108 protein-coding genes (2 of these 108 running past the window's edge) are annotated in these 115343 nt (G+C 54.5%); 54 read left to right on the top strand and 54 right to left on the bottom strand.

Annotation, left to right across the window (positions count from 1 at the left end; translation table 11 throughout):
• Both ACFOSD_RS03015 and ACFOSD_RS03010 read right to left on the bottom strand, forming a co-directional pair.
• A protein-coding gene (locus tag ACFOSD_RS03015) for an energy-coupling factor transporter transmembrane component T family protein (protein ID WP_380693703.1) crosses the window boundary here: on the bottom strand, positions 1-102 show its 5' portion. The gene continues 561 nt to the left of window position 1, outside the view; 102 of the gene's 663 nt are visible here — the first part of the coding sequence; the start codon lies at positions 100-102; its stop codon lies beyond the left edge, outside the window.
• On the bottom strand, positions 99-830 hold the full coding sequence (locus tag ACFOSD_RS03010) for an energy-coupling factor ABC transporter ATP-binding protein (protein ID WP_380693705.1): 732 nt from the start codon (positions 828-830) through the stop codon (positions 99-101). The genes ACFOSD_RS03015 and ACFOSD_RS03010 overlap by 4 nt, the downstream gene beginning before the upstream one ends.
• A 182-nt stretch (positions 831-1012) precedes the next feature.
• On the opposite strand from ACFOSD_RS03010, the gene ACFOSD_RS03005 reads away from it, so the two are divergent.
• Positions 1013-2056, top strand: a complete 1044-nt coding sequence (locus tag ACFOSD_RS03005; protein WP_380693707.1) for an MBL fold metallo-hydrolase — start codon at positions 1013-1015, stop codon at positions 2054-2056.
• A 103-nt stretch (positions 2057-2159) separates the two neighbouring features.
• On the opposite strand, the gene ACFOSD_RS03000 is transcribed toward ACFOSD_RS03005, so the two are convergent.
• Positions 2160-3395 (bottom strand): MFS transporter, encoded by a 1236-nt coding sequence (locus tag ACFOSD_RS03000; protein WP_380693709.1) that lies wholly within the window; start codon positions 3393-3395, stop codon positions 2160-2162.
• A gap of 174 nt (positions 3396-3569) precedes the next feature.
• Between ACFOSD_RS03000 and ACFOSD_RS02995 the strand changes: the two genes are divergently transcribed.
• From ACFOSD_RS02995 to ACFOSD_RS02975, 5 genes are all read left to right on the top strand, one after another.
• Positions 3570-4799, top strand: a complete 1230-nt coding sequence (locus ACFOSD_RS02995; protein ID WP_380693711.1) for an MFS transporter — start codon at positions 3570-3572, stop codon at positions 4797-4799.
• A gap of 82 nt (positions 4800-4881) precedes the next feature.
• On the top strand, positions 4882-6090 hold the full coding sequence (gene chrA / locus ACFOSD_RS02990) for a chromate efflux transporter (RefSeq protein ID WP_380693713.1): 1209 nt from the start codon (positions 4882-4884) through the stop codon (positions 6088-6090).
• A 119-nt stretch (positions 6091-6209) separates the two neighbouring features.
• A complete protein-coding gene (locus tag ACFOSD_RS02985; protein WP_380693716.1) occupies positions 6210-6557 on the top strand; it encodes a VOC family protein in 348 nt (115 codons plus the stop codon).
• A gap of 2 nt (positions 6558-6559) precedes the next feature.
• The gene (locus ACFOSD_RS02980; RefSeq protein WP_380693718.1) at positions 6560-7384 is read left to right on the top strand and encodes a response regulator transcription factor; all 825 of its coding nucleotides are present in this window, start codon (positions 6560-6562) and stop codon (positions 7382-7384) included.
• Positions 7372-8964: an ATP-binding protein gene (locus tag ACFOSD_RS02975; RefSeq protein WP_380693720.1), complete on the top strand. Its 1593-nt coding sequence runs from the start codon at positions 7372-7374 to the stop codon at positions 8962-8964. The genes ACFOSD_RS02980 and ACFOSD_RS02975 overlap by 13 nt, the downstream gene beginning before the upstream one ends.
• 9 nt (positions 8965-8973) lie before the next feature.
• On the opposite strand, the gene ACFOSD_RS02970 is transcribed toward ACFOSD_RS02975, so the two are convergent.
• The 3 genes from ACFOSD_RS02970 to ACFOSD_RS02960 form a co-directional block, all read right to left on the bottom strand.
• The gene (locus ACFOSD_RS02970) at positions 8974-9648 is read right to left on the bottom strand and encodes a MaoC family dehydratase (RefSeq protein ID WP_380693721.1); all 675 of its coding nucleotides are present in this window, start codon (positions 9646-9648) and stop codon (positions 8974-8976) included.
• 145 nt (positions 9649-9793) lie between these two features.
• Positions 9794-10555: an ABC transporter permease gene (locus ACFOSD_RS02965; protein WP_380693723.1), complete on the bottom strand. Its 762-nt coding sequence runs from the start codon at positions 10553-10555 to the stop codon at positions 9794-9796.
• On the bottom strand, positions 10552-11493 hold the full coding sequence (locus ACFOSD_RS02960; protein ID WP_380693725.1) for an ABC transporter ATP-binding protein: 942 nt from the start codon (positions 11491-11493) through the stop codon (positions 10552-10554). Before ACFOSD_RS02960 ends, ACFOSD_RS02965 begins: the two co-directional genes overlap by 4 nt.
• 131 nt (positions 11494-11624) lie before the next feature.
• On the opposite strand from ACFOSD_RS02960, the gene yciH reads away from it, so the two are divergent.
• Positions 11625-11948 (top strand): stress response translation initiation inhibitor YciH, encoded by a 324-nt coding sequence (gene yciH / locus ACFOSD_RS02955; RefSeq protein WP_380693728.1) that lies wholly within the window; start codon positions 11625-11627, stop codon positions 11946-11948.
• Positions 11949-12004: 56 nt separating this feature from the next.
• Here yciH and ACFOSD_RS02950 read toward each other — a convergent pair whose 3' ends face one another.
• Positions 12005-12742, bottom strand: a complete 738-nt coding sequence (locus ACFOSD_RS02950; protein WP_380693730.1) for a pyridoxine 5'-phosphate synthase — start codon at positions 12740-12742, stop codon at positions 12005-12007.
• A 152-nt stretch (positions 12743-12894) separates the two neighbouring features.
• On the opposite strand from ACFOSD_RS02950, the gene ACFOSD_RS02945 reads away from it, so the two are divergent.
• The 3 genes from ACFOSD_RS02945 (at position 12895) to ACFOSD_RS02935 (ending at position 15428) form a co-directional block, all read left to right on the top strand.
• On the top strand, positions 12895-13569 hold the full coding sequence (locus ACFOSD_RS02945) for a 2OG-Fe(II) oxygenase (protein ID WP_380693732.1): 675 nt from the start codon (positions 12895-12897) through the stop codon (positions 13567-13569).
• A complete protein-coding gene (locus ACFOSD_RS02940) occupies positions 13560-14342 on the top strand; it encodes a phytanoyl-CoA dioxygenase family protein (protein ID WP_380693734.1) in 783 nt (260 codons plus the stop codon). Before ACFOSD_RS02945 ends, ACFOSD_RS02940 begins: the two co-directional genes overlap by 10 nt.
• Before the next feature lie 102 nt (positions 14343-14444).
• Complete coding sequence (locus ACFOSD_RS02935; protein WP_380693736.1) at positions 14445-15428, top strand: GGDEF domain-containing protein; 984 nt, start codon at positions 14445-14447, stop codon at positions 15426-15428.
• Positions 15429-15439: 11 nt separating this feature from the next.
• On the opposite strand, the gene ACFOSD_RS02930 is transcribed toward ACFOSD_RS02935, so the two are convergent.
• Positions 15440-16042: a LysE family translocator gene (locus ACFOSD_RS02930; RefSeq protein WP_380693738.1), complete on the bottom strand. Its 603-nt coding sequence runs from the start codon at positions 16040-16042 to the stop codon at positions 15440-15442.
• Between the two features lie 129 nt (positions 16043-16171).
• Here ACFOSD_RS02930 and ACFOSD_RS02925 point away from each other — a divergent pair, with 129 nt between their 5' ends.
• Together ACFOSD_RS02925 and ACFOSD_RS02920 are read left to right on the top strand one after the other, a co-directional pair.
• Positions 16172-17569: an aminotransferase-like domain-containing protein gene (locus ACFOSD_RS02925; RefSeq protein ID WP_380693740.1), complete on the top strand. Its 1398-nt coding sequence runs from the start codon at positions 16172-16174 to the stop codon at positions 17567-17569.
• Positions 17570-17660: 91 nt separating this feature from the next.
• A complete protein-coding gene (locus ACFOSD_RS02920) occupies positions 17661-19712 on the top strand; it encodes a hypothetical protein (protein ID WP_380693742.1) in 2052 nt (683 codons plus the stop codon).
• Here the strand turns inward: ACFOSD_RS02920 and ACFOSD_RS02915 are convergent.
• Positions 19704-20513, bottom strand: coding sequence for a TatD family hydrolase (locus tag ACFOSD_RS02915; protein ID WP_380693745.1), 810 nt, complete (start codon positions 20511-20513; stop codon positions 19704-19706). The two genes, ACFOSD_RS02920 and ACFOSD_RS02915, sit on opposite strands and share 9 nt — an antisense overlap.
• Before the next feature lie 240 nt (positions 20514-20753).
• On the opposite strand from ACFOSD_RS02915, the gene ACFOSD_RS02910 reads away from it, so the two are divergent.
• Complete coding sequence (locus tag ACFOSD_RS02910) at positions 20754-22787, top strand: methyl-accepting chemotaxis protein (protein WP_380693747.1); 2034 nt, start codon at positions 20754-20756, stop codon at positions 22785-22787.
• Between the two features lie 154 nt (positions 22788-22941).
• Here ACFOSD_RS02910 and ACFOSD_RS02905 read toward each other — a convergent pair whose 3' ends face one another.
• A complete protein-coding gene (locus ACFOSD_RS02905) occupies positions 22942-23601 on the bottom strand; it encodes a FecR family protein (protein WP_380693749.1) in 660 nt (219 codons plus the stop codon).
• Positions 23602-23779: 178 nt separating this feature from the next.
• On the opposite strand from ACFOSD_RS02905, the gene ACFOSD_RS02900 reads away from it, so the two are divergent.
• The 6 genes from ACFOSD_RS02900 (at position 23780) to ACFOSD_RS02875 (ending at position 31332) form a co-directional block, all read left to right on the top strand.
• A complete protein-coding gene (locus ACFOSD_RS02900) occupies positions 23780-24640 on the top strand; it encodes a helix-turn-helix domain-containing protein (RefSeq protein WP_380693751.1) in 861 nt (286 codons plus the stop codon).
• 798 nt (positions 24641-25438) lie between these two features.
• Entirely contained in the window at positions 25439-27253 is a 1815-nt protein-coding gene (locus ACFOSD_RS02895) for a DEAD/DEAH box helicase (RefSeq protein WP_380693754.1), read from the top strand.
• Between the two features lie 112 nt (positions 27254-27365).
• Complete coding sequence (gene tal, locus ACFOSD_RS02890) at positions 27366-28313, top strand: transaldolase (RefSeq protein WP_380693756.1); 948 nt, start codon at positions 27366-27368, stop codon at positions 28311-28313.
• 7 nt (positions 28314-28320) lie between these two features.
• Positions 28321-28974 carry a pseudouridine synthase gene (locus ACFOSD_RS02885; RefSeq protein ID WP_380693758.1) on the top strand — a complete coding sequence of 218 codons (654 nt, stop codon included), beginning with the start codon at positions 28321-28323 and terminating at the stop codon, positions 28972-28974.
• Between the two features lie 70 nt (positions 28975-29044).
• Entirely contained in the window at positions 29045-29545 is a 501-nt protein-coding gene (locus tag ACFOSD_RS02880) for a hypothetical protein (RefSeq protein WP_380693761.1), read from the top strand.
• Entirely contained in the window at positions 29542-31332 is a 1791-nt protein-coding gene (locus ACFOSD_RS02875) for an ATP-binding protein (RefSeq protein ID WP_380693763.1), read from the top strand. Before ACFOSD_RS02880 ends, ACFOSD_RS02875 begins: the two co-directional genes overlap by 4 nt.
• Here ACFOSD_RS02875 and ACFOSD_RS02870 read toward each other — a convergent pair.
• Entirely contained in the window at positions 31326-31913 is a 588-nt protein-coding gene (locus ACFOSD_RS02870) for an acyl carrier protein phosphodiesterase (RefSeq protein ID WP_380693765.1), read from the bottom strand. The genes ACFOSD_RS02875 and ACFOSD_RS02870 overlap by 7 nt on opposite strands.
• Before the next feature lie 96 nt (positions 31914-32009).
• Between ACFOSD_RS02870 and hemE the strand changes: the two genes are divergently transcribed.
• From hemE to ACFOSD_RS02855, 3 genes are all read left to right on the top strand, one after another.
• Complete coding sequence (gene hemE / locus ACFOSD_RS02865; protein WP_380693767.1) at positions 32010-33074, top strand: uroporphyrinogen decarboxylase; 1065 nt, start codon at positions 32010-32012, stop codon at positions 33072-33074.
• A 158-nt stretch (positions 33075-33232) separates the two neighbouring features.
• Complete coding sequence (locus tag ACFOSD_RS02860; RefSeq protein WP_380693769.1) at positions 33233-34585, top strand: ribonuclease J; 1353 nt, start codon at positions 33233-33235, stop codon at positions 34583-34585.
• A 261-nt stretch (positions 34586-34846) separates the two neighbouring features.
• A complete protein-coding gene (locus ACFOSD_RS02855; RefSeq protein ID WP_380693771.1) occupies positions 34847-35248 on the top strand; it encodes a GFA family protein in 402 nt (133 codons plus the stop codon).
• Between the two features lie 28 nt (positions 35249-35276).
• Here ACFOSD_RS02855 and mtgA read toward each other — a convergent pair whose 3' ends face one another.
• Together mtgA and ACFOSD_RS02845 are read right to left on the bottom strand one after the other, a co-directional pair.
• Complete coding sequence (gene mtgA, locus ACFOSD_RS02850) at positions 35277-35987, bottom strand: monofunctional biosynthetic peptidoglycan transglycosylase (RefSeq protein ID WP_380707549.1); 711 nt, start codon at positions 35985-35987, stop codon at positions 35277-35279.
• Entirely contained in the window at positions 35987-36661 is a 675-nt protein-coding gene (locus tag ACFOSD_RS02845; protein ID WP_380693775.1) for an alpha/beta hydrolase, read from the bottom strand. Before ACFOSD_RS02845 ends, mtgA begins: the two co-directional genes overlap by 1 nt.
• 84 nt (positions 36662-36745) lie before the next feature.
• On the opposite strand from ACFOSD_RS02845, the gene ACFOSD_RS02840 reads away from it, so the two are divergent.
• Positions 36746-37471 carry a glycerophosphodiester phosphodiesterase family protein gene (locus ACFOSD_RS02840; RefSeq protein ID WP_380693777.1) on the top strand — a complete coding sequence of 242 codons (726 nt, stop codon included), beginning with the start codon at positions 36746-36748 and terminating at the stop codon, positions 37469-37471.
• Positions 37472-37482: 11 nt separating this feature from the next.
• Here the strand turns inward: ACFOSD_RS02840 and ACFOSD_RS02835 are convergent, their stop codons facing one another.
• The 6 genes from ACFOSD_RS02835 to ACFOSD_RS02810 form a co-directional block, all read right to left on the bottom strand.
• Entirely contained in the window at positions 37483-37929 is a 447-nt protein-coding gene (locus ACFOSD_RS02835; protein ID WP_380693779.1) for a hypothetical protein, read from the bottom strand.
• A 200-nt stretch (positions 37930-38129) separates the two neighbouring features.
• Positions 38130-38612, bottom strand: coding sequence for a GNAT family N-acetyltransferase (locus ACFOSD_RS02830; protein WP_380693781.1), 483 nt, complete (start codon positions 38610-38612; stop codon positions 38130-38132).
• Positions 38609-39508: a DUF6999 family protein gene (locus tag ACFOSD_RS02825; protein ID WP_380693783.1), complete on the bottom strand. Its 900-nt coding sequence runs from the start codon at positions 39506-39508 to the stop codon at positions 38609-38611. Before ACFOSD_RS02825 ends, ACFOSD_RS02830 begins: the two co-directional genes overlap by 4 nt.
• The gene (locus ACFOSD_RS02820) at positions 39501-40184 is read right to left on the bottom strand and encodes a hypothetical protein (RefSeq protein ID WP_380693785.1); all 684 of its coding nucleotides are present in this window, start codon (positions 40182-40184) and stop codon (positions 39501-39503) included. Before ACFOSD_RS02820 ends, ACFOSD_RS02825 begins: the two co-directional genes overlap by 8 nt.
• Positions 40185-40354: 170 nt before the next feature.
• Positions 40355-41464, bottom strand: coding sequence for a beta-ketoacyl-ACP synthase III (locus ACFOSD_RS02815; RefSeq protein ID WP_380693787.1), 1110 nt, complete (start codon positions 41462-41464; stop codon positions 40355-40357).
• The gene (locus tag ACFOSD_RS02810) at positions 41461-42030 is read right to left on the bottom strand and encodes a diguanylate cyclase (RefSeq protein ID WP_380693789.1); all 570 of its coding nucleotides are present in this window, start codon (positions 42028-42030) and stop codon (positions 41461-41463) included. Before ACFOSD_RS02810 ends, ACFOSD_RS02815 begins: the two co-directional genes overlap by 4 nt.
• A gap of 156 nt (positions 42031-42186) precedes the next feature.
• On the opposite strand from ACFOSD_RS02810, the gene hisC reads away from it, so the two are divergent.
• From hisC to ACFOSD_RS02795, 3 genes are read left to right on the top strand one after another with little or no spacing between them, the layout of a single operon-like run.
• Positions 42187-43251 (top strand): histidinol-phosphate transaminase, encoded by a 1065-nt coding sequence (gene hisC, locus ACFOSD_RS02805; protein ID WP_380693791.1) that lies wholly within the window; start codon positions 42187-42189, stop codon positions 43249-43251.
• A gap of 9 nt (positions 43252-43260) precedes the next feature.
• Positions 43261-44631 (top strand): DNA repair protein RadA, encoded by a 1371-nt coding sequence (radA, locus tag ACFOSD_RS02800; RefSeq protein WP_380693793.1) that lies wholly within the window; start codon positions 43261-43263, stop codon positions 44629-44631.
• 34 nt (positions 44632-44665) lie between these two features.
• The gene (locus tag ACFOSD_RS02795; protein WP_380693795.1) at positions 44666-45364 is read left to right on the top strand and encodes an HAD family hydrolase; all 699 of its coding nucleotides are present in this window, start codon (positions 44666-44668) and stop codon (positions 45362-45364) included.
• 288 nt (positions 45365-45652) lie between these two features.
• On the opposite strand, the gene ACFOSD_RS02790 is transcribed toward ACFOSD_RS02795, so the two are convergent.
• Positions 45653-46459, bottom strand: coding sequence for a cyclic nucleotide-binding domain-containing protein (locus ACFOSD_RS02790; RefSeq protein ID WP_380693797.1), 807 nt, complete (start codon positions 46457-46459; stop codon positions 45653-45655).
• A gap of 63 nt (positions 46460-46522) precedes the next feature.
• On the opposite strand from ACFOSD_RS02790, the gene ACFOSD_RS02785 reads away from it, so the two are divergent.
• A complete protein-coding gene (locus ACFOSD_RS02785) occupies positions 46523-48874 on the top strand; it encodes a DNA polymerase II (protein ID WP_380693799.1) in 2352 nt (783 codons plus the stop codon).
• Here the strand turns inward: ACFOSD_RS02785 and msrB are convergent.
• The 3 genes from msrB to ACFOSD_RS02770 form a co-directional block, all read right to left on the bottom strand.
• A complete protein-coding gene (gene msrB / locus ACFOSD_RS02780) occupies positions 48866-49264 on the bottom strand; it encodes a peptide-methionine (R)-S-oxide reductase MsrB (protein ID WP_380693801.1) in 399 nt (132 codons plus the stop codon). The two genes, ACFOSD_RS02785 and msrB, sit on opposite strands and share 9 nt — an antisense overlap.
• Before the next feature lie 12 nt (positions 49265-49276).
• Complete coding sequence (locus ACFOSD_RS02775) at positions 49277-49819, bottom strand: hypothetical protein (protein WP_380693803.1); 543 nt, start codon at positions 49817-49819, stop codon at positions 49277-49279.
• Between the two features lie 80 nt (positions 49820-49899).
• Positions 49900-50895: a fatty acid desaturase gene (locus tag ACFOSD_RS02770; protein ID WP_380693805.1), complete on the bottom strand. Its 996-nt coding sequence runs from the start codon at positions 50893-50895 to the stop codon at positions 49900-49902.
• A gap of 215 nt (positions 50896-51110) precedes the next feature.
• On the opposite strand from ACFOSD_RS02770, the gene ACFOSD_RS02765 reads away from it, so the two are divergent.
• Positions 51111-51395: a hypothetical protein gene (locus ACFOSD_RS02765; RefSeq protein ID WP_380693807.1), complete on the top strand. Its 285-nt coding sequence runs from the start codon at positions 51111-51113 to the stop codon at positions 51393-51395.
• Here the strand turns inward: ACFOSD_RS02765 and ACFOSD_RS02760 are convergent.
• From ACFOSD_RS02760 to ACFOSD_RS02750, 3 genes are all read right to left on the bottom strand, one after another.
• Complete coding sequence (locus ACFOSD_RS02760; RefSeq protein WP_380693809.1) at positions 51375-53588, bottom strand: ATP-dependent helicase; 2214 nt, start codon at positions 53586-53588, stop codon at positions 51375-51377. The genes ACFOSD_RS02765 and ACFOSD_RS02760 overlap by 21 nt on opposite strands.
• A gap of 88 nt (positions 53589-53676) precedes the next feature.
• The gene (locus tag ACFOSD_RS02755) at positions 53677-54150 is read right to left on the bottom strand and encodes a YHS domain-containing (seleno)protein (protein WP_380693811.1); all 474 of its coding nucleotides are present in this window, start codon (positions 54148-54150) and stop codon (positions 53677-53679) included.
• Positions 54151-54323: 173 nt separating this feature from the next.
• A complete protein-coding gene (locus tag ACFOSD_RS02750) occupies positions 54324-54638 on the bottom strand; it encodes a DUF2288 domain-containing protein (RefSeq protein WP_380693814.1) in 315 nt (104 codons plus the stop codon).
• Between the two features lie 182 nt (positions 54639-54820).
• On the opposite strand from ACFOSD_RS02750, the gene ACFOSD_RS02745 reads away from it, so the two are divergent.
• Positions 54821-56389 (top strand): methyl-accepting chemotaxis protein, encoded by a 1569-nt coding sequence (locus ACFOSD_RS02745; RefSeq protein ID WP_380693816.1) that lies wholly within the window; start codon positions 54821-54823, stop codon positions 56387-56389.
• Here the strand turns inward: ACFOSD_RS02745 and ACFOSD_RS02740 are convergent.
• Positions 56363-56656, bottom strand: coding sequence for a GIY-YIG nuclease family protein (locus ACFOSD_RS02740; protein WP_380693818.1), 294 nt, complete (start codon positions 56654-56656; stop codon positions 56363-56365). The genes ACFOSD_RS02745 and ACFOSD_RS02740 overlap by 27 nt on opposite strands.
• Positions 56657-56748: 92 nt before the next feature.
• Between ACFOSD_RS02740 and ACFOSD_RS02735 the strand changes: the two genes are divergently transcribed.
• Positions 56749-57525 (top strand): helix-turn-helix domain-containing protein, encoded by a 777-nt coding sequence (locus tag ACFOSD_RS02735; protein WP_380693821.1) that lies wholly within the window; start codon positions 56749-56751, stop codon positions 57523-57525.
• A gap of 163 nt (positions 57526-57688) precedes the next feature.
• Here the strand turns inward: ACFOSD_RS02735 and ACFOSD_RS02730 are convergent, their stop codons facing one another.
• Entirely contained in the window at positions 57689-59533 is a 1845-nt protein-coding gene (locus ACFOSD_RS02730; RefSeq protein WP_380693823.1) for a methyl-accepting chemotaxis protein, read from the bottom strand.
• A 329-nt stretch (positions 59534-59862) separates the two neighbouring features.
• Here ACFOSD_RS02730 and ACFOSD_RS02725 point away from each other — a divergent pair, with 329 nt between their 5' ends.
• The 5 genes from ACFOSD_RS02725 to putA all read left to right on the top strand — a co-directional run bounded on the left by ACFOSD_RS02725 (position 59863) and on the right by putA (position 66215).
• Positions 59863-60693, top strand: a complete 831-nt coding sequence (locus tag ACFOSD_RS02725) for a transporter substrate-binding domain-containing protein (protein ID WP_380693825.1) — start codon at positions 59863-59865, stop codon at positions 60691-60693.
• Positions 60694-60788: 95 nt separating this feature from the next.
• Complete coding sequence (locus ACFOSD_RS02720) at positions 60789-61463, top strand: amino acid ABC transporter permease (RefSeq protein WP_380693827.1); 675 nt, start codon at positions 60789-60791, stop codon at positions 61461-61463.
• The gene (locus ACFOSD_RS02715) at positions 61463-62137 is read left to right on the top strand and encodes an amino acid ABC transporter permease (RefSeq protein WP_380693830.1); all 675 of its coding nucleotides are present in this window, start codon (positions 61463-61465) and stop codon (positions 62135-62137) included. Before ACFOSD_RS02720 ends, ACFOSD_RS02715 begins: the two co-directional genes overlap by 1 nt.
• Entirely contained in the window at positions 62134-62856 is a 723-nt protein-coding gene (locus ACFOSD_RS02710; protein ID WP_380693832.1) for an amino acid ABC transporter ATP-binding protein, read from the top strand. Before ACFOSD_RS02715 ends, ACFOSD_RS02710 begins: the two co-directional genes overlap by 4 nt.
• Positions 62857-63035: 179 nt before the next feature.
• Entirely contained in the window at positions 63036-66215 is a 3180-nt protein-coding gene (gene putA / locus ACFOSD_RS02705) for a bifunctional proline dehydrogenase/L-glutamate gamma-semialdehyde dehydrogenase PutA (protein WP_380693834.1), read from the top strand.
• A 112-nt stretch (positions 66216-66327) separates the two neighbouring features.
• Here the strand turns inward: putA and ACFOSD_RS02700 are convergent, their stop codons facing one another.
• Entirely contained in the window at positions 66328-68175 is a 1848-nt protein-coding gene (locus ACFOSD_RS02700; RefSeq protein ID WP_380693836.1) for an FG-GAP repeat protein, read from the bottom strand.
• Positions 68176-68411: 236 nt separating this feature from the next.
• Between ACFOSD_RS02700 and ACFOSD_RS02695 the strand changes: the two genes are divergently transcribed.
• A complete protein-coding gene (locus ACFOSD_RS02695; RefSeq protein ID WP_380693838.1) occupies positions 68412-69056 on the top strand; it encodes a hypothetical protein in 645 nt (214 codons plus the stop codon).
• Between the two features lie 288 nt (positions 69057-69344).
• On the opposite strand, the gene ACFOSD_RS02690 is transcribed toward ACFOSD_RS02695, so the two are convergent.
• The 5 genes from ACFOSD_RS02690 to ACFOSD_RS02670 all read right to left on the bottom strand — a co-directional run bounded on the left by ACFOSD_RS02690 (position 69345) and on the right by ACFOSD_RS02670 (position 74420).
• On the bottom strand, positions 69345-69974 hold the full coding sequence (locus ACFOSD_RS02690; RefSeq protein WP_380693840.1) for an exonuclease domain-containing protein: 630 nt from the start codon (positions 69972-69974) through the stop codon (positions 69345-69347).
• Positions 69971-71806, bottom strand: coding sequence for a DUF294 nucleotidyltransferase-like domain-containing protein (locus ACFOSD_RS02685; RefSeq protein ID WP_380693842.1), 1836 nt, complete (start codon positions 71804-71806; stop codon positions 69971-69973). The genes ACFOSD_RS02690 and ACFOSD_RS02685 overlap by 4 nt, the downstream gene beginning before the upstream one ends.
• A gap of 15 nt (positions 71807-71821) precedes the next feature.
• A complete protein-coding gene (locus ACFOSD_RS02680; RefSeq protein WP_380693844.1) occupies positions 71822-72328 on the bottom strand; it encodes a hypothetical protein in 507 nt (168 codons plus the stop codon).
• Between the two features lie 64 nt (positions 72329-72392).
• A complete protein-coding gene (locus ACFOSD_RS02675; RefSeq protein ID WP_380693846.1) occupies positions 72393-74156 on the bottom strand; it encodes a sodium:solute symporter family protein in 1764 nt (587 codons plus the stop codon).
• Positions 74157-74159: 3 nt separating this feature from the next.
• A complete protein-coding gene (locus tag ACFOSD_RS02670; RefSeq protein WP_380693848.1) occupies positions 74160-74420 on the bottom strand; it encodes a DUF4212 domain-containing protein in 261 nt (86 codons plus the stop codon).
• A 260-nt stretch (positions 74421-74680) separates the two neighbouring features.
• Here ACFOSD_RS02670 and ACFOSD_RS02665 point away from each other — a divergent pair, with 260 nt between their 5' ends.
• On the top strand, positions 74681-78070 hold the full coding sequence (locus tag ACFOSD_RS02665; RefSeq protein WP_380693850.1) for a PAS-domain containing protein: 3390 nt from the start codon (positions 74681-74683) through the stop codon (positions 78068-78070).
• Positions 78071-78139: 69 nt separating this feature from the next.
• Here ACFOSD_RS02665 and ACFOSD_RS02660 read toward each other — a convergent pair whose 3' ends face one another.
• From ACFOSD_RS02660 to ACFOSD_RS02630, 7 genes are all read right to left on the bottom strand, one after another.
• Entirely contained in the window at positions 78140-78772 is a 633-nt protein-coding gene (locus ACFOSD_RS02660; RefSeq protein ID WP_380693852.1) for a response regulator transcription factor, read from the bottom strand.
• 112 nt (positions 78773-78884) lie between these two features.
• Positions 78885-80177, bottom strand: coding sequence for an ABC transporter substrate-binding protein (locus tag ACFOSD_RS02655; RefSeq protein WP_380693855.1), 1293 nt, complete (start codon positions 80175-80177; stop codon positions 78885-78887).
• Between the two features lie 63 nt (positions 80178-80240).
• Positions 80241-81281 carry a LacI family DNA-binding transcriptional regulator gene (locus ACFOSD_RS02650; RefSeq protein ID WP_380693857.1) on the bottom strand — a complete coding sequence of 347 codons (1041 nt, stop codon included), beginning with the start codon at positions 81279-81281 and terminating at the stop codon, positions 80241-80243.
• Positions 81282-81291: 10 nt separating this feature from the next.
• Positions 81292-82908: an alpha-amylase family glycosyl hydrolase gene (locus tag ACFOSD_RS02645; RefSeq protein ID WP_380694962.1), complete on the bottom strand. Its 1617-nt coding sequence runs from the start codon at positions 82906-82908 to the stop codon at positions 81292-81294.
• 39 nt (positions 82909-82947) lie between these two features.
• The gene (locus tag ACFOSD_RS02640) at positions 82948-84099 is read right to left on the bottom strand and encodes a carbohydrate ABC transporter permease (protein ID WP_380693860.1); all 1152 of its coding nucleotides are present in this window, start codon (positions 84097-84099) and stop codon (positions 82948-82950) included.
• Positions 84100-84109: 10 nt separating this feature from the next.
• Positions 84110-85108: a carbohydrate ABC transporter permease gene (locus ACFOSD_RS02635; protein WP_380693862.1), complete on the bottom strand. Its 999-nt coding sequence runs from the start codon at positions 85106-85108 to the stop codon at positions 84110-84112.
• A 114-nt stretch (positions 85109-85222) separates the two neighbouring features.
• Complete coding sequence (locus tag ACFOSD_RS02630; protein ID WP_380693864.1) at positions 85223-86575, bottom strand: ABC transporter substrate-binding protein; 1353 nt, start codon at positions 86573-86575, stop codon at positions 85223-85225.
• A gap of 339 nt (positions 86576-86914) precedes the next feature.
• Here ACFOSD_RS02630 and ACFOSD_RS02625 point away from each other — a divergent pair, with 339 nt between their 5' ends.
• Positions 86915-87781, top strand: a complete 867-nt coding sequence (locus tag ACFOSD_RS02625; RefSeq protein WP_380693866.1) for a YicC/YloC family endoribonuclease — start codon at positions 86915-86917, stop codon at positions 87779-87781.
• Between the two features lie 20 nt (positions 87782-87801).
• On the opposite strand, the gene ACFOSD_RS02620 is transcribed toward ACFOSD_RS02625, so the two are convergent.
• Genes ACFOSD_RS02620 through ACFOSD_RS02605 form a run of 4 tightly spaced genes read right to left on the bottom strand, consistent with a single transcriptional unit; the run spans position 87802 to position 91269 of the window.
• Positions 87802-88125 carry a Rieske (2Fe-2S) protein gene (locus ACFOSD_RS02620; protein WP_380693868.1) on the bottom strand — a complete coding sequence of 108 codons (324 nt, stop codon included), beginning with the start codon at positions 88123-88125 and terminating at the stop codon, positions 87802-87804.
• A 14-nt stretch (positions 88126-88139) separates the two neighbouring features.
• On the bottom strand, positions 88140-88925 hold the full coding sequence (locus tag ACFOSD_RS02615; RefSeq protein ID WP_380693871.1) for a heme ABC transporter ATP-binding protein: 786 nt from the start codon (positions 88923-88925) through the stop codon (positions 88140-88142).
• On the bottom strand, positions 88907-89947 hold the full coding sequence (locus ACFOSD_RS02610) for a FecCD family ABC transporter permease (protein WP_380693874.1): 1041 nt from the start codon (positions 89945-89947) through the stop codon (positions 88907-88909). Before ACFOSD_RS02610 ends, ACFOSD_RS02615 begins: the two co-directional genes overlap by 19 nt.
• Positions 89947-91269 (bottom strand): hypothetical protein, encoded by a 1323-nt coding sequence (locus ACFOSD_RS02605; RefSeq protein ID WP_380693877.1) that lies wholly within the window; start codon positions 91267-91269, stop codon positions 89947-89949. The genes ACFOSD_RS02610 and ACFOSD_RS02605 overlap by 1 nt, the downstream gene beginning before the upstream one ends.
• A gap of 136 nt (positions 91270-91405) precedes the next feature.
• On the opposite strand from ACFOSD_RS02605, the gene ACFOSD_RS02600 reads away from it, so the two are divergent.
• Both ACFOSD_RS02600 and serB read left to right on the top strand, forming a co-directional pair.
• The gene (locus ACFOSD_RS02600) at positions 91406-91567 is read left to right on the top strand and encodes a hypothetical protein (protein WP_380693879.1); all 162 of its coding nucleotides are present in this window, start codon (positions 91406-91408) and stop codon (positions 91565-91567) included.
• An 8-nt stretch (positions 91568-91575) separates the two neighbouring features.
• Positions 91576-92820, top strand: a complete 1245-nt coding sequence (serB, locus tag ACFOSD_RS02595; protein ID WP_380693881.1) for a phosphoserine phosphatase SerB — start codon at positions 91576-91578, stop codon at positions 92818-92820.
• 1 nt (position 92821) lies between these two features.
• Here serB and ACFOSD_RS02590 read toward each other — a convergent pair whose 3' ends face one another.
• The 3 genes from ACFOSD_RS02590 to epmB all read right to left on the bottom strand — a co-directional run bounded on the left by ACFOSD_RS02590 (position 92822) and on the right by epmB (position 97794).
• Entirely contained in the window at positions 92822-94888 is a 2067-nt protein-coding gene (locus ACFOSD_RS02590; protein ID WP_380693883.1) for an EAL domain-containing protein, read from the bottom strand.
• A gap of 27 nt (positions 94889-94915) precedes the next feature.
• Positions 94916-96643, bottom strand: a complete 1728-nt coding sequence (locus tag ACFOSD_RS02585) for a hypothetical protein (protein ID WP_380693885.1) — start codon at positions 96641-96643, stop codon at positions 94916-94918.
• Positions 96644-96756: 113 nt separating this feature from the next.
• A complete protein-coding gene (gene epmB / locus ACFOSD_RS02580) occupies positions 96757-97794 on the bottom strand; it encodes an EF-P beta-lysylation protein EpmB (protein ID WP_380693887.1) in 1038 nt (345 codons plus the stop codon).
• A gap of 59 nt (positions 97795-97853) precedes the next feature.
• Between epmB and efp the strand changes: the two genes are divergently transcribed.
• Entirely contained in the window at positions 97854-98423 is a 570-nt protein-coding gene (gene efp, locus ACFOSD_RS02575; protein ID WP_380693890.1) for an elongation factor P, read from the top strand.
• 1 nt (position 98424) lies between these two features.
• The gene (gene epmA / locus ACFOSD_RS02570; protein ID WP_380693892.1) at positions 98425-99369 is read left to right on the top strand and encodes an EF-P lysine aminoacylase EpmA; all 945 of its coding nucleotides are present in this window, start codon (positions 98425-98427) and stop codon (positions 99367-99369) included.
• Between the two features lie 34 nt (positions 99370-99403).
• Here epmA and ACFOSD_RS02565 read toward each other — a convergent pair whose 3' ends face one another.
• Positions 99404-100042, bottom strand: a complete 639-nt coding sequence (locus ACFOSD_RS02565; protein WP_380693895.1) for a ProQ/FINO family protein — start codon at positions 100040-100042, stop codon at positions 99404-99406.
• 98 nt (positions 100043-100140) lie between these two features.
• Positions 100141-100989 carry an archaetidylserine decarboxylase gene (asd, locus tag ACFOSD_RS02560; protein ID WP_380693898.1) on the bottom strand — a complete coding sequence of 283 codons (849 nt, stop codon included), beginning with the start codon at positions 100987-100989 and terminating at the stop codon, positions 100141-100143.
• A 104-nt stretch (positions 100990-101093) separates the two neighbouring features.
• Between asd and rsgA the strand changes: the two genes are divergently transcribed.
• Positions 101094-102125 carry a small ribosomal subunit biogenesis GTPase RsgA gene (gene rsgA / locus ACFOSD_RS02555; protein WP_380693899.1) on the top strand — a complete coding sequence of 344 codons (1032 nt, stop codon included), beginning with the start codon at positions 101094-101096 and terminating at the stop codon, positions 102123-102125.
• 37 nt (positions 102126-102162) lie between these two features.
• Here rsgA and ACFOSD_RS02550 read toward each other — a convergent pair whose 3' ends face one another.
• Positions 102163-104547, bottom strand: a complete 2385-nt coding sequence (locus ACFOSD_RS02550) for an alpha-1,6-glucosidase domain-containing protein (protein ID WP_380693902.1) — start codon at positions 104545-104547, stop codon at positions 102163-102165.
• A 158-nt stretch (positions 104548-104705) separates the two neighbouring features.
• On the opposite strand from ACFOSD_RS02550, the gene orn reads away from it, so the two are divergent.
• Positions 104706-105248, top strand: coding sequence for an oligoribonuclease (orn, locus tag ACFOSD_RS02545; protein ID WP_380693904.1), 543 nt, complete (start codon positions 104706-104708; stop codon positions 105246-105248).
• 70 nt (positions 105249-105318) lie between these two features.
• Here the strand turns inward: orn and ACFOSD_RS02540 are convergent, their stop codons facing one another.
• The gene (locus ACFOSD_RS02540) at positions 105319-106215 is read right to left on the bottom strand and encodes an SDR family oxidoreductase (RefSeq protein ID WP_380693907.1); all 897 of its coding nucleotides are present in this window, start codon (positions 106213-106215) and stop codon (positions 105319-105321) included.
• Between the two features lie 132 nt (positions 106216-106347).
• On the opposite strand from ACFOSD_RS02540, the gene ACFOSD_RS02535 reads away from it, so the two are divergent.
• The gene (locus ACFOSD_RS02535) at positions 106348-106734 is read left to right on the top strand and encodes a winged helix-turn-helix transcriptional regulator (protein ID WP_380693909.1); all 387 of its coding nucleotides are present in this window, start codon (positions 106348-106350) and stop codon (positions 106732-106734) included.
• A 40-nt stretch (positions 106735-106774) separates the two neighbouring features.
• Here the strand turns inward: ACFOSD_RS02535 and ACFOSD_RS02530 are convergent, their stop codons facing one another.
• Positions 106775-107119 (bottom strand): rhodanese-like domain-containing protein, encoded by a 345-nt coding sequence (locus tag ACFOSD_RS02530; protein WP_380693911.1) that lies wholly within the window; start codon positions 107117-107119, stop codon positions 106775-106777.
• 146 nt (positions 107120-107265) lie between these two features.
• Here ACFOSD_RS02530 and ACFOSD_RS02525 point away from each other — a divergent pair, with 146 nt between their 5' ends.
• The 9 genes from ACFOSD_RS02525 (at position 107266) to ACFOSD_RS02485 (ending at position 114967) form a co-directional block, all read left to right on the top strand.
• The gene (locus ACFOSD_RS02525) at positions 107266-107487 is read left to right on the top strand and encodes a VF530 family protein (protein WP_380693913.1); all 222 of its coding nucleotides are present in this window, start codon (positions 107266-107268) and stop codon (positions 107485-107487) included.
• 54 nt (positions 107488-107541) lie between these two features.
• Positions 107542-107769, top strand: coding sequence for a hypothetical protein (locus tag ACFOSD_RS02520; protein WP_380693915.1), 228 nt, complete (start codon positions 107542-107544; stop codon positions 107767-107769).
• Positions 107770-107782: 13 nt separating this feature from the next.
• Positions 107783-108619, top strand: coding sequence for a CPBP family intramembrane glutamic endopeptidase (locus tag ACFOSD_RS02515; RefSeq protein ID WP_380693917.1), 837 nt, complete (start codon positions 107783-107785; stop codon positions 108617-108619).
• A gap of 21 nt (positions 108620-108640) precedes the next feature.
• Positions 108641-108943, top strand: coding sequence for a YciI-like protein (locus ACFOSD_RS02510; protein ID WP_380693919.1), 303 nt, complete (start codon positions 108641-108643; stop codon positions 108941-108943).
• A 368-nt stretch (positions 108944-109311) separates the two neighbouring features.
• Positions 109312-111033 (top strand): 2-isopropylmalate synthase, encoded by a 1722-nt coding sequence (locus ACFOSD_RS02505; protein ID WP_380693922.1) that lies wholly within the window; start codon positions 109312-109314, stop codon positions 111031-111033.
• A 141-nt stretch (positions 111034-111174) separates the two neighbouring features.
• Positions 111175-111492 carry a c-type cytochrome gene (locus ACFOSD_RS02500; protein WP_380693925.1) on the top strand — a complete coding sequence of 106 codons (318 nt, stop codon included), beginning with the start codon at positions 111175-111177 and terminating at the stop codon, positions 111490-111492.
• 14 nt (positions 111493-111506) lie between these two features.
• The gene (locus ACFOSD_RS02495; protein ID WP_380693927.1) at positions 111507-112853 is read left to right on the top strand and encodes an FCSD flavin-binding domain-containing protein; all 1347 of its coding nucleotides are present in this window, start codon (positions 111507-111509) and stop codon (positions 112851-112853) included.
• Positions 112854-113117: 264 nt separating this feature from the next.
• Positions 113118-114167 carry a YeeE/YedE family protein gene (locus ACFOSD_RS02490; RefSeq protein ID WP_380693930.1) on the top strand — a complete coding sequence of 350 codons (1050 nt, stop codon included), beginning with the start codon at positions 113118-113120 and terminating at the stop codon, positions 114165-114167.
• Positions 114168-114187: 20 nt separating this feature from the next.
• A complete protein-coding gene (locus ACFOSD_RS02485; protein ID WP_380693932.1) occupies positions 114188-114967 on the top strand; it encodes a thiosulfate oxidation carrier protein SoxY in 780 nt (259 codons plus the stop codon).
• Here ACFOSD_RS02485 and ACFOSD_RS02480 read toward each other — a convergent pair.
• On the bottom strand, positions 114964-115343 hold the final stretch of the coding sequence (locus tag ACFOSD_RS02480) for an AEC family transporter (protein WP_380693934.1). Its footprint extends 565 nt past the window's final position; 380 of the gene's 945 nt are visible here — the last part of the coding sequence; its start codon lies off the right edge, out of view; its stop codon occupies positions 114964-114966. The genes ACFOSD_RS02485 and ACFOSD_RS02480 overlap by 4 nt on opposite strands.

Raw genomic sequence — 115343 nt, 5'->3', positions numbered from 1 at the left:
GATGGGAAAGAGCACCACACTGCTGGCCGCCAATACCACTAACTTTAATCCGGCTGGCACGCCGTGCAGCCAGGTGCGTTGACCCAAAAATAGGCTGATCATGCGGTGACCACCGCCCATTCTGCACGCTGGGCACGCGCATGAGCGACGTATTCAGGCAATATCTCCTGCGGTGTCCCATCACCTTTCAGTTGACCTTGTTCGAGCCAGATTACCCGGTCAAAATCGTTCAGCGTGTCCAGTTCGTGACTGATCATCAGGATTTGTTGCGGCAGGCTGTGCAGTAAATCGAGTAATTGATAGCGGGTCGGCAAGTCCAGCGCCGAAAAGGGTTCGTCCAAAATTAACAGCTTTGGTTCTAAAAGCAGCACAGCAAATATACAGAGTAGCTGTTTTTGTCCATCCGACAGTGCATGTACGGGTCGATACGCCCAGTCGGCACGGCCATAGCGGGCCAACAAATCCAGCCCGTGCTGTTCGGCGTCACGCCTGGACAAGCCTTGATTGCGCAGACCAAAAGCCAGTTCTTCAATCACCGTGGGAAAGATCACTTGATGGTCGGGGTTCTGAAAAATAAAGCCAACGGTCGATGCCATATGACGTGGGCCTTGCGATGGATTTTCACCAAACACCTCGACATGGCCGGTGGTTGACGGCAGCAAACCATTCACAACACGCACCAACGAGCTTTTACCCGAACCGTTATGGCCGATTAGCCCGATGCGGCGCTCGGTCAGTTGCAGGCTCAAGTTAGGTATCACCACAACGCCGTCGCGTTCCACGCGCAGGTGATCGAAGTGGATACCGTCGGAACAGTGAACTTGGGGCATGATCGCTACATTCAGGGCTAAAAAGAAGGGCGATTATAGGGAACCCTGCGAGGGGCGTCAGCAAAGTTGTAAACACAAAAGAATTCCAGGGTTTACGTCTTTAAGGGCAGCGTTCGGGCTTGCAAATCTCCGCAAAACGATTAAATTAGTTGTACCTAAAGTAAGAGTGAGTGAGGTTCCGCATGATATTCCGCCAACTGTACGACGCTACCTCGTCCACCTACACCTATGTATTGGCTGACGAACAAAGCCGAGAAGCCATCATCATCGACCCGGTCTTTGAACAGGTGCAACGTGACCTATCGTTGTTGGATGAGCTCGGTTTAACACTCAAGTTGATTTTGGACACCCATGTACACGCCGACCACGTAACCGCTGCTTGGCTGCTGAAGCAGAAAACCGGAGCGCAAATAGCCAATGCTGCGGTGAATGGTGCGGAGCACGTGGATATTCCATTGCACCACGGCGACCGTGTTGATGTGTCCGGGGTGATTTTGGAGGTACGCGCCACACCAGGCCATACCGCCGGGTGTCTAAGCTACGTACTGGCCGATCAGAGCATGGTATTTACTGGCGATGCGGTGTTGATTCGTGGTTGTGGTCGCAGTGACTTTCAGCAAGGTAACGCGGTAACCCTGTTTAAGTCGATCACCGAGCAAATTTTCAGTCTGCCAGACGACTGTAAAATTTACCCGGCGCATGATTATCAAGGCCGCACCCTATCCACCGTAGCCGAAGAGAAAGCCTTCAATGCGCGCGCCGGTGGTGGTGCTGTGGAGGCGGATTTTGTCGGCTATATGGACGCCATGAAGCTGCCGCACCCGAAGAAAATTGCAGAAGCACTACCGGCTAATATGCGTTCCGGCATGCCGGAAGACGGAAAAATGCCCGCCGAGCCGGATTGGGCCGAACTTAGAATTACGTTCAGTGGCGTGCCGGAAGTTGAGCCGGAGTGGGTGGTTACCCATCGGCAAGATATCACCTTGTTGGACGTGCGCGAGCCGGACGAATGGGTAGATGCGCATGCCGTAGAGGGCGCAATAACCATTCCGCTAGGCCATTTGCGTGCACGTATTTCCGAGGTGCCCACCGACAAACCTGTGGTCGCCCTATGTCGCTCCGGGCGACGCTCCGCGATGGCGGTGAGCATCCTGAAAGAAGCCGGGCATGACCGTGTCGCCAATGTGCGTGGGGGTATGCTCCGTTGGCATGAGCAAGCGCTGTAGCATGGGCGCAGGGCGTGTGCCTCAAGGCGCGACTCCCGGCCTGCCGTGGAGCGCCTTAGGCATACCCCGATTGCCCATGCCTTGGTAGTTTCCACCTCGGCCCCTACAAAACGCTCGCTACTGCCGTCTGAACTCGCTGATACCGCCAGACCACCAAGCCGGTGATCAAAGCGAAGGGCAGCATCAACCACTGAATGCCACTCCAGCCCACGGCATAGAACAGCACGCCGGACAGCAACGAACTCAGCGCTACCAAGGCGAAAATCAGAAAATCGTTCACCCCCTGAACCGTGCCGCGTTCAGCCGGTGTGTGCGCTTGGGTCAATAGATTGCTACCGCCAATAAACAAGAAATTCCAACCGATACCGAGCAGAATCAGTGCCACCAAAAATTGACCGAAACCAGGGCCGCTGAGTGCCGTGGTAAAGGCCAGCAACAGGGCCAGACTGCCCGCCAGTAAAATACGATACACACCGAAGCGGACAATTAACGAGCCGGTGAAGAACGACGGTGCAAACATGCCCAGTACATGCCATTGCATCACCGTAGCTATCTGGTTCATCGAATAGCCTTGTGCGGTCATCGCCAAGGGCGTTGCCGTCATGACCAGCACCATCACGCTGTACCCGACGACGCTGCACAGCAAAGCCACGCGAAACACCCCTTGTTGCGCAATTTCGCCGAAGGTACGCGCCGCCCCGTATGCAGCATCCTCAATGACTTTGGGTACACGCAAAAACGCCAGCAGAATCACCGCTAAACCCCCCAGCAATGCCAGCATTAGGTACGGTCCGGCATTCGCGGCATCAGCCAAACCATGGGCCATAGTGCCCGTGTCATGCATGGCATGGCTGACCAAACCATGTGAGTGGCTGGCATTCCAGGGGCCAAGAAAGGCGGCGAATACACCGCCCGCCATCACCAGTGACAGCGCACGCGGTTTGAAACCGTCGCTTGCGACTTCGGCGGCGGCAAATCGGTAATAAGTGGCAAAGCCTTGGTATAAGCCAAATAACAGGCTGCCCGCGAAGAACAGCCAAAAGGAGCCGCTCACCACGCCTGCAACGCTCACCACACCCCCGCCAATACCGCCCACACTGGCACCGATCAAGAACCCTAAACGACGGCCGATCTGTTTCATCAACAGCGAGGCGGGCAGCGTGAACACCAAAGCGCCTAGCATCATCCCGGTGACCGGTAGGGTCGCTAACGCTGGCGACGGCGCCAATTGCAAACCGACCACGCCACTCAAGGTCATGACGGTTATGGAGGTAATGAGGAACAGAATTTGGCTGCCGACCAGGAGGCCAACGTTGGTTTTTTCGCGTTTAAAAGTCATGGGCCAGAGTTCTCTTCGGGTCGGTTAGGCGAGTCAATTCACGGTGCTATGGTATAGGGACTGTCTTGCTTATGCCATTATATAAGAATATTCTTATGGTTTGCCTTGTTGGAGTCAACTGTGCACAGGTCCCATGGTCATTCATTTGGCATCCGCGCGAACCAGTCTCAATTCATGTTACAACTGGCGCAAGTGTTGTTGGTCGGCTTAACCATTGGCTTGTTGCGCACGGTTGTACCTGCACTGGCGGAGTCTGAATACGGCGTACCGGCCGATTCTTTTATGCTACTCAGTACCTTTGTGCTGGCCTTTGGCGTGGTAAAAGGCGCGATGAATTTTATTGCCGGGCGATTGTCGGAACGCATTGGTCGTAGGCCGGTGTTGTTGCTGGGGTGGATGATCGGCCTTCCGATTCCGTTGTTGGTGTATTGGGCACCGAGTTGGGGCTGGATCGTATTTTCTACCGTGCTGTTGGGGGTGAATCAGGGGCTGACATGGTCAATGACGCAAACCATCAAACTCGACATCACCCATAGCAATCAGCGTGGGTTAACGATTGGCCTGAATGAATTTGCGGGGTACGCCGGGGTGGCGTTGGCTGGCATTGCCACCGCCTACTTGGCGACCTTGTTAGGACCACGCTTGGGGTTGTTGGTATTCGGTATGGTTGTGCTGGTGTCGGCCTTGGTGATGGCAGCGTTGGGCGTGGCAGAAACCTTGCCTTGGGCAAAAGAAGCTTCACGCCAACATGCCGCCGGGGAGCATAAGGGGCCAGTGCCGCGTTACCCCATGGGCGTCAGTGCGCAGCCGACTACGTGGGAAGTCTTTGCAGTAATGAGTTGGCGCGACCGCCGCTTGGCGGCTATTAGCCAAGCCGGGTTGGTGGAGAAGTTTGTCGATGCCTTGGTGTGGATTATTTACCCCGTATTTTTGTATCAACAAGGGTTAACCTTGCCGCAAGTGGGCGGCGTGATCAGTATTTATGGCTTGGTTTGGGGTGCATCACAGCTGATAACCGGGCCTCTATCAGACCGTATTGGTCGGCAAAAACCCAATGTTATTGGCATGGTGTTGACCGGGTTGGGCGTGGCCTTGATGGTCCTTGGTCAAGGAATGCTGTGGTGGAGTTTTGCGGCAGCATTAACCGGCTTTGGCATGGCGTTGTTGTATCCCAATCTGTCGGCGGCGGTGGCCGACATCACCCCGCCGAATTGGCGTGGCTCGGCCATCGGAATTTATCGTTTCTGGCGCGACCTCGGCTATGCGATTGGCGCGGCGGGCATTGGTATCTTCGCCGTTTTGTTCAACAGTATGACCGCGGCGTTTTGGTTCGTGGCGGTGTCCATGTTGCTGTCCGCGTTGTGGTTGGCTTGGCAGGGTGAGGAAACTCATCCACATTTGTGAATCCACATCTGTGACATAAAAATCACATTGGCTTGTGGTATCTTGGGTGCCTTTGACGGCAATTAATCCTCTTGGCTACCCCATGACTGACAACATTACCCCACGATCGACGGGCAGCTTCCGTGAAGTCTTTCTGGCTTTCCTGTGGCTCGGACTCACGTCTTTTGGTGGGCCGATTGCCCATCTTGGTTATTTCCGTACCGAATTTGTCGAACGTCGTCGTTGGTTGAGCGAAGCCCGTTATGCCGAACTCGTAACCCTGTGCCAGTTCTTACCTGGCCCTGCCAGTAGTCAGGTCGGTTTCGCCGTCGGTCTTATGCGGGCTGGGTATCTGGGGGCTTTGGCGGCATTTATCGCTTTCACGTTACCTTCCGCAATCGCCTTGGTGCTGTTCGCTTTTGGTGCCGCATGGTTGGGCGGGCCGATGGGTGATGGCCTTATTTTTGGTCTCAAAGTGGTGGCGGTTTCTATCGTCGCACATGCGGTGTGGGGTATGGCGCGTAACCTTTGCCCTGATCGCACCCGTGCTGGTATAGCAATGGTGGCCGTGTGGGTGGTATTGGCCATGAGCGGTCCTTTGGGGCCGGTCACGGCCATTGTGTTTGGAGCTCTATTGGGCCTGTGGCTAACCGGTTCGGCTCATCAAACCATTACCAGCGAAGACGATGCCGACCATCCGGTGTCGAAGCGTGTGGGTATTGCCAGCCTTAGTCTGTTTGCTTTGTTGTTGGTTGGCCTGCCGATACTGGTGTTAACGAATGATAGTGCTCTGCTGGCCGTTACCGATGCTTTCTATCGCGCTGGCGCACTGGTGTTTGGCGGCGGCCATGTCGTGCTACCACTATTGCAAACGGAAACCGTTGCGCCCGACTGGGTATCGGCCGACGCCTTTCTCGCTGGGTACGGTGCCGCGCAAGCAGTGCCCGGCCCACTGTTCACCTTCGCCGCCTACTTGGGTACGGTAATCCCTACCGGATTCCACCCGCTCGTTGGTGCTACCGTCGCGCTGCTGGCGGTGTTTGTACCCGGCTTTTTGCTGCTTGTCGGCGTGCTGCCGTTCTGGCAACAGGCTCGCCATTGGGAGCCTGTGCAAGCCGCTTTGCGTGGCGCGAACGCTGCGGTTGTGGGTATATTGGGGGCTGCACTTTACACCCCGGTGTGGACCAGCGCTGTTATCAGCCCCATGGCCTTTGCTTTGGCTCTGACCGGGTTTGTGTTGCTGACCGTGGGTAGAGTGCCCGCGTGGGCCGTGGTGATGTTGGTGACCCTAGGTGGTGTGGTTTTGTTGTAGGGAATTCAGTATATCGGTCCGTCTTTTTGTGTACCTTTGCTCGGTTGAGTTGTCATGGAGCCGATCTAAGCTCATGATGGCGGCTGAATTTGCGGTTTGATACAGCAACGAGGCGAGTCATGGCTTCCGAAAAAATCAACTACATCGAAATCCCCGCCAGCAACCTAGAAGGTACAAAACAGTTTTTTGCCGATGCCTTTGGCTGGACGTTTGAAGACTACGGGCCGGATTACGCGGCCATAATCGACGCCGGTCTGGATGGTGGATTTTTCCGTTCGGAATTAGTCGCTCACACGGCAACGGGCAGCGCCTTAGTGGTTCTGCGTAGCGTTGACCTCGAAGCATCTTTGGAAAAAGTGCAGCAGGCCGGCGGCGACATCCTTCAACCTATTTTCAGCTTCCCCGGTGGTCGCCGATTTCACTTTACCGACCCCAGTGGAAACGAATACGCGGTGTGGTCTGACTAGCGATGGCGACCATTTTTTGGGTTGAAGACCAATCGCATTGGATCGACAAATTCAAACCCGTGCTCGAAAGCACGGTATTCGATACTGCGCCCACGCAGGTGCAGGTGTTTAAGTTTGCTGAAGCGGCCTGTCAGTACATTCGTTTGGCGGATGATACCCAGCGTCCGGACGTGGCGTTGTTAGATGCGAATATGAAGGGCAACGACGAGGCAGGTTTTTCGGTGTCGCGCGCGTTGCAGCGCAAGTGGCCGGGTTTGCCTATTATTTATCTGTCGGAACACAGTGGCACTGGCATTGAGCAAACCGCGTTTGAAACCGCCAGCGCGCAAGACTTCATTGCCAAGCACCAGCTCAACATTGAGTCCGTATTGTGCTGGCGCATTAAAGCCGTACTTCGGCAGCACAGTGTCCGTCAGCCAGAATCTTCGGCGCTGCAATCCAATCATGTGTTGCACAGCGGTGATCTGCGTATCGACACCACCACTTGGGAAGTCTATTGGCAGGGCACCAAGTTGATGAATCCGGCAAATGCGCAGCGGCCACTTGGCCCGACACCGCGCAAGATTTTGCGCTTTTTGGTAGAAAGCGCTCCCCGGCCACTCACGACCGAGCAAATTGCCGATAAACTGGGCGCTGATCTTGAACGCTTTTCTTATGCCAACTACCGCCAGCATATCCGCACGCTGCGTTTGTCATTTGATCAAGCCATGGGTGGCGCGGGGGATTTTGTCGCGTTGTGCAAGCAAGGGCAGGGCATTGCGGCCTTTGGGGACGAAGGTGCGTATTGCTGGAAGCCGATTACAGGAGATGAACGATGTCGAACTTAGGCAAAGTCAAACAACCTGAAGGTCGGGTGCAACCTGTGGTCTTCCCTTGGTTGAGCACATTGGTTGGTTTGTTGTTGGTCACTTACTTGTTGTTTCATACTGAACCTGAGCTGTTGTTGTATTACGCGGTGCCGTCTGGCTCGTTGCGTGCTGAAGTGAAGTACGCATTATTGGGTGTGTTTGTTCTGGTGTTGCTGGTGGATTTACGGCGTTATCGCCAGCAATCGGCGCGGCAAAAAGCGGACCTCAAAGCATTGCGTGAGCAGATGCGTGAACTCTGGCTCAGTAAAAAACAACTGCAACTCAAGGCGCACACGTATTCGGGCCATGCCGATAAACTCAAGATGTTCATCAGCGATAAGCTACTGGAATACATCGAATACGACGAAAAATTTCTGCACTTCAAAAGCATCGCTGCGGAAGTGCGCCACAATGGCGTGATCAGTTTCGACAAAGTACAAACGGCGTTGCAAAACGCCGGCCCAGAGGCGCATTCCGCGCTGGGTGCCATGCGCTACCTGTGGGATTTACTCGACCTTTCTACCGCAGACAATCTGGCGCTGCATATCAGTGGCCATTTGGCCGAATGCGAAGAGCAGTATTACCAGCGTATGCTCAATCCCGAAGACACGCCACCACTGCCGCACGAGCCGTTTTTTACCCCCCAGCGCGCGGCGTGGCGCGCCTTGAGTTTGGTGCGTGCCGACACGCCAGAAGTATCGGCTGAGTGGGCCGAGCAGCAAGCATGGCATTTAGCTGATACGCAGTGGCATGTGCAGTTGCGGCAAACAGGCGCTCTGTTGGGCAATGAAAACCACCTGATCCTGTTGTTAGAAAACCTGCTCAAAAACGCTCAGTTCTTTTCCGGCAAGCGCGGCTATAAAAGTCCGTGGGCGAGCATCAGCTTTTTGTTGGATGAGGTGGACGGTCAGGTGCGTCTGCACCTCTACAATCGTGGCCCGCACATCAAGGAAGAAGACCGGTCAAACTTGTTCCAGTTGGGTTTTTCAACGCGGCGTGTCCGTGAACATCACGGTCGGGGCTTGGGGTTGTATTTCGTCCAGCAGATCGTTAAGGGTTATGAGGGGCGGATCAACGTCGAGAACGTTGTCGCACCAGAAACCACTTATAACGTGCGGATTGAATTGGATAATGATGAAGTATTAACCGATACCGTGCAGGTGAAGGTAGTGAATGGCATACCGAGATGTGTTGATGCGCATGGTGCTTGGTTGGACGAACAAACGTGGGAATATCGTAAACCTGTAAAATCGGTTGAGATAACCGAGCAAAACGACACCAACCCACAGCGCAAAGACGACTGGGCGATAAAAGGCAAGCAAGCCTGGTTTGATGGCGCACATGCCGTTCACCCGCACTGGCAGCTAATACTGCAACCAAAGCGCGGCGCGCATCAGTTGCTGTTTATGCCGCTGGATATTCGCGGCGTATTGTTCGATGTCCGCCTGCCCACGGCGGAGCATCGATTGGAGAGTGCAGGCCTGCCACAAGAAGACATGGATGCCGAAGTTGAGCGGCTCGATGAAGAATTTCGGACTCGCGTGCCCTTTAATCAATAACCGGCGAAGTCAGTAAACCAAGCGCATAACCGTTTCCGCCACACAAGCGGGGCGGCGCGTATTATCAATTTCTACCGTGATTTCTTCGGTAATTTCCAAGCCCCGGCTCACCACCTCTACCGCCACGATCTTTTTGGTCGCCCGAATGCGGCTACCCGCTTTTAGCGGATAGGGAAAGCGGACTTTGTTCAAACCCAAGTTCACCACCATGCGCGCATCGTTGTAGATCGAGTCTTGCTCGTCGACCGCCTGCGTGAGTTTAGGAATCAATGAGAGGGTCAGGAATCCATGCGCAATGGTGGCTTTGAAGGGCGATTCCCGTCGCGCTCGTTCAGGGTCGGTATGAATCCACTGACGGTCTTCGGTGACTTCGGCAAAGGCGTTGATGCGGTCCTGATCCAGCGTCATCCAGGCTCCGGTAAAAATCACTTCACCCAGTTGCGCGACGAGGCGCTGGCGCATGGCCTCGGCCCGCTGGTCATCACAAACCGAAGGGTTGTTGAGGTCGCTGCCGATGGCCTTGCGGTCTTGGTCGAGCACCCAGTTGACCCATGAGTGATTGCGCGCGCTTTGCCACAGTTCATTCCAGTAATCGCGCCATTGCGGGGCGATCAGGTCACGAAATTCGGCTTGGTTCTTGGTCAAGCGCTCTTTTTTCTCTTTGATCAAATCGATAACGTTCATGTCCGGGAGTCCGTTTCACAGATGGCAAGGTTACAGCTATTGATGTTTCATTGTACGTGAATTAAGTCCAAGTCGATTGCCTCTTTTCACAACAGACTCATGCCGCCTAGGAAAAGGTTCACCGTCCTTGGCTGTACCGACAAGGTTATACCTTCACTTTATAACCCGTTTTGAAAATCCAACCTATCGTGGCCAGACACATCAGCATAAACAGCGCAATCATGCCTAGGCTGACGCCGACGGCCACATCGGAAACGCCATAGAAACTCCAACGGAAACCGCTGATCAAGTACACCACCGGGTTAAACAGAGTGATGGTTTGCCACACCGGTGGCAGCATGCTGATGGAATAAAAGCTGCCGCCCAAAAACGCTAAAGGGGTCACAATCATCAAGGGTACAATTTGCAGCTTCTCGAACCCGTCCGCCCAGACGCCAATGATGAAGCCCATTAAGCTGAACGTCAGGCTGGTTAATATGAGAAAACCCAGCATCACGAAGGGATGCGCAATGCTGTAATCGACGAACAGGCGCGCCGTGAGCATGATAATAAAGCCCAGCACGATGCTCTTGGTTGCCGCCGCGCCGACATAGCCAATCACGATTTCCAGTGGCGACACCGGTGCTGACAGAATTTCATAGATGGTACCGGAGAACTTGGGCATGTAGATGCCGAAAGAGGCATTGGAAATACTTTCGGCCATCAAGGTCATCATGATCAAGCCCGGAATAATAAACGCGCCATAGCTAACGCCGTCAATGGCGGTCATTTGTGAGCCAATGGCCGCGCCGAATACCACAAAATATAACGATGTAGAAATCACCGGAGAGGCAATGCTTTGAAACAGAGTTCGTAACGTGCGCCCGAGTTCATAACGATAAATCGACCAAACGCCATAAAGGTTCATGCTGTGGCTCCTGTTGCCGAGTCGGTGACTAAGCTGACAAAAATATCTTCTAACGAGCTTTGCGTGGTGTGCAGGTCACGGAATTCAATGTGCGCATTCTGCACGGCACGCAATAAGGTGGTGATGACCTGGGGGTCGGCATCCGCATCGTAGGTGTAGACCAATGTATTGCCACCATGATCGAGTGCTAGGCAAAAGGGTTCCAGCGGTGCAGGGATGGTCGCCAGCGGTTCGACCAGTTGTAACGTCAGTTGCTTTTTGCCCAGCTTTTTCATCAAAGCCGTTTTGTCTTCCACCAGCATGAGTTCACCCTTGTTGATCACCCCAATGCGGTCGGCCATTTCTTCCGCTTCTTCAATGTAATGTGTGGTGAGAATAATGGTGACGCCTTTCTCACGCAGGGTGCGAATCATCTGCCACATGTCACGACGCAGTTCCACATCAACCCCGGCGGTCGGTTCGTCCAGAAACAGAATCTCCGGCTCATGGGCCAAGGCTTTGGCAATGAGTACCCGCCGTTTCATGCCGCCCGACAGGGCGATGATCTTGCTGTCTTTTTTGTCCCATAAGGACAGGTCGCGCAGCAATTGCTCCAAATACGCCGGGTTCGGAGCCTTGCCGAATAGGCCACGGCTGAACTGCACGGTATCCCACACTTTTTCAAAGATGTTCACCGCCAACTCTTGGGGTACCAAGCCAATCTTTTGCCGGGCGGCGCGGTAGTCTTGTACCACGTCTTTGCCGTCTGCTAACACCCGGCCATCACCGGGGTTTACAATGCCGCAAATAATACTGATGAGCGTGGTTTTACCGGCCCCGTTGGGGCCTAGCAGAGCGAATATTTCGCCCCGTTGAATGTCCAAGTTGACGTTCTTGAGTGCTTGGAAGCCCGATGGGTAGGTTTTCGTTAATCCTTGCACGGATATAATGGCTGACATGCTGGGTACTCTTGTGGGTGCTTGTTAGGCGTGAACGCGAATGCAGTGTTGCAAGGAATGTAAATGGCGTCAACTTTCGTACATTTCAAGGAATAGAGTAACCTACAGGGCAAAACGTTTAGGAGCACAGGATGAAAAACAGTCGCTTGGTGTATTCGACCGAAACGGGGCGCATCAAACCGGAAGCAGATGAAGCAATGACCGCGCCGGTGGGCGATGGCATCGTGCGGTTGCACCGCGAAACCAAAGGTCGCAAAGGTAAAGGCGTTACCTTAATCACAGGTGTACCCTTGGCCGGTGAAGAATTAAAAGCACTGGCCAAGACCCTAAAGCAGAAAGCCGGCGTTGGTGGCAGCCTGAAAGATGGGGTGATCGAGATTCAAGGGGATCAGCGCGACCTCTTACTGCCGTTATTAGAGGCCTATGGCTGGAAAGTAAAGAAAGCAGGCGGCTAACACCGCCTATTGACCTCTGAGGTTTTAGCTCCCTCATAGTCAACTCAATACAACAACTATCTGCCACGCTGGAGAATGGAGATATAGCGCTTGATGGTTTCCGCGAAGCCCAAATGCAGCGCTTCGACCGTTAACGCATGTCCGATGGATACTTCCGCGATATTGCCGCGCGCCACGAACGGAGCCAGATTATCGAGATCCAGGTCATGCCCGGCATTCACCGTCATGCCTAGAGATCGCGCTAAATCGGCGCACTGCATGTATTGTTCGAGCAGAGGAGCATAATCTTGCTGATTGAAGGCTTCCGCATAGGCTTCGGTGTATAACTCGATGCGATCTGTGCCGGTATCGGCCGCCCGACGCACTTGTTCCAAGTCGGGGTCAACAAACAGGCTGGTGCGAATGCCCGCCGACTGACATTGCGCAATAAGGGGCGTAAGCCTTTGACCGTGCAGGTTTAAGTCCCAGCCATGATCCGAGGTGATCTGGTTGGGATCATCCGGTACCAAGGTAAATTGGTCAGGCCGCTGGTCGAGCACGTGCTGAATAAGGGTATCATCCGGGTAGCCCTCAACATTCAGTTCTTTGCCGGGAAAGGCCGCCACCAAGGATTTTAGATCGGCAATATCGTGATAGGTCGCATGGCGCTGATCGGGTCGAGGGTGGATGGTCAGCCCGATGGCGCCGCCCATCAGAGCGATCTCACCGAATTCGGTAATGGCTGGAAAGTTGCGTCCGCGTGCATTGCGCACCAAGGCGATTTTATTGAGGTTGACACTCAAGTGGGTGGTCATACGGCTCCTAAAAACAGGCAGAGAGTGCACCGATTATAGAGTAGGCCGCAGCACTAAGCATCGTCGGATGAAAAAATTGTGTCCAAACTCTGGTGTCTGCGCGGTTTGTGGTTACACTCTGCGCCTGTTCTTCCTTGGCGCCCTCATTACCCATGGCTCTGGTTTCTTTTTTTGATCGACAACCGCCCGATGATCCCTTTGCTCTCCTGGCCGACGCCGTGGAGCGTCAGGGCTATGCCATTCAAGAAAATTTCTTAAGCGCGCACCAAGTACACGACTTATTGCAGGTGTTACATCGCCTGCGCAGTGAAGAAGATGCCTTGCAACCCGCGGGTGTCGGACGTGGCGAGGCTTTTCAAACGAATGAGTTTGTGCGTAAAGACGCCATTCATTGGCTCGATGGCACGGTGCCAGCGACACAGGACTTTTTGGCCCAGATGCGGTTGTTGCAGCAGACGATGAACCGTCGGTTGTTCATGGGGCTATTTGACTATGAAGCGCACTTTGCCCTCTATCCCCCGGGTGGTTTCTACAAGAAACACCTGGATGCCTTTCAGGGGCAAACGAATCGCCGTCTGTCGACGGTGCTGTATTTGAACTTTGATTGGCAGCCACAGGATGGCGGGGCACTGCGTTGTTACGCACCCGACGATCCGCAGCAGATATTGTTTGATCTTGCTCCGCAAGCGGGCACCTTAGTGGTGTTTGAAAGCGAGCGTTTTTGGCATGAAGTTTTGCCAGCACAGCGGCCCCGTTTTTCTATCGCCGGATGGTTCCGCATTAATTCCAGTACCCGTCATCGAGTAGACCCACCACTATGGCAATGAAATCCGCCCATGCGGCCAGTTTAACCCCCGAACAGATTGAAGAATTCAAGCAAAACGGTTTTGTCGTCTTGCCCGGTTTCGCTCCTGAAACGTTGCGTTCGACCATGCGCGAAGTGATTGCCCAGCACCTGCAAGATGCGGTTTCGCCGCTGGAATATGAGGCTGATGTGGGCTATCCCGGTGCACCATCGTCGTTGGATGCGCCGGGTGGCGATACCATTCGCCGTTTACGGGGCGCGTATCGCCGTGATGCCGTGTTCCGTCAATGGGCAACCTACCGGCCATTGTCGGCGGCTTTGCGGCAGTTGCTGGAGGAGCCGGTGTGTCTCAGTCAGGCGCATCATAACTGCATCATGACCAAGCACCCGCAGTTTGGTACAGCCACCGATTGGCACCGTGACATCCGTTATTGGTCATTTCGTAAGCCTAATTTGGTGTCAGTATGGTTGGCGTTGGACGAAGAACGCCCGGATAACGGCGCGCTCAAGTTCATACCTGGCTCGCACTCGTTGCACATCAAGCCCGAACAGCTCGATGAAATGGACTTTTTGCTGCCCGATCTTCCAGAAAACCAAGCCTTGTTTTCGGCGGGTGTGGAATTGACGTTGGCGCCCGGTGATGTGGTGTTATTCCACAGCGGTTTGTTCCATTCTGCGGGCGTTAACCGGTCGGATCAGGTAAAAACATCGGTTGTGTTCGCCTATCATGGGCACTCAAACCAACCCGTTCCCGGTACGCGTTCGGCGTCGACCAGCACCATTTTTGTGGCGTAAGCGGTCACATTCTGGCCGTCCAGTGGGTAGAAAAGGTCGGCAGCGCGCAGTAGAAAGACTATACTGGGCGAAAAATAAAAACCAACGGATGGCTGCGGTCCTATGACATCAATTCACACGGAGCACTTCCCTCGTAAAGTTTCCATACTGTTTCATGTGGTCGCAATTCTGCCGCTGGGTGGCTTTATGCTCTATCATGGGGTTTGGGGCAGTGTCACCTTAGGTGTATTTCTTGGCATCGCACTCGCTACTGTGGCCTTATCGTTGCTGCAAGAGTTGCGTCATAAGGACAGTTTGCCGTTTCGACAAATGTTTGTGCTTACCTGTTCCGCTGCCATTGTTTACGCCTGTTATCAGGTGGGCTTGCGCGGTTTGATCTATAGCTTCCCCATGGCCTCGGTTTTCTTTTTTACCTTCACACTACGCCAGGGTATTTTGACGGGCACCGTTTTTTCGATCGCGTGTTTAGTAGCGGCAGCCAATGTCGAGCCGACAATGTTGGTGTTGCGTTTTGCCATTGGCGTAACCATTTCCATGGTGTTTGCGGCTATTTTCGCTTTCATTGTTGAGCGGCAGAAGTTTGAGCTGGCCGAGCAGGCAGCGACCGACACGCTGACCGGGGCGTTGAATCGCAAGCGCTTGGCGGAAACCCTGGAACGCGCCATCCACCTGAGTGCCCGCAGTGAGGTGCCTGACACCTTGCTGTTGCTGGATTTGGATCATTTTAAAACGGTGAATGACCGGAAGGGCCACCTCGCCGGGGATGCGGTATTGGTACAGTTCACTCAGTTGGTGCAGGAGCGTATTCGCGCGTCAGATCAGCTATTTCGTTTTGGTGGTGAAGAATTTTTGCTCCTGTTGCCACAAACGGCGCAAGCAGAGGCCTTCGCGCTGGCAGAGTCACTGCGTGAGAAAATCGCCAGTGAGCTGTCGGTTGATGACATGGCGGTGACGTGCAGCATCGGGGTCAGTCAATGGCGGCCGGGCGATACCGTGGAAAGCTGGCTGAAGTCTTGCGATGTTGTATTGTATGCCGCAAAAGACCAAGGGCGTAACACCACGGTCGCACGCCCTGTTGCGGCATAGCATGGGCTTCTTTAGGTGTAAATCAACGCTACCGAAGCCACCGTCAAGCCCGCAAGAGTGCTGTTAAACCACATCCGCGCTCGATCACTTTTCAGAATCTTCACAATTTCCTGACCCAATAACGCCCAAAAAGAACAGGATGGAAACGATACCGCCAAATAGGCCAGCACCACGGCGGCGCCAGACCAGACATGCAACGGTGGGGGCAAGCTGAACGCCGCCAGTGCCGTCAAAGCCATGGTCCACGCCTTCGGGTTGACCCACTGAAATAGGGCTGCCTGCATGAACGTAAACGGTTTGGCGTCGGTGTTCATGGGTTCAACATGAACGCGTCCAGCACGGTATATTTTCCAAGCGAGATACAACAAATAGATCGAACCCACGACTTTCAACACGCTGAGTAAAACGGGCCAGCGCTCGAACATCGTGCCCAATCCGAATGCCACCACAATGCACATAAAGGTGAAGCCAAAACCGATGCCCAGCACATGGGGGATGGTTCTGCGATAGCCAAAATTGGCACCGCTGGCGGTCAGCATGATGTTGTTCGGGCCGGGCGTTACCGTCGCAACGAAGGTAAACAAGAATAACGAAACCCAATAAGTTGCGTCCATTTATGCCTCATAGAATGTGTTGAATTGTTACCGCGCAATTAGAGTACAAATGCATCAATTACTTCGCACTTGGCGGGTACAATTGATACTATCGCAGTCAACGTAGAGTGCAATGAGATTTTTGTCCCTATGACAATGTGGCTCCCCGGTGACTTGAACAGCGCCAAACCCAAATATCAAGCGTTGGCGGATGCCATTGCACAGGCGGTGGCTGATGGTGAATTGCCTCCGGGCACGAAACTTCCCCCGCAACGACGACTGGCGGACGCCCTACGGGTGACCTTAGGTACCATCACCCGCGCGTACGCCGAAGCGGAACGCCGTGGTCTGCTGGAGGCCACCGTGGGGTCGGGTACCTATGTGCGGCAGCAGCAACAAAGCGATGGGTTTCGAATTCAGGAGCGTTCCTCATCGGTGATCGAAATGGGGTTCACGCTGGCCATGGATGAAGGTCAAACCGAGCTGTTGCGGCGCCACACGAGAGACATCTTGGATACGCCGCAATTGTTCGATGCTTTGCTGGACTATGTGCCGGAAACGGGTCTGCGGGCGCACCGCGAAGCGGCACAGCGTTGGTTGCAAGAAGAAGGTATCGTGCGGCCGGCCGATGACATTTTATGGTGTCATGGTGGGCAAAACGCCATCTTTACCGCGTTGCATGCGCTGTGTGAACGTGGTGATACCGTGCTCAGTGACGGCATCACCTACAGTGGCTTTATTTTGGCCGCCCGCTATTTGCATTGTCGTCACATTGGCTTACCGATGGACGACGAAGGCCTTCTACCGCAAGAGCTTATTACGGCCTGCGAACGCCATCGTCCGCGCTTGCTGTACCTTATGCCACAACTGCATAATCCGACCGGTCGCCAAATGTCCGAAACGCGCAAGCGCGAGCTGTTGGCGATATGTGCGCGCTACGATGTGATGGTGTTAGAAGACAATGTACAAACCGGGTTAATGACGCATAAGCCGCAGCCGATGGTGGCGCTGTCGCCCGATCAGGTGGTGGCGATGGGCAGTTGCTCTAAGGTGATGGTCGGTGGGCTGCGCACGGGCTTTATTGTCCCGCCGCTGGCGTGGCGTGACCGCTTTCGTATGGCGATTCGCGTCAACAGTTGGATGGTATCGCCTCTGATGGTGGAATTAACCGCACGTTGGATGGACGACCCGCAGCGCCCGATCATTATGGATCGCCAGCGTGCCGATTTAGCTAAGCGCCAAGCCTTAGCGGCACAATATTTGGGTGAATTTGGCTATCAAGGGCATCCTGAAGTGTTGCATGGCTGGTTGCCATTGCCCGCGCCTTGGCGGGCCCAAGCCTTCACGCATGCTATGGCCGAACAGGGCATTGCCCTAAAGCCAGCAGATGTATTTGCGGTCGGACAGTTTAACGCCCCGCAGGCGGTTCGGGTCTGTGTGGGCGCGCCCTTATCCATACCGACGCTTGAACAGGCCTTACAGTGCATCGCAGAACAGTTGCGGGCCGCGCCATCGGATGCGCATTGGTTGGATCAGGGAACCATTTAACGGATATCCTGCCCATTTTACGCAATTCGCCGTTGTTCAGAGCGTCCGCTTGCCTGACAATGCTTTTTTTTTGCTTGCACAAGGACTTCCTATGCGTTGGTTACTCGTTTGCTCAGCTTGGTTGCTGAGTACCGCTGCTTTTGCTCAAAACCCGGTTAATCCTCATTTGGCGTTGGTGCCATCTAACGGAATTTTTCATTATCAGGTACGGATCCAAGAATTGGATGTTGCCGGGTTGTCATCCTGGCAAGAATATAATGGCGGGATTGCGGAGCGCATGGATACTCAGTTTTCCATTGAGCCATTGCTTGATGTCATGATGGTACTGCAGGAGCAGATACTGGACGACTCGTCCGTATTGGGCCTTGATCACGATGGATGGGCTACTGCCTACCCCGTGGGTAGCACGTTTATGGTGCGCTTGGATGTGGCGGATTCAGAGCGTACGCGAGCGTGGTTAAATCAAACCTTTCAGGTGCAAGACATTACCGTCCGTGCCGAATCCGTAACGGAAGGACACTGGTGGGAGTTGCTGGTGAATGCCATTGATCAGGAGTCCAGCGCTTGGGTGGCCCTGACCGATCAGCATCTGGTTTTGGCCATCAGCGCGGCAAATATAGACCAGAATACCTTGTTAACGCGGCTATGGGGCGAGCCACTGACGCCTTCTCTGGCGACCGTCTCCACCGTTGCTGACGTTCAGACAAAATATGGATTTCTCTCCAGCCAGTTGGGTTGGCTCGATGTGGTCGAACTCGCCCGCACACTGGTCGGTGTTGAGCCTACGCTGCTGGCGCGAGAGTGGCAGCGTGACGCTGACCCAGATTTTGGCACCCCAACGGCGATTTGTGAGGCTGAATGGTTGTCTTTGGCGGAGCAGAGCCCGCGTCTCGTTATTGGTTTAACGCAGTACAATATGTCCGATGATGCCATCGACGCCGAGGGTAAACTGGTCTTTGAGCTGAACAATACGGCGGTGCAGCAGGAGATTGGTCGGTTGCAAGGCAGCTTGCCGAGCGACCTGACAGATACCGAACGCAGCCTATTCAGTATGGGCGTCGGTGTGAACATGGACGCCTTCTCGCCGGTAGTCGTCGGCTGGTGGCAACGTATAGCGCAGCAAACATGGTCTTGCCCGACGCTACAAGAATTGCAGCAGGAGGTTGCTGCCTTCGATCCAACAACGCTGGCGGTGGCTACAGCCATCATGCAAGGCAGTCAGAGTGTTTTGCTGGATGTGTTCACTTTGGGCACGCTGGATGACGACACCGCGAGCACCTTAAACCAATTGGGCGACATCGATGCTTTATTGGCCGTAAAAACCCGCGACCCGTTCTTATTGGCGGCTATTCTCGGGCAAAACATTCCGTTCTTGAATGGGATCGTGGTGCCTGCAACCGGTGACGCCGTACCGCTGCCTATTCCTTTCCCTGGTTTACGTGTAGAAGCCCGCGTGGTGGGCGACTATTTGGTGGTCTACCAAGGTGCGCAAGCCCGTGCGCGTGCTGCAACGCTGAATGCCGTGCCATATAGCCCTGCCTTTATCCGCGCCGCCGTGGATGCAGCCCCGGTTATTCGGCAGTTTGAACGGCAAATGATCGATTGGATGCCATCCGGCAGTATGACGGCAGAGTCCTGTGAATCGATCCGCTCATCCATTGATGAACTGTCGCGTTACGAACATGTGGTGGGTGGGGTGGAAGTCCGAGCCGCTGAAAGCGGCGTTCAGTGGCAGCAGCAGGCGCAATTGCGGCGCGGTGTTCAGGCCGCCTCAGGCCCTGCCGCTGGCACCTTTGAGCTGGCTATTCTGGAAGACGACTGCCGTTGGTCGCCCATTGGTATCGAACAATTCAACGCGGACCAGTCGGCCCAGTACGGCGAACCGGATCGCTTTGCCAATCCTACTTGTAATCTCTATGAAACCCGTTATGAGTGGCGAGTTACTAGGAATGCATTAGTCTGGGCAAACAGCGAAAGCCGGGCACGTAATAGCTGTGAAGAAGCCTTTGCCGACTGGACGGCGGATGCCGAAGACACCGAGTGCGAACTGTTGCGGCAGTACGCCAACGGCGCCTTTGAATGTCGAGTATTCTTCGACGGAACGCCAGAGCGATTCCGGTACACGCCAATACGATCAGAGTGAACTGAAAAACAGGCGTTGTGCGTTGGCGGTGGTGGTTTCGGCCACCTCGTCAATCGAGACGCCTTTCACCTCGGCGACTTTCTGCGCCACCCACGGCAGATAGAAAGGTGCATTTTCTTTGCCGCGAAACGGTACCGGGGTTAGGTAGGGCGCATCCGTTTCTAACAAAACACGCGCTAACGGCGTCTGTGCAAGCACGGCGCGTACATTGTCCGCTTTGTTGAATGACACAATGCCGTTAAAACCCAAATAAAACCCTTCCTCAACACAGAATGCCGCCAATTCCGGGCTGCTGGTGAAACTGTGGATCACCCCGCGCAGCCCACGGCCGCTGTATTCTTTAAAAATCGCCATCGTATCGGCATCGGCATCACGCGTATGCACAACAATGGGTAAGTTCGCGGCCAGCGCAATATCCAACTGTGCGGTAAACGCCCGCCGTTGTTGTGCGCGGGGTGAATTGTCGTAGTGGTAGTCTAATCCGATCTCGCCAATGGCCAGGATTTTCGGATGCTTGGCACCTTGGGCGATATCCGTACCAACCGCCTCCGAGTAGAGATCCGCAGAATGCGGGTGTACACCTTGCGTACCGTAGACCTGTTCATGGGCGCTCACCAAGTCCAGAACGGTGGCTAAATTCTCCGGCTCAACCGCAATGGTAATGATCTTGGCAATGCCATGCGCGTGCGCGTGCGCGATGATGGCGCTGGTCGTGTCCTGTTTGAGGTAGTCCAAATGGCAGTGCGTTTCGATCAAAGGGGTCGAAAAAACAGGCACTTCATGACGTGATGTGGCAGGCATGGCTACTCCCAAACAGAAAAACGGGCGCCGATTATACCTGAAGGGCTCTGTCTTCTACCAATACCGGCCGCATATTGCGTAATGGTATTTAAATGGTATTATAATGGTCTCTCATAGTTTGCCCATGATGCTTTGTTACATTCTGATACTTGGCCCTGCGGAAGCGCGCTGCTTCAATATTGACCAGCCACGCAAGGCTGAATGCCCTCCAACATAGTCATAATAAGAAGTGCGAGTACTATGAAAACAATAAGAATGAAGTTGAACGTGGTGCAGCGTATCGCTGCCGGTTTCATGCTATTAGGCGCCGGGCTGATTTTTGTCGCCTTCAGTGCGGTGACGGCCGTGCGTGATATTCAATCCGGTATCGACCGTTTGGTCACCCAAGCAGGCCCGGCGACGGACCAAGCCAACGAACTCAGCCGCGCACTCATACGCATCAACCAACTCATACTGGCGCACTATGGCTCGGAATCTACCGACGTACTCACCGGTCTGGAAGAAGAATACGTGCAAGAGCGTGACCGTGTATTGCAAGACATCGAACGCCTCAATGCAACGCTGGCCCGTATCAACAGTGCCAGTGAGATCGCTATTACGTTGACCGAGCTCAGTACGACCCTACCGGAATTGTTCGAAAACATAGAGTCCACCCAACGCATCTATCGTGACTCCCTGCAAAACTTTGGTCTGCTTACCGAGCGTCGGGAAACACTGGCTACCCATGCGTTGGCCATTAACGCGATCATGGATAAACTGCACAGTGAGGTTGAAACCCCCCGCGTACAAATTCTGATGTATCAAGTGCACTTATCGCTGCGCCAAGGCATCGATCTGGCCAATCAACTTGGGTCGGCCCGGACATTGACCGAATTCGCGCAGATTCAAACAGCCTTTCGCCGCTGGATGGACGCTTACGGGCGGTTGGGATTCAGTTTGTTAGGTGCCCGGCGCCAAGACCCGGCGGTGGATGCCAATTTCGAAGACTTTGGTGCCGCAGTGTCGGACTTTTTGGCCAATGTATCGGGCGATGGTGGTCTGTTAAGCACGGTGAACAACTATCTGCAAATTCGTGCCTCCCTAGAAACCCGTTTGCAAACCTCGCAAGCCGCTTTGGCGAACGCCGAGAATGTGCTGACCGTGGTGCGTGATTTTGCCAATGACTACCGCGCTTCCGTGAACGCCGACTCAACCGCCGTTGTCACCGAAAGTCAGCAGATCATCATTGGGGTAAGTCTGCTGGCCATATTAGGTGGCTTAATCGTAGCATGGCTGGTAACGCGCACCATTCGCAAGCCGTTAAAAGCCGTGGTAGCGGCGCTCGGACGTATTGCCCAAGGTGATCTCACTGAGCGCTGGCATTCGCATTCGAACGATGAGTTTGGTGAATTGACTCGATCGGCAGAGCAAGTGGTGCAAGCCTTGCGAGATATGGTGCAGGTGATCCAACAGCAGTCGAAAACCCTGAACGATGTCGTTGACCAAGCGCACCAAATTACTTTGGTGATGCAAAAAGACGTCAGTACCCAGCGCGAAGAAACGGATTGGGTGGCGACCGCAGTGAATGAAATGGCCGCCACCATTGAAGAAGTGGCCCACCATGCGGAACATGCGTCGAGTGAGATGGAGCAAGCCACCGACTACGCTCGCAAAAGCCAAAGTATTGTCGGTGAGAACCAGGCCGCAACCCAAGCCCTGGTGGACGTTATGGCCGACGCCGCTCATGCGATGACGCAACTCGATGGTGACGTCAACAGCATTCAAAGTATTCTGCAGGTCATTGACGCCATTGCTGAACAAACCAATCTACTCGCCTTGAATGCCGCGATTGAGGCGGCGCGAGCCGGCGAGCAAGGGCGCGGGTTTGCGGTGGTGGCTGATGAAGTGCGTACCTTAGCCAGCCGTACTCAGCAGTCAACCGTTGAAATCAAAGAGAAGATAGAAATCATGCTGCGCGCGTCGAGCAGTGCCGTGAAAGCCATGACCAATGGTCGTGAACGCACAGAGCAGTCGGCCGAACAATCTGACAAAGCCTTAGCCGTGATCAACGAATTTGCGGAAGTGATTGATCGAATCCGTGATCTGAACATTCAAATCGCCACCGCGGCAGAGCAACAAGCGCAAGTAGCCAATGAGATCAATCAGAACGTCGTACGCATTGCCGACGTGGCCGAGAAAACCCAATCGGGCGCGACCGAGGCGCGCGAGGCGAATGCGCAGTTGCATCAGTCGGCGGATGCATTGTTGGCCTCTGTTGCTCGTTTCACTTTGTAGGTAGTGAAACCTCTTTTTCTCAATGTGGCGTTGTTAAAAAAGTTCACCATTCGCGTCACTTACAGGGGTAAGCTCCGCTTTGATGAACTTTTTTGCCTAGCCACATGTTCGCCCCTGAGGTTTCGACTGAACGTTAAAAGCCACTTTTGTTGCGCTAGTTACTGGGTATGGCAATGGTTGTGACTGCTTCAATGGCTTTTCCCGCGCTCCAGAACGTTGGGTCATAGGGTGCGGTTTCGCCAACCCCGGCCGGGTCGACAAGTACGGTGGTCCCTTGCCCCGGCTCACGCAGTTCAATGGTACCGAACTCATTGGCAATAACCACCGGGCCACCTTCCAGTAATACATAGTCTGCCTGGCCGGGAATGAAATATCCGCCCCATACGATGGTGCCGCGAATGCCCATGGTGGCCGCTTGTGTCTCTATCACAAAGGAATCTGTTCCCGGGGTGATGCCTTCTGCAACGGCCAGAATGACCCCCTCCAAAACACGAAAGTAAGCTTGCTGGGGTTTGTCGTTGGTCGCCGGTTCATACTCGGTCAATTCGAACGTTGTGTTCTCACCCAATGTCAGCAAGCTACCGCCCACAAAGCGCATGCGAACCCGGCTGGCGGGTCCGGTTTCAATGATTTGTCCAACCTGCAACGCAGTGCCACGGGCAATAGACGAACCGTCCACAACCGCCGTGCCGCTAACGCTGATCACCCGAGCGGGTGGTGTGCTAGACGCCGGGGTTTGTGCCAACACCGGGCCGGAGAGTGCCAGTAAAAGTACGAGCGTCCAGTGGACAAGGGTTTTTGGGACAACCATCATAAGAACAGCCTTTTTTGTCGTAATGTAGCGTCAGTTAAGCCGTCCCTTGCTGTGGCGTCAATAATACCGTCAAAATTTACAGCATTTGACCACTCAGTTGGTCAGTAATTTTGACACTCCTTGATGTACGGGGCATTATCGAACCCCGATCATATTATCTTTCTACATTGACGATGCCATGCCTCTTGATGCTTTTGAACAATTAACGGAATACCTGAAAGCGCATCAGGGTATTCGGCAGGTTCCTTTCGTTGAGCAAGAGGTTAATTTAGGCTCTCACATCGCCCAAATTTGGCGTCGTAGTCGTACTGACCGTGGATTGTCGCAAAGTGAATTGGCCAGCGCCTTGGGGGTCAGTCGGGCGCAGTACTTGCGCTATGAGTCGGGAAATTCGGTACCTCGCCTGCATACCGTGGCGCTGTGGTCGTTAATGACCGGCGGGCCGCCCGGTATTTTGGCCGGTCAAGTTGCGTATTTACCCGAAACGCCTAGCATTCCAAGCCAGATCTTTCGTTTGGCTAATTGGTTAACGCTCACCGACAATCCACTCTTTATTGGTAGTTTGAATGTTTTGGCTCAGGTGTTGGATCTGCCACGGTTTGACCCGAAGGATCCTAGCCTGCATTTTGACGCGGAAATTCAAGCCGCCGCTATAGAAGAAGTCAGGAACCAAACCCTGTATGCCGCTATTGGGGCCAATCTGCGTTTAATACGACAGATGCTGGCTTATAGCCAGGAAGACATGGCTAATGCCTTGGGGATTTCAACCAGTCATTATTTGTCGGTAGAGCGGGGCGAGATAGCGTACTCCTTTGTTTTGTTTCCGCGTTTTGCCTACAGTATGCAATTGCCACCGTTAGCGGTGACCATCAACACCCGTTACTATGATTTGCGCCAAGTCATGCAGCGGCGCTTCGAAGTGGCCTGTCTATTGATCCACAATACCCCCGAAAGCATGCGCTCAGGCGTCATACAGTGGCTTTCAGACAGCGCACGACTGGCCTCCCTCGCAGGCATTCGCTCCCCTCTTAACGTCTGAGTCTTTCGATTTCATTAAACGCCACAACCAGATGCAATTTTTGTAGCGCTTTTACTATGGTGCTGGTCCCGTCTTACCGCTACCTTAGCACCATGCGTTGCAGTGATCGCCTGCAATGTGTACGCAGACAAACGTACTCCCGATTGTCTGCATGTGTGATGAGTAATCTGTGTCTGCCAAGGCACAAAGTGGCATCTTTTCCGGGGCTAAACGTTTAGCCCCATTTTTTTGTCTTTTCGTTGCACGCGCCATCCTGTCAATTCCACGCTTTTGTCAAGACCCATCTTCCCGATTACGGCATAATTTTTTGTATTTTGTTTTGCTTATTCACAGCTTCAGTGCCCCGCGATAGGGCATGACTAAAAACAACTATTTTTGTCACATTAAACGTATTGACTTTTATAACTCATTGAATTTAAAAGGTTTATATAAGTTGATCAATTTTTGATCAATCTAACAAAGCCCTTATTATTGGTGGCCTTCAGTACCTTTCAGACATCTTATGCACAAACTTATCCACAGTTTCTGGGGAAAAGCTGACGCAGGCTATAAGAACGCTCATGGGGACGGGTGACGCGCTGAATGCGGGCCACGGGTGCCATCCTCCAAAGCACAATAAAAGTGCAGGCTGGGCGAAATAATTGCCGCTTTTTATTACGCTTTCCTGTAGAATCCGCCTCCCGCTTTTGGCATGACCGCCACTTGGGGATCTTTGTCGACTGAGTGCTCTCTTTAACCATTGTGCGCATGGGTCGACCTGACCGCGCCCGCATGGGGCTATTTAACGAGAGACCTCGCATGACTGATACATCCGCTGTAAAAACCTCTGTAACCTTTGCTGAATTGGGTTTGCCCGAGTCGCTGGTACGTGCCGTTGCCGACCTCGGCTACGAAATTCCCTCGCCGATTCAGGCGGAAGCCATTCCACCCATTTTGGAAGGCCGTGATATTCTGGGGCAGGCCCAAACGGGTACTGGTAAGACCGGTGCGTTCGCCTTGCCATTACTGGCCCGCATCGATTTAAAACTGGCGAAACCTCAGGTGTTGGTATTAGCACCCACGCGTGAATTGGCCATCCAGGTATCAGAGGCGTTCGGATCCTATGCCCGCCAAATGAAAGGCCTGCATGTCATGCCCATTTATGGTGGACAGAACTATTCTACGCAGTTGCGGCAGATCGAACGTGGGCCGCAGGTGGTGGTGGCAACACCGGGACGCTTGATGGATCACATGGAGCGCGGTCGCATTGACCTGACGCATCTGCAAGCTCTGGTGCTCGACGAAGCCGATGAAATGCTGCGCATGGGCTTCATCGACGACGTAACAACCATCATTGAAGCCTGCCCGGCGAGCCGTCAGGTGGCCATGTTTTCGGCCACCATGCCGCCAGAGATTGCGCGTATCACGAAAACCTACATGCGCAACCCGGTGCATGTAAAAATTCAAGCCACGGAAACCAGCTTGGCACAAATCAACCAGTCCTATGTGGTGGTCAAACCTCACCAAAAACTGGATGCGTTGACCCGGTTGCTGGAAGTAGAAGACTTTGATGCGGCGATTATCTTTGCCCGTACTAAAGCGGCTACCATCGAATTAAGTGAAAAGCTGTCTTCTCGTGGCTACGAGTGCGCGCCGTTGAACGGTGATTTGAGCCAGCAACACCGTGAAGCCACCATTCGTCAATTGAAAGAAGGCCAGATCGACATTGTTATCGCTACCGACGTCGCAGCGCGCGGCTTGGATGTGCAACGTATCGAGTTGGTCCTGAATTACGATATCCCTTTGGATACCGAGTCTTATGTGCACCGGGTTGGTCGTACTGGTCGGGCTGGTCGTACCGGGCGTGCCGTCATGTTGGTTGCGCCGCGTGAACGACGTTTGTTGCAAGCCATCGAACGCACGGCGGGTCGTCCGCTGGACAAACGCGAGTTGCCTTCTGGCGAAGAAATCGCCGCCCAGCGGGTTGAAACCTTCCGTGAATCTCTGGCGCAAGCAATCACCAATGAAGACTTAACCTACTTCATGGGCTTGTTGGATAAGATGCAAACAGAGATCGATACCGACCTACGGACATTAAGCGCGGCGTTGCTGTTTTTGGCGCAGAAAGAGCGTCCTCTGGATGTGGCCAGCAGCTTTCAAAAATTAGAGGCCGGATTTATTGGTGGCCGTGAAGAGAAGTCTTTCCGCGACAAGCGCGATGGCGGCGCAGGCTTTAGCGGTGGCAAACCACAAACCTTTGATCGTTACCGGATCGAAGTCGGTCGCGACCACGGTGCAAACGTGGGTGATATCGTGGGCGCCATCACCAACGAAGCCAATATCCAGAACCAGTTCATCGGTAAAATCCAGATGCATGATACCTTCTCGTTGATCGACCTTCCGGAAGGCTTGCCGAAAGAAATGCAAACGCATCTCGGTAAGGTACGGGTGCGTCAGCAACCATTGAAGATCAGCTTTGTCGGTAAATCCGAAGGTGGCGCCAGCCGTGGCCCTCGCCCCGATCGTAAAGGGCCGCCACGCGGCGACAGCCGGGGCGCGCCACGGGGTGACTCGAAAGGTGATTTCAAAGGCAAGCGTGCACCGCGCAAAGGTCGGTCAAACGCCGAACGTTAAAAAGGTACTGGCCTAGCCTGCCCCTCGGCATGCTATCCTGTGTCGTAATAAGAAATAACAGCGACCCAGCCGCCAAGGTTGAGGTCGCTTTGGCCTGACGCAAGGAGAACCCATGAATAAGTTGGAACAACTGAAAAGTATGACCACGGTGGTGGCAGATACTGGAGATTTTGCGGCCATTGCCGCGTATCAGCCGCAAGATGCGACCACCAACCCGTCGTTAATCTTAAAAGCGGCCAGCCAAGCCGAATATCAACCTGTGGTCGAAGAAGCGCTGGCGTATGCGCGTCGGGCCGGGTCGTCGCCAGAGCAAAAGCTAGCCCTCGCATTGGATAAGCTGGCGGTTAATTTTGGCCACGAGTTGACCAAGGTGGTGCCCGGTTATGTGTCGACAGAAGTCGATGCGGAGTTGTCTTTTAATACCGATGCAACCGTCGCCAAAGCACGCAAGTTGATCGCGCTGTACGACGAACAAGGCGTGAGTAAAGACCGGATTCTGATCAAAATTGCCGCCACATGGGAAGGCATCAAGGCGGCGGAAATTCTCGAGCAAGACGGCATTCGCTGCAATCTGACCCTGCTGTTCAGCTTTGCGCAAGCGGTGGCCTGTGCCGAAGCCGGTGCATTCCTGATTTCGCCGTTTGTTGGTCGAATCCTCGATTGGTACAAAGCCACTGAAGGGCGCGATTTCGCCCCCGAAGAAGACCCCGGCGTGCTGTCGGTGAGCAAAATTTACCAATACTACAAAACCTTCAAACACCCTACGGTGGTTATGGGCGCCAGTTTCCGCAATTTAGGTGAAATCGAACAGTTGGCCGGTTGTGACCGCCTCACGATTAGCCCTGCTTTACTGTCCGAGTTGGCGGCTGATGAAGGTACATTGGAACGCAAATTGGTGGCCAAGCCTGTGGCTGGGCTGCAACGCGTGTCGTTCGACGAAGCTTCGTTCCGCTGGGCCATGAATGAAGATGCCATGGCGACCGAAAAGCTTGCGCAAGGCATTCGCGGTTTTCATGCCGACCATCAAAAGCTGCGGCAGAAACTGGCGAGCATGATCTGATTTCTATATGGACATTTTGTACGAGCACCCTGATTGGTGGGCCATCAACAAGCCCAGTGGGGTGCCGGTGCAAGACAAGCCTGATCAGCCAGGAATTTTGCACGCCTTAGGCCACCTCGGCCCTCTTTATATGGTTCATCGCTTAGATCAGGGAACGTCCGGCGTATTGCTGTTGGCGCGCTCTTCCAGTGCCGCAGACGTGTTCCGCCAGCGGTTCGTAAAGGGTGAGATGCAAAAACACTATTGGGCGGTTAGCGCCCGGAAACCCAAGAAAAGCCAAGGTTGGGTAGTGGGTGACCACGTGAAAGCCCGCAACGGGTCTTGGAAACTGACCGCACAGAAAACCAACCCCGCTCGTACACAATTCATCTCTGCTGGTTTAGGTAACGGCCAGCGTGCACTCTGTATCCACCCGCTGACCGGACGCACCCATCAAATTCGTGTTGCCATGAAAGCACTTGGCGCGCCCTTGTTAGGCGACATCCGGTATGGTGGTGCGCCGGCGGAGCGACTGTACTTACATGCGCGACGCATGGCCTTTGTCTGGGATGGAGAAACCATTCACCTGGTTGCGCCACTCACCGAGGACACCTGGTCCATGTTGCCGCAATGGCCGAAAGAATGGCTACCGGAAGACGCAAATCCGTTCGCATTGGTCTAATATAGCTAACTGTATGGTCAGTAAAGCACTGTATAGACCTATGTTTAGACAATGAATGAGAAATAACGCTATGAAACGCCTGATGTGTGTGGTGTTAATGAATCTATGCTGTGTTTCATGGGTAGCTGCGGAATATCGGCTGCATGTCGTCTTGCCTGAGCACGAGGTGGTGCTGTCACAAGACGATATTCTGGCCCTGCCGCAAACACAGATTGTGACCGGCACACCTTGGACAGAGTCCGTTGACGAATTTACCGGCATAGCGCTTTCCACCTTGGTGGATGCCATCGGTTGGGATATCAGTGCCAAAGACACTCAGGTGGTCTTGGTTGCGTTGAACGATTATCAGATTTCAGCCAATCTGGACACACTGTTGAACGCCGACGCCATGCTCAGCCATACCCGCAACGCAGAATTGATGCCGGTACGCGCCTATGGTCCGTTTTGGCTGATGTTTCCTTTCGACGAGCGACCAGAGTTAAACGACCGATTACACCGTGGCTGGTCGGTATGGCAACTGCAACGCATTGAACTGCAACACGTAACCGCTGCTGCCGAGCCGCAAAAATGAAATGGCGTTGGCTGCGGTTTTTATTGCTCGGTGGCCTGAGCATTACGCTGATCTTTTTCATCATTATCAGTTTGTGGCAAGTTGATCGGGAAATCGACACCATCAGTGCGGTCAACCGCGACGAATTATCGTGGAATGTGTCCCGGCTCGAATTGGAGAATCAACGTTTCCTCTACGCCTTAAACCAAGTCGTGTTGCAACCGAATCCTGCGGCGCAGGATGACCTGATGCTACGCCTCGATATATTGATCCACCGTATCGACCTGGTACTGGGCATGGCGCAACGCGATGGCATGTCGCGCCGACATCAAGACCTATACAACCTCAGTGCGGAAATGAAAAATGCCTTGAATGGCATTGAGCAAGAATTGTTGACCTTGACCGACGACGAATGGTTATCACTGAATGACTATTTCCGTGGCTTTGAGAGTCGCCTGTTTCAGCTATCGCAAGACTACCTCTACACCACGTCAGCGGCAGCCGAGCTGGCGTTTCAACAACTGCAAAATAATTACCAGTGGATTCTTGCGCTGTTGGTGTTGGGATTTGGCATCATCGTGGTGTATTCATCGTTCATTGTGTATGAAGTTCGCCGTTCAAATGCACTGCGCGAACTCGCGGAAAGTGCCAGCGAGGCAAAAAGCCGATTCTTGGCCAACATGAGCCATGAAATGCGCACGCCATTGAACGGCATCATCGGCTTGACCGAATTATTGAAAGAAACGCCGCTGGACAAGAAGCAGAAAAACTACCTCCATACGTTGAGCCAAACGGCGGACAACCTGCTCAATCACATCAGTGACATCCTCGATTTGTCGAAAATCGAGGCCGACCAATTCCAGCTCGAAGAAAGTCATTTCGCACTCTGCAAAGCCCTGCAAGACTTGGAAGGCTTTGTCTTGGCCATGTTACGGCAACGCGGCAATACCCAAACCCAGTTTCGACTGGATCTGGCCGACAACTTGCCGCCCTTTGCCTACGGCGATTGGCACCGTTTGCAGCAGATCGTGCTGAACCTGCTCAGCAACAGTGTGAAGTTTACCGCCCAAGGCCAAATTACGTTGCGGGTTAGGGCTGATGTCCTGCCACACAACCGCATGACATTACGCTTGGACGTAGAAGACACCGGCGTGGGCGTGGCAGACAACTTTGTCCCCCATCTGTTCGTTGAGTTCAGTCAGGCAGATGCCTCCACCACGCGTGAATTTGGTGGCACTGGGTTGGGCTTAGCGCTCAGTCGGCGGCTGGCACGCATGATGGGGGGCGACTTGCGCTATCACCCGCTGTCCTCTGGTGGCTCACAATTCACTCTTACCGTCACGCTGGGTATCGGTCAGCCACCGCAACACGAGCATACGGCTGGCAATGCCATGAAGTTTGATGGTTTGCATGTGTTGGTGGTCGAAGACAACCCGGTCAACCAGATGGTGTTACGGAAGATGTTGATGAACATGGGCATCACAGTCGACGTCGCGGACAACGGTGTAACCGCACTGGAGCGGGTGATGGACAGTGGTCCTTACCCGATCATCATGATGGATTGCCACATGCCGGTGCTGGATGGTTTTTCCGCCACGGAAACCATTCGGCAACATGAACGTGACCTCGGCTGGCCGCGTCAGCACATTGTCGCCGTTACGGCCAATGCGTTATTCGGTGACCGGCAGCGCTGTTTAGCGGCTGGTATGGATCAATACCTAGCCAAACCCTATCGACAATCCGAATTGCGCGACGTGCTCAACAACGTCGTCGTGACCGATGCCATGGTGACGGCGTCGCATCATTGATGCTGTTTTTGCGCTGCTACGGCCGCCCGCAGTTCAGGGAAGAAACTCGAAAAACGCGTAGCGATTTCCGGATACATGTCAGGCAATAACTGGTGTGCTTCGGCCAGTGGTGTTTTGAACCGGCTGCGCCGGTCCAACCCCTGCAGCGCCCGTTCTACCCCTAAGGGGTATGCATAGCCGGGCAACCAGCGGTGGCTCAGTAAGGCGTGGCGCAAAGCGTTCAGGCGGTCGTTCTCTGGCCCTTGATAGTCGGCCAGCGCGGCGTACACCTGATGCGCAAACAGCTCTATGGGCTGTACATGCCATTGTTGCCATTCCCGGGCCAGTACATGGTCAAAAAACACATCAATCAATACACCGGCAAAACGCCGGTACGGCGGCTGAAACTGGGCCTTCAGCGCCAGTACATCCGGGTGTTGATCGGTGAAGCGGTCAATGAATTGATGCAGCGCAATGTGCCGTGCCAGCTCATCCGATACGCTGTCGGGCAATTGGCGCTGCGCCATGCAATCGGGCAGTAACTGGCCCACACAACTGTCGGGCGTTAAATCCGAAAAATATAAATGAGCAAGATAGTTCATACAGTGCACTTACAGACCCCAGCAAGGCTCCATGGTACACTCCGCGCCAATTCAATTCAGGCCTTCTTTTGAAGCATTTTTTAGGAACTCATCGCTATGGCGGACTTACAAAATGACCGTTTCTTGCGCGCCTTATTGCGCCAGCCGGTGGATCGTACACCCATTTGGATGATGCGCCAAGCGGGCCGTTATTTACCGGAGTATCGAGCCACGCGTGCCCAAGCGGGCGATTTTATGAGTCTGTGCAAGAACCATGAACTGGCCTGCGAAGTCACCTTGCAGCCGTTGCGTCGTTACCCCTTGGACGCCGCAATACTGTTCAGTGACATTCTGACCATCCCGGATGCCATGGGTCTGGGTTTGTATTTCGAAACCGGAGAAGGCCCGAAGTTCAAGCACGTAATACGTGACCGCGCTACGGTGGATGCATTACCGAAACTGGACGCCACGGTAGACTTAGATTACGTGATGCGCGCCGTCAGTACCATTCGCGGGGCGTTAAACGGGCAGGTGCCTTTGATCGGTTTTTCCGGCAGCCCGTGGACCTTAGCCACCTATATGATTGAAGGTGGTTCCAGTAAGGATTACCAAAACGCCAAAGCCATGCTCTATAACGAGCCGGAAACCTTGCATGCGCTGTTGGCAAAACTGGCCGATGCGGTGACGGACTACCTGAACGCGCAGATCCGTGCGGGCGCGCAAGCCGTACAAATTTTCGATTCATGGGGCGGGGCTTTAGCGCACAATGCCTACCTTGAGTTCAGTCTGGCCTATATGCAGCGTATTGTGGATGGCTTGATCCGCGAACATGACGGACGCAAAGTGCCAGTGATTCTGTTCACCAAAGGCGGCGGGCAATGGTTAGAAGCCATGGCCGAGACGGGAGCCGATGCACTCGGTTTGGATTGGACGACGGACATCAGCCAAGCACGTGCCCGCGTCGGTAGCCAAGTCGCCCTGCAAGGCAATATGGACCCAGCGGTACTGTATGCGGAACCCGCGAAGATTCGTGCCGAAGTGGCGCGTATTTTAGCCAGCTACGGTTCCGGCACCGGGCATGTGTTCAACTTAGGGCATGGCATTACGCCGGGTGTTAACCCGGAACACGCCAAGGCTTTCATTGAAGCCGTGGTCGAGTTGAGTCCTGCTTATCATCGGTAGATAGCACTTTGAGGGTTGGCAGATAGCCTATGAGGGTGGAGGGCGGCGTTTGCGCACAGGACGTGCGCAACCGAGCCTACAGGGACGTATTTACGGCGTCCGACCGTAACCCTCATAGGCGATCTGTCAGCCCAACGCGCTAGCAAATTTGGAGAACTATGACACCGCGCAGCTCAGACCTTTGGTTCCTACCGCTCGGCGGCTGCGGCGAGATTGGCATGAACTTTAACCTTTACGGACACGATGGGCACTGGCTCATTGTGGACTGCGGCGTCACCTTCGAACGACCATCATTGCTGGACCCCAACAATACGGGCGAAACCCGCATCGAAGCCGCTGATCCTAAATTCATTGCCGACCGCAAGGACGACATTGCGGGCTTGATCATCACCCACGCCCACGAAGACCATATAGGCGCCGTGCCTTACTTGTGGGATCGGCTGCGTTGCCCGGTTTATGCGACCCCGTTCACCGCTGAAATTCTGCGCCGCAAACTGGGTGACGTGGGCTTGGTAGGCGCCGTTCCCGTTCACATCATTCCTGTCGGTGGGCGGCATTCTGTGGGGCCGTTTGATATTGAATGGTTGAACCTCACGCACAGTATTCCCGAACCCAGCGGTATCCTCATTCGCACACCTGCGGGCAATGTGTTTCATACCGCCGACTGGAAAATAGATCATCAGCCGGTGTTGGGCGAACCCTTTGACGCTGAACCTTTCCGTCGGCTCGCCGATGCCGACATCACCGCCATGGTGTGTGATTCCACCAATGCCACGCTGCCAGGCTGGTCGGCTTCCGAAGGTGACCTATACGCCGGTATCCAGCACTACGTTAAAACCGCACCGGGGCGCGTTATCGTTGCATGTTTTGCCAGCAATTTGGCACGGCTATTGACCTTGTTGCGGGTGGCGCGTGATACCGAGCGCTCGGTGGTATTGCTCGGCCGTTCATTGCATAACATGCTGGGTGCGGCACGCAGCGTTGGCCTATGGGACGACGATTCGGTGCTGGTGCGCAGCCGCGACATGGGCTATTTACCGCGTGATAAAACTTTGGTGATCGCCACGGGTAGCCAAGGCGAATCCCGCGCCGCGCTATCGCGGCTGGCCGCGAACACCCACCCGGATATGGCCTTGGATGCGGGCGACCGGGTGATCTTCAGCAGCAAAGTCATTCCCGGAAATGAAAGCGATATTCAGCGCCTGGTGAAACGGCTGCAAATATTGAACGTGGAAGTCATCGCATCGGAAACCGCTGAACATCCCATACACGCCTCCGGCCACCCGGCGCAGGATGAATTGAGCGTGATGTACGAATGGGTGAAGCCACAACTCGCCATTCCCGTGCATGGCGAAGAAAAGCACATGCAAGCCAATGCCGCCGTGGCAAAAGCCAGTGGTGTACCGCGTCAGTTAACCGGCCAGAATGGCGACTTGTTTATGCTCGCCCCGCAACGCGGCGTGCGGCGGCAAGTGGTGAAGCCCGGCCGCGTGGTCATCGAACGGCAGTAGTGCCCTTTTTCCCTTGTCAAACAGTCATTCCCGCAAAGGCGTGAATCTATAACCTCCCCGCAAGTCACCGGTATGGACTCTCGGCGCATGCCTCAAGGCGCGCTTCACGGCAAGCCGGAAAGCGCGCCTTGAGGCATACCCCCGCATCCTTGGCCTGGCTTCATCACTTTATGTGGGTTTCCTAGGCACTCATGCGTGCTTTTCTGCTAAGCTGGCTCGTGCCCATGTTTTGGTGTCAAAATTATTAACGTAGGGACTTCAATGACGACTCATACCGGCTCATGTCTATGCGGCACCGCGCGCTTTGAAATACACGGTGAGTTCGACAGTTTCTTTCTTTGCCATTGTAAGCATTGCCAAAAAGATACCGGTTCGGCGCATGCGGCTAATCTTTTCTCACGCGCTGCGCAATTGGTTTGGCAGTCCGGTGCCGATGCCGTGACGTCTTTTACACTGCCAGGCACTCGCCACACCAAGTGCTTTTGCTCGTTGTGTGGTTCGGCGTTGCCAAACACTCAGATCCCCGGTTTGCTTGTGGTTCCGGCAGGGTGTTTGGATACGGAAATGGGGATGCCGCCTAAGGCGCACATCTTCCTATCCAGTAAAGCGGCATGGGAAGATGGCCTAGAAAATGTGCCGCGGTTCGATAAGCTGCCAAAGTGAGCCTCGGTATGGAATGGCAACGAAGTTACTATGGCTCAATCGGCGCCAACCACGCCGTACCTCCCAACATGCGTTGCTGGTCAATGATCCAGCTCGCGCGTTCACGCATGTAAGGCGTGGCTTGCCCGGGCGTATAGCGCGCTGGGCTGGGCAGGGTGGCGGCCAGCAGGGCGCTTTGATAGGGAATCAGTCGGTCGGCTGACCGGTTAAAGTGATGTTGTGCGGCGGCTTCTAGGCCAAATACGCCGTTCGGACCCCATTCAGCAATGTTCATATAGATTTCTAGGATGCGGTGCTTCGGTAGCAGGGCTTCGAGCAAAACGGTAAACCAGGCTTCCAAGCCTTTGCGCACCCAGCTTCGTCCGGTCCATAAATACAAATTGCGGGCGACCTGTTGGGTCAAGGTGCTGGCACCGCGCAATTGCCCGCCACGTTCGCGTTCGGCTAAGGCGTCACGGATGGACACGAGGTCAAAGCCTTGATGTTCAGGAAAGCGCTGGTCTTCCGACGTGACGACGGCCAACACGGCATGTTTCGGCAGTTCATCCCAGTCGAGCCATTCCTGCCGTAACTCGAAGTCGTCACCACCGTTGAACCAACGCTCCACGATGACCATGGATGTCACCGGATTCACCCAGCGCAATGGCGCCACCATCAACAAGCTAAGCAGAAGGAAAAAAACGCCCAAGCGAAAAGATAGGATAAAAACCCATCTAACCCATGAGCGCTTGCGCCGCATCATGCCGTTAACACCCGATTCAACCAACGCCCGATAGCACGCACTTGCGAGGGGTGCACAGAATGCGGCATGACGTACGTGTCGTATTCTACGGCATAACCTTGGGCTTTAAGCTTTTCATGTGCGGCACGGCCCAGTGCTTCTGGCACAATGGGGTCTTGCAGGCCGTGTTGTATCAAAATCGGTAAGTTGTCGTTGGCCGGGTGCGGTGTGATGCTGTCGGCACTGGCAAAGTAGGTGGACAACGCCAGCAGCCCAGCCAAGCGTTGCGGAAAGGTGAGTGCGACCTGATACGCTACGGCACCTCCCTGCGAGAAGCCCGCGACAACAATGCGTTCCGGGGCAATGCCACGGGCAATTTCACGTTCGATCAGAGCGGTAACGGCTTCAGCGGAGTTCAGCAGTTGGTCCAGATCAATTTTCCGGTCTATATTAATATCCAGAATGTCATACCACGCGGGCATGACCATGCCACCATTCACCGTTACCGGGCGTTCGGGTGCATGGGGAAAAATAAAGCGGGTGGCGAGGCTATCATCCAAACCCAGTTCCGGCACAATGGGTTCGAAGTCGTGCCCATTGGCCCCTAATCCATGCAGCCAGATCACGGCACTGGTGGCTACGTTGGCGGCCGAGGCCGGTGAGGCAACTTCAACACAGGGTAACAACGACATACAACAAGCTCCGCACATTGGGTTAGTGGTAAAAAAGGTACGTAGTGTAACATTCTAAAGTGGGCCATACAGTGAGGAGAACGTATGCGAGCAGATCGAATCATCGCGCATCGAGGGTGTTCGTTACTGCGCCCCGAGAATACCCGGTCGGCGTTTATCCATACGCAGGAGCTGGGCATTCGTTGGGTTGAGACGGACGTCAACCGACTGGGCGATGGCACCCTGGTGGTGTTTCACGATGATCACTTGGGCCGCCTTACCCCGGCTGATGGTCGTTTAGCGGAGGTCAATTGGTCAACGGCCAAGGATTTGGATGTGGGCAGCCATTTTGGCGCGGAATTTTCCGACGAACGCATGATGACATTGCGCGATACTCTGGCGCTGTTGCATGAGCTGAACCTGGGCTTGAACCTCGAAGTAAAGGTGTATGCGCATTACCGCGCCGAAGATGTGGTGCCCGATATTATCGCGGCATTGGAGGACGAGTGGCACGACTGGGAACGCTTGATTATTTCCAGCTTTAACCCGCAGGTGTTGCGCTTGTTACACCAAGCCCGCCCAACCTGGTCCCTAGGTTTGCTGTTCGAAAAAATCCCTGACGATTGGCAAAGTTTGGCGGCTGAAGTGCAGCCGGTCAGCGTGCATTGCCACTATGCCTGGCTACGCCAACCGCAGGTAGATGCCATTAAGGCGCAAGGTTTGGAGATATATTGTTACACGGTGAATGACCGTAAAGCAGGCATCATGTTATGGGATATGGGGGTGGATGGGGTTATTACGGATAATCCAAACCTGTTTGCTGGGTTGTAGACGTGAGGCCTTCACAAGGTGTCGTAAATATCTTGCAGCTTGATAATACACGCCAATTGCACGAGGTTGGCGCTTAGCCAAGGCGAGGGTTCTACCTGGTAGCGGTCGGCATCGATCTTGGTAAAGCCGACCAACCAAGCTGTTGGATATGTTGGGAATTGTTCGGCATCGAGCGTTCGCTGCTTGAGCTGTTGCAAGGAGAATTCTATCTGGTGTTGCGCCGGTTGAGGGTCTGTGCCAAAGCTCTGACACCAGGCGCTCAGGCGGATATCGAGTGTTTGCCAGTCTGTCCCGCCGCGCTCAACTTCCAGTGCCGCACGGGACAGCTCGCACAGCAAGCGGCGTTCGGGCGAATACAACGGCGTATTCATCAATATGCCTTTCAATGCCGCTGGAGAAAGCACCCATGAAGCAGAAGACGAATCCGACGAAGGTCTGTTTTGTCGGGCTGGTACCATGGCAGTAACTCAGTTAAAGATACTGTTTAATGTACGACACTCTCAGCGAAGTAGAGCACCCAAATCACCGGCCTGTGATGGTGTTCGCATTTTTATCGGGATATTTTTGATCGCACGCCGTTCAATTCGATGGCGGGTAATGTCTGAATGGCAGGCTATACATTCGATAACCTGCACGCGGCAAATGGTGTGCTGAGCTATCAGGCGAGCTTCTTCTGCCAGAACATGGCTCGGCCAGATAATTCGCCTAATTCATACCCGGCAAAGCCCATACGCTCGTAGGCCGCTTGGGCGATGGTGTTGCCTTCTAGAACTTCCAAGGTGAGTTTGCAGCAGCCCAGTTCGCGGGCGATTTCTTCAACTTTATCCAACATGACCGACGACAACCCTTTGCCTCGATGTTGCGATGCTACGGTTACGTCATGAATGTTCAATAAAGGCTTGCAAGCAAAGGTCGAAAAGCCTTCAAAGCAGTTCACCAGCCCCGCCGGTTCGTTGTCCACAAAGCCCAACACTATGTGGGCCGTGGGGCGACTACGGAGTTCGTTCACCAAGTTGGCCTGTGTAAACGCGGACAATGGCTCGCCGCCGCCCATAGGGTCTATGGCATAGCCATTGAGCAATTCAACCACGGCTTGGGCGTGTCGTGGGTTTTCTAGATCGGCGCGTTGCGCATAAATCATTGTGCAGCCTCAGTTTCGTTATACGGGGTCGATGTTTTCGAGGGGCGAGATTGTCGCAGATTTTCTAAATGTGCGTACAGATACTCGGTAAAAAAGCCGTGCATTAAGAAGCGCTGGCTCAGATTCCATGGGCCGACCAAATACAGCGGGTGTTTGTTGTAGGCCATTTCAGCCAGACTCGGGTCGCCAATCAATTGGCCGATGCGCAATGCAATGGACTGGTCGAGGTTGAAGCCGTTAATGGCATCGCGGTATTCCTCGCGCGTCAGCAACAAACAAAACAGACACATGAACAAGGCGTGCGAGGTTTCGAAGTCCAGCACTTGTGTGCGCTTGGGCGCAATCTGAAAGGCCGCCATGTCTATGGGTTGCCAGTGCTGCCAGTTGAGGGCTTGCGGTTTCTTGGCTTTGGCAGGTGTCCAATGGCCCAGTTCCGCAAACAGGCGAAACAGCTCTTGGTCGTGCTCCACAAAGCTCGCTTGTTGCATGCCATTGATGGTGGTGGGGTATAGGTCGACGCGCGCAATGTCGTTGGCTTCTGGCGAGTTGTCGGCGAGAAAATTCAGTACGTTGGACTCGGTGGCAAAATGGCGCAGGATCAGCAAGTTCGCCTCGCGGCTGACAAAGTGGCGGCAGAACCAGCAGATCATGCTTTGTAGCAGACCGTGTGCGCTGAACTGCGGTAACGGCAAGCGTTTAACAAACCAGATGATATGTAACAGCACGGCGAAAAAGAACTGCAATAGGGGGCGCACCGACCAGCGCAACGGGTTGTCGAGATCCTTTAGCCACAATTGCACCGCATCGTCTTGAATGGGTAACGAATTGTCGAACTCAATGGCGCGCAAGAACGCACTGCGCCGAGTGGCTTTTGAAGTGCCAAGCGAGTCACTCATGATCGATTTCCTCCAGTTGCAGCGCGTATAAGCGCCCGACCACGCGTGCAGTACGGTGAATGCTTTTGACGGCTTGCGCGTCTACACATACGCGATCCAACAACGCATAAAGTTTGTCCATATGGGCGTCGTCGTTCGCGCCGTGGTAGCCCATAAACTGGGTGTAGCTGCCATCGCCGCCCGTGCAGGTGTTGATGCGTTTGGCCCAGTCGGCGGCCATTTTCTGGCCAAGCCCTTCGATGATCCACATCGCGCCGATGAGGTCGGTGGGGTTGGGCTGGCTGGCGCGGTGCATCAAAAAGGCGTGCAGCGCTTCGGTGCCCAGATTGCGTTCGCCGTTTTGAATATCGGCGAGTTGACCACCTGCCGCCACATAGTCGCGTTCCAGTATTTCATAGTCGCGGTGTTCATCGCGGGCGTGGCTGATGACTTCGGAGCGCACATCGGCAAAATCACGGTCAAAGCTGGATGCACCACGGGTGATCCAGCGCGCGCCTTCAATCACTTGCTGGCGCAGGTGCAGCAGCAAACTACGATAATCTTCAATGGTGAATTGGTCGCGTTCCAGACGCTGAATAACCGGTACGCGGCCGAGCTGGCGTTCAAAGTCGAACCAGATGCGTAAGAGTCCCTGCAAACATTGTTGGCCCAGTTCAGTAGTAACTTTTTGGCTCATAATTCCTTATTCTCCTTCTATTTTCTGGTGATGGTGCACTGTCGGGTGCAGGGTGGCTAGGCCTAATTGAGGGCCGTGTGCGCCCCGGATGGGCGCACCCGAGCTTACAGGGACGTACTTGCAGCGTGCCCGAAATTAGGCCTAGCCACCCTACGCCCCGATACGGGCCTTCACTCCGCGGCCACCACCGTGAGTTGCATATACATCGTATTGAAACGCCCGCTCTCAGGCACCATGCACAAGATAACCGCGCCTGGTTCGTAAGCTTGCGTGCGCCGGAATTCATCCAGCATGATGAAGATGGATGCACAGCCGGTGTTGCCTCGTGTGTAGAGGTTGGTGTACCACTTCTCTTCAGGAATCATGGCACCTGCTTGAACCAGTGAATCAAATATGCGGCTACGAAAATAATGTGACGAATAATGGCAGAGCAGATGGTCTACCTGATCAACCTGCACGCGGCCTTCGTTCAACAGGCGTAAAAAGCCATCTACCCCCAGCTTCACGATATTGTCGAGTAGACGCACGTCTTGGCGTAATAGCAACGCACCGGCGGCTTCCGCTTCGGCGTAGGTGGGAAAATCTTGCCAGGTGCGGGTGTCTTTGGCATCGGTGGGCGAGCCGACGCTCATGCACACCGGGTAGGCGTCGGCGTGTGAATAACCGCGTATCCAGTCAATGCGAAAGCAGGTGCCACGCGGTTGGTCTTCCAGCAGCATGGCGCCAGCACCGTCGGACAGCATCCAGCGTAGAAACTCGGCATTGAAGTCCACTTCGTCTCCGGCGGCTTCGTAACGACTGGCTTTGAACAAGCGCGAGGCCAGTTCGCTGGTGACCACCAAACCGTTCTGATGTTCACCAGCTTTGATGTTGGTATAGGCGGCTTTTAGCGCCATCATGCCGCTGACACAAATGCCGTGGCTGGTGTGCAGTTCGATATCGCGCAGACCAAGTTCGGCCTGTACCATGCTGCCAAAACCGGGCAACACGAGGTCACCCTGGCTGGTGGCGGCGCTGAGTTGTTGTATGCGCTTTGGGCTGAGCGGGCTTTGGTCTAAGCAGTCCTGCGCGGCGCGCGCGGCCATGGCGCTGTTGCTGACGGTGGTTTGGTGCTCGGCATTCATGGCGTAATGCCGGGTTTGAATGCCATTGGATCGTAAAATGCGTTTCTTCAGGCGGCTGGGGTTGCCGTGCACGCGCCCGAGAATGTCTTCGATCTGATCGTTGTTGATGGCTGGGCCAGGTAAATGATGCCCAGTACTGGTGATGTAGACACTCATACCGCGGGGGCTTCCTTGCGTAAAGCTTGGCGCAAACAGCGCACGTTTTCTTCCAGATAGGGCAGGCCGCAGACGATGGCCATAAAAATAAGGTAGTAGGTGAGGTACTGCTCGCCACCATGGGCATACTCCATGCGCTGTAACTGCATCTGACCCTGCCAGTTAAATTGGACCAAATCGAGCACCACAGGCCAGTTGATGACGAAGATCATCGCCAGCATGTAAAACGGCAGGGTCGCTAAGTAGCTGTGCGCGTGCATTTCCCAAATGGTAATTTTACGGCGCGTCGAAGCGTAGTGAACATCCCAGTGTGCAATGGTTTCGTGCAATACCCATGCGGCGAGGCAGACCAACAACACCAACACGTTCACGCGAAACAACAAGCACATCAGGATCGGAATGCCGACCTGAATGCCCATCACCGAATGCATCAGAGATTCCTTCAAGCCCGAGGTGCTTTCTATGCGGGTCGCACGGTGACAACACCAGTCGACGAAACCGGCTATGCCCCAGAGGGGGAGGAATACAAATAGTAAAGCGTTGATGAGTAACTGGCCGGTTTCCATTCTGTGGGTTCCTAAATCGAGCATTCGTCAGCATACCCAATCGTGAAGAAAATTCCATGATCAAATCCGCACTTTGACGGCTGCTTCCGTGTTACTGCGCGCCGTTAATGAGTACACTCTACCGAACAGAAAATTAGCTCGGTGATGAGAACCTCTATGTCCCAGTTTTGGAGTGAAGTGGTCCGTAACTTAGACCCCTATGTGCCCGGTGAACAGCCCCAGGTGGATGGCCTGATCAAGCTGAACACCAACGAAAGTCCTTATCCGCCTTCGCCACGCGTACAGGCGGTGTTGCAGGACGAACAGTTGGTGGAACGGTTGCGACTGTATCCTGACCCGAATTCGCAACGCTTGAAAGCCGCCATTGCCAAACACCATGGCGTTGACGCCGCGCAGGTGTTAGTCGGGAACGGTTCGGACGAAGTGCTGGCGCTGGCCTTTATGGCCTTTTTTCAGCAGCCCAATCCACTGTTATTCCCTGACATCAGCTACAGCTTTTATCCGGTGTATTGCCAGTTGTTTGGTATTACGGCACAGCGCGTGGCGTTGCAGGATGACTTGAGCCTCAACCTGCAAGATTTCGTGCAGCCCAACGGTGGTGTTATCTTCCCGAACCCGAATGCACCGACTGGCCGCACCGTGCCACTGGCAGACATTGAAGCCTTGTTGCAAGCTAACACCGACACCGTGGTGCTGGTGGATGAAGCCTATGTGGATTTTGGCGCGCAATCGGCCGTGGCTTTGGTTAGCCGACACCCTAACCTGTTGGTGTGCCAGACCTTGTCGAAGTCGCGCTCCTTGGCCGGTTTACGCGTCGGTTTTGCCATCGGCAGCCCGGAGCTGATTGAAGGCTTGGATCGGGTGAAGAACTCGTTCAATTCATACCCGATGGATCGCATTGCCGAAGCCGCCGCCGTGGCCGCGATTGAAGACGAAACCTATTTTGCCGAGTGTTGCCAGAAGATCATGGCAACGCGTGCGCACACTACCACCGAGTTGGAAAAACTGGGTTTCTCAGTATTGCCGTCCAGCGCTAATTTTGTCTTCGCCAAACCGCCTGTCGGCGTCGAAGCGGCGACACTGGCGCAGACCTTACGCGAGCACAAAATCATCGTGCGGTATTTTAACAAGCCGCGCATCAGCGAGTATTTGCGCATCACCATTGGTACGGATGAGGAGATGGATCAGTTACTTGCGGTCTTGCACAAGTCGCTGGGCTGATCGAACGATATGGCTAAGAAAAAGGACATTCAGTTCGTTTGCACCGAATGCGGCGCGAACTACACCAAATGGCAGGGCCAGTGTGGTGAATGTAAGGCGTGGAATACCGTGGTGGAATTTCGTGAAGCCAAAAGCACCCCCGGCGCCCGCCGCCAAGGCTATGCCGGTGCCTTAAGTGAAGTCAAAACACTGAGCGATGTAGGTGTGGCGGAAGTGCCGCGCCTACTGACCGGCATTGGTGAGTTCGACCGCGTATTGGGCGGCGGCATTGTGCCCGGTTCTGCTGTATTGATTGGCGGCAACCCCGGCGCGGGTAAATCGACCCTGTTGCTGCAAATGATCTGTGCCCTCGCACAGCGCTTTTCTGTGTTGTACGTCACCGGCGAAGAGAGTCTGCAACAGATCGCCATGCGCGCGCAGCGCTTGCAGTTGCCGACCGACAACGTGCATGTGATGGCGGAAACCGATGTGGCGGTGATTTTGGCGCAAGCGGAAGACAGAAAGCCGGACATATTAGTCGTCGACTCCATTCAAGTGGTGCACCACCCCGATATTGAATCCGCTCCCGGCTCAGTCTCGCAGGTGCGCGAAAGCGCGGCCATGCTGACGCAATACGCCAAGCGCTCGAATACCGCGTTGTTTTTGATCGGTCACGTCACCAAAGACGGCTCGCTGGCAGGCCCAAAAGTGTTGGAACACATGATCGATTGTTCGGTGATGCTCGACGCCGCTCACGACAGCCGTTTTCGTACCCTGCGTTCAATCAAAAACCGCTTCGGCGCAGTGAACGAACTGGGCGTATTCGCCATGCTGGAAACCGGGCTGAAAGAAGTTACCAACCCCAGTTCTATCTTTTTGAATCGCCAAGCCGAGGCGACGCCGGGTAGCGTAGTAACGGTGTTGTGGGAAGGTACGCGGCCATTATTGGTGGAGCTGCAAGCGTTGGTGGACGACTCCATCGCCAATTACCCCAAGCGCGTAACGCTAGGGTTAGACCAAAACCGACTCGCCATGATGCTGGCGGTGGTGCATCGCCATGGCGGCATTTTTACTGGCGATCAAGACGTGTACCTGAACGTCGTCGGTGGCGTGAAAGTCAACGAAACCAGCGCCGACCTCGCCAGCGTGGTCGCTATATTGTCGAGCTTGAAAGACCGTGCCCTGCCCAAAGATTTCTGCGTATTCGGTGAAATCGGCTTGTCGGGTGAAGTGCGCCCGGTGTCCTCCGGCCAGGAGCGGGTAACTGAAGCGGCGAAGCATGGGTTCCGCACGATTTTGGTGCCGAAAGCTAACCAGCCGCGTAAGCCGATTGAGGGCGTTAAAGTCATCGGTGTGCAACGCTTACAAGAAGCGCTGACTGCGCTGGATGATTTGTGGTAGGCGTTTCGACCAAACGATTAACAAAGGACATATTATGAACTGGCTATCCGATATTCGCTGGTTGTTTCTTGACATGGACCACACGCTGGTCGATTTTGAGTTGACCGAGCGTAAGGCGTTTGCCGACCTGTGTGCGCAGTGGTCGGTTGATGATGTTGACACCGCCTTTGCGACCTTCATTGAAGGTAACCGCCCTTTGTGGCCTCGCTTGGAGGCTGGGGAAATCAGTGCTGCCGACTTGCGCCGTGAGCGGCAACGGTATTGGTTGGAGAAGATGCAGGTGGAGGCTAACCCTGTGGCGGTGGCGGAACATTATGAGAGCTGTTTAGGTGATCATGTGGATTGGTATGCCGGGGTGCCAGACATTCTACTGTCGTGGCAGAAACGTTTTGGCCTGGCCTTGATTACCAATGGTTTGAGCAATGTAAAACGGAAACAACTGCTGCAGATGGGTGGCCTGTTTGCTGCGATCAGTATTTCAGAAGAAGTGGGTGCCGCGAAACCTTCACCCATGTTCTTTCAGCACACCTTGGCCCAATTGCCGGATAAGGTGATGCCCGAACAGATTTTAGTCGTGGGCGATAACCTGAAGGCGGATATCGGTGGTGGCAAAGGCATGGGCTTTCGTACCTGTTGGATCAGCCACGGCAAAGCGTTAGACACAAAAACAGAAGGCGCGGACATTACTGTCCACGCACTTCCAGAACTTGCCGCGATTTTGGAAAAGGGGTGAGACATCCTATGTCCCCGAGCAGCCTTTCCTGCTGGTCTTCCACTGACTGCTGCCATCCAACATAACCAGTCCGGATTACATCGTTGTTGGCATGTGCCATCCTATGGCATGCGTACCGTCCCGTTGGGTCCGTCGAGAATTCAAGCACATCCTGTGAACAGCTCCTGCCGTGATCCTTATGTTCGTCCTGAACACAAAGCCATAGTAGGGCGAGAGCCGTATGGGCAACAGAGCGAAAGCGCTTGCCCTACTGTAAGAGATTGCCGACAACCTTTGTACGATGTTCAGTTAGGCGGGCGAGGCCTCATGCGCTGTCTCTGCTTCACGTAAACGGTCATTAAGGTCATTGATGGCGCGTGCCATATTTTCGAGCAAAATCACCGCTGTTTCGGGGTGCCGGGCGATTAATGAGCGGAAGTCGGCCTGCGGTACAACGGCCACCAGCATGTCGTCGCGGGCAATCACCGTTGCGGTGCGTGGTGTTCCGCACAGCATTGCCATGGCGCCAAACAATTCCCCGGGCAATACTTCGCCTACCTTCGTCTCGCCCCGATAGACATCGGCATGGCCTTCCACCACATGGTACACTTCGCCCGCCAGTTCGCCCTCGTGAATCATAACCTCGCCGGGGGCAAAGCTTAAGAAGCCATTGTGGTTGCTGGCGTCGTCGCGCGGTTCAACCTGTATGGCTTGTTGCAAGTAACTGAGTTGAGTGAGCAGGTAGGCCGTCCATTGCGCGGCACGTTGTTTACTGAGATGCAGGTGGCGCAGTACATCGCCGACGTTGTACACGTTTAGGAGGCTGCTCTGTTGAGCGATACAACCGAAGTCGGGCAAGGCATACCCGTTGGTTAAGCCAACCAGGTCACCGTGTTCATATTCCACCACGCCGCGCTCGCCGATGACGCCGTGCATGGAGCCGGACACCAGCCACGCCCAGTGATCTTTCGGCAGTTTCGCGTCCAGTGCTTCACCGGGCTGTAGGGTAAGTTGCTCGGTAGGTGGAGGTAAGTCCTTAAACAACAAGAGGTTGAGTTGAACGAGACGCTGGTTCAACGTATGTGCAATGTCGTTTTGTGCATGTAGTAAGTGCATGACCGAGGTCCACCCGCCAGCTGAATCGATGTTTGACCAAGCATAACAGGAGAGCACGACGAATTGCTTGACGCAGTTCCGATTCTGCAACATTCATCACAAACCGGTTTGGTTTTAATGCGTGAGCATGAAGACCGGGCAGATGGTCTGTGCCTGCGATTTTGGGTGGCCAATGGGGAAACGGCTTATCCGGTTGAAATTACGGGCACCGACAGCGTGTGTTTCGTGCGGCAAACCGATCTTCCGCAGCTCAAAGAACGCTTGCCGCCAGACTGTCGTGTGGGCGACGAGCCTTTCAAAACGGCGCTGGGTGAGCCGGTATTGCCAGTCTACACCCCGGGTTGGGAGATGCAGCGCCGCTGGGTGCGTAAAGCGGAGCGTTTGGGTATATCGGTGGAAGAAGACGACATTCCCCCCGCCGAGCGTTATCTCATGGAGCGTTTCATAACCGCCGGTGTCAGTGTGGAGATCACGGATAAAGGGCCTCGCCTGCGCCCGGCCGACATTGATTTGACCTTGCGCTGGGTGTCACTGGATATTGAAACGTCGCCATTCGTGCCCGGCGAATTACCTGAGTTGTACAGCATCGCCCTGTCTGGACCTATGGTACGGCGGGTTTATGTCGCTTGGCAGCAGGCGCCCAAAGATGATCGGTTTGACGGTGTGGAGATTGTTGCCTGTGGCGACGGACCGGGCGTTCTCCGACAGTTTTTGGCCGACTGGGAGGCGCTGGATGTCGACGTCATTCTGGGTTGGCGCGTGGTCGGGTTTGATCTCTTTGTGCTCTCCGGCTTGGCGGATCAATGGGGGATGGCCTTCACCTTGGGGCGACAGCGGCGTTTGGTTAGTTGGCGCAAACGACAAGACAAAGACTATTTAACGGTGCCCGGCCGCATGGTGGTGGATGGCGTAGAAGCTCTGCGTTCGGCCGGTCATCAGTTCGATAGCTTCGCCTTGGATGCCGTCGCCAACCGCATTCTGGGCAGTGGCAAAGCCATGGTGCAGGCCGAAGATGAAAGTAAAACCGACACCATTGACCGCTGGTTTCAGACCCAAGACCCGGATTTACTGTGGTACAACCTGACCGATGCCGATTTGGTGGGAGAGATCGTCCAGCAAGAAAAATTATTGGAGTTCTTGCTGGCCCGTGCCCGTATGACCGGGCACACCCTCGACCGCGTGGGTGGCTCCGCCGCTGCTTTTAACTATGTGTACTTGCCGCGCTTGCACCGCAAAGGCTATGTCGCCCCGCATGTGGGCAGCCAAACCTTAACCATGGCCAGCCCCGGCGGCTATGTGATGGACTCGTTGCCCGGCCTGTATCGCAATGTGCTGGTGCTGGATTTTAAAAGTCTGTACCCCAGCATTATGCGCACCTTCCAAATTGACCCATGGGCATTATGGGAAGGGTTGCAAGCGCCTGAAGAAGACTCCATTCCCGGCTATTTGGGTGGCCGCTTTCTGCGCCAAGGGGCGATTCTACCGACCCTGCTTGACCAACTGTGGCAAGCTCGTGACGCCGCCAAAGCCGAGCACAATGCCCCGCTGAGCCACGCCATTAAAATTCTGATGAATTCGTTTTATGGTGTGTTGGGTTCGGATTTGTGCCGGTTTTTTGATCCGCGCCTAGCGTCGTCGATCACCCGTCGCGGCCACGACATTATGATCCGAACCAAAGCGTGGTTTGAGGCCCGCGGGCTGACGGTAATTTACGGCGATACCGATTCGCAATTTGTCTGGGTGCGCGATTCGGCAACCGACCTTGAAGCGTTAGGCGCCGAGCTGGCGGCAGGCTTGAATGCCTTTTGGCGCGGTGAGATAGCACGCGAGTTCGGGATTGAAAGCCATCTCGAACTGCAATACGAAACCTGCTATCGCCGCTTTCACATGCCCACCATACGCGGCACAGAACAAGGCTCGAAAAAGCGCTACGCGGGCTTGGTGGTGCAAAAAGATGGTTCCGAGCAACTGGTGTTTCGCGGCATGGAAGCCGTACGCTCCGACTGGACACCGTTGGCGCAACGTTTCCAGCACGACCTGTACAACGCCCTGTTTCACGACCACCCGTTACAGCCCGTGTTGCAACGCACCGTGCGGCAGTTGTTTGCGGGCGAATTGGACGACCAACTCTGGTACCGCAAACGCCTGCGCCGCCCCGTATCCGGCTACGCCAAAAGTAACCCGCCACACGTTCAAGCCGCGCGCCGCCATGAACTGCTGACCGGCAAGCCACCGCAAGGCTGGGTGCGCTATCGGCAAGGACTACAAGGTGTGTTAGTACCCGCTGACCGCGACCAGCCCATTAACTATCAGCATTATTTTGATAAACAACTGGCGCCCATTGCGGACGCCGTATTGCATGTGCTTGGACAGGATTTTCAGACCTTAGCCGGGCCGCAGATGACGTTACTCTGAGGCTGGATAAAACTTCATCGACACCGAATTGATGCAGTAGCGCAGGCCGGTGGGCGCCGGGCCATCAGGGAAGACATGGCCCAGGTGGGCGTCACAATTGCCGCAGCGTACCTCAACGCGCACCATGCCGTGGCTGCGGTCTTCATGGCGGGTCACATTGCCACTTGCCATGACTTCCGAAAACGACGGCCAGCCGCATCCGGCATCAAATTTGGTGCTGTGTTCAAACAAGGGTGCGTCGCAGCAGATACAGTGGTAATTGCCGGGGGTAAAGGTATCCCAATATTCACCGGTAAACGGGCGTTCGGTGCCTGCTTGACGGGCCACCCGGAATTGTTCGGGGGTCAGTTCAGCGCGCCATTCGGCGTCGGTTTTGGTGAGCTTAGTCATGAAGGTATCCCGTTACAGGCGAAACGAAAATTTGAAATCCAAACGTGGATCAACAAAGTTCTGTACGCCACCAAGGTCGAGTTCGGATCCATTTTTGGCGCATTGTTCACCTTGGCGTCCGGTCATTTGCCCAGCGGCTACTTGAATCCCCAGTTGGGCATTAAAGACCGGGTTTACCTGCCAACGGTAGCCCCAGCGTGCGCCTGCATTCACGGGCAGGGCGGGACGGCAGGCATCAACCAGTGCGGTGTCGCCCGTGGGTACAACTTGTAGCCAACTGGCGCTGAGGCCCCAATAGAAGCCACCCGTATATTCCTGCATGTTTTGATAATGCACACCCAGGGCATGAAAAGCCGCGGCATCTCCGGCAAAGTAACTGTATTGCGGGCCGATCATGCGCTCCTCTTGCGGCACATCGATGGCAATGTCAAAGAACACATCACCATCGCTCGATGCACCTTCCAAGCCTTGCCAGAGTCGCCACGGATCAAACCGTACTTCGACCGCCTGCGCGGCGGATGCACAGCACAATAAGATGATTGCCACAAAACGCATGAAAGCTTCCTCGCAAACTTTGCGGCAAGCATAGCACAACCCAACGCCATTCCTAGGCGTTGGGGGTGTATAGGACGGGGTTATGTGCGGCGTGCGTCGCGAAAGGTCACCATACGTTGACGCGCTTCATCATAGAGGGTCAAGGTCAGTAAGTGCGGGGTGCGCAGCCAGGAGATTTTATTCACACCTTCGAGGTCGGGAATGCTTTTGACGACTTCTTTTAGCCGGTAAAAAGGCACCCGGCTGTCAAGGTGATGAATATGGTGCAAGCCAATATTGGCGGTGAGCCAATTCATAAAGCCTGGCATGGCCAGTTGGCTACTGCCTTCAATCGCGGCGGTGTGGTAATTCCATGTGTCTTGTGGCGCCCAATAGACGTCTTCAAATTGATGTTGCACATAGAACAGCCAAATGCCAATCATCATCGCTAGGTACAGTGTGAGGCAATAAACCGCAGCAACAAACCCGAACCCGACAAAGGTACCCAGCAGGACAACAATCGCTAACAGCACAACATTGTTGCTGATGATGCTGCGCCAGTTCTCTTTAAACGGCGTGGGGTGGAAAAAAGGAATGCGCATCTTTAACAATAGAAAGGCCGGTCCAAGGCCCATGATCACCAGCGGGTGGCGATAAAACCGGTAGCCCAAGCGGGCCCAAAAACCGGCGTTATTGTATTCTTCTACGGTCCAGGTTGTTACGTCCCCCGCACCCCGTTTGTCGAGGTTGCCCGTGGTCGCGTGGTGCATGGCGTGCGTGCGTTTCCAATAGCTGTAGGGTATGCCGGTCGTCGCGCCTAGCACCTTACCCATCCATTTGTTCAGGGTTTTGTTGTTAAAGAACGACCCATGCCCTAAATCATGCTGCAGCAGGAAGATACGCACCATGAAAAATGCGGTCGGTATGGTTAGCAACACACTCAACCAAGGCCAGCGCCCCCACAGCCAAGCGGCGGTGGCAAACAAGGCAATAAAGGGTAGAACGGTGAAAAGGACTTCCAGCCAGGCGCGTCCGGTCTTTGCTTTAGCGTAGGCGCGGACTTGCTTGGCGATGTGACGGTAATCGGAACTGCTCATAGGGAAAGGGTCTATCTTATTCAATTTCCGGCTAAGTTTACTGACCATGCATAGAAACGCCACGATAATTACATTGAATTGAACGGCGATCATACGAAAGTCCAAGGTCTGGCGTTTTCCCTGCTTGCCACGCAACGGTGCGACTTAATGCTGGACGCGCAGGGTAAAACTTGCTTTGCTGTGCGCCTTTGACTCGGACCGATAGGAGTGTTCAGGTGACTTTGATTGCGTATGCTGTGTTGTTGCTGGTGCTGATTGCGACCCCTGCGTTGTGGACGCGTTGGTGGCATTTTAATCGCTTTGCCGCCTATTCGTGGACCTTTATGGTCTTAATGGCCTGCATGGGCATTGTGTACTTGGGCTTTGGTACGTTGGACTGGGTACGCGTCTTTGGCTTGTTCGTGTTAATGGCCGCGATGACGGCCGCGCGGCACTACTATGGTCGTAAGCGGGACGCCGAACTACAAGCTGGGAAAGCGTCAGCCGGTGACGAAGGTTAGCAGCGGCAGTACCAGGTCGCGCTCGAATACCCGGGTTTTTCCATCGTCGAAGCGAATATGCAGTTGTTTGGCTTCCGAGCGCAGCAACCAGCCCATGCCAAAATGGTTGTGTTGCACCCGTTGCTGACCGTCGGGCGCGGTAGATGCCGTGGCGCTCTTTTCGGCAATGCTGCGTAATTCCACATTCGGGGCTGTTAGCGCGACGTACTGCTGCGCCAGCTTGGTCAGTGGTATGTTCAGCGTCAATGTGTTTTGGGTTTGTTGCGCAGGATCACGCAAGGCTTGACCCAAGGTTTGCGCCAGCGGTATTTCCATTTCAGCGACAAAGGGGCTGCGCTCATCGACGGCCGCTGGGGTGCACAGATGCACTTCGCGTTGACCCCGAGTTAAGGCCACATACAACAGACGACGTTCACTTTCTTCATCGACCGGCAAGCGCAAGTCGCCTTCTGGCCGATAGGGGTAAAAATGACGGTTCAACCCTGGAATGAACACAACGGGCCATTCGCGGCCTTTTGCCTTATGAATGCTGGTGAGCGTGATGCCGGTTTTCGGTTGTGCCGTTTGTCGCTGCGCTAACAATTGTTGTAACCAGTGGTCGGTTTCGGCGGCTGTGCGATCGTGTTGCTGTAAGAAGTGCAGAAATGCCTGCACGGTTTCTTTTTGTTCGTCGCCCTGCTGCGCCGAAAAGGCATTGCCCACTAAAGCATTCAAATAGTCCGTATTGTTCAGCCATGCGCTGATCAGCTGTTTAGCGGAGGTGCCCGGTCGTTCGGCCAATTGAATCACACTGCCGCGCAGCGCCAGTTGCTCCTGTTGCCAATGCGAGCATTTGGGCGGTAACTGCGCCATAAAGTGTTTGTAGAGTTCGTGTTTGCTCGACGCCAAGCGTTGTGCCATCTGCTTTAAAATGTCACGCTGTATCTTGGGGTAGGGCTGGGTCAGTAGCGTCAGCCAGCCTTGCGCGCGTTCGGCTTTGTTTTGTTGGGCAAAACGACCGCTGGCGATGCTGAGCAACAGCAACAAGGGTTGCAGTTCCGAGCGTTGTAACACGCCGCGTTCGGTTTCTAACTGAAACGGGATGTTCTGCGTCAGTAATTGCAGCTCCATCCGGGCAGCTTGCGCCCATAGCCGAAACAACACGGCAATGTCGGTGGCGGCATGCGTGCTCTGTTGTAGCCATGTCATGATCAGCGTGGTGTCGTCGTCCGTACGATGCAAATGCAGGGCAGTATCGGGCGTTCCGCTGTGTGCGCAGGTGAGGATCGGCTGGCGCCCGAGGTTGTGCTGAATTAGGTGATTAGCGGCCAGCGCCACTTGCGGGCCATAGCGGAAGGTAAGGCTTAGTGTATGTACCGCGCTGTCCGGGAAATACGTGGGAAAATGGTGCAGCATAAAACTGGGGTCGGAACCCCGAAATTCATAAATAGTTTGATCTGGGTCGCCGACCACCGTCACTGTGGCGCGTTCACCCGCCAGTATTTCGAGCAAGAATTGTTGGTTGGCGTTAATGTCTTGATATTCGTCCACAATGATGTGGTCAAGATGATTGGCGAATTGGACCGCGAGGTCAGCACGCTGGCTGAATAGGTTCACTGGGTCGTAGAGCATGTCGGAGAACGTAATGCGCTGTGCTTCTTTACGCCATTTTTCGAAGCGTTCAAAGGTTTTGACCAATAATTGCGCATTACCGGGCAGTCCGAGCTGTTTGAACACCAACGCAGGTGGCTCCAATCCCGCTTTGACCCGCTCGAAGAACGTCAGTGCGGGTTCAACCCATTTCCGTTTATTGTTCAGAATATCCTGAGCTTGCTCGCCGGTGCTGGCCAGTTCTTGCAACCAGCGCCAGATACGCGGCTCAAGTTCGCCAGAACCGAGAATGTCGCCTTGAATGGGTGGCAAAAGACCACGTTGGATCAAGGTGCGATAAATACTGAAGCCGAGCGAATGAAAGGTCCGTACATCCGGCATAGGGCCATGATGCACAGCGCGCAAGCGGCTTAGAAAATCCTGTTGGGTGCTGCGGTTGTACATCAGCACCAGTAGTCGGCGCGGTGCCACCCCATCTGCCAGCAAGGCTGCCGTTTGCCCGAGCAGCGTGGATGTTTTGCCAGACCCCGCCACCGCAACCACCCGTTGATGGCGTTGGCGCGTCGCAATAACCTGTTGCTGTTCGTCGGTGTAACGCGTCATAGCTTGGGTGGGCATCCTGTGCGGGCAAAACCAAAGCCGCACAGGATAAAGTAAACACCGCTGCGGTGCACCTAGCCGTAAGTATAGGTTAGCGCGGATTCAACAACGCGGGCCAGTGTTGGTCGGCGGCAGTAATGAAACTCGATTGATTGTTTTCCCAGCGCGTTTGAACGCTTTGGCTGAAGTTCAAGTACAGTTTGCCATCGACAATACTGAAGGCTTTTGGGTCAACGCGCACCGCATTACCATCGGCCATGGCGTAGGCGCAATAACCGCCATATTGCGGTGCATAGGCTTCCGGGTTGGCATCGAACAGGGCCTGGTGTTCCGGGGTGCTGAACAGCCAGGTTGCGCCGTTCCATTCGGAGGCTATGTTGGGGTCGCCTTTAACTGCCTGGTTCTCGGTAAAATACGCCACTGTGTCGTACCCTTGGATGGCGTGTGAACTCAAGAAGCCGGTATAAACGGGTTCAATCGCTGAGCTTATGGCGGGTAAGCCAAACAGCAACAACAGCGCGCTGATCAGCAGGGGTGTTCTGGTTCGGGTGTGTGTGGTTGGCACGATGATAGTCTCATGTTGAGGTTCAACAGTGAGACGAACGCCGCCATAAATAGTTCCCGTAGTAGGCCAGCCCCTGGCCGAAAGCTTCGCGCATGCTGGCGTGGACGGAGCCGCGCTCCTACGAAAAGCTTCGCGCATGCTGGCGTGGACGGAGCCGCGCGCCTGGCAATTTCCTAAGTGCGATCCTGCACCAGCACCCACGGCGCAATAACCAGAGCCCATAGCTCAGCGTTTTGGTCGTACCAAATCTGCGCTTGTTCGTTGCTGACGCCTGTCACCTGCTCGGCATCCGTCCAGGCTTTGAACGTTGCGGTGTTGTCGCGGATCAATTCTCGACCTACCGTAATGAGATCAAGGCCTGGCTGTACCACAATGACTTGACCGCGGGCGAAGTAGGGTTGCAGTTCCGCCCAAGAAATACGTGCCGCTTGCTGATTTAGGACGGCCGTGAGTTCGGTGTCGTTCAAGGATGCTTTTGTGCTGCTCATAGTAACCAAAACGGAATGAATAGATGGCGCAGTGTAAACCAAGTACTGCATAAAAAACGATGCTCGACTGACCTCAGTCAGGTTTCATTCGTAGCTGTTGTGCTATCGTGCAGTAAAAATGCTATAAATTGGACATTCCTGTCGAAGTCCAAAGACAAAAAACTATTGAGTAGGAGATGGATATGCGCAAAACCGGTGCTGTTACCCAGCGGGAAGTGAAGCTGAAACCCGGCGAGCAAATCATTTCCGCCACCGATCCGAAAAGTCGTATTACCCATGTTAACGATACCTTTGTGAAGATCAGCGGGTATAAACGGGAAGAACTGATCGGTGAAGGGCATAACATCCTGCGCCACTCCGATATGCCGGGCGCTGCCTTCAAGATGATGTGGGATCGCATTCAAGCCGGTAAGCCGTGGATGGGCCTGGTTAAAAACCGCTGCAAAAACGGCGACCACTATTGGGTAGATGCCTATGTGGTGCCGGTGTGGGAAGGTGAAAAGATCGTCGGATACGAGTCGGTGCGTGTGCAAACCGACCCGGTAATGCAAGCGCGCGCCGAAAAGCTGTATGCCCGCCTGAATGCTGGCAAGAAACCCTTTGCCACGACGGATCATCTGCGTGCCTATCAGCCATTTGCCGTTTGCGGCTTCGTGCTGGCGTTGGTTTTGCTGATTATCATGAATGTGGTCAGCCTTGGTGCCGGTGGTTGGTTAGCGCAAGGGATCACTTTGGTGCTTTCCCCATTAGTCGGCGGTTGGGTATTTCCCAAACTCATGAAACGGCACCTGGATCACGCCAGTGAGGTGGTCGATGATGTGGTCGCGCAATACGTGTACACAGGCGACATCGGGCCTTTAGGGCGCAGCCGCTTGGCGGTATTGATGCAGCAGCACCATTTGCAGACGGTACTCAGTCGGGTGGGCAGTCTGGCGCAAGAATTGAACAGCGCCACAAAAGCGACCAATGGCAGCATTCATCAGGTGGCGCAGCGGGTGGCACAGCAACGTGCCGATACCGACACCGTTGCGTCGGCAGTGCATGAAATGTCAGCGACCATCCGTGAGGTCGCGGAAAATACTCGTGTTACGGCTACGCGCACAGTTGAGGTCAGTCAGCAAGTGCGAGACAGCAACAGCGCCTTGTTGGATGCCGTGGCAAAAGTCAAAGCGCTCAATACCGAAGTGAACCAGGCTAATACCGTGATTGGCAAGCTGGCAACCGACTCTGGCAGCATCAAAAGTGCGGTGGACAGCATTGGAGCCATTGCTGAACAAACCAATTTGCTCGCTCTGAATGCCGCGATTGAAGCCGCGCGGGCTGGTGAACAGGGGCGTGGTTTTGCGGTCGTGGCGGATGAAGTGCGCAGTTTGGCGCAACGCACACAGGAAAGTACGGCGTCCATCAGTGAATTATTGAACACCTTGGCCGAGGCTACACAGCGTGCCGTCGGCGCCATTGAACGGAGCCATAAAGAAGCCGCGGAAGGCGTCGAAGCGATCAATCATGCCAGTGAGCAAATGAACATTATTCTGTCCGCGATGTCGGATATCGAGCATGGCACCGAAAATATTTCGGTTGCGGCTGCCCAGCAAGAAACAGCCGCAGAGGAAATTTCACGTTCCACGGTGCGTATTGCCGAGGGTGCGGATTCCACCGAAAAGGATATGGCAAACGGCGCGCAACAAGTCGATTCGATTGAAAAAATGGCGCGTGAGCAGGTGTCATTGATTGATCGCTTCGGCCGCTAACGCCAGTTTTTCCTCGCGTGATAATTGCTTTATTTGGTACTCGCGGCGACAGGCGCTGGCTCGGTCGGCGCTCGGTTCGGCATACAGTAACGACACCGGGCGACGCACCCGCGTATAGCGTGCGCCGCCGACCAGTTCGCCGTTGTGTTGTCGTACCCGGCGCGTCACATCCGTGGTTACGCCAGTGTATAGATTGCCGTCGCCGCACCGCACAATGTAGACCATCCACGAAGACTCAACCTTGATTTTTGAGTGTTTTTTGTGCATGGTTTTACTCATGTAAAGAAAATGCCATCAACGTAAACGTACGTGATGTGCCGCATGATAACAAAAAATTCGCCACACGCAGGCAATACGTCATGACGACCGAAGCACAGTTACAACAACTGGCCAGCCATAACCAAGCCCACCACCATATCCATCATCAACTGGTGTTTGGCCTTGAAGGGCGAGCCGAATTCGAGTTAGAAGGTGAAGGCGGGCGGGATGTGACACCTTGGACCGGGTGTTTGGTGCCTTCGGAATATAACCATGCGTTTCAGGGTATTGGTAATAATCAGATGTTGGTGGTCAATGTCGACCCTAAGCCGCACGCCATGTCGTTCATTCATCCCCAGGTATTAAGCCAGTTGTTTGATAAGCCACGTTATGTTGAGCTGGACTTACCCTTTGTCCGTATGTTGCGCTCCGTGGGTACAGAAATTGGCAATAACCCGACCGACCCTTGGCTGGCCGGACACGTAACCGGCATTCTGGTACACAGTTTATTTCACCGCCTAACCGATGCAGTCGCATTGCGTGCCGAACCGTCGCGCCGGATCAATCTGGCGCGGGTGGACGCATGGCTGCACCAGCATTTGGCGGAGGTGATTCGGGTGTCGGATCTGGCCAGCTTGTGTTGTTTGAGTGTGAGTCAATTTCAACACAGTTTCCAGCAATTAACGGGCAAAACGCCGTATCAATATGTCTTGCATGTACGTCTCAACACCGCCATCTGGTTGCTGCAGCATACGCAGCAGGCCATTGCCGATATTGCGCTACAGGTCGGGTTTGCGAATCAAAGCGCGCTGACCAAAGCGATGCGCAAAGTGCACGATCAGGTGCCCAGCCAGTATCGCCGCCCGCGGTTGCATTAGCGACACTTTAGCGATACCAGCCTGAGAAAAAGAGGTTATGGAAAGTTAAAACCTCAGAGGCGATAAGCTGGCTAGGCAAAAACGGGCGAGGAAGCGCAGTTTACGCCTGTAAAGGAGCATTTCGAGACCATTTTTAACAACGCCAGCGTGAGAAAAAGAGGTTTTACGTGCAGCGGAAACGTTGCGTCACCGTTTGCTGCTGCTCCGCCTGTCCTGCCACCTGCTCCGAAAACCCCTCAACCGCGTGCAGCTTGTCGTTGCTGACCTGCGCCAACGCGGTGACTTGCGACATGCTATCACTGATGACCACCGTTGTTTGCGCAATTTCCTCAATACTGGTGGCTAACACTTGGTTGCGTGATGCCACTTCATCCACCAGTGTTTTGACCTGATGAATTTCCTGTGCGGCTTGTTCACTCATGCTTTTACCTTGTGCCACCTGTGCACTGCCCGCCGAAACAGACGCCATCAGGCGATGCATCTGTTCCTTCATGTCGTCAACAATGCTGTTGATGTTACTGGTGGCCTGTACGGTCTTCTCCACTAAACCACGGACTTCATCGGCTACCACGGAGAAACCGCGCCCGGCTTCGCCTGCACGTGCCGCTTCGATGGCAGCGTTTAGGGCCAGCATATTGGTTTGCTCGGCGAGGCCATTGATCATGCCGGTAACGCTGTCGACGCGCTCGGAGGCTTTTTCCAGCTCGACGGCGTTCTGATTCAAGGTGCCAAAAATGTCGTGCACCGATTCAATGGCGACCATCGCCTGCTGCACCGACGTGTGGCCTGACTCGGCTGCATGACTGGCCGCGTTGGCTTGCAGATGCGCTTGCGTTGTTTCTTCGGCCATTTGATGCACGGTGGTGGCGATTTCCTGGACGGAGGTGGCCACAGAATGGGTTTGTCGGCTGGCTTCATCGTTGCTGACCACCAGATCATGCAGGGTACTGCGTAGGGCCGTTGCGCCCTGCTGTAAGTCCGAACTGCCGCGTTGCACATCGATGAGTGCGCTGGATAAATCGTGCGTTACCCGGTTCACGGCATGACCGACTTGGTCGAATTCATCCTGTTTACCGGCACTGACCTGCAAGCGCTGGCTTAGGTCGCCTTGCGCAATGTGGCTCAGGGTGGTCACGGTTGAGCTTAGGGTGCGTGAAACCCGCCGCTGCATCAGCCAGAGCACCACCATCACCAGAAAAGCAATGCTCGCACTGGCCGTTAAAATAATAATTTCGGCGCGCTCGCTGGCTTGAAGTGCTGCCGATCGGGCGATGGTTAAGCGATTATCCAACGCCGCCCGTTGGGTATTGACCTGATTGAGCAAGTCGGCCTGCTGTGTATTCGCGGCAGCATTTAAGGTGGTGATTTGTTCGTTCAATTGGCCCATGGCTTCCAACGCGGTGCGGAGAGTGGCCAGGATTGGTCCGTAGAGATCCACAAAATCGAAGTCTTCAGCACTTTGTTCAAAGGCGGCCAGCGCCGCCTCGGCGGCCTGGTAGGTTTCCGGGCTGGGGTTGTCGTTCAAGGCATCGAGGGTAGTGCGTAGGGTCTGGAATACATCATTGAACATAGAAAACATTTGTTCACGCAGCGTTTCTACCGCTTGCTGTGCCTCGCCACGAACGCCCTCGTCACGATTAACGCCGCGCTCGGTATGCAGCGTCAGCCAGTCTGTCATGGTGTTGACCCAGCGCGTGAGTGCTTCCGCCAGCGCCGTATCCGTTTGGCCTGCGGGGCCGCCCGGTTGCAGTACCGGCAGGTGACGCTGGGGTAAGGCCGTCAGTTGATCCGGGCTGGCTCCAGGAGAGAGTGCATTGGCGGCGAGCAATAAATCGACCTGTAGGGCATTCAGATGGTCCTGTTGGCCGTTCAATTGGTCCACCACGCGCGTGGTATCGTTCATTTGGCGCAAGGCGTTGGCGGCGACCGCCGCCAGGCCCATAAAACCCACCAGGGTCAACGCAATCATTAACAGCATTTTTTGCTTAAAGTTGAGGTGAATAGCCATGGCAGCGCTCTTATTATTTTGGTGTGTGAGTGCCTAAATGAATATTACGCTGTGTTGCGTAAATCAATGAATATTCGTATGTGCTGTCCATAACCGGAGTTTTGGAATAATTGTCCGGCGTTTTTGACAAGAACTGAGGGGGTTTATTGGCGATGCTGTATAGGTCTCTTCAACAGAGACTCATGCATACAGTTAAAAAATAAAAACGATAGCCCGATCGATGGCCTAGCAATGCAATGAGTGCACCAGCAAAAAATCCATAAATAAGGCAGCGCATTATGCCGCACTATGGGTTTGTCATGCGATCAAAAACTTACGGTGGAATCATTATGTACAAAACGAATGGATTAGTGAAAAAACTGATGGTCGGTGCAATCAGCGCCGGTATGTTGGTCGGAACCGCAGTCGCCGATAAGCTCGACGACGTATTGCAGCGCGGTGAAGTGCGCTGTGCGGTGGTATTGGATTTCCCACCCATGGGTTTCCGTGACCAGAATAACAACCCGGTGGGTATGGACGTGGACATGTGTGCCGATTTGGCCGCTGCCATGGGTGTTGATTACCAAATCGTCGGCGTGACTTGGGCGGAGCGTATTCCTGCGTTGATCACCGGTCGTGTCGATGTTGCTATTGCGTCCACCTCCGATACGTTGGAGCGTGCGCAAACGGTTGGCTTCACCATTCCTTACATGGTGTTCCAGTTCCAAGCCCTGCTGCCTGCGGATTCCGACATTACCACATGGGAAGACCTGCGTGACGCGCGCGTCGGTGCTGCGGTAGGTACTACGTATGAAAGCGAGTTCCTGGCGTATAAAGAGGCCAACTGGGGTGATGATTCCGGTCGCTATCTTTCGTTCCAAAGCGAAAACGAGTCCTTCCTTGCGGTATCACAAGGTCAGGTGGATGCCGTTATCGTAACCGATACAGCGGCTGCAAACGTGATTGAGTCCGGTCGTTTTGGCGATCTGAAATTGGGTCCTGTCGCGCCTTTCGGAGCTGATGTTGTCGGTATGATTACCCTGCGCCAAGAGTATGGCTGGATCAACTACCTGAACCTGTTCATTAACCGTCAGGTGCGCAGCGGTCGTTACGAAGAGCTGTACAGCGAGTGGATTGGTGGACAAGCACCTTCTCTGGTTACGCCGAACGTATATTACTAAGGGCGTTCACTGAAAGGGCGTAGATATTACGCCCTTATGTTATAAGCCTCTTTAATTCCAAAGAGGCTTAATCCTCTCTGCGGAGGTTATGCAGTATGGACTATACGTTCTTATGGCGTCCCGTTTGGCGCGCTTTACCCCAGTTATTTGACGCAGCACTGATTACCCTCGAAGTGTCCATATTATCCATGATAATCGGCACCGTGATTGCGTTCTTTATTTGCTTTGCCAAGATGTCGACGATATGGCCATTGCGCTTATTTGCCAGCACTTGGATTGAAGTGGCACGGAATACACCGGCTTTATTTCAATTATTCTTCTTTAAATTCGGCTTGGGTGCCGTGGGTATCATTATCGACCCATATCCCACCGTTGTTATGGCCTTGGCGTTCAATACTGCGGGCTATATGGCGGAAACCTTTCGGGGTGGCTATCAGGCCATACCGAGTACTCAATTGCGCGCCGCACGCTCATTGGGCATGAGCTTCACGCAATCACAAGTCTATGTGATGGTGCCACAGCTTTTACGGGCCGTGTATTACCCAATGACGAACCAGTTCATTTGGGTCTTGTTGATGAGCTCCCTGGGTATGTTGGTTGGCTTGCGTGAACTGTCGGGTGAAACGCAATTCTTGTACTCACGAACGTTCCGGGCCTTTGAGTTCTTTGCTGCCACGGCGGTGATCTATTACCTGATGGCAAAAACCCTGCTTATTGGTATGCGTATTCTAGGACGCAGCCTGTTCCGTCATGAATCGGGAGGTCGGTGATGTCTACTGCGACCAGTACGGTACAAATATTTGGTGATCTGCGCCCCCAGGACATGCTTTACCTGGGCGAAGCGGCACTGCGCACCTTGCACATTTCGGCCATCTCCATCACTGCCGGGACCTTATTCGGCATAGTGTTTGGTTGGTTTATGGCCGCCGGGAATCGTTTTGTGCAGTTCTGCGTGAATTCTGTTTTGGATGTGTTCCGCAGCGTGCCGCTGTTGATTCAACTGATCCTGTTTGACTCTTTTATCGCCATTGCCGGGTATCCCATGGAAGCCTTCTGGTCCGGGACCATCGTGCTGTCGGTGTACACCTCAGCCCTAGTGGCCTCGGTGGCACGTGGCGGTATCGAAGCAGTACCGCAGTCGTTGCGGCGGGCCAGCCGGTCGTTGGGCATGACTTATTGGCAAGACATGCGCTATGTGGTGTGGCCAGTGGGTATTCGCGCCGTATTTGCCTCATGGCTGGGGATTGCATTGAGTGTGATCAAGGACTCCGCCCTGGTGTCCGTGCTCGGGTATGTCGAATTACTGCGGGCGTCACAAATATTGATAGGCCGAACCGCCGAAACGTTCACCATATTGGGTATCGCCGGTTTGTTTTACTTTGCCTTGTCCTTCCCGCTGTCTAAGGCCGGTGAGTACATTGAAAAAAGGTGGCAACGATCATGATTAAAATTAATAACGTGCGTAAGTCGTTCGGTGATGTAGAGGTGCTCAAGGGCATAACGCTCGAAGTGCAGCAAGGTGAGGTGTTGTCCGTCATTGGTGCTTCCGGTTCGGGCAAGTCGACGCTGCTTTATTGCATCAATGGTTTGGAGCCCATTCAGTCGGGCACCATTGAAGTGGATGGCATGTCAGTGCACGACAAGAAAACCAACCTGAACCATTTGCGGCAGAAAATCGGCATGGTGTTTCAGCAATGGAATGCCTTCCCACACCTCACCGCGCTGGAAAATGTTGCCTTGGCGCCCCGCAAGGTACGCAAGATGAGCAAGGTGGATGCGTTGGCGTTGGCCGAGAAGCAACTGCGCCATGTAGGGTTGGGCGATAAGCTCAATCTTTACCCCAGTGCCTTGTCTGGCGGGCAGCTACAGCGCGTTGCCATTGCTCGCGCGCTCGCCATGGAACCTAATTACATGCTGTTCGATGAAGCCACTTCCGCTCTTGATCCAGAACTGGTGGGCGAGGTATTGGACACCATGCGCCTGCTCGCTGAAGAAGGCATGACGATGATCGTCGTCACCCACGAAATGGGCTTCGCGCGCGACGTTTCCGATCGCGTGGCGTTCTTCCAACAAGGGGTTATTGACGAAATCGGTAAGCCGGAAGAACTGTTCAATAATCCGAAAAGCGAACATTTGCAGCGCTTTTTGGCGAAAGTTCGCTAACTGTAGGGTCGTTTCGTTGTGTTTGCCCCAGCGGCCCGCTGCGTGGGTTTGACTGGGGCTTTTTTTGTAGAAATCGACGGATTTTTGGAACACCGATTCCATTTTTTTGACAAGAAGATGGCTAACGACTGCTCTACTGTTGTTTGTTAACACCATTGCATTTTTTGGGGCTGCCCATCATGAGTGACCTATTTATACCTGCTCGCCTGCTCACCGGCGACTACGACCACTGGGACAGTGCGGCTTGGCAAAAAGCCATCACACAACTGTATTCGGTCGATGAAACCCGTTGGGTTAAGGCGCTGTTGCCGCTGGCGCAATCGGGAGTGACCGAAGCTCGGGAAATCAGTAAGCAAGCACGACGTCTGGTTGAACGCGTGCGCAGTGAATCCGATGTGGCGCACGCCGTCGATAAACTATTGCAAGAATACAGCCTCGATAACGAAGAAGGCGTCATCTTGATGTGTCTGGCTGAAGCCTTGATGCGTATCCCCGATGCAGAAACAGCCGATGACCTGATTCGCGACAAACTCTCGCCCGCCAACTGGGCGGAACACCTAGGTAAGTCGGATTCTCTGCTGGTCAATGCTTCGACGTGGGGGTTGATGCTGACCGGCAGTGTTGTGCGACTGGACAGTCGGGAGAAGTCGCCCGCCAATTTGCTGGCGAAATTGATCAACCGTGCGGGCGAGCCGGTGATCCGTCAAGCCATGCACCAAGCCATGCGCATCATGGGTAAGCAGTTTGTACTCGGGCAAAGCATTAAAGAAGCCTTGAAAAACGGTAAGCCCTATCGCGCCAAAAAATACACCTATTCCTACGACATGCTGGGCGAAGCAGCGTTGACGGAAAAAGATGCCACGCGTTATTTAGCCTCGTACCGTCAAGCTATAGAAACCTTGGCCGCCTTCAGTACGCAATGGCCGCAAGATGTGCCGCTGCCGACCATATCGATCAAGCTATCCGCATTACACCCGCGCTATGAAGAAACCCAGCGCGAGCGCGTACTGACGGAATTGTCGGAACGAGTACTGTCGCTGGTCGACGTCGCCAGGCCAAACAACATCGGTATCACCATAGATGCCGAAGAGGCGGACCGCTTGGAGCTTTCACTGGCCTTGTTCGAACGCGTTTATCAACATCCCAAAGTCCAGGGTTTTGGCAATTTGGGCCTAGTGATTCAGGCCTATTCAAAACGTGCCTTGCCGGTGTTGGGTTATCTTACCCATTTGGCGCGCCAGCAAGGTGACCGTATTCCTGTTCGTTTGGTAAAAGGCGCCTATTGGGACAGTGAAATCAAACATTGCCAACAGTTGGGTACCCAAGGCTACCCGGTGTATACGCGGAAAGAAAACACCGACACCGCCTATTTGGCCTGTGCGCGTTACTTATTGAGCGATGCGGTGCAACCGCATATCTTCCCGCAATTTGCCACGCATAACGCGCATACGGTGGCGGCCATAAACACCATGGGCGAAGGCAAAGACTTTGAATTCCAGCGTCTGCATGGTATGGGCGACGCCCTGTATGACACCTTCAAAAGTGGCGAGCAACGCTCCATCCGTATTTATGCCCCAGTCGGCGCGCATAAAGACTTGCTGCCCTATTTGGTGCGGCGGCTATTGGAAAATGGCGCGAACTCGTCCTTCGTGCATCGCTTGGTGGATGCACGTACCCCGGTGGCAGAGCTGATCGCCTCTCCGGTCGAACTGGTGGCGGTGCGCGAGCACCACAGCAACACCCGTATCGTCTTGCCGAATGCCATATACGGCCCTGAACGCATGAATTCGCGTGGCCACAATCTGATGATAGACGCTGAACGGAGCGCCCTCATGTCCAAAATATCCGAATTTGATAACACGCTGTGGCGTGCATACCCTCTGTTGGCAGGCAAGCCTGAAGCCTCTGGCCAAACCATGGAGGTCAAAAGCCCCTATGACCAGAGCTTGGCGGTAGGGCAAGTCGATTTCGCCACCGCAGAGCAGTGCCGCAAAGCGCTTGAAATTGCCGATAGCAGTTTTACAGAATGGTATCAAACCCCCGTGAGCCAGCGGGCGGCCGTCCTAGAACGCATGGCCGATCTGTTGGAAGACAACGAAGGCGAATTGATTGCTTTATGTACCCGCGAAGCCGGTAAAACGTTGCAAGACGGCATTGATGAAGTGCGCGAAGCGGTCGACTTTTGTCGTTTTTATGCCCGCGAAGCACGGCATCACTTTACCAGCAGTATTAAACTGCCGGGGCCAACCGGTGAAAGCAACGAACTGTATTACGAAGGTCGGGGCGTATTCCTGTGCATCAGCCCATGGAACTTTCCGCTGGCTATCTTCCTAGGTCAGATCGCCGCCGCTCTGGTGGCCGGTAACACCGTACTGGCGAAACCTGCGGAAACCACGTCACTGATCGCAGCGCGGGCGGTGGAACTGTTCTATCAAGCGGGGATGCCTGCCAAGGTGCTGCAACTGTTGCCCGGTGAAGGGCGAGTAGTCGGCGGTGCACTGGTGCCCGATCCGCGCATCTCCGGCATTGCGTTTACCGGGTCAACCGAAACCGCGCGTGTCATTAACCGGCAGCTCGCCGACCGAGAAGGTCCGATCGCTACCTTCATCGCGGAAACGGGTGGGCAAAATGCCATGGTGGTGGACTCCACCGCCTTGCCTGAACAAGTGGTGACCGATGTAATTCATTCCGCCTTTGCTTCCGCCGGACAGCGTTGCTCGGCGTTGCGTGTACTCTGTGTACAAGATGACATTGGTGACCGCGTGGTCGAGCTGATCAAAGGCGCGATGGAAGAGTTGCGGGTAGGTAACCCGGAAGATCTGTCCACCGATGTGGGCCCTGTGATTGATGCAAAAGCCCGCGATGGACTGCTGGCCTATGTGGCCAAACAGACCCAAGCTGGCAAATTAATTCACCAGATGACCTTGCCCGAAGCCTGTGCAAGCGGCACCTTCGTCCCTCCCACCGTCTTGTCGATTGGCAGCATTGCCGAATTGGGCCGCGAACAATTCGGGCCCGTACTGCACGTTCTGCGCTACAAAGCCAAAGAACTGGATACCGTGTTGGATGCCATTAACGGCACCGGTTACGGCCTGACCTTGGGTGTGCATACGCGCAATGAAGCCACCGCGGCTTACATTGAAAAGCGCGTGCGCGTCGGTAACTGCTACATCAACCGCAACCAGATTGGTGCGGTGGTCGGTGTACAACCCTTCGGCGGACGCGGGTTGTCCGGCACTGGCCCGAAAGCCGGTGGCCCGAACTATGTATTGCGCTTTGCGACCGAACGGACTCGCACCATCAACACCACAGCGGTGGGCGGCAATGCTAGCCTGTTATCACTGGGTGGTGATGCGTAAGAAGACTGCGGGGATAATAGTACCAAGCAAAAAATCCGGCGTTCGCAACGAGCGCCGGATTTTTTCATATTACCCATGCCAGACTACAGTGCAGATTTTCGTCTTGTCGGGCTCAGTATAGATAGACGGCGCCGCTATTAGTATTCGAGTTGTTGGTCTGGTCGCCGCCCAAGCCGGTCGCGTTGCTGCCTTCTCCAGCCGCCCCGACCGCTAGGGTGTTGCCGTCGCCAGAAATGGCAAGCCTGATGCCAAAAGCTTCGCTCTCTTCGAGGTCAGGGTCTCCCCCTTCCGTGTTTGAGGCTTTCAGGTATGCCAATTGCAACCAAATGGTACCAGCGCGGCTGAAGACGTAGACCGCGCCGCTCTCGTAGGCCCCGTTGTTGCTTCCATCCCCGCCCACGCCCGTGGTGCTGCTGCTCTCCTCTGGTGCCCCCACCACTACAGTGTCGCCATCGCTGGAGAGCGCCACACTGAAGCCGAACCTGTCCTCCACTCCGGTGTTGGAGGCCTTCAAATAGGCCTGTTGTGACCAAACGTTGCCGCTGCGGGTGAAGATGTAGGCTGCGCCGCTATTTTCGGCCCCGTCGTTGTTCTGGTCACCGTCCACACCGATGGCGTTACTGTCCTCGTAAATCGCCCCAACCGCTAGGGTGTCGCCATCGCTGGAGAGCGCTACGTTCCAGCCGAACCTGTCTCTCTCTCCGGTATTGGAGGCTTTTAGGTAGGCTTGTTGATTCCAAATGGCGCTATTGCGGCTAAAGACGTAAACCGCGCCGCTACTGTTGGACTCGTTGTCAGTTTGTTCGCCACCCACACCGATGGCATTGCTGTCCTCCCAATGTGCCCCCGCCACTAGCGTGTTACCGTCGCCGGAAAGGGCCACGCTGATGCCGAACCAGTCACCAGCCTCGGAGTTGGAGGATTTGAGGTAGGCCTGCTGTGACCAATCGCTACCATTGAGGCTAAAAACGTAGACCGCGCCGCTTTCGCTCGCATCATTATTAGCGTAGTCGCCATCCACACCGGTGGCGTTGCTGGCTTCTCTAGGTGCCCCTACTGCTAGGGTGTTACCGTCGCTTGCCAAGGCTAGGCTGGTGCCGAAACCGTCGCCACTCTCTGGGTTGGAGGCCTTCAGGTAGGCCTGCTGTGACCAGTCGGTGCCGATGCGATTGAAGATGTAGACTGCTCCGCTCTCGCTCTCCCCATCGTTGGTCTGGTCTCCACCTACGCCGGTAGCGTTGCTGGACTCTCTAGGAGCCCCTACCGCTAGGCTGTCGCCGTCGCTGGTCAGCGCTACGCTGTAGCCGAATTCGTCGTTCGTCCCTGTATTAGAAGCCTTTAGGTAGGCTTGTTGTGTCCAGACAGCGCCGCTGCGAATGAACACGTACACTGCGCCACTATCATTCGCCCCATTGTTGGTCTGGTCGCCACCCACACCAGTGGCGTCGCTGGACTCTCCGGGAGCCCCTACCGCTAGTGTGTTGCCGTCATCTGAGAGTGCCACGGCGCCGAAATAGTCACCCGAACCAGTGTTGGAGGCCTTCACATAACCGATCGCTGCGGCAAGAGTGCCAGTGACGAAGACGGCGGCTGAGTCAGTACAGCCATGGCTGTTGCAGGCCTGAAGAATGTAGCTGGTATTAACGCGTGCTGGCAGGAATACCACGTGTTCATAGCTGGTGGTGTTGGCGGCAATACTTGTCACTGCGGTGTATCCAGAATTTCCATCTGCATTTTCTAAAAGACGGTACTCTGTCTCGCCACTGACATCTGCCCAACTGAAAGCAAAGGTTTTGACGCTTTGCGGGGTTAACGAGAGGGTAGGTGCGGGTGGGGCGACTGCGCCACTATTATCGTCTCTATTTTTCCCACCATTGCTATCACTATCGCATGCGGTTAAACCCAAAATTCCGATGATCACGAACGCAATAATTTTCCAACGATTAGCGGGCAATGACATGAAGTATCCTTATTGATTGAGTATAGGCAGCAGTAACAGCGTGCAGTTATCGGGGTGTTTAAACTCGGCAAACATTATTAAAAAATTTGCGCCTTGTTACGAATAGAAAATGGCTAAATTTCAATTGGTCAGACTTACGTATGGCTTTTCACAGCTGGATAAGTGGCGATGCGTAACAAGACACCTGCCGCGACTCATGGCATCATGTTCCATGAAATCCTCATGGAACCCAAACGATGAGCCAATGTCGCGGAGTCAGGTTGTTTGCCGGTGTGTTGTTTAGCCTCTGTATCGGTGTCCCGGCATGGGCTGACAGTGTCACCTTCAATCGGTTGAAGCTGGCGGCGCAGGGCTACATGGACGACTATGCGACAGACAGCGCTAATGCGGTGTCCAGTTGGGGTGGGGCGTTGGGCATTGAATACGTGGCACAGTTGATGTCAGCGTTCGCGCTTGAGCTGGCAGCCGGGCAACGGCGTGATCGGGTGACGTCGGCTGATGAACAATACGGACTGGTCGAAACTTACTACGCCTATGGCGGACGAGGCCTATGGCATTTTGCCGGTGATGAGATGGCGATGTCGCTCGCCGGGCGCGCCTTTGGTGGCCGCCTGAGTTCGCAAGACCTGTTATTGATGGGCACGAACCAAGACGTTGGCTATCGCTGGGCGGAAATCGGGTTCCACCATTTCTACGTTGCGCCCTGGTCGGAAGCGGGTGTCACATTGCGCCGGTACTTTTGGAGCGATGATACTTACGCCAACGCCGTCACCGCCGAGTTCATCAGCGGCTCCTATCGGTTGATGTGGGGCATTGAAGGTGAAACGACATTGGATTTACAGCATATCCGTTTAGGTGCCAGCCTGAACTACGCGTTCTAGCGCAGCGCCCGAGTGTCCTTTAACAAAAGTTCGTCGGTTTCAGCGAGTCCTGCCGGGCTTCTGGCAAGGCACAGCGCGCCGGGAATGGCCGTAGCCCTTGCCAAGCGCTGTAACGCAGCCAGAAGTCTGGTAGGCTCGCCCTTCGGGAGCCTTTGTCAGGCACCAGTACCGCGTTGCACTTCTGCGAAATAGAACCACTATTCCCGGCGAAGTGCGCCTTGTACTCGCACCTGACACAGGCTCTGAAACTCGACGAACTTTTGTTAAAGGACACTAGGCCTTGTCGGTCTATTTAACGCCCCAGCGCATCAATAAAGAGCTGAAGCTTTTCTGCACGTTTTTCCAAGGCGGGTTCGGGTCTTGCGGGAAGGCATCACGCAGTTGCGCCTGAAACAATTCTGCCGTGGCGATGGCGTCACTCAAGGCATGGTGTGCGCGCCACGTCGGCAGGTGGTAGTGCGTTCGGCAATGTCGCAGTGACAGGTTATTAGCCGTTGGCAAATGATCGGTGCCCAAGCGTCGGCGGGCGAAGTCCTGCGTATCCAGCCGGGTTGGCCGCCAACGTGTACCAAAATAGCGTTGATGAGCCTGACTTAGAAAATCGGCGTCAATATCCCCCCCATGAGTGATCAATACATGGCCTTTCAATTGTTGCAACAAGGTTGGCAGTATTTCATCGGGCTCGGCACCTGTGTCGGCTAAATCGCAGTCACGAATGTGGTGAATGGTTGCGCTGTGCGCTACGCTTTTCGGGCTGCGCAGCAGTATGTGCTCGGCTTGTCCGAGTGGTATGCCATCCTGCGTGATGGGCACAAAGCCGATGCTGAGAATGTGGTCTGTTTTCGGGTTCAGGCCTGACATTTCCATATCCAGCGCCAAAATAGCGCGGTCAAACATCAGGGGGCGGCTGTGCGTCATCCGGCGAAGCCTCCGGCAAATTTTTGTAGGGCGGCCGCTTGGGCATCTTTGATGGTGCGAAACGCAGCTTTGAGTTGTTGCCGTTCATTCGGGCTGAGTTGGTCGGGGTTCAGCCAGTGCCCGCTGTGGTCGCCGGTATTGCCGACGCGCTGGCGTAAACGCGTCAACAGCCGCCAAGCCAAACGCAAATCTTGCGCTAGGCCGCTGGACAGCGACTGATGGTCTTCCGCTGCCATAAGCCGGTTCAGGGTGTTGTTTTCCTCACTGTGCACCGCCAACGCATGCAGCCGCGCGAGGTCGTTGATCAGCGCGATGCCCTCATGTTTGAGATCCAGTTTGTTTTTATGTTCGCCCGAGTGGGTCAACAACAAGCTACGAAAGAAACCGATGGGTGGCGACTGCCGCAACGCCGACTGGGTCATCATGGCCAGAAAACGGCTGTTCGGTTGAATGGTTTGCATCCGTTCGCGCAAGCCACTCTGTAGGTGGTCGGGCCCGGCTATCAAGCGCCAGTCGAAAAAAATGGTACTGAACAATAGGGCTTCTTGGGTGGGTGTATCTATCCAATGCGCGAACTGGGCAGACCATTGATCAACACTGAGCCGCCATTCAGGGTTACTGGCCATGACGTTGCCGGGGCAGTGGCGCAAACCGCAGGCGTTGAGTCCGTCGCATACCCACGTGGCCAGATCCGCAAAATACTGAGCTTCGCGTTCATGGGGTTCACGCGCCAGTATCAGGCCATTGTCTTGGTCGGATTCCAATGTCATTTCTCGACGGGCTTGCGAACCGAACGCCAGCCAACCATAGGCCATTGGCGGTGGCCCCAGTTTTTTCTCGCCCAGTTGCAGTAGGCGGCGGGTCAGGCCATCCATGACCGTGGTGTACAGTTGGCCTAATAGGGGCAGGGCGCTGTCTTGTTGGCGCAACCTATCGAGCCATTGTTGTGCCCCGGACATTTGCTTTTGAATGCCGTCTAGTGTGCTTTCCCGGCTCAGCCTTTGAATGAAAAAGAGTGGCGAATCTTCTTGCGCATGCATCAAATCCGACACCGTTAACATACCAACGGGGGCGCCACGCTTAAGAATTGGCAGGTGGTGCAGTTGGCGCTCACTCATCAGCCATTGCGCATCCAGCAGGGTAGCACCGCTGTGCAACGTGGTCGGGGTGCGCGTCATGATGTCGGTGATGCTGGTGTGAATATCTAAGCCGGGTACTAGGGCGCGTGAACGCAGGTCGCGGTCGGTGACTATGCCGAGCAACTGCCCCTTATCCACCACGAGAATGCTGGACACGCGCGCTTCAGTCATCAATACAGCGGCTTGTTGGATGCTGTGTTGTGGTCCGGCCGTGATTAGCGTGCGCGACATCCAGTGGTCCACCGTTTGCAACAACGGGTGACTGGTGGCCGATTCCAAAGCATGCAGGTTTTGTCGCCGGTCAGCCAGTGATCGAAAAAACTCCGCCAACACGGTGTGTTGACTCATGATGTGGTCAAATACTGACTTGGGAATATGGTAGAGCAGGCAGTCTTCTAACGTGTGCACGGTCAACCCATGGGTATTTTGATCCAACACACTGCTGATACCGAAAATGTCGCCTTCATGCAGTCGGTCAACCAACGCGCCATGGCGATTGCGCAGTTCTACCGCGCCGGACCGAATGATGTTGAGATGTTGGGATGCACCGATCGGGCCATCCTTCACATGTGGCTGATAGTGGACAAGCAATTGCTGACACAGGCTGAGCAGCGCCGATTCATCGAGCTGGTCGAAAGGCGGACGATGGTGCAAAAACTGTACACTGTCGGCTAAATCATCGGCGTTGGCCATGGCATGCTCTCGCGGTTATCCGCAAACGGTTTGACGGCGCAGGTCTTGCGCTGAAACCATGCTCAGACCGGAGATGTCCGGCGTACCATCGCTGTTGATGGGTACTTGCTCACCCGTCTGGCAGTTTAAAATATAGGTGGTAAAGGTCACTACATCGACATATTGCTTTTCAAAATGATATTCCACAAATTGAGCCACTGGGGTGTTGTCGGTGACACCGCGCCGGATGTTTTCGGCGTCAATCACATGAAATTCCGTGGTCATGGGAAAAACAAATGTCCACGGGCGGAAAAATGAAGGGTTTGCCGCATGGCCCGTGATCACCGAACCTTCAGGCAATTGGCTAAGTTTGTGGTCGTACCAGGCGTATTCAAAGTTAATTTGATAGCCTAACATGCAGGTTCCGGCGAGCACGGGGACAATCCAAACCGGCAGCTTTTTGCGCGTTAAGGACCGCAGTACCAAAGCGATACCGGCGCCACCCAAACCTGCAAACACCAACGCCACTAAATGCCAAATCATAAGGTTTCCTTAAAAGAATAGGGCCTTCATTGGAAGGCCCTTTCGTCAACGTGTCAGTCTATACTCAGTGATTGACGGCTGAGCCTGCACCTTTAGGGTAGCGCACGCTTTCCACCAATTCCTGAATTTCAACCGGTGGTTCTTCAGTGGACAAGGCCACCGCATAGGCCACGGCAAAGTTGATGATAGCACCGACAGCACCGAACGACAGCGGAGAAATGCCTGCAATCCAGTTATCGGGGGTGTTCGCCAACGTATTGGTGCCGGGGATAAAGAACCAGCCCAAGTAGGTGAAGATGTACAGCAAGGTAGTCAGCAAGCCTGCCAACATACCGGCGACGGCACCTTTGCTGTTCATCCGCTTGGAGAAGATACCCATCATCAACGCTGGGAAGATCGATGCAGCAGCAATACCGAAGGCCAGGGCCACCGTTTGCGCCGCGAATCCGGGCGGATTCAAACCAAGGTAGGTCGCCAGTAAGATGGCACCCGCCATGGAAATCCGCGCTGCCAGCATTTCGCCTTTTTCGCTGATGTCCGGGTTGATCATGTTCTTGATCAAGTCGTGGCTGATCGCCGACGATATGGCCAGCAACAAACCAGCCGCGGTTGACAGCGCTGCGGCGATACCACCGGCGGCGATCAAACCAATGACCCAGCCAGGTAAGTTAGCGATTTCGGGGTTAGCCAATACCAGGATGTCGTTGTTCACCGTCAACTCATTGCCGTTCCAGCCTCGCTCAGCGGCGGTGGGTGCAAAGGCTTCGGTGGCGTTATACATCTGGATGCGGCCATCGTTATTGCGGTCGTTGAACACGATCAAGCCCGTATTTTCCCAGCTCTTAACCCACTCTGGACGATCTTCATACAACAAAGATGGTTCGGTCGGGCCGTTCGGGAATACGGTATCAATCAGGTTCAAACGGGCCATTGAGGCAACTGCAGGTGCAGTAGTGTACAAGATAGCGATGAACACCAATGCCCAACCTGCCGACCAACGCGCATCCGAAACCTTAGGTACGGTGAAGAAGCGGATGATAACGTGTGGCAAACCGGCAGTACCGATCATCAGCGACAGGGTGAACAGCACCATGTTCAGTTTGTTGTCCACATCGGCGGTGTAATCCTGGAAGCCCAGTTCACGTACTACTTCATCCAGTTTAGCCAGCAATGGCATGCCTGATTCGGTATGCGTACTCCATATACCCAACTGAGGCAGTGCATTGCCGGTCAGCTGCAGTGAAATGAACACCGCTGGAATGGTATATGCAATGATCAGCACCACATATTGCGCGACCTGCGTGTAGGTAATGCCTTTCATGCCCCCAAAAACCGCGTAGAAGAAGACGATGGCGGCAGCAATCCAGATACCTGCGGTACTGCTCACTTCCAGGAAGCGAGAGAACGCAACACCGGCACCGGTCATCTGACCGATAACGTAGGTCACCGAGGCCACAATCAAACAAATAACGGCTACCAAGCGTGCGCCACGGCTGTAGAAGCGGTCACCGATAAAGTCTGGCACGGTGAACTTACCGAACTTCCGCAAATACGGTGCCAGCAACATGGCAAGCAATACATAGCCGCCGGTCCAGCCCATGAGGAAGGTCGAGTTCGCATAACCGACCGAAATCAAACCGGCCATGGAAATAAACGAGGCTGCAGACATCCAGTCAGCCGCCGTCGCCATACCGTTCATGACCGGGTTAACCCCGCCACCGGCCACGTAGAACTCTTTCGTGGACCCGGCACGAGCCCAGATAGCAATGCCGATGTACAGCGCGAACGAGCCGCCGACAAACAGCAGGTTAATGGCAAATTGGCTCATGGGTTATTCCTCCATGCCAAATTCTTGATCGATCTTGTTCATCTTCCACGAGTAGAAGAAAATCAGGCCGATAAAAATCAGAATGGAACCTTGTTGAGCAAACCAGAAGCCCAAGTCAGTACCGCCAATGGCAACGCCTGCCAACCAAGGCCGGAAGAGAATGCCAAAACCATAGGAACACAGCGCCCAAACGACCAGGCAACCCACGATAAGACGTAGGTTGGCAGACCAGTATTGGGCGGCTTGAGATCTTTCATCAATCATGTTTCACGCTCCGTTGTTGTTCTTGTTCGGTAATCGTGTGACCTGTGTCACCGGGGCTAGCCTTGCCAGACAACCACCCTAGGGTACACAAGCCCTTAGGTCGTAAAACCCCTTCACATCGGAAGGCGATTTCGCAACCTGAACACTAGCAGCGTGCTTGGCAAGGTGCGCTTAGACTTTGGTCGATATACCCAAAAGTAACCGCCCAGAAAACGTCGCTTGGGCTTGCATGGTGTGGACGAGCATCTGATACTCTTTAGATGAACTTAAGCACCATCATTCTTACTGTACTGGGCTACGTTGCCGTATTGTTCACCATCGCCATGTATGGAGATCGGCGTTGGGCCACGCGCAAGCACCGTGGCGTGTGGGTCTATGGCTTGGCGTTAGGGGTATATTGTACCTCGTGGACTTATTACGGTGCGGTGGGGCAGGCCTCTGTATCGGGGTGGGACTACATCCCGATTTATCTTGGCCCCATTCTGGTGTGGACCTTCGCCTTTCCTTTGGTGCGTAAAATCCACCGTTTGGTAAAACGGCATCGCCTCACCACCATTTCCGATTTGCTGGCCAGTCGCTACGGCAAGCGGCCGGGCGTTGCCTTGTTTGTGACCCTGGTGTGTCTGTTTGCGGTGGTGCCTTATATTGCCCTGCAGCTCAAGGCCATTAAGGGCAGTTTGGTGCTAATCCTAGATGCCAACTGGCTGGTAAACCCTTTGGTGGTTGAACAGTTAGGTATCTGGATTGCCTTGTTAATGGCCGCGTTCGCCATCTTGTTTGGTACGCGGGTCGCCGATGTAACGCGGCCGCACCCCGGCTTGATGCTCGCCATAGCCTTTGAAAGTGTGGTGAAGATTTTGGCGCTGATTCTGGTGTCGTTCTTGGCCATCAGTTGGCTCAGTGAGGGTTCGAGTCAGCCCATATTGGCAGGGCCTTCGTTTTCCGGTTGGAGTCTCAGCGGAAATTTCCTTACCCAAACCTTGTTGGCCGCGGGCGCTATTTTGGTGCTGCCGCGTCAGTTTCAGGTGTCCTTTGTTGAAAGTACCGAACGTCGACAATTATTTCGAGGGCGATGGATTTTTGTCGTGTATCTCCTCATTACCTGCATTGTGATTGTGCCGATCACTACGCTAGGGGTACAGGTTTTCCAGGGCACCACGGTACAGGGTGATACCTATGTGCTGAGTTTGCCGCTGGCGCTTGGGCAAAACTGGTTGGGCCTGTTTGCCTTCTTGGGTGGCTTTTCGGCGGCCATGGCAATGATTGTGGTGTCCACCGTTACCATGAGTACGATGCTCACTAACGACCTTGTACTGCCATGGTTTTTGCGGCGACGACACAACAAGGGTGCTTTGGGTCGCAGCTCCTTGGTGCTGTTGCGCCGTCTCACGCTGATCATGGTCATTCTTATGGCCAGCATTTATGAGCAGTGGCTGGGTGCCGAATCAGCCTTAACCAGCATTGGCTTAATCAGTTTCTCTCTAATCGTACAATTGGTACCGCCGTTACTGTTGGGTTTGTGGTGGCACGGCGCGCATGCGCGCGGGGTTTATTTGGGCCTGACCTTAGGCGTCAGTGTATGGTTTTTTTGGTTGATGTGGCCACCGATGGCCGCCATCGGTGCATCGTCTCCGGTGCAATTTATCGTGCCCTTGGGTGTTGCTGACCCTTTAACGGAAGGGGTAGTGCTGTCGTTGCTGCTCAATACCTTCGGTGTTTGGTGGGGGTCGCGTCATGTACGGGCCGGTTTGACCGACCGGGCGCAAAGCCATGCTTTTGTGGATGAGCTGGCGAGCGATGGCTGGTCAATGATTGACGACAAAGTGCAAATTAAGGAATGCCTGGAAGCGCTGGATAACTTTGCGGGTGTGGGTACCGGCGACCGCCTCTTGCAGGACTATAACCGGCAACAGCGCACCGAGTTGGATCACAACATGGCACCGGATCAAGCCTTGTTGGACGCGATTGAAAAGGCCCTTGCGGCGGTGATTGGTGCCGTGTCGGCTAAAGCGGTGATGCAATCCATTCTGGTGGGTAAAACCTTGGATGTGGCCGAAGTGGTGAATCTCTTCGGAGAATCCTCACGCATCATGGCGTTTAACCAAAAGTTGTTGCAAACCACCATCGAAAATTTAGATCAAGGCGTCAGTGTGATCGACCGTCATCTGCGTTTGGTGGCGTGGAATCAACGCTATTTGCAGATGTTCCATTACCCGAAAGGTTTTCTGTACGTGGGCCGTCCCATTGCCGATGTGGTGCGCTACAACGCCGAGCGTGGTGAATGTGGGCCGGGCTCGATCGACAGCCATGTTGCACGCCGAATTGCTTATTTAGAACAAGGATCCGCACACCGTTTTGTTCGTGAGCGCATGAATGGCATGGTGCTGGAAATGAAAGGAAACCCCTTGCCGGGCGGTGGTTTTGTAACCACGTTTAACGACATCACCGAATTTGTGGCCACCCAAAACGCCCTCACCGAAGCCAAAGAGCACTTGGAAGAGCGGGTCACCCAACGTACCGAAGAATTGGAAAAGGAAATTGCTCGCCGCAAAGCCATTGAGGCCGACCTGGTGCTGGCGACGCAAGAAGCCGAAGAAGCGAACGCCAGTAAATCGCGCTTTTTGGCGTTTGCCAGCCACGATATTCGTCAGCCGCTGAACGCCGCCCGATTGTATCTCGATGCCTTGGCAAGCCGAAACCAGGATGAATTGATTGCAAAAGTCGATGCTGGGCTATCGGCGACGGAAACCTTATTGTCGACGTTATTGGACATCGCACGGCTGGATGCCGGACAAATGAAGCCCAAAATGCAACCGGTGGCGTTGCGCTCATTGGTGCAGGATGTTCTTGCCGAGGCCGATGTGGCGGCTAAACAGCAGGGTGTTACCTTGCGCTGGCGTGGGCCGGACTGGTGGGTGTGGTCTGACCCAGTGTATTTGCGGCGTATCGTACAAAATCTGGTCACCAACGCCATCCGGCACTGCGCCGGGGCGCAGGTGCTGGTGGGTTGGCGCAAGCAAAAGGGACTGATTCGACTGCAAGTGTTGGACACCGGCCCGGGCATTGGTGGGCACCATTTACCCTTCATTTTTAACGAGTTCTACCGCACCGATGAGTCCCGCCCCGGGGTCGGTTTGGGGCTGGCGGTGGTATCTCGCTTGACACGGATGGTTGAAGCGGAATTGGATGTACGTTCACGGGACGGGCGCGGAACGCATTTCTGGGTGCTCCTAAAGCCCAGTGTGCCGAGTGAGCATGTCGTCAGCACACCCAGCGTGGTTGATGACCTGCCGTTGTCGGATGTGTTGTATGTCGACAACGATGTGACCAATTTAGACGCTATGCAAGCGTTGTTTACCCAGTGGGGGCAGGCCCTGCGCATCGACCATAGACCGGCCCATTGGGCTGTTCCTGACTTGCCGCCGGTGATTTTGATGGACTACGACTTGGGCGCCACACGCACCGGGTTGGACTGGTTGCAGCATTGGCGTGCAGAAGGATGGACCGGGGCTGGTATCATTGTGACGGCTCATAACCACGAGACCTTGCGCAGCGCCGTAAAAGAAGCCGGTTTCTATTGGTTATCTAAGCCGGTCGCGCCAGCAAAATTGCGGGCCCTGCTGCGCCAAGTTCAGCAATCCTTGGTATGAGAAACCAGCAGCGCCACGTGCAACTGTTCATCTGTTTTCCCCTAACCTGCCGGTGATGACGTAGGGTAGCTATTCAGGGCGCAAACGCAGTTGACTTAACAAGGAGACCAGTTGGGCGCGGCCGTGCAAACCCAATTTGCGGAAAATTGTGGTGAGATGCGCTTTCACCGTGGCTTCACTGATGCCTAAGTCCCACGCAATGGTTTTATTCAATTCACCGGTGGATACGCGCATGGCCACTTCGAATTGGGCCGGGGTGAGTGTTTGCAACTGCGCCATGGCGTGCAGGAGTGCCGAGTGCTCCGCGCTGTGCGTCAGTTCGGGGAAATAGAGTTCACCGGCCAGTACGCATTCCAACGCATGGCGCAGGGCATCTGGGGCTGCTGACTTCGAACAAAACCCCGAGGCGCCTAATTCTTTACTGCCCGCAATAATCAGTGCTTGGTCGCTACCCGATACAACAATGACCGGCAGGGCAGGCCAATCGCGACGAATTTGCTGCAAGCCCAGCAGTCCGGCTGAACCGGGCATCGCCAAGTCGAGTACCAGTAAATCAGGCTCCTCGTGGTCATTCAACCAAGCGAGCGTGGCGGGAAGGGAATCCGTCTCCGCAATGTGGTGTTGGTTTGGCCCACTGCTTAACATCAGCCTTAAAGCATCACGGAACAGTGGGTGATCATCCGCAACTAGAATGCGTGCCATCGGATGGATCTGTCCTATATTTTTTATTGTGAGTTATTGTTGTGCGTTTTTGTTGTCCGGTCAGTCTAAGGCGTCCCTGCCGACCTGTCTATGTTCTGTTGCTGCTGATTCATCAATTCAGCGGTTGTTGGCCGTACCAGTGGCTCAGTCGGGTCAATTGGGCGTTGAGGTTGCGCAGGGCGGTCTCCGCATCCTGCTCGCCCGTTAGCACTCGGTGCACATTGCGCTGAATTGCTCGGGAAACCAACGGATAGCCGCGTCCCGTGATGGTGGCCGGGCGCGGCACACCCCCTTGAAAAATATCGACCAGTGCGGCGAATTCAGGGAAGGTTCGCATCAATTCCTGGTCTTCATACAGCGCCGGAATGGACGGATTGTAGCCCGCCAGTAGCGCCCGGTTTTTCTGTTCCTCCTCGCTCACCAAATAGCGCACTAGGTCAATCGCCAAGGCTTGATTTTCGGAGTATTGCGATACCCCAAGCTGCCAGCCACCCAATGTAGCCGAAGAACTGCCTTGCGTACCCCTGGGCAGCGGTGCCATACCAACGTTGCCGGCGATGACGCTGTCTGCTTGCTGCGCCAACCCCCACGCATAGGGCCAATTGCGCATGAACACTGCATCGCCCGCTTGGAAGATGGCACGCGACGCTTCTTCGTTATGGGTGACGGTTTCTGGTGGGCTGATGGTGCCGATCCACCCGGCCACGCGATCAAGCATCTCGATATTGCCCGGCTGGAGGATTGTGATGCTCATATCGTTTTCAACAAAATGCGTGCCGGTGCTGCTGTGAAACCATTCTAGAGCATCACAGGTTAAGCCTTCATAGCTGTCGCCCTGCCAGACATAGCCCCAGAGCTTTCCGCCACTGGTGCCGGTTGATTCTTGGGCCATGATGGTTTGGGCGATGCGTTCTAAATCGGTCCAGGTCTTAGGCACCGGTTGATTGTATTTCTCCAACAAGTCTTTGCGGTAATACAGTAGGCCGGAGTCAATAAACCATGGCAGCGCAATAAGCTCGCCGGTTGCGGTTGTATTGTTGGCGATCAGCCCGGCAAAAAAGGTCGGGTCGTCGGCTTGCAGGTGGGGTTTAAGATCGACCAAATCACTGCCCAGTAAACCCGCCCAAACCACATCCAGTTGCAGAATATCCAGTTCCGGTGAATTGGCTGAGATGATGGACTGGTAGTAGTCCAGTCGTTCATTCGACGCGTCGGGCAGGGGAATAATCTGCGCTCGATGTCCGGTGAGCCGTTCCCAGTTTCTGACCGATGCTTCGCAGGTTTCATATTCTGCACCGACGGCACCGCAAGCAATGGTGACCGGGCGCGTAGCCGTTTGCGCTAGCGTTACGTTAACGCACAGCAACGTACTCGTGACAAGCACAAGGAGAGAGGTGACGTTCATGTTAAATGCTCTTTATTGTTGTTATGGTAACGATGTTTGCTGGCTGGAGACCGATGGCAACGTTCAGCAGGAATCGCGCACAATCAGTTTGGCTTCCAGTAATACATCCTTGGTGTACTCACTGAGTCCCAGCACCATTTTTGCGGCCTGACGGCCTTTTTCGTTTTGTGGCTGGTGTACCGTGGTAAGAGCAGGTCGTTGATAGGCGGCCGTTGCGATGTCATCGAAGCCGATGACTTTAAGGTCTTGCGGTATATTCAGGCCCAGGTCTTGTGCTGCCGCAATGGCGCCAAGGGCCAAACGGTCACTCATGCACAACAACAGTTTCGGGCGTGGGTTCGACATCAGAGCTTCTCGAGCCGCTTGATAGCCGTACTCGTAGCGACTTTCGGGCACGTTCCATACCCATTCGTTGTCTAGGGAGCGCTTTGTTTCTTCTAATGCGGCTCGGTAACCGTCCAACCGGCGCCGCGAAACCGATTCATACGGTGACGCCAGTACGTCATCATCCTGAATGCGTCCCACCACTTCGGATTCGGTCAATACGCGCAGGGCCAATACGGCTAAAGGGCCATTTTCAATGGCTTTCAAGCCGTGACGAGCGGCATCGCGCGCGCCATGAAAATTATCGATATTCAGTGACCGTACTTCCGGCAAATTGAAATCGACCGTGATAGTAGGTTTACCCCGCACGACGATGCGCTCCAACACACTGCTGTCACGCGGCGGACCATAGATCACGAAACCGTCGGCCAGGCTGTCTACGGTGTTATTACGGTAAAACTCGGCCCGGCTGGGCAGCAACAGCATGTTGATGTTTTGCTGATCGAAGATTTCCGATACGCCATGCAAAAACCGGGTGGCGACCGGGTCTTCAAAATTGTATTGCAGGCGTTCCGTGAGCACCAAAGCGATGGTGCCCGTTTTGCCACTGCGTAGACTGCGCGCGGTGGCATTGGGGCCACGGTAGCCTAAGCGTTTAGCCTCCCCCAAAATACGTTCCCGCAAATCCGCCGACAACTGATCCGGACGACTGAAGGCATTGGAGACGGTGGCGGTGGATACCCCCAACGAGTGCGCGATGTCCTTCAGAGTCAGTTTCATGATGCTGTCCTCACTTAGGTTCAGCGAATACGGCGCTGTACGCCGGTAAGGTCATGGTCTTACCCGTCACCGTACCGGTGAAACCTGTGGCCGGTAGAGCGGTTGCCTCGACCGGCAGGTCTACCGTTAGGGTATTGCCGGTCAGGTTGATGCCAATCCACAGTGTTTGCTCTGCACTGTGCCGAGCAAACAGAATGGCCTCCTGTTGGTCATCCGCGAGCCACGTAAAATCACCCGCGACCAAGGCCGACTGCTCGCGCCGCCACGGTAAAAACCGGCGAACCCAATTCAGTACCGAGTCCGGGTTGTGATCTTGGGCCTCGGCACTCAAAGGCAAGTGGGCCGGATCCAGCGGTAGCCATGCGTCATCGGCGGTCGTAAAACCGCCGGTGGTGGTCCATGCCATGGGGGTACGGCAGCCATCACGACCTTTAAATTCGGGCCAGAACTCGATGCCATAAGGGTCCTGTAAGCGTTCGAACGGTACATTGCCTTCTGGTAAGCCCAATTCTTCGCCTTGGTACAAACAGGAAGAGCCGCGCAAGGAGAGCAACAACGCCAGGCTCGCTTTGGCAAAGTCTTGCCTCGGTGCTTCACCGCCCCAACGCGAAACACTGCGCATGACATCGTGGTTGCTGATGGCGAAATTAGGCCAGCCGTCTTCCAACTGGTCTTCCAAGGTCGTCAACACCGAGCGCAGATAGGTCGCGCTGTGGTCGGTGCCGAGCAAGTCGAAGGTATAGGCCATGTGCAGTTTGTCGCCGCCCGAGGTGTAGTCGGCCATCACGCGCAAACTATCGTAGGAGCCGATTTCCCCTACCGAGGTACGTGCCCTGTACTGATCCATCACCTGACGCAAACGTTGTAAAAACGCTAGGTTGTCGGGCTGGGTAATTTGATATTTGTGGAACTGCTTCGACCATGGATTATCATCCCCGGAGCCGACATGGCGTTCCGATGGCTGGCTGACCACCGGGTTGTCGCGTAATTCGGCATCGTGGAAATACATATTGACCACATCCAGACGGAAGCCGTCGACCCCCATCTCCAGCCAGAAGCGCATGACGTCCAAGATGGCGTCCTGCACCGCCGGGTTGTGGAAGTTGAGGTCCGGTTGTGAGGTCAGAAAATTATGCAGATAGTACTGTCGCCGCCGACTGTCCCACTGCCAGGCGGAGCCGCCAAAAATGGACAGCCAGTTATTTGGCGGGGTGCCATCGGCTTTCGCATCGGCCCAGACGTACCAGTCGGCAAAGTCGTTGTCGCGTGATTGGCGACTGGCCTTGAACCAACGGTGTTGATCGGACGTGTGGCTGTAAACCTGGTCGATGATCACTTTCAGGTTGAGTCGATGTGCTTCATCCAACAGCGCTTGGAAATCAGCCAGTGACCCAAACAACGGATCGACATCGCAGTAATCCGCCACGTCGTAGCCGAAATCCTTCATCGGGGAGGTAAAGAAGGGTGACAGCCAAACGGCATCCACCCCTAAACCAGCGATATAGGACAATTTTTGGGTGATGCCGGGTAAATCACCCACACCATCGCCGTTGCTGTCGAAAAAGCTGCGCGGATAGATCTGGTAAATGACCGCTCCGCGCCACCAATCGTTTGCGTCGACGCCCATCAGTGAACCCACTGACGATGTAGTTTCTGCAGACAACGCTTAGCCTCCTTTCACTGAACCGGCCAACAGGCCGCGTACGAAATAACGTTGCATCGACAGGAAGACCACAAGAGGTACGACGATGGAAACAAACGCCCCGGCCGTCAGCACTTCCCAGTTTTGTCCGCGTGAGCCGAGCAGTTCGCGCAGTTGCTGGGTCAATACGGTTTTGCCTTCACCTTGACCGAGGAATACCGAGGCGACCAGTAAGTCGTTCCACACCCAAAGGAACTGGAAGATGGCGAACGATGCCAACGCCGGAAACGACAAGGGCAGTACGATGGTGACAAAAATTTTGAAGTGTGACGCCCCATCCATCCGCGCGGACTCCATGATTTCCTTCGGCAACCCTGCCATATAGTTACGCAATAGATAGATCGCCAGCGGCAGACCAAACCCGGTGTGCGCCAGCCATATCCCCACGTAGTTGCGCGGATCGAAACCGAAAGCATTGCCGAGGATGTTATAGCTGCGCAAAATGGGAATCAGCGACATTTGCAGCGGCACAACAATTAAACCAACCATCACCGCTAACAGGAACAGGCGGCCGGGGAACTGCATCCACGCCAGCGCATAGGCCGCAAAGGCCGCAATCATGATGGGGATAAAAGTAGCCGGTAGCGTGACCGTCATGGTGTTCACAAACGAGGGCCCTATCCCTTCGGCTGCCAGCACGTTCTTGTAGTTTTCCAGCGTAAAGCGTGGCGCTTGGGCTTCGACAAAGAAAATACGTTTCCCTGAACGGTGGGTAAAGGGCTCGTCACTTTCCCAGCGGAAGGTACCATCGGCATTCACCGTTAAACGAGAACCGTCGTTCAGTGTCGACGTGGTGTCAGGCTCGAATTCGTCCACCGAGGTGGGGCGTTCACCCCACGCCAACACTTCGCCACGCTGGGATTCCGCAAAGAAATCGCCACTGATGACGAAAACGCCGTTGTTTTCGATCTGGCCTTCTGCAGTAGCGGTCCGATAAAAGTTATTGGTTTCTGTAGACGACAGCGCCGTCCACCAACCGGAAATGATCAACTGATCTTTATCCCGCACCGAGCTGATCAACAACCCCAGTGTGGGTAGCGTCCAGATCACCACCAAAAGCAAAACCAACAGGTGCTTGATGATGCTGCCAGCCGAATATTTTTGGGCATTAATCATGGCGTGCTCCTTAGTTGTGCTCTTGACGGGCTTGACGGACATTCCACCACATCAGCGGAATGACAGAGATCATGATGATGACGGCGATAGCACTACTGCGGCCGCCATCGTTCAGAATCCAGCGATACATCAAGTTAGCCAAAACTTCCGTCTCCCACTGGCCGTTGGTCATGGCGGCGACAATGTCGTACACCTTCAAAACCAAAACGGTGATGGTGGTCCATACCACCACAATGGTGCCCATGATCTGTGGAATCACAATTTTGGTGAGCATTTGCCACTCGGTTGCGCCTTCCATATTCGCTGCTTCAATGGTGTCTTCCGGCACGCCACGAATGGCGGCGCCCAACAACACCATGGCAAAGCCGGTTTGAATCCAGATCAAGATCGCCATCAAGAAGAAGTTGTTGGCGAACAGCATGGAAATCCAGTTTTGTGGCTCGAAGCCCAAGGACACAATAAACGCGTTGAGAATACCGATCTGATCGCCGCTGCCACGGTAGTCGTAAACAAACTTCCAAATGACACTGGCGCCGACAAAGGAAATGGCCATGGGGAGGAAAATTAATGAACGGGCGATTTGCCCCCACCAAATGCGGTCGGTCAGATACGCAATCAACAAGCCGAAGCCGGTGCTCATGGCCGGTACAAAAATGAGCCACAAAATGTTGTTGCGAATCGACGTGCGGAAGCCTGGGTCATTAAAAGCCCAAGCGTAGTTGGAAAAACCGACAAAGTCGTCGCCAAAGCGACCAAAAAAAGAAAGCTGTAAGGTTTTAAACACCGGGAAAACCAAATAAAACCCCAAAATCAGTAACGCTGGGCCAATAAAGACCCAAGGACGAATGCCTTCGCGAATGGCATCACGTCGTTGACGACCTTCGTCATCGGGAATGTGGTCGCTCGTTAAAAATCGGTCCAGTATGAAGTTGGAGCCGACGTAGAATAGTGTAGATACCACGATGGCCACGACGATGGCGGTGGCCGCCTGAATAAGTTGCTCAATCATCGTGAGCCTCCTTGGTTGAACAGCAGGACGTAGCGATAGATAGGGAGTTGGCGGGCCACGTTAAGCGCGTTAATGTGGCCCACCGGAGCATGTATGACTAGCTCATACCGTGGATCAGTTCAGTTGATCCCAGCTGCGCTGGATTGCGTTGGTGACTTGTTGAGCAGAAGAACCACCCACGAAGTCAACCATGCCCGTCCAGAATGAACCTGCACCGATCGCACCTGGCATCAAGTCAGACGCATCGAAACGGAACGTGGTGGCGTTCAACAGAATTTCACCTTGGCGACGCAGTGAATCGTTCGCATAGGCATCCAAGTTCACGCCCAAATGGGCAGACAGGAAATTACCACGCGCCATCCACAATTCGTGCGCTAAAGGCGTTTGCAGGTAGCTCAATACAGCACGAGCGGCTTGCGAATCGCGCGTCAGTGCCAAGACCGTACCAGCACCCAACACTGGGTTGCCCAAGTCTTTTTCTTCAAACGCAGGCAGGTAGAAGAAATCAACATCTTGACCCACTACGGTACCTTCAGGGAAGAACGCAGGGATAAAGCTGGCTTGACGGTGCATGAAGCATCCAGGTGGGATGTCAAACATCGGTGTAGGCGCATCACGGAAGTCCGTAGTACCTACCGCAGAAACACCACCTGAGACATAATCCGGGTTCTTCGCGAAGTCACCAAACAGGTTGATCGCTTCTTGAACACGAGGATCATTAAACTTAATGGTGTTGTTCACCCAGCCGTCGTATACGTCAGGCGTGTGCAAACGCAGCATGAAGTCTTCTACCCAGTCCGTTGCAGGCCAACCGGTTGCTGCACCTGAACCCAGACCGATACACCATGGCGTATTGCCGTCTGCGACCATCTGGTCGGACAGAGCAATCAGCTCTTCCATGCTGTTCGGTACGTCGTAACCGTAGTCAGAGAAGTTGTCAGGTGAATACCAAACCAGAGATTTCAGGTCGGTACGGTAGAACACGCCATAGAACTGGTCATTACCGTTGCGGTCAGAGTAGGTGCCTAAGTCAACCCACGATTGGCCAGCAGCGAAGTTCTGACGAATGAATTCTGCAGCGGAGTCACCCAGAGGTGTCAACAGGCCTTGGCGTGCCAAATCACCTGCCAAACCAGGCTGTGGGAAAACAGCGATGTTTGGTGGGCTACCGGCTTGCGCGTCGATCACAATTTGCTGTTCGAAGCTGTCAGAACCTGCATATTGTACGTCAGCACCCGTAGCTTCTTCGAAGTATGCGAGCACGTCGTTGAAATAACCGGCCTCTTCACCCAACCAAGGGCCAGAGATGGTCACGGTTTGACCGGACAAATCTAGATTTTCAAAATAAGACAAGCTGTTCCAGCTGTACGGGCCTTGGCCTTTGGTAAAGGGTTGTGCCACAGCGCCAGCGGAAACGATGCTGGCCGCAATAGCTACGGCGAGCGTCTTTTTATAGGACTTTATCATTTTTGTATTCCTGTAGTGTTGTAGTGAATGGTGCTAACACCTTGCCGTAGTGGCAAAGTTGTCGCTGGAACACAGCCCTTAATTTGGTTTTGTAATTAAGCTGTGTCGTATCACGGAGACTATCTTAAACGTTTAAGAAGCTGAATTTCAGCACTTAACTTCAGTTTTTAAGACTTTTTGGCTATATAAAGTTAACTAATTATTCCTACTCAATGGTATTGGCTTCTCCAAAAAGCCGGTAAGGCGAGGGCGCTTGTGGCTATTTCATCGGGTATGCTTGGGTGGCAATGTCACTGTGGTAGGCTATAGCACACAAACCCTTGGTCACGAGAAAACACTATGACGTTCAGCATGACGGGATTCGCCCGCGCCGAAGCCAACCTGCCGAGCGGCACGCTCAGTGTCGAAGTTAAATCCGTCAATCACCGTTATTTAGAAGTGTTTGTACGCTTGCCGGATGTCTTGCGATTTGCCGAGGCCCAGCTACGCGAGCGCGTGCGGCAAGAAATCTCGCGCGGCAAGCTGGAAGTGACCGTGCGTTGGCAACGCGAAGACACCGAGCAGTCGGGTTTTCATGTGCAGACTGAGGTGTTAATGCAATTGCATGCTGCGCTATCCACCGTGCGCACAAACCTGCCGGAGGTGGCCATGCCGAATGCGTTAGAACTGCTGCAATGGCCGGGGGTGATCGCCGAACCGCGCATTACCTCGGAAAGCCTCAACCAAACCCTGGAACAAGCACTTAATGATGCCTTGGTCGCGCTACGTGCGCACCGTGCCCGTGAGGGCACCGAACTGTCTAGCCAGATCAGTCAGCGCCTGGATCAGATTCAGGTCATTGTGCAAACCTTGCGGGCGGCCTACCCTGATCTTCAGCGCCATATTGCCGAGCGGTTACGGGAGCGCATTGCACGTTTTCAAGTCGATGTCGACCCGGAACGCTTCGAGCAAGAAGTGGTCATGCTGTTGCAAAAGGCCGATGTGGCGGAAGAGTTAGACCGCTTGGACGTGCACATTGCTGAAACACGCAAAATTCTACAGCGGAAAGAACCCATAGGTCGCCGGTTGGATTTTCTGATGCAGGAGTTTAATCGGGAAGCCAACACCTTAGGCTCAAAAGCCACCGCCACTGATTATTCTCAAGCCGCCATAGACCTAAAGGTATTGATCGAGCAAATGCGCGAGCAGATCCAAAACATCGAGTAGGTCTTTTGTGGCTGGCGACATCACACCATCGTTAAGTACACGTAGCCGTCGTCCATCTTCCATGGAATGGCGGCCAGTTCATCGCCTTGGCAGGGGCCAGAAATGCACAGTCCATCTGTGATATTGAACAAGGCGCCATGCATGGAGCATTGGATCAGTTCATGGTCCATGTCCAAAAACTGGTCTTCTTGAAATTCCAAGTTCACCCCTAGATGCGGACATTCGTTTTTGTACAGATACAACTCGGCGTCTTTTTTTACCGCGAACAGGGCAAGGCCGTTGGCTGTAAAGCCCTTGGATTCACCTTCGGGAATGTCGTTAAAGTGGCAAAGCTTGTAGGCCATAGCTTGCAGGTCCTCTAGCGGCTGATGATGGTTGGGCACCCTAACGTGGGGTGCGGCACAATGTCTACGTCTAACTGAAAATGGCGGGCAATACGCTCTTCTGTAAGCACCTCATGTGGCGTTCCGGTACAAACTAGCTTGCCCTGCTCTAACACAGCAATGCGGTCGGCATAGCGGGCGGCCAGATTCAGGTCGTGTACCACAAACAGCACGCTAACACCTTGCGCTTGCAGTGGAGCCATTTGCCGGAATACCGCGTGCTGGTGCGCCAGATCGAGTCCGCTGACCGGTTCATCCAACAGTAAAATACGCGGTCGGTCAGCAATCGGTTCCCAAATTTGCGCCAAAACACGCGCCAATTGTACGCGTTGCTGTTCGCCGCCCGAGCAGGCCGTGTAGGCCTTGGGCAGGAGATGCGTGACATCGCAGGCGTCAGCCGCTGCCGCTATAATGGCTTGATCACGTTGATTGCCGGTGCGGTGCGGGTAACGGCCCAGCGCGATGACTTCATGCACTTGAAACGGAAAGGTCAGCGAAGCGCTTTGTGGTAGCACGCCGAGCCAACACGCGCGGTCATCGGGTTTGTAGTGGGCCAGTGGCTGGCCAGCGACCAAAACATGGCCTGCGGCTAGCGGCCATTCCCCGGTAATGCAACGCAATAACGATGATTTTCCAGCGCCGTTCATGCCCACTAACGCGACGGCCTCACCCGCGCGCGCGCAGAGGTCTATGCCATCCAGGATCGGGCGGCCAGCGCGTTCGAGTCGAAGCTGGACAAGGGTTAGGTGTTCGGATGCCATAGCCGCGAGTACATCAATAAAATCACGAAAAAAGGACCCCCGATTAACGCCGTGATGATGCCGACGGGCATTTCAATCGGGGCGATGAGGGTGCGCGCCAAGGTGTCGGCAAAGACTAATAGCCCTGCGCCCGCCATGGCGGAATACCACAATAAATGCCGATGGTTCGGACCAAACAGTAAGCGCATGATGTGCGGCATCACCAAGCCCACAAAGCCGATCATGCCGGTAAATGCCACGGCCGAGCCGCTGATCAAAGTAACGCCCAATAAGCACCATTGCTTGGCCCGTTTAACCGAAAAGCCCAAATGATGCGCCTCGGACTCTCCCAGCAACAGGGCATTCAGGAAGCGCGCGTGCGCGACGATGATAGCCGTGCCTAGCCCGATGGCAACCAGCAAGAGGGGAATCTTGTTCCAAGTGGCCGCCGCTAAAGAGCCAAGCCCCCAAAACGACAGAATACGCAGTTGCTGGTCACTGGCAACATAGGCACAGACGCTGATGATGGCACCGGCAAATACATTAATGGCAATGCCAATTAGGATAACGCGGTTAGGGTCGAAGCTGTGCTGGCGGGCCAGTACCAGCATCAACGCAAGTGTGCTGGCTGCGCCTAAGCTGGCCAGCAGCGGCAGGGTGGCGACGCCCAGCAGGCTGGTGAGCAAAAGAAAAAAGCCCGGTGCTAAAATCATGGTGCCCAGGGCGAACGCAGTGGCGCCCGAGGTGATACCCAGAATGGTTGGTTCGGCCAGTGGGTTGCGAAACAAAGCCTGTAAACAGGCTCCAGAGATGGCGAGGCCCGCGCCGATCAACGCTGCCATAAGCAAACGCGGCAGCCGAATATCCCAGACTACAGTGCGGTAAAGGGGCTGATTAGCGGACGTTTCGGCGCCGCCCCAAAGTGAATTTGCTAAATCCGACCAGCCGATCGGTAAGCTGCCCGAGCGTAACCCCCATAACAGCACCAGTACCAACAAGGCGGCCAGTACCGCATAGCGCCGCCATGTTACGGGCTGCGTCATTACACCCGATCCTGTAGGGAAGCGACCTGGCGGTCCAGCACGCGCTGCCAGTTGGCCGTAAAACCCGTAAGCCGCCAGACCTCCAAGGTTTGTGAGTCGGGCAGCGCAATGTCGCGGTAAATTTCGGCCTCCACGACATCGCCCAGCGGGGCGTACTGAAACACCGGCTCGCCGACCAGAATCTGCGCGCCTTGGTTATGCGCACTCAAGGCATCCAACTGTTTCAAAATGTGGCCAAAAATGGTCAGTACCGGTAGGCCACGGCTGCTCTGAATACCGGAATACAACGGGCCGGCCATGACCGAAACGCTGAATTCCGGGCGCGGCCGAGCGGTCCAGCCATCCATGTTGTTCAACAGTTGATCCAGTACATAACTGGCACAGAGTGCACGTTGTACAAAGTCGCCATCTTCGGCATCGTTCTGTACGATGAAACGCCATGGGTCTTGTGTGGGCTCACCTTGATAAAGACGCATCACTTCATCACAACGTTGCTGAATAAAGTCCATCAGGCGTTTTACTGCATCGGGCGGTAGGCGCTTTTCCAGTTCGTGCAAGTTCACCAGCTCTATCTTGATCAAGGCACCGAGCGCATTGGCCCCGGGTTGGTCACTGGCACGAAAGTTCTCAATCAGTTCTTGAATCTGGTGGGTGGGTAGCCGGTGGCGCAACGCTGAAAGTAACTCGAGTGCATCGCGGTGGTTTTTCTGTAAATTCTGTAACAGACGATGCAAGCGGGCTTGAGGTTCAAGGGTTTCGGGCGCGTTCAGGTCTGGAAAACTGTCGAGCAACAATTGATGCACCGCCTGCGTGTGCTGTTGTTGCCGCCGAACCAGCCAATGCAACATGCCAAAGGCGGCCGCACCGAGCGCCAGGAAGGACAGCAACAAGAAGCCGAGGCTGCGCCAGGTAGCTTGGCGCAATGAGGTGTCATCCTGCCAAAGGGTGAGGGTGCCGAGCAGTTGGTCTTCATAGTAAAGGGGAGTATTGAACAGCGTATGCTCCGGGCCGGGTACGTCACCTGCCTCAGTGAGCGTGCGCCCGTTAGCATCGAGGATTTCAAGGCCGGTAATGTTGGCCTCGCGTGCCCAGCGGCGCGCCTCGACGGTAACGCTAATACGATCATCCAAGGTCAACAAGCTCGCCGCTCGGTGGCCGTATTCATTCGCTAACTGGGTTCCGTGTTGCTGCCAGACCCGGTTTAATTCGCGCTGGGTGGGCCATATCAATAACATGGCGCTGAACAGCGTCAACACCATGACCGCCAACGCCGTCAGGACTATGGTGGGGGAGCGAAACAAGCGGTGCAACAAGGTCCACATATTTGGGTTCAAGAATCCGGGTCGATGGCTGTATTCTGGGCTGATTGCCGGTACAATGCCCGGCTAATTTAGACGGCCCGTAGTCTACCCTGTGCGGGCGGTCGTCACCACCCTTTCATTACGCGAGGAATGTACCATGAGTAACCAGCAGGCTTTGGAGTTAGCAAACAAGATTGAGAACGGGTTATTTCGGATCAGTGGCGACGCACCGCGCGCCATGTCAACGCATGAGCACGACGATACTGTGGAAGAGCTGCGGGCATTGGTGGCGCAACTGAAAGCCGCCTTGGCGAGCTGATTCGTACTATGACCATACCCTCTCCTGTGGCGTCTGAAGTCATTTTGGTTAAGGTTTCGGGCGAAGACCGCCGTGGTTTGACCCTGGCCTTTTCAAACGTACTGGCGCAGCACAATATCTCCATTCTTGATATCGGGCAGTCGGTCATTCATGACCAGCTCAATTTGGGTATGTTGATTGAGCTGCCGGGTGGCGGTATGGCCAGCACGGTGTTGAAGGACCTGTTGTACAAAGGTCATGAGATGGGCGTTGGGGTGCAATTTACCCCGGTCAGTGCGGAAGACTATGAGCACTGGGTCAGCGGGCAAGGAAAAGAGCGCTATACCGTCACCTTGTTGGCACGCAAAATCACGGCGACACATTTCGCACGCATGGCCGAAGTGGTGGCGGAACAAGCGCTGAACATCGATGACATCGTGCGATTGTCGGGTCGCGTGCCTTTAGGGCAGGTTCCCGAGAACAGCCGGGCGTGTGTGGAAATCTCGTTGCGTGGCAAGCCGGTGGATGCCGATGCCATGCGCGCGCGCTTTCTACAGGTGGCGGGTGAATTGGACGTCGACATCGCCTTTCAGGAAGACACTCTGTACCGCCGTAACCGCCGCCTGATTTGCTTCGATATGGATTCTACATTGATTGAGGCCGAAGTCATTGACGAGCTGGCGAAAGCCGCAGGCGTGGGTGAACAAGTAGCCGAAATCACCGAAGCCGCGATGCGCGGTGAACTGGATTTTCAAGAAAGTTTTCGGCGTCGTATGGCGTTACTGAAAGGCTTGAAGAAGTCGGTTTTGGCTGAGGTGGCTGCCCAGTTACCCATCACCGAAGGGGCAGAACGCCTGATTCGCCATGTCAAAACCTTAGGGTATCGCACCGCGATATTGTCCGGTGGGTTCACCTATTTTGGTGAGTACTTGCAGGACAAGTTGGGTATAGATTATGTGTACGCCAACGTTCTGGCATTTGATGAACACGACGAATTAACCGGTGAAGTGATTGAGCCCATTGTCGACGGTGCACGCAAAGCGGAGCTGTTGAAGCAAATTGCGGCGGATATGAACATTTCCTTAGAGCAAGTGATTGCCGTGGGCGACGGCGCGAATGACTTGCCCATGCTCAGTGCCGCTGGCTTGGGCATTGCGTTTCGCGCTAAACCCATTGTGCAGCAAAACGCTAAACAAGCACTGAGCACCATTGGCTTGGATGGCATTTTGTATTTGTTGGGATTTAAAGACCAACACCAGATTGACCAACTTTAGATTACGCTTCACCTTCAAACGGAAACGACATGGCGTCAATAGGCTGCTGCAAATAGTGGCCTTGCACATAATGCACACCCGCCTGCCACAACCCGGCCATCACTTGAGCATTTTCAATGTGCGGCACAATGGACGCAATTTCATGCTGGTGAATGTAGCTGATCAAATTCGTTAATTGGGCGAGATTCTCGGCATTGTCCAGATCGCGAACATACAGCGGGTCGACCTTGATAAAGTTAATGTGCAGGTGGCGCAGCAGCAGTTCCGCCTTATCGGGGTGGCCGAAGCGCCCAATGGCCAGCCGGGCATGCAACACATTCAGCCCTTTGCTGAACGCTTTGAGTGCTTTCAGATAATTGTGTGCCATCTGTTCAGAAACCTGAAAGACAACGGCATCACCCGGTAACTTGGCTTCGCGCAGCGCTTTGTTGGCCCAAGGCAAGAATGTGGAGTCTTGTATTGTGGCGGCGGTGAGGTGCACGAACGCACGCGTATTCGAGCTGCGTTCACGTCGATGTTTGGCCAATTCCAATACGGTTTTCTTAAACACCCAACGGTCCAGGTGGCAGGCTAAGTCTGCCACGTTTGCGGCTTCCAAAAATTCCTGCGGGGCAATTAAGTCGCCGTGTTCATTCGGCAAGCGCACCAGCACTTCATAATTTTCATCACTGCTGACGCGCAGATTCACCAAGGGTTGGAACAATATGATCAATTGATTTTTGGTCAGCGCCGCACGCAGTTTGGTCACCATCGAATTTTCGGCGTCCGACTGGTCACCCGGGCGGTACACGACCAAATCTTTATGTTTTTTAATGGCGCGCATGCAGGCTTCGTGCGCGTGTGTAATGGCTTCCACATCGGACGCAGTGGTTTCGGTAATGCGACTGATGCCGCCGTGCAATTCTACCTGCACGGTTTGACCGTCCACCTCAAACAGGTGATTGGATACCGCATGCACAAAGCGTTCGGTTTTGGTGATGTAATTATCGTTATCGCCGGGGCAGATCAGAGCAAATGCATCATCGGAATAGCGGGCCATAACGCCCACGTCTGTAAAAGTTTTCCGTAACACGTCGGCCACAAAGCCGAGCAGCAAGTCGGTCCCGGCAATGCCCAGTTGTTCTTTATGTTTCGCCATGTCGACCAATTGCAGGAAAGCCAGACAGCGCTTGCCTTGCGTGGCGTGAACTTCGCGCACCACATCGTTCAACACATCATCAAAATACTGCCGGTTGTGCAGTTGCGTTTGTGCATCCAAGCTGGCTAATTCTTTTACCCGTGCTTGCAAGGCTTCGGTGTTCACTTCGGCTTTGCTGATGGTAATTTGAATACAGGCTTCCCCTTCGTAGCTGGCCGGGCTTACCGATAAGCGCGCTTCGAAGGTTTCACCGCTTTCGTGTTCGCCGGTCACATTGAGCTGGACCTTTTTTCCTTCGGCTACTTTCTTCAGTTCGGATTTAATGGCATCGGCCGGTGAGCTGTGTACCAAATCCATTAATGGCATGCAGGCCAGCTCTTCCATGTCATCGTAGCCAAACAGTTCTCGGTAAGAGTCGTTGGCATAGATGTGCATACCCTCGTGGACATAGGCTATGGCATCTTTTGATCCGTTGAGCAATAACTGACACCGCCGTTCTGACTCGGTTAACAGGTGTTCCAGCGTGCGCTTTTGCCGCCGTATTTGTAATTGCGCAAAAGCACGGCGCACCACATGCACGACAGCGGCAGCGTGATCTGCCACCACCACGGCTTCCGCGCCCAAACTCAAGCCCTTTTCGATAAAGTCTTCGGTGTACGAATCCACCAAGCCGATGATGGGGATATCTTTGCCGCTGTCTTGAATGATGCCAATGGCGATTTCCGGGTCTACGGTGTCGGCCGACAGGTGCACACAGGCAATGTCGAACAATTGTTGATCCAAGACCAGATTCAGTTCATCTGCCGAGGCCACAAAATGACTGCGCACGGCTTGTCCACGGTTACGCAACCCACTGAGTAGGGGTTCTGCTTCATGTTGCGTGCGGTGCAACATCATTAAATTCAGGCTGGTGTTGTTATCAGGCTTCATGGGCTAGGTCTTGTTGATTCAAAGGTCTCAGAACGACTTCCATAACGGATCCATCGTCCAATCGTTATTAGATTGTGCTGGCTTTTCCATGGCAGTGGTCATGGGTTCAATGGTGTATTGCGCCACGGCACTGGTTTCCGTAATTTTTTGGCTGAGTCGATAGGTGGTTTCCGTATTCTTCCGATAGATCATGGCCTTCTGGCCGGATTTGACGGCCAAGCGGGGCAGTATAATGGACTCCGGCTGCGCGATGGCTTTGATTTCGGGCAGAATAATGCCGCGTAAGAAGTCGGTATGTTGGCCGGTTTTTTGGCGTAACCGTACAGCACAGGACTGCGCATTCGGCGACAGCAGTTCAACGCCCAGCAGCAAGCCGCGGTTGGGCACTTGGCGGGTCCAGCGCAGCAGGCCGATGGTTCGGTGCTTGGCGCGTTCGTCACGGACCGCGATTAATTCCCCAGTAACCAAGTGCTTGGGCGCTTGATCAGCCCATTGCAGACAATAGCCCCGCGCACTTTTGTCGCATAGAGTAGCGGCATATTCCGGAACGTCCTCTAGGGCAATCAGCGGTTGTTCGTCGTCGTATTCCATCGGTATGGCCGGAATCACGTTGGAGCCGGCATCAAATGAATCGGTCCATACATCGCGGTTTAACTGATCGTGCCGTGTGGCGCGTGCAGCAAAACGTTCGCTGTTGGGGTTTTTATTGTCGCCACGATAAGGTGCTAAAAACGACTCAAAGGTTTGCAAACCGCTCAATTGTTGGTGCACCGCCGAAAGGCCAACCGTCACCTGAATCGCACCCGTGGCTGCTTGACGACGGAATCGGCGTGGTTGGGCCCGGTGCCACGCTAGGGCCAAATGGTTCAGCAAGTGGTCGTTCATGCCAGGCACCGTAGGCAAGGACTCGCGCTGACTTCGGAGGCGGGTGACTATTGGCTTGGTATCAACCGTCAATGCATTGGGTAAGAGCGTCGTTTGCTCGCTGATGTACTGTGGTGGCAGGTCCCTAGACAACTCCAATAAATAAGTGCTGCCTTGCGTCGCGTTAGCCAGACGAGCCAGCGAGCACCACGCCAAGCAGGCACGATAAACCGGATCAATCTCGTGTTTTTGGAGCTGAAACGTTTGTGCCGTCGCCAGCATCAGGGCGGCTAAATAGCCGTGTTCTAGGGTGCAATTCTGCCCCTGCCAGGTGAGCGGTGTGCGGGCTATATCGGCCTTGCGGGCCAGACGATAGAGTTGATGCAGTTCCGCCCAGAGGCCGGGCGGTGCGGGCAAGTAGAGGCTCAGGGCGCGCCGTAAATTGGGCAGCAGGCTCCACAAGCAATGATGCAGGGCGCGGGTCATGACGTCTTTTTTGGACATCATCTTCCAGCCCTGGCTGGCTTCAATCAGTACCGTCTTATAGCCGGTGGCTAATTCCATATGCAGCGCTTGCGCCAAACCAGCAACTTTACGTTCGGTATCATCCAATTGGTAGGTGCTGTCGAGATGACGGGTGAACAAACCATCGGCGGCATAGATAACGCTAGGGCTCAAGACATTCAGTAAGCTCAAACGGTCGGCAGGACTGGCTTTCAGTTGGTTCAATTCCCGTAGCGCGCTGTAAAGCCTCCGGCCCGTTTCAGCCAGATTGACTTTGGGTAAGGTGTTTACCCAATCCGCCAAGTCACGTTCACGCGCAACACAGAAGGATAAGCTCTTCTGCACGGTGTCCTGTGGCTTGAGATACATTACGGGTTTTTCTGGCATCCATTTTCCTGTGTAAATTCCCAGCCAGCCTGTGCGGCCACTTTATGTACTATAAGTGGGGCTGCAAGGCACTGACAATGCTCCTTACAGCGCGCTGACACCAAGGAAATGCTTCACAGTTTTCCTTCAGCCGGGAGCCATGTTTTATTGGGCTGTTCCGGTATTTCGCGCACCAAGCGGGGCACCAAGTAGCCGGGAAGCTGCTCTTTTAATCCTTCATGCAATAACAATGCCTTTTCATCGGGCACCGCAAAATGCGCCGCCCCGGCTACGCTGTCGAGCTGGTGCAAGTAATAGGGCAGTATGTGGGCGGCAAATAAGGCTTTGGAAAGGGCGCGCAGTGTCAGTAAATTGTCGTTTACACCCGCCAGGAGCACTGCTTGATTCAGCAGTGTTATCCCGGCCCGTTGCCACGGCGCAATGACGGCCGACAGGGCGGGTGAAATCTCCCGGCCATGATTAGCATGCAAGACCAGAACCGGCTGCAAGCGTGTGGCGGTCAGAACGTTTTGCAGCTCCGGGGTAAGCCGGTCGGGCAGCACGATCGGCAGGCGCGAGTGAAAACGCACGGTGTCGAGGTGAGGTACGGTGGCTAGGTCCTGTAGCCAGTGGTGCAGCGCTTTGTCCGTCAGCATCAGTGGATCGCCGCCACTAAAGATGACTTCGTTTACGTCCGGGTGTTCGTGCAGGTAGCGCACAATAGCCTGGCGTTCGTCAGCGCCAATACGGTGGCCGTCGTAGGGGAAATGACGGCGAAAGCAATATCGGCAATGAATGGCGCAGGCGCTCGTGGGCACCAGTAATACTCGTGTGCGGTATTTGTGGATTAAGCCCGGCAGTGGCGATGCGCTGCGCTCTTGCAGGGGGTCGATACTGAAGCCGGGTACATCATGCTGTTCGCGCTGCCACGGCAGGATTTGCCGCAACAAGGGGTCGTGCCAGTCGCCCGGCGTTACCAGACTGGCGTAAAATCGCGTGGTGCGCACCGGAAACGAGACGCGTTCTAGGTCGGCCAAGGCTTCGGGTGGGGAAACTAACTGGCACGCGTGCAGTAGGCTGGGCAAGTCGGTAATGAGTTCGCCCAGTTGTTGTTGCCAAGCGGTTTTTTCTGTACGGACCGGCTGCACAGACACAGAGTTTACAGGTATCATAAGCGGCTAAAATTTCTCATCGTGGCGGTAGTGCCGCGTTATTAACGGACGGAACAACTATGGCAAGCTATTCTACCAACGAATTTCGTGGCGGTCTTAAAGTATTGTTGGAAGGGGACCCTTGCAGCATCATCGAAAACGAATACGTGAAGCCCGGCAAAGGCCAAGCGTTCAACCGGGTTAAGCTCAAGAACCTGAAAACCGGCCGGGTCTGGGAGCGCACCTTTAAATCGGGTGAGAGCTTGGAAGGTGCGGATGTGGTCGATATTGACATGGAGTACATGTACACCGACGGTGAGTTTTGGCATTTCATGAAGGGTGACGGCTCCTACGAGCAGTACGGTGCAAGTGCAGACGCCATTCGTGACGTAAAAGACTGGTTGAAAGAACAAGAGTCTTACACCGTAACGCTTTGGAACGATGCCATTTTGACGGCCGCGCCACCGAATTTTGTTGAATTGCAGATCGTTGAAACCGACCCCGGTGTGAAAGGTGATACCGCAACGGGCGGCACCAAACCCGCTAAACTCACCACCGGTGCCGTAGTTAAGGTGCCATTGTTTATTGATGTGGGTGAAGTGATTCGCGTCGACACGCGCTCTGGCGAATACGTCTCGCGCGCCAAATAATATGACCACCTGGCTCCCTACGGCGCCACTGGAGCATCTGCAAGCCCGCGCGGCCACCATGGCTTCTGTGCGGGCTTTTTTTGCGGCGCGAGATGTTCTGGAAGTGGAAACGCCTCTGCTCAGCAGTGCGATGAACAGTGACCCCAACATTGCATCGGTAACGGCGCAACAGATGGGCCGCACCTATTACTTGAATACCTCACCGGAGTTCCCGATGAAGCGCTTGTTGGCTGCCGGGTATGGGGCCATTTATCAATTTGCCAAGGTGTTTCGAGCCGGTGAGGCCGGGCGGCGGCATAACCCGGAGTTCACCATGCTGGAGTGGTATCGCCCGGGCTATGATGATGTCGCTATGAGGGCGGAAGTACACGCACTGTTGGTGACCTTGATACCCGGTTTGCCACGCTTGGACTTCACCTATGAGGCCGCCTTTAAGCGCTTCGCCGGGTTTGATCCGCACCGGATTCCTTTGGTGGATTTGCAGGCGCAAACCCACTCCCGTTTCGAGTGGTCGAGTGCGGTACGCAATGAAATGCTAGATTGTTGGTTGGCACAGGTTGTTGAGCCCGCCCTGCCACAGGACCATTTGACCTTTATTACGGACTGGCCCGCCGATATGGCCGCTCTCGCGCAAGTGACCGAGAATGCCGACGGCTGGCCGGTGGCGCGGCGTTTTGAAGCCTTCTATCGCGGCATGGAAATGGCCAACGGTTACTATGAGTTGCGCGATGCCGACGCACAACGCGCACGCTTTGAGGCCGATTTGGTGCGTCGGACTGAGCAGAATCTGCCGGTTGGGCCATTGGATGAGCACTTGGATGCCGCACTGAAAGCTGGATTGCCGGAATGTGCGGGCGTGGCGATGGGCTTTGATCGGTTGATGATGGTGTTGCTGGGAGAAAATGACATCAGCCGTGTGATCAGTTTTCCAATGAATCGTGCCTGATTAAAAAAGCCTGCATGGCGCAGGCTTTTTTGTCTCAATGCTTGGCGAATCGATTGGCTAATGACGCCAGCTTCTCATTCAAACGCGCTTCTTTTTCTGCCGGCGTCTCTGGTGCTGCAGGTTCTGTCGGCTTTTCTGCGTTCGATTTGGGTGCTTGCGGCGTACTTGGCTTGTCGGCCTTACGCTTCGCGTGATTCGGTTTACCCTCGGCATTCATGGGCCGTGACTTTTTGGCTTTGGGCCGCGCTGCTTGCTCCGTTTTCCGGCGTGCATCACGCTTTGCTTTACGCCGTTCCTCGATTTCCGCCACACGCGTCTTGGCGTGTTCGGCGTCTTCGGGCTTTACTTCACCGGCTTCGCCTTGCAACCCAAAACGTGCACCACCCGCCGCTACAGATTTGATGTAGCTGTACTGTTGCACATAGAAATTTAAAGCCCGACGAATCTTGGTTTTAGAAAACTTTCCGTCTTCCGCCAAGCTGACGTGAATATTAATTTGCAATGGCTTGGGCGCGCGCAAATTAAATAAGTCGGGGTACTGTTCGGCCAGTAAATCGAACGCCGCACGATTCGGATGAACCTTGGGGGTTTGGTCAGCAGCAGCGGTTGTTGCTTCTGGGCTGGCGGCAGGTGCCTGCGGCTTTTCAGCCGTTGCGGTGTCTTGGTCGGTCACAGCGTACTCATAGTATGGAATCAAACAACGCGCAGCATAGCGATTCACTGCGTCAGACTCAAGGGCTGGGCGTTCAGAACCCGCTGAATTATCGTCAACTAGGGTCTTTTTGCCATGGTTTGGCCCAAACGAACGGTCTGACCTGCTTGCATATCGGCTTGCCACTGCCAACCATGATCTTCGGTCAGTACCACGACGGTGGAGCCTAACAGAAAGCGGCCGATTTCATCGCCTTGCTTAAAGGTTGGCGCGTCGGCCCCGTAATGCCAAGTGCGCACTTCGTTAGCGCCCGGTGCAACGGTGCCGGCCCAAACAGTCGCTATGCTGGCGACAATCATGGCGCCCACCAAAACCATGGCTAAACTGCCGTGTTCTGTGTCAAATTCACAGACGACTCGCTCGTTGCGGGCAAACAAGCCGTCTACTCGTTCAGTGGTAGCAGGATTAACACTGAAAAGTTGGCCTGGAATGTACGTCATTCGGGTCAACTTCCCAGCACAGGGTAAATGAATGCGATGATAGTCTTTAGGCGATAAGTAAATGGTACTAAACAGCCCATGATCGTATTCGGTTGGCTGGTCACTGGATCGGCCCAGCAGGGCCTGGGTGCTGAAATCATGACCTTTGGCTTGGAAAATTCGCCCTTCGGCGATGGGTCGGGACTGACTTATGGCACCGTCAACCGGACAAATGAGGATTTGACTATCAGGTGTAAAAGGGCGAGCGCCATCGCGCAAGGCGCGGGTGAAAAAGGCGTTAAAACTTTTGTAGGTGCGCAATTCCGGCTCGGCCGCTTCGCTCATATTGACCTGATATTTCTTGGCGAACCAGCGCATAACCGGTTGCGCCAGCCACGCCCGTTCACTGTGCGCTACTTTTCCCACAAGACGGCTCAAGGCATGTTGCGGTAGAATCTTCTGCAAAGCGACAAACAGGGCGTCCGACATTCTGGCGTTCCTAACAAATTAGGTAAATAAGTGGTGGCAAAGGTTACTGGTTTAGAGCGCTTGACGCTAGCCTCGGTGGCGGCACTGTTGATAGTGATGCCGTAATGGCAAAACGGCGACTGACCAAACAACAGGAAGCGCGCATTCGACATACGCAAAGGGAGCGGCATCGCCGTGCCGAACGCAAAGCCAACTTGGTAGAGACGCAGTTGGCCGAAGGCCAGCTGGGCAGCGAACAGCCGGGCGTGGTGCAGGCGCATTACGGGGCGACGTTAGCGATTGAACGTCCGGAGGACGGTCAGGTGTTTCGGTGCTATCAGCGTGCCAATTTACCCGCCCTAGTTACCGGCGATCGAGTAACTTGGTGTGCAGGCCAAGACGATACCGGCGTGGTTGTCGCCTGTGAAGATCGTCGCAGCTTATTGGTGCGACCCGATTTGCGGGGTCAGTTGCGCCCCGTGGCGGCCAATATTGATCAAATTATGATTGTGTTTTCCAGCATTCCGGCGACGCCTTTGGCGTTGTTGGACCGGTATTTGGTGGCTGCCGCGTTGTCGAACATAGAGCCGGTGCTGGTGTTAAACAAGTCAGACTTGCTGACCGTTGATGATCCCTACAGAACCTATTTGGCTGATTATGCTGCACTGGGTTATCGCACCTTGTTGCTGAGTGCGAAAGCGCCGCTGACAGATACCTTGGTGCCCGAATTACGTGCCAAGACGACGGCCTTTGTTGGGCAGTCGGGCGTGGGTAAGTCGTCGTTGATTGCCCAGTTATTGGGCGATCAGGAAGACATTGTAGTAGGTGAGATTTCCGAGGCAACGGGTAAAGGCCGCCACACCACCACTACAGCCATGTTGTATCACATGCCGCAGGGTGGCGATTTGATCGATTCGCCGGGTATTCGTGAATTCGGTCTGTGGCATGTACCGGAAGACCAAGTGATGCAGGGCTTTCCTGACTTACAAGCCTACAACGGCCAATGTAAGTTCCGCGATTGCAGTCACCGCGATGACCCTGGTTGCGCGTTGCAGGCGGCTATTGCGCGGGGCGACGTACTGGCGCGAAGGCTCGACAGCTACCATGCCATTCTGGCCTCATTAGCGGAAGTTAGCGGCTACCGGCGTTACGAGTGAGGTTGTACAGGCGGTTGTAGGGCGTTGCGTAGCGCACTTATTCGGCGGGATAGAGTTTGCTGTAATCTTTCTGGGCGATTGGCATACCACGGCCTTGCGGGCCCTGTTGCGGTTGTTCCAAGACCACCAGGGCAAGGCTGGGTACCACAAAATGGTCGTCCGGTTGGCTGATGTCATGTAGGCGCTCATCGTGGCCGTTTGCTTGCACGGGGTGTAACTGAAATCCGGGCACCCGAAAGGTTTGGCTGCGAGTGTTCATGTTCATAATCACCATCAAGGCATTGCGCTCAGGATCCAGGTCGGGTACGCCTTGTCCGTCATTGATGGTCATAATCAGAAAGCCATTCGCTTGATTAACGCCAACGTTGCGAAAATCAAGGCGGCTGGCGATTTGTTGTTGGCTGGTCAGGCGAAGGAGTGGTGTACTCTGGCGAATGGCGAGCCATTCATCGAGGGCGCTGCGCTGGTTGGCGGTCAACGAACTCATGTCACCCACCAAGTGAATACTGCCTTGGCTCAACAGCGGTAAACCCATGGCAATGCGCCGACGCTGCTCGTTCTCATCGTTGTTAGGGCTGTCGTGGTCGGGTGACAACAGCGTATTGAGGTCTAACGCCTGCACGGTCTCTTGCGGGTCGTTGGCTAGGCCTGCAAAAAATTGTCCGTCAGGCACGTTGCGCCCGCGCATCAAGCGGTCCGTCTGGGTGAGCAACAGATAGTTTTGTTGTCGCCCTGCTAAGGCAATGCGCTGCGCATCGGTAGCTTCTCGCCATTCGGCGCGGTTGGCGAAATCCAGCGTGCTGGGCAGGCGCAAAACGTCCAGACTTGGCGGTATTAGGCTGCCCACGCCAGTGCTGGAAAGTGGTGACACCGCCGCTGCCGGTAGGTCACTGTAAGCAAAAAAGGCTGGATGTTGATTGCGCACGCGCACCTGTGAGCGCATCAGGGCTTCACGGTGTAGTTGATCGGCGCGGTATAACCGCACGCTTTCAAAGCCAAAGGCTTGGGCTAATTGCACCAATCCGTCGGTCAATAAGCGTTCCATCATGCGGTGTTCGGTGGCGGTGATGGCGCAACAACCATCACGCAACGCCGCACCGGTGATGGGGTCGCGGCGGTGATAATAGGCTGGCACAATCTTGTCGAGCATCGATGACGTGGCGTCGTTGAAGGTCTGAATGCGCGTAAAATCACCGTCGACACCGACGCGATAACCGGCCAGCCGCCAACGTAAAACCGTTTCGCGTAGAGAGCGTATGGTTTCTAAGCCCTCTGCACCGCTGCGGGCAAACGGCGGAAGTAGAAAGTGCCGCACCTGACCGGCAGCGTGCTCTGTCGCCTCGGGGTCGTACAGGTGTACATGCGTAAATGCCGGGGCATCTCGTGGCTGGAGCGTTTGCGCATGGGGCAACGCCAAGCGCCAGAGCACGGCATCTTCCGGTGCGGGAGTTACCTGTTCCGTTGGCCACGCCATCCAACCATCGGGGCGCAATGAAGGGTGATCGAGATCGACGACTTGGGAATATTGCCCATCGGGTGATAGGTTCAGGCTGTAAGGGTCTGTCACCCGGTGAGTCTCTATTTTCTGCGTCGTAGGATGGTAGGCCACCACCTCATAGTGATAATAACGGCCATGCGGTGCCGTTCGACTTAAGTGTGACCAGTTGCCGCTGGTGCTGTCCTCGCGCAGCGGGAAACGTTCCAACAGTTCAAATTGGTCATCATAAAGGAACAGGCTTACGCGTTGCGCCGTTGGTGCCCATACTTGAAATACTGTGCCCGCATAATAGGGCAAAGCACCGAGCTGCATTTGCGTTGCGCGGGGGGCGTACAGGGCATCCAAAACGCCGGCTATTTGCACGGCGGTCGCATCCAAAACGCGCTCAAAGCGGTCGCGGGCGCCAACGGCGAGCTGGCCTTTAAGCCAGAGCTTGATATCGACCGATGCGGGTACGCCCCAGGCTTGCCAATCCGCCAGGTCCGGGTAGCGTTCGGCAATGTTGGCGGGTAGTACGCGCGGTACAAGGCGAACGCTGTCGGCGGCGCCGAACAGTGACAAGCTGGTGGTGTTGTGGGACAGTCGTGCAATGGGCGAATAGTATAGGCGAACTTCTTCTACGTCTCCGGCGTTGTAGAGCAGTAAGTCAGGTGTAACCCAATGTGCAGCGGCTTCCGTTAGGCCCTCGGCTTCCTCTGTTGGCACGGCTTCAAACACCTCGGGCACCGCTAATTCTACGGGGGCGCTGAAGAAGTCTTCGACCTCAATGGGTTCGCCGGTTTGGAGGGTGTCTGGCTGCGCAGCGCTGTCATCTTCGGTGAACGCCGCGTCTGGAATGGCATCAAAACTGGGCTGGGCAACCGCAACGCTCGCCAATAGCAGCCACAGTAACCCACGAGTTCCTTGAACAATTAACCCCTTCATCGTTTGCCGACCCACCCTTTGCCTTCGGATTCATGCCGCAGCATAAAACAACTGTCGGGCAGTTGCATGACACAATTACACTTCTCAGACGTGACACACTGGCGAGAAGCGCTATCTACCTCTAAACTGTGCGGCAGAATGTATCTCTCGTGAGTCCTATGAATAAAGACACCAATTTGGTCTGGATTGACCTAGAAATGACCGGGTTAGACCCCGAAAAGGAACGCATCATTGAAATTGCCACCATCGTTACCGATGCGGACCTCAATATTTTGGCCGAAGGTCCTGAATTGGTGATTCATCAGCCTATGAGCCTACTGGATGCTATGGACCCCTGGTGTGTAAAGCACCATGGCGAATCTGGTCTGACCCAGCGGGTCATTGACAGCACCGTGACCGACGAAGAAGCCGAAGCGCAAACCCTTGCCTTTTTGCAAGATTGGGTAACGCCGGGGAAATCCCCTTTGGCGGGTAACACCATAGGCCAGGACCGCCGCTTTATGGTGAAGTACATGCCCAAGCTCGAAGCCTATATGCATTACCGCAACCTGGATGTTTCGACCTTGAAAGAACTGGCGAAACGTTGGAAGCCGGGCATTGTGGATGGCTTTAAAAAGCAGAACTCACACCGCGCGCTCGATGATATCCGCGAAAGTATTGAAGAACTGCGCTACTACCGTGAGCATTTTATTCAGCTTTGAGGGGTGATAAAGAGGGTAAGAACGGATGTGTAGCCGCCTTTGAATTATCATCGGCGGCCATAGTGCAAACTTAGGCGACGGCGAACAGGTTTTTATGGGCGTCTAACCATTGTTCAAACGGTGTAGGTTCTTTGCCGGTTAACTGCTTGAAATGGTCGGTGACTTCAGCCACACCACCTTGCCGTGTGTTAATGTCGAAACTGGCGAAAATTTCTGCTAATGCCGGCGGCAGCCCGGCTTGGGTTAAGTCTGCTTGCTTCTGTTCGTCCGTAATAGGCACTACGGCGATGGGCTTGCCACTCACCTTACTCAGCAGTTCGGCCATGTCTTGGGTGCGGTAGGCTTTCGCGCCACTCAAGGTGTAGGTCTTGTTGGTGGTATCGCCGCTTGCTAAAGCATGGGCGGCGGCTAAGGCGAGGTCGGCACGGGCAATGTGTGCCGAACGCCCGTCGCCCGCAGCGCTAAACCACTGGCCGCTGGCTAGGATGTGTTCGGTCTCCATGAACAAATTCTCGAAGTACCAGTTATTGCGTAAAATGGTCCAGCTCATGTTGCTGGCAGCCAATGCCTGTTCCGTGCCGAGGTGATCGCCTGCAAAAGTAATCGCCGAACCTTCCGGTTTAGGCATGGACGTATAAATAACGTGTTTTACACCCGCTTGTTCCGCCGCAGCAATGGCGTTCTTATGCTGTTCCAAGCGCTTGCCGGGTAGGCCGAGGGTGTCAGTGCTGATCAGCAACAAGCGCTGCACGCCCTTGAATGCATCGGCCAAGGTTGTCGTGTTGTCGAAATCTGCATGGCGAACCTCGACTCCTTGAGCGGCAACCTCAACCAGTTTGGTGGTATCGCGGGTAAGGGCAACAATGTGTTGTGCCGGAACCTGCAAGTTATCCAACAGGTATTTGATAACCTGGCGGCCTAATTGACCTGCCACACCGGTTACAGCAATCGGGTATTGATGAGACATAGCATTTCCTCTCAGTGGTATTAAATTACGTTTATCAATCTAGTTACTTTATAATACCGACTAATTGAACGTGCAGAAGTAGGGCGCAAAAAGTGACCTAGTTACTACGCAGTAACGATAGGAGAGATTAAGGTGGGTAAGCGTAAACCAGAATTTGAAGCGCTGAATCGCAACTGCCCGATTCGGGATGTGCTGGATCGGCTCGGTGATCGTTGGACGGTTTTGGTGTTAATGACGCTGGGCGAACAAACACTGCGGTTCAGCGCGTTGCGCCGGGAGATTGAAGATATTTCGCCGCGTATGCTGGCGCAAACACTGCGCCATTTGGAGAAAGACGGTCTGGTGAGTCGTCAGGTTTATCCCACCGTGCCTCCGCGAGTGGAATACCGTATGACGCCGTTGGGCCATTCCTTTTTTGACCCGTTACAGCACTTGATTCAGTGGGCTGATGAGCATCATGAGCAGGTACGGCAGGCACGCGAAGCCTATGTAGCACCCGAAAGCCATGAAGCGCTTTAGATGCAACCTTTAACGCTGTTCGCGCCCGTGCCCCCCATTTTTACTGCGCTCGATAGGCGCGCAATCCACCATTGATATAGCGGACGTTTTTGTAACCCATGTTTTTCAAGGCCGCAGCCGACAAGGCACCACGATTATTCGCATTGCAGTAACACAGAATGGTCGCGTCGAGATCAGGAATCTCGCCTTCCACATTCATTTCCAACTTGCCACGGCTGATGTTGATTGAACCGGCGATGTGGTCAGCGTCATGCTCTTCCTTGTCACGAATATCGAGCAATATAGCACCATGACTGACCATTTCGTCAACTTGGTCGGGTTTGATGTCGTTGACCTCAGCGCGTGCTCGGTCAGCCATTGCTTGAAATTTTTCGGTGTAAGCCATGTTGTTTCTCCTAAGGTATGTATTAGGTAACTTTAATATAAGTATTTTCTAAAGTAAAGCAGGAAATGTGACGACAGATAAGGAACAGATTGCCCAATGATGTCAGGGTGATAGGATGGGCATATCAGTCACTTTGTTGGTATGAGATGAACAACGAGCAACCGAAAAACCCGCTGCATGGCATTACCTTGGAGGCTATCGTGGTAGCACTGGAAGCGCATTATGGTTGGGATGTACTCGGCCAAAAAATCAACATCAACTGCTTCAATAACGATCCGTCGGTTAAGTCCAGTTTGAAGTTTTTGCGCCGTACGCCATGGGCGAGGGCACAGGTTGAGCAGCTATATGTTGAGACGTTTTCGGATTGAAGGTGAATCTGTGATTGCAGGATAAGATTTTTTAAACGGAATCAAGGAGCTTTAATGTATACCTACGAACAAGGACCTTTGCGCAAGATACCTGCTGACGTATCACTGGCAAAGGCGATGTTGCCTCTGCTTCTGATGTTTTGTTGTTTCCTAGTGTTCTACATGTTTGTTATCGAAGAGCGTTTCGTTGAGTTTCTTCAGTTCTTCTTGATGTTGTGTATTTTCAACCTCGTTGCTCAAGCCGTTTCATTACGCAGCGCTCAATGGGTGTTGCAAAAATAACATAGGAATCCCCGTGCTCTATTTCGCGTTGCTGTTCTCGGTTGTCCTGCTGCTATGCGGCTCGTCGGAGCGTCGTGAGGCGCGTTATGGTTTGTCGGTGGCGGCCGTTTTGCTGGCCTGGCTGGTGGGCTACCACAGCATGCTGTTCAGTGCTTTTGTCCTTGCGTACATGGGCTTGACCTATTGGATGCACGCGCAACCACTGCCTAGACCGTGGTTATGGGGCCGATATTTCCTGTGGTTTTTGTTCAGCGCGGCCTTGGTGTTGCATGCGGTGCCGGGGTATGAAGGCTTACTGGTGGTGGAGGCACAGCCATGGAAACCCGGTGCGGTGTCTACGCCGTTTTATTTGAATACCGATAAGGTGTTGGTGGCGTGGTCATTGCTCACGTGGCTGCCTTTGTGGGGGCGCAGCCTGCCTGCCTTATCTCGTGCGATCCCGGCCAGTGCGCCCATTGGTCTGATGGTCTTGGGCATCTCGGTCATTATGGGTGTGGCGGTCATGCTGAGGCTGATCGATGTTAGCCTAGGCTTGCCAATGTGGTTTGGGTTCTTTGCACTGAGCAATTTAGTGAACACCTGTATTGCCGAAGAATTGTTGTTTCGCGGCGTCGTACAGCGTTGGTTGCAGCAGCGGTTTAACCTTTGGTTGGCGGTGCTGTTGGCGAGTGTGTTGTTCGGTTTGGCGCACTTTGGCGGCGGCATGGCGTTTGTGCTGGTCGCCACCTTGGCCGGGTTATTGTACGGTGCGGTGTACGCATTAACGGGCCGTTTATGGTGGGCTATTGCGGCGCATTGGCTATTGAACATGGTGCATCTGGTCGGTTTTACGTACCCGATGCTGGCGTAATGAAATCTGAGGTGAAACGTTATGGCGCACTTTATTCTGTTTTACGACTACGCTCCGGATTATTTGGAACGCCGGGCTGAATTCCGAGACGAACACCTAAATCTGGCTTGGGCGGCACAAGCCCGTGGTGAGCTGTTTTTGGCCGGTGCATTGGCCGAGCCGTCTGATGGCGGGGTGTTGATTTTTTCTTGCGAGACGGCAGCAACGCCAGAGGCTTTCGCGCAAGCTGACCCCTATGTGCACCATGGTTTGGTCACTACCTATCGTGTTCGTCCTTGGACCACAGTCGTGGGTGAACATGCAGCATCGCCGGTGCGACCTTAATTTTCTGTGGGCCTTTTTGCGCTAGGGAGAAAATTTTCAGTTGAATCCTGTGCGCAATCTCGTTATGGTTCAAGCCATGAAAACACAACAGATACACCTCTCTCTCGCCCTACTACGACTGCTATGATCTTCGGCAGGCCCTAGCCCTGCACGTCAGAACCTCGCTTTAACCGTTAACCAGCAAAGAATCAAACAGTCAAAAAAGGTCGTTTTCATGTTAGTTACTCATTCAATCGTTGTTCTACTGCTCAGCCTACTACGACTGCCCTCCGGAGGCTGAGCCGTGCGTTGTTGGCGGTGCTCAGTCACCACACCTCTTGCCGCCAAACAACTGAATAGCCAAAAAATTAAAAAGAGTAGACTGAGCCATGAACAACCCATCTATCCCTGCATCAGACCGCACGCCTTCTGCATTCGACCACCGTAAATACGTCGCCTATGATACGCCAACCCTGCCCGACCGCACCTGGCCCGACCGAGTTATCACGCAAGCGCCCATTTGGTGCAGTGTGGACCTGCGCGACGGTAACCAAGCCTTGGTTGACCCCATGACCGTGCCACAAAAATTGATGATGTTTGAATTGCTGGTGGATTTGGGTTTCAAAGAAATCGAAATCGGCTTCCCTTCGGCATCGCAAACCGAGTTCGATTTTTGTCGGCAGTTGATCGAAGAAGAGCGCATTCCGGCGGACGTGACGATTCAAGTGTTGGTACAAGCCCGCGAACCCTTGATTGCCCGCACTTTTGAGGCGTTAAAGGGGGTCAAGCAAGCCATTGTACATGTGTACAACTCTACCTCACGGGTACAACGTGAACAGGTGTTCCGACAGGATATGAACGCCATCCGGCAGTTAGCACGCCAGGGCGCGCGCTGGGTGAAAAATTACGCGCAGCAATACCCGGATACGCAATGGCGGTTTCAATATTCACCCGAAAGCTTCACCGGCACCGAATTGGAGTACGCCATCTCCGTGTGTAACGCCGTATTGGATGTTTGGCAGCCCAGTGCGGAAGCCAAGGCAATCATCAATTTGCCGGCTACCGTCGAGATGTCTACACCGAACGTGTTTGCCGACCAAGTAGAGCGGGTACATCGGGCATTGGCCTACCGTGATGCGGTGGTCTTATCCGTGCATACGCACAATGACCGAGGTACCGGCATTGCGGCTTCCGAATTAGCCGTCATGGCGGGCGCGGATCGAGTTGAAGGCACCTTGTTGGGCAACGGTGAGCGCACCGGCAACATGGACATTTTTACCATGGCGATGAACCTGTATTCGCGCGGGGTAGACCCAGAGTTGAACTTGGCGGATGTGGAGCGTATCGAACAGGTGTATACCACCTGTACGAATTTACCGGTGCATCCGCGTCATCCCTACATTGGCGAACTGGTGTATACCGCGTTTTCCGGCAGTCACCAAGACGCGATCAAAAAATGCTTGGCGGTGCGCCAGCCGGAAGACCCGTGGGAAGTGGCCTATCTGCCGATTGACCCCGCCGATTTAGGCCGCTCTTATGAAGCGGTGATTCGGGTGAATTCGCAATCCGGTAAGGGTGGTGTCGCTTATCTGTTGGAACAGAATACGGGGTATCGCTTGCCGCGAGCCTTGCAAGTCGCCTTTGCGCAGGTGGTACAACAGGAATCCGAGCGTTCGGCCAAAGAAATTCATGCTGCATGGATTACGCAAGCCTTCCATGACGCTTACAGTCAGCAAGCGCCGTTGTCGGTAGAAAGCTATCGCTTGAACGCGGCGCGCGGGGGCAAGGATCAGTTATCCGTCGAGGTGATCTATCACGGGCAAGCGCAAACCTGGGTCGGTCAAGGGCAGGGACCACTGGCCGCGTGGGTGAATGCGGTGAACAACCACTGTGGTTTGTCTTTGGAGGTGGATGACTACGCCGAGCACAGTTTGGGTCATGACAAAGACGCCGACGCCGTGGCCTTTGTGGCCTTGAAGGGTAACGACACGGTTTTTTGGGGCTGTGCCACCGGGAGCGACATCGTGCGCACCGCCCTGGATGCGGTGGTTGCAGGTGCCAACGCGGCGATCAAGCAGGCGGTAGATAAACAGGACAAACAAAGTGCTTAATCGAGACTTTTCTACATTATGCTTTCTTTAATAAGAATATGAAAATCCGTGATTAGACGTCTGCCCTTAAGGCGTCTATATTTGTTGCACAAATACAACACTGCCCTGATGAGGGCGCAACCAGGCTGACAGGAATCGAGCATGAAAACCCTAAAACTATCCCTTGGTGCCCTAGTGGTTACCAGTGCATTGCTGGGCACCACGGCCAGCGCCGACGAACATGCATTAAACGCCGAACAATTGCAGGCGGCTGTTTTAGCTGGTGGCTGTGCAGGTTGCCATGGCACGGATGGACGGCGTGATGCGTTAAACGGTCGTGCGGCGACGGTACTGGAGCGCCAGCTCCTCAGCTTTAAAAACGACGAGCGTCCTTCTACCATCATGGGGCGGATCGCCAAAGGTTACAGCGATGAAGAAATCGCTGAGATTGCGCAATATTTCGCCAGCCTTGATAACTGAGCAGGAGAAAGAACATGACGGACAATACAGCAACAAAATCACTGCTCAGCCCCGTTGAAAAGGCCGGAGTTTCTCGGCGTAACTTGCTTAAAGGTGTCGGTGCCGTAGGTGCCCTGACTACGCTGAGTGCCTGTGCAACCATCGGCTCTTCTGCTCGGGTAGACGGTCGAGTGGTTGTCATCGGAGGCGGTTTTGGCGGCGCAACTGCCGCGAAATACATCAAACGCGCCAACCCTAACGTCGCGGTCACCTTAGTGGAGCCGAACGCCACCTTTTATACCTGCCCGTTCAGCAACCTCTACCTCGGCGGTATTCGGGAGTTCGAAGAAATCGGACATGGTTATGATGAGCTGCGCAATGTGTATGGTGTTGAGGTCGTACACACCCTTGCCGAAGACATCGATCCGGTTGCGCATCGCGTGCAATTGGCGAACGGCACCACGTTAGAATACGACAAGTTGGTGATGTCGCCCGGCATTGATATGCGCTGGAATGCGATCGAAGGGTATGACGAAGCAGCCGCTGAGTTGGCGCCGCACGCGTGGAAAGCCGGTGCACAAACGCAGATCTTGAAGCGTCAACTGGAAGCCATGCCAAATGGTGGGCTGTTTGTGATGGTCGCTCCGCCAAACCCGTACCGTTGCCCACCGGGGCCGTATGAGCGCGCCAGCATGGTGGCACACTATTTCAAAGAGAATAAGCCAGACTCGAAGATTTTGATTCTGGACCCGAAAGATGCGTTCTCTAAGCAAGGCTTATTCACCGATGGTTGGAACCAACTGTATCCCGGTATGATCGAATGGGTCGGACTCTCGAACGACGGCCGTGTGGTGCGCGTGGATGCGGCGCGGCGTGAAGTAGAAACAGAATTCGGTACTCGACATCAAGCCAGTGTGCTCAACGTGATTCCAGCGCAAAAAGCCGGTTGGATAGCGGATCGAGCCGGTGTAACCGACGCCAGCGGTTGGGTGCCGGTGCAAGCACGCACGTTTGAATCGCAGCAGGTGCCGGACATCTACGTGATCGGTGACGCCACCGTTGCCGCGCCTATGCCGAAGTCGGGTTTCTGCGCCAATTCGCAAGCCAAAGTTGCCGCCGCCGCGATTGTATCAGCCTTGGATGGCCGGTCGGCGCCCAACCCGTATTTCACCAATACCTGTTACAGCCTGATTGGACCAGAATACGGTGTATCGGTAGCGGCTATTTATAACCTGAACACAGAGGGTAATATTCAGGCAGTCGCCGGGGCAGGTGGATTAAGCCCGAGCACTGGTGATGCAAGTCTGCGGCGGGCGGAGGCGATGAATGCGCATCGGTGGTATGATGCTATATGCCAAGACGCTTGGGGTACTCCCTCTTAAGAGTGGTCTAAAAACTATTGCGCTCGCCCTGACGGCGTTAAAATTTTCCGAAAAATGCTCACTTACGTTCAGTAAGCTGCGCGTTTTCGGAAAATTTTGCCTTGCCAGTGTTTCGCTCATGACGTTTTTAGAGCCACTCTTGAATGATTGAGAATTGACTGGCCTTTTGTTGATTGAGAATCAAATTTTCTGCTGCAAGGAAGGGGATGGTCATTCGGCCACCCCTTTTTTACTTTCATTTAGCTCACTAAGGGCAAGGTGTTCATGAGCAATACAGAGTTGGCCATTCTTGGTGGCGGAATCATCGGTTTGCTGTTCGGTATGGTTGGGCAGCGCTCGGGCTTTTGTTTGATGCGCGGTCTTGAGCATGCGTGGGTGCAGAACGATGGCCGCAAGTTGCGGGCGTTTGCAACGGCGATGGCGGTGGCATTATTGCTGACTCAGGTATTGAACGCTGTCACCGATCTGGATCTCACTGGGGCGCTCTACTTGCAGCCTACCATGTCATGGCTTTTGGTGCCGGTGGGCGGTGTTATGTTTGGCTTGGGCATGGTGTTGGCGAATGGCTGTGGGGCGCGGGCATTGGTGTTACTGGGTCAGGGTAATTTACGCTCGTTAGTGGTGTTATTGGTGTTGGGATTAACCGCTTACATGACACTCTCGGGCGTGTTGGCCCCCTTACGCTTGTGGCTGGAGGGGTTAACGACAATCCGTTTGCCAGCCCGCAGTTTGCCTCTATGGTTTTCGCAGGTTGGGGTGTCCGTGTCTATTGCTACCGCCGTGATGACGCTGCTGTTGGCCGGTGGTTTGGTGTTATGGGCGTTTCAGAGCCGGACATTCAGACAGGCTAAGACCGAACTGGCGTCGGGCGTCATCATTGGAGTACTGGTGGCTGCTGGCTGGTGGGTGACGGGTGTCTTGGCCGCCGATATCTTTACCCCGGTGCGTTTGGCATCCCTAACCTTCGTGGCGCCCATTGGTGACAGTGTGCAGTATTTAATGATTTCGACAGGCATGAATGCCAATTTTGGGATTTCGGTAGTCGGCGGAATGATTGCCGGTAGTCTGTTTATGGCGTTAATTACCGGTACATTTCAGTGGGAGTCATACTCATCTCCGCAACACATGCGGCGTTCAGTGAGCGGTGCCGTTTTGATGGGGTGTGGTGGTGTCTTAGCTCTGGGTTGCAGCATTGGCCAAGGCTTGACCGGATTTTCAACCCTGGCGTTGACCAGTTTTGTGGCCATTGGCGCCATTGTTTTTGGTGCGTGGTTAGGTCTGAAAGGGCCGCTGCGTTCGTATGTTCGTTCATGAATTTGAGATAGGAAATCGTTATGCCTCGTAGTGTGCGTTCGGGCTTTCTGGTAACGGTGTTGATGATGTGTTTAGCCCCATTGGCGCTGGCGGATTGGCAGCGCTTTGAGGCGGTGCGTGAAGCGGTCGGTGAAGCAACTCCGCGAGCGCAAGGGCTAACGATGGAGTTGCCTCTGGTGTCTGAGGATGGCTCGGCGGTGCCGGTCACCATCAAGGTCGACAGCCCCATGCGGACAGATCAATACATCGAATCGATTCAAATCTTTGCCGACGGCAACCCGAACGCCGAAGTGGTGGATTTCTTGCTAACGCCGCGGGTCGGCCGTGCCGAGGTTTCCACGCGTATTCGCGTCAATGAAAGCCAGACTATTTGGGCCGTAGCGCGGAGTAATACCGGTGAAGTGTGGGTCACATCACGTGATATTCGCGTTACTGTGGGCGGTTGTTTGATGACCGCCGAAGACAACAGCAGCGTGTTGCTCAGTCAGCCGAGGGTAGCACTGCCAAGGGCCTTCCGTGCTGGTAACGCAGACGAAGTCCGCACGCTGGTCACACACCCGATGGAGACGGGTCTGCGCGAAGGGCCGAATGGCGATGTGCTGCCGCGCCGCTTGGTAGAATCCTTAACCGTATCCATCGGTGGGGAAACAGCACTGACGGTTCGTATGCACACAGCGGTATCAGCTAACCCTTACATGCGTTTCTTCCTGGCCCCTCAAGCGAGTGCTGAAGCGATCTTTGTCTGGCAAGAAGACAGCGGTTTCAGCGTGAGCTCAACACACTCGCTCACGGTGAATTAAACCAACCCCACGCTGCGCAATAGGAACAAACCCAACGTGGTGGTCAGTAGTGAGAAAAAGGTGGTGACGGCGATAATTTCCGCCGCCAACTCGCCCCACGGCGTCATTGCGCGGGCCATAACATAGCTCGCGGCGGCCGTTGGCGAGGCCATCATCAAGAACAAAATCCCTAGCGCTTCACCACGGAAACCGAACAGCAAGGCAACAAGCACCGCTGAAACGGGAATGATGATCAATTTAAACGCACTGGCCAGCAGCACCAAGAAGCGGTTATTGCGTAAACTCTTAAAGCGTAAGCTCGCCCCAACGCAAATCAACGCCATGGGTAGCGTTAAATCCGCCAAACCTTGTAGTGTGCTGTCCGCCAACGCCGGCA

The organism is Salinispirillum marinum (assembly GCF_042650105.1).
Classification (GTDB): domain Bacteria; phylum Pseudomonadota; class Gammaproteobacteria; order Pseudomonadales; family Natronospirillaceae; genus Salinispirillum; species Salinispirillum marinum.
The sequence above is the reverse complement of the archived record's forward strand: the minus strand, read 5'-3'. Positions and strand labels throughout refer to the sequence as shown.

Coding starts and splice junctions, on each gene's coding strand:
- ACFOSD_RS02910 (WP_380693747.1), top strand. CDS start 20,754: ATGAAAACAATAAGAATGAAGTTGAACGTGGTGCAGCGTATCGCTGCC.
- ACFOSD_RS02550 (WP_380693902.1), bottom strand. CDS start 104,547: ATGAAGGGGTTAATTGTTCAAGGAACTCGTGGGTTACTGTGGCTGCTA.
- ACFOSD_RS02520 (WP_380693915.1), top strand. CDS start 107,542: ATGTATACCTACGAACAAGGACCTTTGCGCAAGATACCTGCTGACGTA.
- yciH (WP_380693728.1), top strand. CDS start 11,625: ATGAAAAACAGTCGCTTGGTGTATTCGACCGAAACGGGGCGCATCAAA.
- ACFOSD_RS02860 (WP_380693769.1), top strand. CDS start 33,233: ATGACACCGCGCAGCTCAGACCTTTGGTTCCTACCGCTCGGCGGCTGC.
- ACFOSD_RS02685 (WP_380693842.1), bottom strand. CDS start 71,806: ATGGCCAACGCCGATGATTTAGCCGACAGTGTACAGTTTTTGCACCAT.
- ACFOSD_RS03005 (WP_380693707.1), top strand. CDS start 1,013: ATGATATTCCGCCAACTGTACGACGCTACCTCGTCCACCTACACCTAT.
- ACFOSD_RS02540 (WP_380693907.1), bottom strand. CDS start 106,215: ATGTCTCATCAATACCCGATTGCTGTAACCGGTGTGGCAGGTCAATTA.
- epmB (WP_380693887.1), bottom strand. CDS start 97,794: ATGATACCTGTAAACTCTGTGTCTGTGCAGCCGGTCCGTACAGAAAAA.
- ACFOSD_RS02665 (WP_380693850.1), top strand. CDS start 74,681: ATGAACTTAAGCACCATCATTCTTACTGTACTGGGCTACGTTGCCGTA.
- ACFOSD_RS02770 (WP_380693805.1), bottom strand. CDS start 50,895: ATGAGCAGTTCCGATTACCGTCACATCGCCAAGCAAGTCCGCGCCTAC.
- ACFOSD_RS02950 (WP_380693730.1), bottom strand. CDS start 12,742: ATGACCACCCACTTGAGTGTCAACCTCAATAAAATCGCCTTGGTGCGC.
- serB (WP_380693881.1), top strand. CDS start 91,576: ATGACCATACCCTCTCCTGTGGCGTCTGAAGTCATTTTGGTTAAGGTT.
- ACFOSD_RS02500 (WP_380693925.1), top strand. CDS start 111,175: ATGAAAACCCTAAAACTATCCCTTGGTGCCCTAGTGGTTACCAGTGCA.
- ACFOSD_RS02935 (WP_380693736.1), top strand. CDS start 14,445: ATGACATCAATTCACACGGAGCACTTCCCTCGTAAAGTTTCCATACTG.
- ACFOSD_RS02985 (WP_380693716.1), top strand. CDS start 6,210: ATGGCTTCCGAAAAAATCAACTACATCGAAATCCCCGCCAGCAACCTA.
- ACFOSD_RS02995 (WP_380693711.1), top strand. CDS start 3,570: ATGTTACAACTGGCGCAAGTGTTGTTGGTCGGCTTAACCATTGGCTTG.
- ACFOSD_RS02840 (WP_380693777.1), top strand. CDS start 36,746: ATGCGAGCAGATCGAATCATCGCGCATCGAGGGTGTTCGTTACTGCGC.
- ACFOSD_RS02605 (WP_380693877.1), bottom strand. CDS start 91,269: ATGTGGACCTTGTTGCACCGCTTGTTTCGCTCCCCCACCATAGTCCTG.
- ACFOSD_RS02750 (WP_380693814.1), bottom strand. CDS start 54,638: ATGAGCAGCACAAAAGCATCCTTGAACGACACCGAACTCACGGCCGTC.
- ACFOSD_RS02975 (WP_380693720.1), top strand. CDS start 7,372: ATGTCGAACTTAGGCAAAGTCAAACAACCTGAAGGTCGGGTGCAACCT.
- ACFOSD_RS02615 (WP_380693871.1), bottom strand. CDS start 88,925: ATGGCATCCGAACACCTAACCCTTGTCCAGCTTCGACTCGAACGCGCT.
- ACFOSD_RS02620 (WP_380693868.1), bottom strand. CDS start 88,125: ATGGCCTACAAGCTTTGCCACTTTAACGACATTCCCGAAGGTGAATCC.
- ACFOSD_RS02650 (WP_380693857.1), bottom strand. CDS start 81,281: ATGAAACTGACTCTGAAGGACATCGCGCACTCGTTGGGGGTATCCACC.
- ACFOSD_RS02735 (WP_380693821.1), top strand. CDS start 56,749: ATGACGACCGAAGCACAGTTACAACAACTGGCCAGCCATAACCAAGCC.
- ACFOSD_RS02760 (WP_380693809.1), bottom strand. CDS start 53,588: ATGACGCGTTACACCGACGAACAGCAACAGGTTATTGCGACGCGCCAA.
- ACFOSD_RS02715 (WP_380693830.1), top strand. CDS start 61,463: ATGTCTACTGCGACCAGTACGGTACAAATATTTGGTGATCTGCGCCCC.
- ACFOSD_RS02815 (WP_380693787.1), bottom strand. CDS start 41,464: ATGAGTGTCTACATCACCAGTACTGGGCATCATTTACCTGGCCCAGCC.
- ACFOSD_RS02820 (WP_380693785.1), bottom strand. CDS start 40,184: ATGAGCCAAAAAGTTACTACTGAACTGGGCCAACAATGTTTGCAGGGA.
- ACFOSD_RS02510 (WP_380693919.1), top strand. CDS start 108,641: ATGGCGCACTTTATTCTGTTTTACGACTACGCTCCGGATTATTTGGAA.
- ACFOSD_RS02895 (WP_380693754.1), top strand. CDS start 25,439: ATGACTGATACATCCGCTGTAAAAACCTCTGTAACCTTTGCTGAATTG.
- ACFOSD_RS02525 (WP_380693913.1), top strand. CDS start 107,266: ATGAACAACGAGCAACCGAAAAACCCGCTGCATGGCATTACCTTGGAG.
- ACFOSD_RS02495 (WP_380693927.1), top strand. CDS start 111,507: ATGACGGACAATACAGCAACAAAATCACTGCTCAGCCCCGTTGAAAAG.
- ACFOSD_RS02810 (WP_380693789.1), bottom strand. CDS start 42,030: ATGGAAACCGGCCAGTTACTCATCAACGCTTTACTATTTGTATTCCTC.
- ACFOSD_RS02915 (WP_380693745.1), bottom strand. CDS start 20,513: ATGCCTGCCACATCACGTCATGAAGTGCCTGTTTTTTCGACCCCTTTG.
- ACFOSD_RS02640 (WP_380693860.1), bottom strand. CDS start 84,099: ATGATTAATGCCCAAAAATATTCGGCTGGCAGCATCATCAAGCACCTG.
- ACFOSD_RS02600 (WP_380693879.1), top strand. CDS start 91,406: ATGAGTAACCAGCAGGCTTTGGAGTTAGCAAACAAGATTGAGAACGGG.
- msrB (WP_380693801.1), bottom strand. CDS start 49,264: ATGACTAAGCTCACCAAAACCGACGCCGAATGGCGCGCTGAACTGACC.
- ACFOSD_RS02885 (WP_380693758.1), top strand. CDS start 28,321: ATGGACATTTTGTACGAGCACCCTGATTGGTGGGCCATCAACAAGCCC.
- ACFOSD_RS02740 (WP_380693818.1), bottom strand. CDS start 56,656: ATGCACAAAAAACACTCAAAAATCAAGGTTGAGTCTTCGTGGATGGTC.
- ACFOSD_RS02970 (WP_380693721.1), bottom strand. CDS start 9,648: ATGAACGTTATCGATTTGATCAAAGAGAAAAAAGAGCGCTTGACCAAG.
- ACFOSD_RS02825 (WP_380693783.1), bottom strand. CDS start 39,508: ATGAGTGACTCGCTTGGCACTTCAAAAGCCACTCGGCGCAGTGCGTTC.
- ACFOSD_RS02675 (WP_380693846.1), bottom strand. CDS start 74,156: ATGAGCCAATTTGCCATTAACCTGCTGTTTGTCGGCGGCTCGTTCGCG.
- ACFOSD_RS02690 (WP_380693840.1), bottom strand. CDS start 69,974: ATGACGCACAGCCGCCCCCTGATGTTTGACCGCGCTATTTTGGCGCTG.
- ACFOSD_RS02855 (WP_380693771.1), top strand. CDS start 34,847: ATGACGACTCATACCGGCTCATGTCTATGCGGCACCGCGCGCTTTGAA.
- ACFOSD_RS02845 (WP_380693775.1), bottom strand. CDS start 36,661: ATGTCGTTGTTACCCTGTGTTGAAGTTGCCTCACCGGCCTCGGCCGCC.
- ACFOSD_RS02645 (WP_380694962.1), bottom strand. CDS start 82,908: ATGGGCGTCGACGCAAACGATTGGTGGCGCGGAGCGGTCATTTACCAG.
- ACFOSD_RS02790 (WP_380693797.1), bottom strand. CDS start 46,459: ATGCACTTACTACATGCACAAAACGACATTGCACATACGTTGAACCAG.
- ACFOSD_RS03010 (WP_380693705.1), bottom strand. CDS start 830: ATGCCCCAAGTTCACTGTTCCGACGGTATCCACTTCGATCACCTGCGC.
- ACFOSD_RS02965 (WP_380693723.1), bottom strand. CDS start 10,555: ATGAACCTTTATGGCGTTTGGTCGATTTATCGTTATGAACTCGGGCGC.
- ACFOSD_RS02505 (WP_380693922.1), top strand. CDS start 109,312: ATGAACAACCCATCTATCCCTGCATCAGACCGCACGCCTTCTGCATTC.
- ACFOSD_RS02660 (WP_380693852.1), bottom strand. CDS start 78,772: ATGGCACGCATTCTAGTTGCGGATGATCACCCACTGTTCCGTGATGCT.
- ACFOSD_RS02960 (WP_380693725.1), bottom strand. CDS start 11,493: ATGTCAGCCATTATATCCGTGCAAGGATTAACGAAAACCTACCCATCG.
- ACFOSD_RS02585 (WP_380693885.1), bottom strand. CDS start 96,643: ATGCCAGAAAAACCCGTAATGTATCTCAAGCCACAGGACACCGTGCAG.
- hisC (WP_380693791.1), top strand. CDS start 42,187: ATGTCCCAGTTTTGGAGTGAAGTGGTCCGTAACTTAGACCCCTATGTG.
- asd (WP_380693898.1), bottom strand. CDS start 100,989: ATGTCGGACGCCCTGTTTGTCGCTTTGCAGAAGATTCTACCGCAACAT.
- ACFOSD_RS02930 (WP_380693738.1), bottom strand. CDS start 16,042: ATGGACGCAACTTATTGGGTTTCGTTATTCTTGTTTACCTTCGTTGCG.
- ACFOSD_RS02830 (WP_380693781.1), bottom strand. CDS start 38,612: ATGATTTATGCGCAACGCGCCGATCTAGAAAACCCACGACACGCCCAA.
- ACFOSD_RS02900 (WP_380693751.1), top strand. CDS start 23,780: ATGCCTCTTGATGCTTTTGAACAATTAACGGAATACCTGAAAGCGCAT.
- ACFOSD_RS02610 (WP_380693874.1), bottom strand. CDS start 89,947: ATGACGCAGCCCGTAACATGGCGGCGCTATGCGGTACTGGCCGCCTTG.
- ACFOSD_RS02700 (WP_380693836.1), bottom strand. CDS start 68,175: ATGTCATTGCCCGCTAATCGTTGGAAAATTATTGCGTTCGTGATCATC.
- ACFOSD_RS02880 (WP_380693761.1), top strand. CDS start 29,045: ATGAAACGCCTGATGTGTGTGGTGTTAATGAATCTATGCTGTGTTTCA.
- orn (WP_380693904.1), top strand. CDS start 104,706: ATGAATAAAGACACCAATTTGGTCTGGATTGACCTAGAAATGACCGGG.
- ACFOSD_RS02680 (WP_380693844.1), bottom strand. CDS start 72,328: ATGATTTGGCATTTAGTGGCGTTGGTGTTTGCAGGTTTGGGTGGCGCC.
- ACFOSD_RS02945 (WP_380693732.1), top strand. CDS start 12,895: ATGGCTCTGGTTTCTTTTTTTGATCGACAACCGCCCGATGATCCCTTT.
- chrA (WP_380693713.1), top strand. CDS start 4,882: ATGACTGACAACATTACCCCACGATCGACGGGCAGCTTCCGTGAAGTC.
- efp (WP_380693890.1), top strand. CDS start 97,854: ATGGCAAGCTATTCTACCAACGAATTTCGTGGCGGTCTTAAAGTATTG.
- ACFOSD_RS02530 (WP_380693911.1), bottom strand. CDS start 107,119: ATGGCTTACACCGAAAAATTTCAAGCAATGGCTGACCGAGCACGCGCT.
- ACFOSD_RS02695 (WP_380693838.1), top strand. CDS start 68,412: ATGAGCCAATGTCGCGGAGTCAGGTTGTTTGCCGGTGTGTTGTTTAGC.
- ACFOSD_RS02905 (WP_380693749.1), bottom strand. CDS start 23,601: ATGATGGTTGTCCCAAAAACCCTTGTCCACTGGACGCTCGTACTTTTA.
- ACFOSD_RS02775 (WP_380693803.1), bottom strand. CDS start 49,819: ATGCGTTTTGTGGCAATCATCTTATTGTGCTGTGCATCCGCCGCGCAG.
- ACFOSD_RS02720 (WP_380693827.1), top strand. CDS start 60,789: ATGGACTATACGTTCTTATGGCGTCCCGTTTGGCGCGCTTTACCCCAG.
- tal (WP_380693756.1), top strand. CDS start 27,366: ATGAATAAGTTGGAACAACTGAAAAGTATGACCACGGTGGTGGCAGAT.
- ACFOSD_RS02655 (WP_380693855.1), bottom strand. CDS start 80,177: ATGAACGTCACCTCTCTCCTTGTGCTTGTCACGAGTACGTTGCTGTGC.
- rsgA (WP_380693899.1), top strand. CDS start 101,094: ATGGCAAAACGGCGACTGACCAAACAACAGGAAGCGCGCATTCGACAT.
- ACFOSD_RS02870 (WP_380693765.1), bottom strand. CDS start 31,913: ATGAACTATCTTGCTCATTTATATTTTTCGGATTTAACGCCCGACAGT.
- ACFOSD_RS02590 (WP_380693883.1), bottom strand. CDS start 94,888: ATGAAGCCTGATAACAACACCAGCCTGAATTTAATGATGTTGCACCGC.
- ACFOSD_RS02670 (WP_380693848.1), bottom strand. CDS start 74,420: ATGATTGATGAAAGATCTCAAGCCGCCCAATACTGGTCTGCCAACCTA.
- ACFOSD_RS02485 (WP_380693932.1), top strand. CDS start 114,188: ATGCCTCGTAGTGTGCGTTCGGGCTTTCTGGTAACGGTGTTGATGATG.
- ACFOSD_RS02625 (WP_380693866.1), top strand. CDS start 86,915: ATGACGTTCAGCATGACGGGATTCGCCCGCGCCGAAGCCAACCTGCCG.
- ACFOSD_RS02920 (WP_380693742.1), top strand. CDS start 17,661: ATGCGTTGGTTACTCGTTTGCTCAGCTTGGTTGCTGAGTACCGCTGCT.
- ACFOSD_RS02725 (WP_380693825.1), top strand. CDS start 59,863: ATGTACAAAACGAATGGATTAGTGAAAAAACTGATGGTCGGTGCAATC.
- hemE (WP_380693767.1), top strand. CDS start 32,010: ATGGCGGACTTACAAAATGACCGTTTCTTGCGCGCCTTATTGCGCCAG.
- ACFOSD_RS02730 (WP_380693823.1), bottom strand. CDS start 59,533: ATGGCTATTCACCTCAACTTTAAGCAAAAAATGCTGTTAATGATTGCG.
- ACFOSD_RS02940 (WP_380693734.1), top strand. CDS start 13,560: ATGGCAATGAAATCCGCCCATGCGGCCAGTTTAACCCCCGAACAGATT.
- ACFOSD_RS02980 (WP_380693718.1), top strand. CDS start 6,560: ATGGCGACCATTTTTTGGGTTGAAGACCAATCGCATTGGATCGACAAA.
- ACFOSD_RS02795 (WP_380693795.1), top strand. CDS start 44,666: ATGAACTGGCTATCCGATATTCGCTGGTTGTTTCTTGACATGGACCAC.
- putA (WP_380693834.1), top strand. CDS start 63,036: ATGAGTGACCTATTTATACCTGCTCGCCTGCTCACCGGCGACTACGAC.
- mtgA (WP_380707549.1), bottom strand. CDS start 35,987: ATGCGGCGCAAGCGCTCATGGGTTAGATGGGTTTTTATCCTATCTTTT.
- ACFOSD_RS02745 (WP_380693816.1), top strand. CDS start 54,821: ATGCGCAAAACCGGTGCTGTTACCCAGCGGGAAGTGAAGCTGAAACCC.
- ACFOSD_RS02710 (WP_380693832.1), top strand. CDS start 62,134: ATGATTAAAATTAATAACGTGCGTAAGTCGTTCGGTGATGTAGAGGTG.
- ACFOSD_RS02635 (WP_380693862.1), bottom strand. CDS start 85,108: ATGATTGAGCAACTTATTCAGGCGGCCACCGCCATCGTCGTGGCCATC.
- ACFOSD_RS02490 (WP_380693930.1), top strand. CDS start 113,118: ATGAGCAATACAGAGTTGGCCATTCTTGGTGGCGGAATCATCGGTTTG.
- ACFOSD_RS02925 (WP_380693740.1), top strand. CDS start 16,172: ATGACAATGTGGCTCCCCGGTGACTTGAACAGCGCCAAACCCAAATAT.
- ACFOSD_RS03000 (WP_380693709.1), bottom strand. CDS start 3,395: ATGACTTTTAAACGCGAAAAAACCAACGTTGGCCTCCTGGTCGGCAGC.
- ACFOSD_RS02630 (WP_380693864.1), bottom strand. CDS start 86,575: ATGATAAAGTCCTATAAAAAGACGCTCGCCGTAGCTATTGCGGCCAGC.
- epmA (WP_380693892.1), top strand. CDS start 98,425: ATGACCACCTGGCTCCCTACGGCGCCACTGGAGCATCTGCAAGCCCGC.
- radA (WP_380693793.1), top strand. CDS start 43,261: ATGGCTAAGAAAAAGGACATTCAGTTCGTTTGCACCGAATGCGGCGCG.
- ACFOSD_RS02875 (WP_380693763.1), top strand. CDS start 29,542: ATGAAATGGCGTTGGCTGCGGTTTTTATTGCTCGGTGGCCTGAGCATT.
- ACFOSD_RS02835 (WP_380693779.1), bottom strand. CDS start 37,929: ATGGTACCAGCCCGACAAAACAGACCTTCGTCGGATTCGTCTTCTGCT.